Annotated in this window: 103 protein-coding genes and 3 tRNA genes (1 of these 106 only partly in view); 70 read left to right on the top strand and 36 right to left on the bottom strand. The window is 56.2% G+C overall.

All coding sequences use genetic code 11. From position 1 onward, the window contains the following. Positions 1-153 precede the first annotated feature (153 nt). From CLH62_RS18170 to CLH62_RS18205, 9 genes are all read right to left on the bottom strand, one after another. On the bottom strand, positions 154-801 hold the full coding sequence (locus tag CLH62_RS18170) for a hypothetical protein (protein WP_099619616.1): 648 nt from the start codon (positions 799-801) through the stop codon (positions 154-156). A gap of 128 nt (positions 802-929) precedes the next feature. Beyond that, positions 930-1,610, bottom strand: coding sequence for a hypothetical protein (locus tag CLH62_RS18175; protein ID WP_099619617.1), 681 nt, complete (start codon positions 1,608-1,610; stop codon positions 930-932). An 83-nt stretch (positions 1,611-1,693) separates the two neighbouring features. Further along, positions 1,694-2,821, bottom strand: coding sequence for an FRG domain-containing protein (locus CLH62_RS21020; protein WP_143752386.1), 1,128 nt, complete (start codon positions 2,819-2,821; stop codon positions 1,694-1,696). Next, positions 2,818-3,396: a hypothetical protein gene (locus CLH62_RS18180; protein ID WP_143752387.1), complete on the bottom strand. Its 579-nt coding sequence runs from the start codon at positions 3,394-3,396 to the stop codon at positions 2,818-2,820. Before CLH62_RS18180 ends, CLH62_RS21020 begins: the two co-directional genes overlap by 4 nt. Positions 3,397-3,486: 90 nt before the next feature. Then, complete coding sequence (locus CLH62_RS18185; RefSeq protein WP_099619619.1) at positions 3,487-3,738, bottom strand: hypothetical protein; 252 nt, start codon at positions 3,736-3,738, stop codon at positions 3,487-3,489. A 110-nt stretch (positions 3,739-3,848) separates the two neighbouring features. After that, the gene (locus tag CLH62_RS18190) at positions 3,849-4,376 is read right to left on the bottom strand and encodes a hypothetical protein (RefSeq protein WP_099619620.1); all 528 of its coding nucleotides are present in this window, start codon (positions 4,374-4,376) and stop codon (positions 3,849-3,851) included. A gap of 112 nt (positions 4,377-4,488) precedes the next feature. Further along, positions 4,489-4,743, bottom strand: a complete 255-nt coding sequence (locus tag CLH62_RS18195; protein ID WP_099619621.1) for a hypothetical protein — start codon at positions 4,741-4,743, stop codon at positions 4,489-4,491. 374 nt (positions 4,744-5,117) lie between these two features. After that, entirely contained in the window at positions 5,118-5,816 is a 699-nt protein-coding gene (locus CLH62_RS18200; protein WP_099619622.1) for a TSCPD domain-containing protein, read from the bottom strand. A 27-nt stretch (positions 5,817-5,843) separates the two neighbouring features. Continuing rightward, on the bottom strand, positions 5,844-7,982 hold the full coding sequence (locus CLH62_RS18205; RefSeq protein WP_099619623.1) for an adenosylcobalamin-dependent ribonucleoside-diphosphate reductase: 2,139 nt from the start codon (positions 7,980-7,982) through the stop codon (positions 5,844-5,846). Between the two features lie 450 nt (positions 7,983-8,432). Here CLH62_RS18205 and CLH62_RS18210 point away from each other — a divergent pair, with 450 nt between their 5' ends. Then, a complete protein-coding gene (locus CLH62_RS18210; RefSeq protein ID WP_099619624.1) occupies positions 8,433-9,242 on the top strand; it encodes a DUF6160 family protein in 810 nt (269 codons plus the stop codon). A 79-nt stretch (positions 9,243-9,321) separates the two neighbouring features. Here CLH62_RS18210 and CLH62_RS18215 read toward each other — a convergent pair whose 3' ends face one another. The 3 genes from CLH62_RS18215 to CLH62_RS18225 form a co-directional block, all read right to left on the bottom strand. Next, positions 9,322-10,116 (bottom strand): ABC transporter ATP-binding protein, encoded by a 795-nt coding sequence (locus tag CLH62_RS18215; protein WP_099619625.1) that lies wholly within the window; start codon positions 10,114-10,116, stop codon positions 9,322-9,324. Positions 10,117-10,125: 9 nt separating this feature from the next. Beyond that, positions 10,126-11,028 (bottom strand): ABC transporter permease, encoded by a 903-nt coding sequence (locus CLH62_RS18220; protein ID WP_099619626.1) that lies wholly within the window; start codon positions 11,026-11,028, stop codon positions 10,126-10,128. A 65-nt stretch (positions 11,029-11,093) separates the two neighbouring features. Further along, positions 11,094-12,068, bottom strand: a complete 975-nt coding sequence (locus CLH62_RS18225) for an ABC transporter substrate-binding protein (RefSeq protein WP_099619627.1) — start codon at positions 12,066-12,068, stop codon at positions 11,094-11,096. A 264-nt stretch (positions 12,069-12,332) separates the two neighbouring features. Here CLH62_RS18225 and CLH62_RS18230 point away from each other — a divergent pair, with 264 nt between their 5' ends. Both CLH62_RS18230 and CLH62_RS18235 read left to right on the top strand, forming a co-directional pair. Next, complete coding sequence (locus tag CLH62_RS18230) at positions 12,333-14,000, top strand: AMP-binding protein (RefSeq protein WP_099619628.1); 1,668 nt, start codon at positions 12,333-12,335, stop codon at positions 13,998-14,000. A 134-nt stretch (positions 14,001-14,134) separates the two neighbouring features. Continuing rightward, positions 14,135-14,620, top strand: a complete 486-nt coding sequence (locus CLH62_RS18235; RefSeq protein WP_099619629.1) for a thioesterase domain-containing protein — start codon at positions 14,135-14,137, stop codon at positions 14,618-14,620. 26 nt (positions 14,621-14,646) lie between these two features. Here the strand turns inward: CLH62_RS18235 and CLH62_RS18240 are convergent, their stop codons facing one another. Continuing rightward, positions 14,647-16,335, bottom strand: coding sequence for an ABC transporter permease (locus CLH62_RS18240; protein WP_099619630.1), 1,689 nt, complete (start codon positions 16,333-16,335; stop codon positions 14,647-14,649). Between the two features lie 162 nt (positions 16,336-16,497). Beyond that, complete coding sequence (locus CLH62_RS18245) at positions 16,498-17,514, bottom strand: Fe(3+) ABC transporter substrate-binding protein (protein ID WP_099619631.1); 1,017 nt, start codon at positions 17,512-17,514, stop codon at positions 16,498-16,500. Between the two features lie 187 nt (positions 17,515-17,701). Between CLH62_RS18245 and CLH62_RS18250 the strand changes: the two genes are divergently transcribed. From CLH62_RS18250 to CLH62_RS18260, 3 genes are all read left to right on the top strand, one after another. Next, the gene (locus CLH62_RS18250) at positions 17,702-17,983 is read left to right on the top strand and encodes a PilZ domain-containing protein (protein WP_099619632.1); all 282 of its coding nucleotides are present in this window, start codon (positions 17,702-17,704) and stop codon (positions 17,981-17,983) included. Positions 17,984-18,054: 71 nt separating this feature from the next. Then, complete coding sequence (locus tag CLH62_RS18255) at positions 18,055-18,654, top strand: hypothetical protein (RefSeq protein ID WP_099619633.1); 600 nt, start codon at positions 18,055-18,057, stop codon at positions 18,652-18,654. A gap of 175 nt (positions 18,655-18,829) precedes the next feature. Then, positions 18,830-20,137 (top strand): cyclic di-GMP phosphodiesterase, encoded by a 1,308-nt coding sequence (locus tag CLH62_RS18260; protein ID WP_099619634.1) that lies wholly within the window; start codon positions 18,830-18,832, stop codon positions 20,135-20,137. Here the strand turns inward: CLH62_RS18260 and CLH62_RS18265 are convergent. Next, complete coding sequence (locus CLH62_RS18265; RefSeq protein WP_099619635.1) at positions 20,127-21,245, bottom strand: organic solvent ABC transporter permease; 1,119 nt, start codon at positions 21,243-21,245, stop codon at positions 20,127-20,129. The genes CLH62_RS18260 and CLH62_RS18265 overlap by 11 nt on opposite strands. A gap of 260 nt (positions 21,246-21,505) precedes the next feature. On the opposite strand from CLH62_RS18265, the gene CLH62_RS18270 reads away from it, so the two are divergent. The 3 genes from CLH62_RS18270 to queF are packed head-to-tail and all read left to right on the top strand — an operon-like array spanning position 21,506 to position 24,059. Beyond that, entirely contained in the window at positions 21,506-22,456 is a 951-nt protein-coding gene (locus tag CLH62_RS18270) for an ABC transporter ATP-binding protein (protein WP_099619636.1), read from the top strand. Then, the gene (locus CLH62_RS18275) at positions 22,453-23,226 is read left to right on the top strand and encodes an ABC transporter permease (protein ID WP_099619637.1); all 774 of its coding nucleotides are present in this window, start codon (positions 22,453-22,455) and stop codon (positions 23,224-23,226) included. Before CLH62_RS18270 ends, CLH62_RS18275 begins: the two co-directional genes overlap by 4 nt. Before the next feature lie 14 nt (positions 23,227-23,240). Continuing rightward, a complete protein-coding gene (gene queF, locus CLH62_RS18280; protein ID WP_099619638.1) occupies positions 23,241-24,059 on the top strand; it encodes an NADPH-dependent 7-cyano-7-deazaguanine reductase QueF in 819 nt (272 codons plus the stop codon). Positions 24,060-24,089: 30 nt separating this feature from the next. Here the strand turns inward: queF and CLH62_RS18285 are convergent, their stop codons facing one another. Then, positions 24,090-25,529 carry an adenylate/guanylate cyclase domain-containing protein gene (locus tag CLH62_RS18285; RefSeq protein ID WP_099619639.1) on the bottom strand — a complete coding sequence of 480 codons (1,440 nt, stop codon included), beginning with the start codon at positions 25,527-25,529 and terminating at the stop codon, positions 24,090-24,092. Position 25,530: 1 nt separating this feature from the next. Further along, positions 25,531-25,842: an Mpo1-like protein gene (locus CLH62_RS18290; RefSeq protein WP_099619640.1), complete on the bottom strand. Its 312-nt coding sequence runs from the start codon at positions 25,840-25,842 to the stop codon at positions 25,531-25,533. Between the two features lie 156 nt (positions 25,843-25,998). Between CLH62_RS18290 and CLH62_RS18295 the strand changes: the two genes are divergently transcribed. From CLH62_RS18295 to secF, 18 genes are all read left to right on the top strand, one after another. After that, positions 25,999-26,550: a nitroreductase family protein gene (locus tag CLH62_RS18295; protein ID WP_099619641.1), complete on the top strand. Its 552-nt coding sequence runs from the start codon at positions 25,999-26,001 to the stop codon at positions 26,548-26,550. Positions 26,551-26,786: 236 nt separating this feature from the next. Further along, complete coding sequence (gene flgB, locus CLH62_RS18300) at positions 26,787-27,185, top strand: flagellar basal body rod protein FlgB (protein ID WP_099619642.1); 399 nt, start codon at positions 26,787-26,789, stop codon at positions 27,183-27,185. Between the two features lie 34 nt (positions 27,186-27,219). Beyond that, positions 27,220-27,669: a flagellar basal body rod protein FlgC gene (gene flgC / locus CLH62_RS18305; protein WP_099619643.1), complete on the top strand. Its 450-nt coding sequence runs from the start codon at positions 27,220-27,222 to the stop codon at positions 27,667-27,669. A gap of 18 nt (positions 27,670-27,687) precedes the next feature. After that, entirely contained in the window at positions 27,688-28,365 is a 678-nt protein-coding gene (locus CLH62_RS18310; protein WP_099619644.1) for a flagellar hook assembly protein FlgD, read from the top strand. A 27-nt stretch (positions 28,366-28,392) separates the two neighbouring features. After that, positions 28,393-30,288 carry a flagellar hook protein FlgE gene (locus CLH62_RS18315; RefSeq protein ID WP_099619645.1) on the top strand — a complete coding sequence of 632 codons (1,896 nt, stop codon included), beginning with the start codon at positions 28,393-28,395 and terminating at the stop codon, positions 30,286-30,288. 77 nt (positions 30,289-30,365) lie between these two features. Beyond that, the gene (locus CLH62_RS18320; RefSeq protein WP_099619646.1) at positions 30,366-31,118 is read left to right on the top strand and encodes a flagellar basal body rod protein FlgF; all 753 of its coding nucleotides are present in this window, start codon (positions 30,366-30,368) and stop codon (positions 31,116-31,118) included. 81 nt (positions 31,119-31,199) lie between these two features. Beyond that, complete coding sequence (flgG, locus tag CLH62_RS18325; RefSeq protein ID WP_099619647.1) at positions 31,200-31,988, top strand: flagellar basal-body rod protein FlgG; 789 nt, start codon at positions 31,200-31,202, stop codon at positions 31,986-31,988. A gap of 19 nt (positions 31,989-32,007) precedes the next feature. Further along, positions 32,008-32,709: a flagellar basal body L-ring protein FlgH gene (gene flgH / locus CLH62_RS18330; RefSeq protein WP_099619648.1), complete on the top strand. Its 702-nt coding sequence runs from the start codon at positions 32,008-32,010 to the stop codon at positions 32,707-32,709. Beyond that, positions 32,706-33,803 (top strand): flagellar basal body P-ring protein FlgI, encoded by a 1,098-nt coding sequence (locus CLH62_RS18335; RefSeq protein ID WP_099619649.1) that lies wholly within the window; start codon positions 32,706-32,708, stop codon positions 33,801-33,803. Before flgH ends, CLH62_RS18335 begins: the two co-directional genes overlap by 4 nt. Positions 33,804-33,811: 8 nt before the next feature. Next, positions 33,812-34,798, top strand: a complete 987-nt coding sequence (gene flgJ / locus CLH62_RS18340) for a flagellar assembly peptidoglycan hydrolase FlgJ (RefSeq protein ID WP_099619727.1) — start codon at positions 33,812-33,814, stop codon at positions 34,796-34,798. A gap of 5 nt (positions 34,799-34,803) precedes the next feature. Next, positions 34,804-36,834 (top strand): flagellar hook-associated protein FlgK, encoded by a 2,031-nt coding sequence (gene flgK / locus CLH62_RS18345; RefSeq protein WP_099619650.1) that lies wholly within the window; start codon positions 34,804-34,806, stop codon positions 36,832-36,834. A gap of 18 nt (positions 36,835-36,852) precedes the next feature. After that, entirely contained in the window at positions 36,853-38,076 is a 1,224-nt protein-coding gene (flgL, locus tag CLH62_RS18350; protein ID WP_099619651.1) for a flagellar hook-associated protein FlgL, read from the top strand. 82 nt (positions 38,077-38,158) lie between these two features. Next, positions 38,159-38,245 (top strand) — tRNA-Leu (locus CLH62_RS18355). Between the two features lie 36 nt (positions 38,246-38,281). After that, a complete protein-coding gene (queA, locus tag CLH62_RS18360; RefSeq protein ID WP_099619652.1) occupies positions 38,282-39,385 on the top strand; it encodes a tRNA preQ1(34) S-adenosylmethionine ribosyltransferase-isomerase QueA in 1,104 nt (367 codons plus the stop codon). 14 nt (positions 39,386-39,399) lie between these two features. Further along, complete coding sequence (gene tgt, locus CLH62_RS18365; RefSeq protein ID WP_099619728.1) at positions 39,400-40,521, top strand: tRNA guanosine(34) transglycosylase Tgt; 1,122 nt, start codon at positions 39,400-39,402, stop codon at positions 40,519-40,521. A gap of 86 nt (positions 40,522-40,607) precedes the next feature. Next, positions 40,608-40,913 (top strand): preprotein translocase subunit YajC, encoded by a 306-nt coding sequence (gene yajC, locus CLH62_RS18370; RefSeq protein WP_407657789.1) that lies wholly within the window; start codon positions 40,608-40,610, stop codon positions 40,911-40,913. Between the two features lie 95 nt (positions 40,914-41,008). Then, positions 41,009-42,883, top strand: coding sequence for a protein translocase subunit SecD (secD, locus tag CLH62_RS18375; RefSeq protein WP_099619654.1), 1,875 nt, complete (start codon positions 41,009-41,011; stop codon positions 42,881-42,883). After that, positions 42,876-43,829 (top strand): protein translocase subunit SecF, encoded by a 954-nt coding sequence (gene secF, locus CLH62_RS18380; protein WP_099619655.1) that lies wholly within the window; start codon positions 42,876-42,878, stop codon positions 43,827-43,829. Before secD ends, secF begins: the two co-directional genes overlap by 8 nt. A gap of 85 nt (positions 43,830-43,914) precedes the next feature. On the opposite strand, the gene CLH62_RS18385 is transcribed toward secF, so the two are convergent. Then, a complete protein-coding gene (locus CLH62_RS18385) occupies positions 43,915-44,715 on the bottom strand; it encodes an inositol monophosphatase family protein (protein WP_099619656.1) in 801 nt (266 codons plus the stop codon). Positions 44,716-44,898: 183 nt separating this feature from the next. On the opposite strand from CLH62_RS18385, the gene trmJ reads away from it, so the two are divergent. The 13 genes from trmJ to der all read left to right on the top strand — a co-directional run bounded on the left by trmJ (position 44,899) and on the right by der (position 57,608). Then, complete coding sequence (gene trmJ, locus CLH62_RS18390) at positions 44,899-45,762, top strand: tRNA (cytosine(32)/uridine(32)-2'-O)-methyltransferase TrmJ (protein WP_099619657.1); 864 nt, start codon at positions 44,899-44,901, stop codon at positions 45,760-45,762. Further along, a complete protein-coding gene (gene cysE / locus CLH62_RS18395; protein ID WP_099619658.1) occupies positions 45,755-46,528 on the top strand; it encodes a serine O-acetyltransferase in 774 nt (257 codons plus the stop codon). Before trmJ ends, cysE begins: the two co-directional genes overlap by 8 nt. A 77-nt stretch (positions 46,529-46,605) precedes the next feature. Next, positions 46,606-47,103, top strand: a complete 498-nt coding sequence (gene iscR / locus CLH62_RS18400) for a Fe-S cluster assembly transcriptional regulator IscR (protein WP_099619659.1) — start codon at positions 46,606-46,608, stop codon at positions 47,101-47,103. 22 nt (positions 47,104-47,125) lie between these two features. After that, positions 47,126-48,274 carry an IscS subfamily cysteine desulfurase gene (locus CLH62_RS18405; RefSeq protein ID WP_099619660.1) on the top strand — a complete coding sequence of 383 codons (1,149 nt, stop codon included), beginning with the start codon at positions 47,126-47,128 and terminating at the stop codon, positions 48,272-48,274. Between the two features lie 68 nt (positions 48,275-48,342). Continuing rightward, positions 48,343-48,771, top strand: coding sequence for a nucleoside-diphosphate kinase (gene ndk, locus CLH62_RS18410; RefSeq protein WP_099619661.1), 429 nt, complete (start codon positions 48,343-48,345; stop codon positions 48,769-48,771). A 62-nt stretch (positions 48,772-48,833) separates the two neighbouring features. After that, positions 48,834-49,946 (top strand): dual-specificity RNA methyltransferase RlmN, encoded by a 1,113-nt coding sequence (rlmN, locus tag CLH62_RS18415; protein ID WP_099619662.1) that lies wholly within the window; start codon positions 48,834-48,836, stop codon positions 49,944-49,946. 85 nt (positions 49,947-50,031) lie between these two features. Then, the gene (pilW, locus tag CLH62_RS18420) at positions 50,032-50,793 is read left to right on the top strand and encodes a type IV pilus biogenesis/stability protein PilW (protein WP_211285850.1); all 762 of its coding nucleotides are present in this window, start codon (positions 50,032-50,034) and stop codon (positions 50,791-50,793) included. Further along, positions 50,783-51,811: a RodZ domain-containing protein gene (locus CLH62_RS18425; protein ID WP_099619663.1), complete on the top strand. Its 1,029-nt coding sequence runs from the start codon at positions 50,783-50,785 to the stop codon at positions 51,809-51,811. Before pilW ends, CLH62_RS18425 begins: the two co-directional genes overlap by 11 nt. Positions 51,812-51,846: 35 nt before the next feature. Continuing rightward, a complete protein-coding gene (gene ispG / locus CLH62_RS18430) occupies positions 51,847-52,965 on the top strand; it encodes a flavodoxin-dependent (E)-4-hydroxy-3-methylbut-2-enyl-diphosphate synthase (protein ID WP_099619664.1) in 1,119 nt (372 codons plus the stop codon). A 50-nt stretch (positions 52,966-53,015) separates the two neighbouring features. Beyond that, entirely contained in the window at positions 53,016-54,296 is a 1,281-nt protein-coding gene (hisS, locus tag CLH62_RS18435) for a histidine--tRNA ligase (RefSeq protein WP_099619665.1), read from the top strand. Between the two features lie 52 nt (positions 54,297-54,348). After that, positions 54,349-55,005, top strand: a complete 657-nt coding sequence (locus CLH62_RS18440) for a YfgM family protein (protein WP_099619666.1) — start codon at positions 54,349-54,351, stop codon at positions 55,003-55,005. Beyond that, complete coding sequence (bamB, locus tag CLH62_RS18445) at positions 55,005-56,177, top strand: outer membrane protein assembly factor BamB (RefSeq protein WP_099619667.1); 1,173 nt, start codon at positions 55,005-55,007, stop codon at positions 56,175-56,177. The genes CLH62_RS18440 and bamB overlap by 1 nt, the downstream gene beginning before the upstream one ends. A 9-nt stretch (positions 56,178-56,186) precedes the next feature. After that, a complete protein-coding gene (der, locus tag CLH62_RS18450) occupies positions 56,187-57,608 on the top strand; it encodes a ribosome biogenesis GTPase Der (RefSeq protein WP_099619668.1) in 1,422 nt (473 codons plus the stop codon). 15 nt (positions 57,609-57,623) lie between these two features. Here der and pta read toward each other — a convergent pair whose 3' ends face one another. From pta to CLH62_RS18465, 3 genes are read right to left on the bottom strand one after another with little or no spacing between them, the layout of a single operon-like run. After that, positions 57,624-59,786: a phosphate acetyltransferase gene (pta, locus tag CLH62_RS18455; RefSeq protein WP_099619669.1), complete on the bottom strand. Its 2,163-nt coding sequence runs from the start codon at positions 59,784-59,786 to the stop codon at positions 57,624-57,626. A 27-nt stretch (positions 59,787-59,813) separates the two neighbouring features. Further along, positions 59,814-61,010 (bottom strand): acetate/propionate family kinase, encoded by a 1,197-nt coding sequence (locus CLH62_RS18460; RefSeq protein ID WP_099619670.1) that lies wholly within the window; start codon positions 61,008-61,010, stop codon positions 59,814-59,816. Between the two features lie 27 nt (positions 61,011-61,037). Further along, positions 61,038-63,449 (bottom strand): bifunctional diguanylate cyclase/phosphodiesterase, encoded by a 2,412-nt coding sequence (locus tag CLH62_RS18465; protein WP_099619730.1) that lies wholly within the window; start codon positions 63,447-63,449, stop codon positions 61,038-61,040. A 240-nt stretch (positions 63,450-63,689) separates the two neighbouring features. On the opposite strand from CLH62_RS18465, the gene ccoM reads away from it, so the two are divergent. Continuing rightward, positions 63,690-63,842, top strand: coding sequence for a cytochrome c oxidase subunit CcoM (ccoM, locus tag CLH62_RS21685; RefSeq protein ID WP_170005829.1), 153 nt, complete (start codon positions 63,690-63,692; stop codon positions 63,840-63,842). 46 nt (positions 63,843-63,888) lie between these two features. Here ccoM and CLH62_RS18470 read toward each other — a convergent pair. From CLH62_RS18470 to CLH62_RS18485, 4 genes are all read right to left on the bottom strand, one after another. Next, positions 63,889-63,964, bottom strand: a tRNA-Glu gene (locus tag CLH62_RS18470). Between the two features lie 86 nt (positions 63,965-64,050). Then, the gene (locus CLH62_RS18475) at positions 64,051-64,608 is read right to left on the bottom strand and encodes a hypothetical protein (RefSeq protein WP_099619671.1); all 558 of its coding nucleotides are present in this window, start codon (positions 64,606-64,608) and stop codon (positions 64,051-64,053) included. Beyond that, the gene (locus CLH62_RS18480; protein WP_099619672.1) at positions 64,605-65,522 is read right to left on the bottom strand and encodes a TIGR01777 family oxidoreductase; all 918 of its coding nucleotides are present in this window, start codon (positions 65,520-65,522) and stop codon (positions 64,605-64,607) included. Before CLH62_RS18480 ends, CLH62_RS18475 begins: the two co-directional genes overlap by 4 nt. A gap of 54 nt (positions 65,523-65,576) precedes the next feature. Further along, positions 65,577-65,951 carry a sirohydrochlorin chelatase gene (locus CLH62_RS18485; protein ID WP_099619673.1) on the bottom strand — a complete coding sequence of 125 codons (375 nt, stop codon included), beginning with the start codon at positions 65,949-65,951 and terminating at the stop codon, positions 65,577-65,579. 101 nt (positions 65,952-66,052) lie between these two features. Between CLH62_RS18485 and CLH62_RS18490 the strand changes: the two genes are divergently transcribed. The 6 genes from CLH62_RS18490 to CLH62_RS18515 all read left to right on the top strand — a co-directional run bounded on the left by CLH62_RS18490 (position 66,053) and on the right by CLH62_RS18515 (position 71,281). Then, on the top strand, positions 66,053-66,655 hold the full coding sequence (locus CLH62_RS18490; RefSeq protein ID WP_099619674.1) for a DUF924 family protein: 603 nt from the start codon (positions 66,053-66,055) through the stop codon (positions 66,653-66,655). A gap of 197 nt (positions 66,656-66,852) precedes the next feature. Then, complete coding sequence (locus CLH62_RS18495; RefSeq protein WP_099619675.1) at positions 66,853-67,569, top strand: murein L,D-transpeptidase catalytic domain family protein; 717 nt, start codon at positions 66,853-66,855, stop codon at positions 67,567-67,569. A 58-nt stretch (positions 67,570-67,627) separates the two neighbouring features. Then, positions 67,628-67,703, top strand: a tRNA-Gly gene (locus CLH62_RS18500). 136 nt (positions 67,704-67,839) lie between these two features. Further along, entirely contained in the window at positions 67,840-68,652 is an 813-nt protein-coding gene (locus CLH62_RS18505) for an MOSC domain-containing protein (protein ID WP_099619676.1), read from the top strand. Positions 68,653-68,660: 8 nt separating this feature from the next. Further along, positions 68,661-70,613, top strand: coding sequence for an ATP-binding cassette domain-containing protein (locus tag CLH62_RS18510; RefSeq protein WP_099619677.1), 1,953 nt, complete (start codon positions 68,661-68,663; stop codon positions 70,611-70,613). Then, positions 70,610-71,281: a DUF6901 family protein gene (locus CLH62_RS18515; RefSeq protein WP_099619678.1), complete on the top strand. Its 672-nt coding sequence runs from the start codon at positions 70,610-70,612 to the stop codon at positions 71,279-71,281. The genes CLH62_RS18510 and CLH62_RS18515 overlap by 4 nt, the downstream gene beginning before the upstream one ends. Positions 71,282-71,336: 55 nt before the next feature. Here CLH62_RS18515 and CLH62_RS18520 read toward each other — a convergent pair whose 3' ends face one another. Together CLH62_RS18520 and CLH62_RS18525 are read right to left on the bottom strand one after the other, a co-directional pair. Then, positions 71,337-71,768 carry a universal stress protein gene (locus CLH62_RS18520; protein WP_099619679.1) on the bottom strand — a complete coding sequence of 144 codons (432 nt, stop codon included), beginning with the start codon at positions 71,766-71,768 and terminating at the stop codon, positions 71,337-71,339. Positions 71,769-71,919: 151 nt separating this feature from the next. Then, a complete protein-coding gene (locus CLH62_RS18525) occupies positions 71,920-72,738 on the bottom strand; it encodes a hypothetical protein (RefSeq protein WP_099619680.1) in 819 nt (272 codons plus the stop codon). 436 nt (positions 72,739-73,174) lie between these two features. Here CLH62_RS18525 and fadB point away from each other — a divergent pair, with 436 nt between their 5' ends. The 3 genes from fadB (at position 73,175) to topA (ending at position 79,415) form a co-directional block, all read left to right on the top strand. Next, positions 73,175-75,322, top strand: a complete 2,148-nt coding sequence (gene fadB / locus CLH62_RS18530; protein ID WP_099619681.1) for a fatty acid oxidation complex subunit alpha FadB — start codon at positions 73,175-73,177, stop codon at positions 75,320-75,322. 26 nt (positions 75,323-75,348) lie between these two features. Then, positions 75,349-76,524, top strand: a complete 1,176-nt coding sequence (gene fadA / locus CLH62_RS18535; RefSeq protein WP_099619682.1) for an acetyl-CoA C-acyltransferase FadA — start codon at positions 75,349-75,351, stop codon at positions 76,522-76,524. A gap of 248 nt (positions 76,525-76,772) precedes the next feature. Beyond that, a complete protein-coding gene (gene topA / locus CLH62_RS18540) occupies positions 76,773-79,415 on the top strand; it encodes a type I DNA topoisomerase (RefSeq protein ID WP_099619683.1) in 2,643 nt (880 codons plus the stop codon). A 67-nt stretch (positions 79,416-79,482) separates the two neighbouring features. Here the strand turns inward: topA and CLH62_RS18545 are convergent, their stop codons facing one another. Together CLH62_RS18545 and gltA are read right to left on the bottom strand one after the other, a co-directional pair. Then, entirely contained in the window at positions 79,483-80,355 is an 873-nt protein-coding gene (locus CLH62_RS18545) for an NAD(P)-dependent oxidoreductase (protein WP_099619684.1), read from the bottom strand. A 117-nt stretch (positions 80,356-80,472) separates the two neighbouring features. After that, positions 80,473-81,747 (bottom strand): citrate synthase, encoded by a 1,275-nt coding sequence (gene gltA / locus CLH62_RS18550; RefSeq protein WP_099619685.1) that lies wholly within the window; start codon positions 81,745-81,747, stop codon positions 80,473-80,475. 511 nt (positions 81,748-82,258) lie between these two features. Between gltA and sdhC the strand changes: the two genes are divergently transcribed. The 13 genes from sdhC to rluB all read left to right on the top strand — a co-directional run bounded on the left by sdhC (position 82,259) and on the right by rluB (position 97,398). After that, positions 82,259-82,636, top strand: a complete 378-nt coding sequence (gene sdhC, locus CLH62_RS18555) for a succinate dehydrogenase, cytochrome b556 subunit (RefSeq protein ID WP_099619686.1) — start codon at positions 82,259-82,261, stop codon at positions 82,634-82,636. Further along, a complete protein-coding gene (sdhD, locus tag CLH62_RS18560) occupies positions 82,627-82,974 on the top strand; it encodes a succinate dehydrogenase, hydrophobic membrane anchor protein (RefSeq protein ID WP_228152904.1) in 348 nt (115 codons plus the stop codon). Before sdhC ends, sdhD begins: the two co-directional genes overlap by 10 nt. A gap of 3 nt (positions 82,975-82,977) precedes the next feature. Next, complete coding sequence (gene sdhA, locus CLH62_RS18565) at positions 82,978-84,750, top strand: succinate dehydrogenase flavoprotein subunit (RefSeq protein WP_099619687.1); 1,773 nt, start codon at positions 82,978-82,980, stop codon at positions 84,748-84,750. Between the two features lie 14 nt (positions 84,751-84,764). Then, a complete protein-coding gene (locus CLH62_RS18570) occupies positions 84,765-85,469 on the top strand; it encodes a succinate dehydrogenase iron-sulfur subunit (protein WP_099619688.1) in 705 nt (234 codons plus the stop codon). Between the two features lie 311 nt (positions 85,470-85,780). Then, entirely contained in the window at positions 85,781-88,618 is a 2,838-nt protein-coding gene (locus tag CLH62_RS18575) for a 2-oxoglutarate dehydrogenase E1 component (RefSeq protein ID WP_099619689.1), read from the top strand. A gap of 25 nt (positions 88,619-88,643) precedes the next feature. Further along, positions 88,644-89,873, top strand: a complete 1,230-nt coding sequence (gene odhB / locus CLH62_RS18580) for a 2-oxoglutarate dehydrogenase complex dihydrolipoyllysine-residue succinyltransferase (protein ID WP_099619690.1) — start codon at positions 88,644-88,646, stop codon at positions 89,871-89,873. A 35-nt stretch (positions 89,874-89,908) separates the two neighbouring features. After that, positions 89,909-91,351, top strand: a complete 1,443-nt coding sequence (gene lpdA, locus CLH62_RS18585; RefSeq protein WP_099619691.1) for a dihydrolipoyl dehydrogenase — start codon at positions 89,909-89,911, stop codon at positions 91,349-91,351. 36 nt (positions 91,352-91,387) lie between these two features. Beyond that, the gene (gene sucC, locus CLH62_RS18590) at positions 91,388-92,554 is read left to right on the top strand and encodes an ADP-forming succinate--CoA ligase subunit beta (RefSeq protein ID WP_099619692.1); all 1,167 of its coding nucleotides are present in this window, start codon (positions 91,388-91,390) and stop codon (positions 92,552-92,554) included. After that, positions 92,554-93,426 carry a succinate--CoA ligase subunit alpha gene (gene sucD / locus CLH62_RS18595; RefSeq protein WP_099619693.1) on the top strand — a complete coding sequence of 291 codons (873 nt, stop codon included), beginning with the start codon at positions 92,554-92,556 and terminating at the stop codon, positions 93,424-93,426. Before sucC ends, sucD begins: the two co-directional genes overlap by 1 nt. 120 nt (positions 93,427-93,546) lie before the next feature. Further along, on the top strand, positions 93,547-94,761 hold the full coding sequence (locus tag CLH62_RS18600; protein WP_099619694.1) for a tryptophan--tRNA ligase: 1,215 nt from the start codon (positions 93,547-93,549) through the stop codon (positions 94,759-94,761). A 59-nt stretch (positions 94,762-94,820) separates the two neighbouring features. Then, a complete protein-coding gene (locus CLH62_RS18605) occupies positions 94,821-95,654 on the top strand; it encodes a segregation and condensation protein A (protein WP_099619695.1) in 834 nt (277 codons plus the stop codon). A gap of 43 nt (positions 95,655-95,697) precedes the next feature. Then, on the top strand, positions 95,698-96,336 hold the full coding sequence (scpB, locus tag CLH62_RS18610; protein WP_099619696.1) for an SMC-Scp complex subunit ScpB: 639 nt from the start codon (positions 95,698-95,700) through the stop codon (positions 96,334-96,336). 39 nt (positions 96,337-96,375) lie between these two features. Then, positions 96,376-97,398, top strand: coding sequence for a 23S rRNA pseudouridine(2605) synthase RluB (gene rluB / locus CLH62_RS18615; protein ID WP_099619697.1), 1,023 nt, complete (start codon positions 96,376-96,378; stop codon positions 97,396-97,398). A gap of 3 nt (positions 97,399-97,401) precedes the next feature. Here the strand turns inward: rluB and CLH62_RS18620 are convergent, their stop codons facing one another. Next, positions 97,402-98,328: a GGDEF domain-containing protein gene (locus CLH62_RS18620; RefSeq protein WP_099619698.1), complete on the bottom strand. Its 927-nt coding sequence runs from the start codon at positions 98,326-98,328 to the stop codon at positions 97,402-97,404. Positions 98,329-98,617: 289 nt separating this feature from the next. On the opposite strand from CLH62_RS18620, the gene CLH62_RS18625 reads away from it, so the two are divergent. From CLH62_RS18625 to CLH62_RS18645, 5 genes are all read left to right on the top strand, one after another. Further along, the gene (locus CLH62_RS18625; RefSeq protein WP_099619699.1) at positions 98,618-99,301 is read left to right on the top strand and encodes a GntR family transcriptional regulator; all 684 of its coding nucleotides are present in this window, start codon (positions 98,618-98,620) and stop codon (positions 99,299-99,301) included. A 1-nt stretch (position 99,302) separates the two neighbouring features. Further along, positions 99,303-102,797 carry a chromosome segregation protein SMC gene (smc, locus tag CLH62_RS18630; RefSeq protein ID WP_099619700.1) on the top strand — a complete coding sequence of 1,165 codons (3,495 nt, stop codon included), beginning with the start codon at positions 99,303-99,305 and terminating at the stop codon, positions 102,795-102,797. 126 nt (positions 102,798-102,923) lie between these two features. Then, a complete protein-coding gene (zipA, locus tag CLH62_RS18635; protein ID WP_099619701.1) occupies positions 102,924-104,021 on the top strand; it encodes a cell division protein ZipA in 1,098 nt (365 codons plus the stop codon). A gap of 73 nt (positions 104,022-104,094) precedes the next feature. Further along, complete coding sequence (ligA, locus tag CLH62_RS18640) at positions 104,095-106,131, top strand: NAD-dependent DNA ligase LigA (protein ID WP_099619702.1); 2,037 nt, start codon at positions 104,095-104,097, stop codon at positions 106,129-106,131. Between the two features lie 137 nt (positions 106,132-106,268). Next, the gene (locus CLH62_RS18645) at positions 106,269-109,019 is read left to right on the top strand and encodes a hypothetical protein (protein ID WP_099619703.1); all 2,751 of its coding nucleotides are present in this window, start codon (positions 106,269-106,271) and stop codon (positions 109,017-109,019) included. A 28-nt stretch (positions 109,020-109,047) separates the two neighbouring features. On the opposite strand, the gene CLH62_RS18650 is transcribed toward CLH62_RS18645, so the two are convergent. From CLH62_RS18650 to CLH62_RS18660, 3 genes are all read right to left on the bottom strand, one after another. Next, on the bottom strand, positions 109,048-109,680 hold the full coding sequence (locus tag CLH62_RS18650; RefSeq protein ID WP_099619704.1) for a CBS domain-containing protein: 633 nt from the start codon (positions 109,678-109,680) through the stop codon (positions 109,048-109,050). 73 nt (positions 109,681-109,753) lie between these two features. Further along, positions 109,754-111,643, bottom strand: coding sequence for a bifunctional tRNA (5-methylaminomethyl-2-thiouridine)(34)-methyltransferase MnmC2/FAD-dependent 5-carboxymethylaminomethyl-2-thiouridine(34) oxidoreductase MnmC1 (mnmC, locus tag CLH62_RS18655; protein ID WP_099619705.1), 1,890 nt, complete (start codon positions 111,641-111,643; stop codon positions 109,754-109,756). A 4-nt stretch (positions 111,644-111,647) separates the two neighbouring features. Then, complete coding sequence (locus CLH62_RS18660; RefSeq protein ID WP_099619706.1) at positions 111,648-112,268, bottom strand: peptidylprolyl isomerase; 621 nt, start codon at positions 112,266-112,268, stop codon at positions 111,648-111,650. A gap of 220 nt (positions 112,269-112,488) precedes the next feature. Here CLH62_RS18660 and CLH62_RS18665 point away from each other — a divergent pair, with 220 nt between their 5' ends. Further along, the gene (locus CLH62_RS18665) at positions 112,489-113,238 is read left to right on the top strand and encodes a cyclic di-GMP-binding domain-containing protein, MshE-related (protein WP_099619707.1); all 750 of its coding nucleotides are present in this window, start codon (positions 112,489-112,491) and stop codon (positions 113,236-113,238) included. 31 nt (positions 113,239-113,269) lie between these two features. Here CLH62_RS18665 and CLH62_RS18670 read toward each other — a convergent pair whose 3' ends face one another. The 3 genes from CLH62_RS18670 to flgA form a co-directional block, all read right to left on the bottom strand. Beyond that, entirely contained in the window at positions 113,270-113,740 is a 471-nt protein-coding gene (locus CLH62_RS18670) for a flagella synthesis protein FlgN (RefSeq protein ID WP_099619708.1), read from the bottom strand. A gap of 7 nt (positions 113,741-113,747) precedes the next feature. Further along, on the bottom strand, positions 113,748-114,074 hold the full coding sequence (gene flgM, locus CLH62_RS18675) for a flagellar biosynthesis anti-sigma factor FlgM (protein ID WP_099619709.1): 327 nt from the start codon (positions 114,072-114,074) through the stop codon (positions 113,748-113,750). 147 nt (positions 114,075-114,221) lie between these two features. Next, the gene (gene flgA, locus CLH62_RS18680; RefSeq protein WP_211285843.1) at positions 114,222-114,923 is read right to left on the bottom strand and encodes a flagellar basal body P-ring formation chaperone FlgA; all 702 of its coding nucleotides are present in this window, start codon (positions 114,921-114,923) and stop codon (positions 114,222-114,224) included. A 188-nt stretch (positions 114,924-115,111) separates the two neighbouring features. Between flgA and CLH62_RS18685 the strand changes: the two genes are divergently transcribed. Next, positions 115,112-115,343 carry the 5' portion of a chemotaxis protein CheV gene (locus CLH62_RS18685; protein ID WP_099619711.1) on the top strand. 698 nt of this gene lie beyond the right edge of the window, so the window shows 232 of its 930 coding nt (coding positions 1-232); the start codon lies at positions 115,112-115,114; the stop codon falls past the right edge of the window.

Below are 115,343 nucleotides of genomic sequence, written 5' to 3' on the forward strand. Positions count from 1 at the left end.
TCGTAACACCCAAAAGGCTCCTTCCTATTGTTTTGCTCAATGTAGCTGTAACGCACAACGCTTTGCTCACCGGTAAATTAAGAGCGCAGCGAGTAATTTATCCGTGTGCAGCAACTTGTTATGCATTTTCTAGATCAAGTTTACTTTTGGCATTTAGAAAAGGCTACTACCGTTTTTAGTCTTGAAATACAGCAGGCCATTATATTTCTTCTCAATTAAAATATTCTCTTCATATTTACGACTGTGAGAGTAATTAACCTTAAGAACAAATTCCTGCTCCCCTACAAACTTAAAATTATGATCTGGTACTTTTGGCGTTTTATCTTCGCGAGATGTCGGCTGGTAAACAAAATAATTTTCATCATCACTCTGTCGGCAAAAAATTATTAGGCTCGCTTGCTTTCCTGATTCAAGAGTAACTTTATCATCCACTCTATTGCCTTCTACATTCCACCATAACTGACCAACACTCTCGCCAGTGCTCTTCAGGAATAAATGGGCTCTACAATCCCTGGCTGGATGCTTGTCAAACGTCAACCCTTTTCTAAAACCGGGATGGATTCGCAATCCTAGTATTCGTGACTCTCGTAAATTGATGCCAAACCAGCCTACTTTATTGGTAAAGGTCAAGCTATTTTGCTTGAACCCTCTACCCACTCCCCCTGAGCCAGATCCATTCCTTTGTAACTTCGGTTGCTTAATAAAAAAATCGAGCCATAGACCAATCAAGGCACTAAAAATGGCGCCAATTAAAATAGATGTTGGATCTAGACTCGAAAGAAAATTGCTAACCAAATCCATGTAGCATCCTAATATTTAAAGATTGTGATTACAGCGAATCCCTACTGCATAACTCTTAGCCTCAGCGGCCGATTTGGAGGCGCACCGCGCCGGAAAGGCGGTCCGATGCAGCCCCTTGTTAGGCCTGTTCACAACAAGCTCCCAGCGTTCCTGCTCAACTCCGTTATTTGCTTATGGCAATGGTTTAGAAATGGAACTATTTCTAGCTCTTTACCATGAAATTTTATTCGAGTATTGGTCGTGACGAGTGTGGTTCCAGAGTGCCTCACTACATTTGCGTTGCCGTCCCCATCTATGAAAACGTCATCCTGACGAACGCCGTTAAAGTAGTTACCTACCATCATCACATTTCGTCCACCCTCTATCCGGGCAAAACCCTTCTGCTCAACAACGGTATTCTCTTGAGACTCTGTTTTCGACAAACTGTTATGCTTTGCGTCGTTTGTCAGTGAGCATAAATCAACAACCCAGTTATCTTTAGATTTGAAAGGCTGAATGCTCTCTAACAAATCGTATATTTTTGGCTCGTCCTCCTTTAACGGCGGCAAATTCCGCTTAACACTATTGTTAAAATGATTTTCCCTCTGACCATATGGAAAATACACTTTTTCCGAAAGGTTACCGTTTTTAGGCTTAGTTTTTAGCTTAATAACAATATCTTGAGCCAAGTAGTCCAACACGCTCCTCAAATTCTCCAACGTGTTTTTTAGTAATATTCTATTCAACTCACCGTCTGATATAGATTCTTCAACGCCTTCGATCTGATCAGTACAGTGCACGAGAAGCTGTCTAATATCATCATTATGCATACACACTCCCTCGCTCATAGTCTAACGCCGCGCTCACCGGCAAATTGGAGCGCAGCAGAGATTTGTCCGAGTGCAGCGCCTTGTTAGGCATTTTCTCTCCGGTAAACTGAGCTTAGAGCCCGCTTTGCTTCACCTTCATATCGTGACAATCCTCGAATTTTCCAGAAATAGTTAAGTATCGGATCATTTTCACAAACAGGGAAAAGTCTATCCTCAAAATTGGGCGGTACCATCTTCAGAATTTCGGAAGTTACCTCAACTACACAGCAAAGATAACTTGCCATTTGGTTCTTCGCTTGCCCCCATCCGACATGCCCAAACCACGCATTTTGATGATCTGGGCGACATTCTGGAAAGCAATCTGGCTTCACAACTTCATGTGAATAGACGGCATTCTTTGGACACCGGAAGAAGAATAGTCTACTGGAGCCAAGGTCCTGAACTGGTTTACATATTGCGCAGCCGCTTGCATCAATATCAATTGAGTTTGATGCAAACCATAATGCAACTTGAAGATTATCAGTTAAATCCAGACCAACACTGGGCAATCCATAGTGTTGTGCAAGACCCAATCCGAATGGTATAAATCTTGGTCCAGACTGCAACCGATTTGTGCTTTCAGAGAACCTAACGAACTCTTCGCTGGTGAGTTCATCCTTCATATCCACAGAGATATCATGTAGCAGAATTCTGGCTTGTGACTCCCAAAGGCAATTTAGAAAGAGCTCGGAATATCCTTTCCGGATCCCACTCGCCAAGAATGATGGTTCCACGTGATCTATTGAACCGAAAAGAAGATGTTTTTCCTCGTCGGACCGAGAAAGGCTATATGTCGATGTTTGTCCACGGGCAAGTATTTCGTGTTGAGGAGAGTATTTTTTTACATCGGCGAACAGATTATTGAGCTCCGAAATATCCCTAACTCGAAACACTGGGACTCGCCTATAAGGTACACGCATCTCTCCCACGATTTCACCAGAAAAGCCACAGGGATAAAAAGGCATCGACGAGCTTTTCCCATAGGGAACTCCAAACTTATAAACATTTTCCGAGAAAACTCTACCATACTGGTCGTCGAGCACTGGAGATTCCAAAGTGTTGGCAGCAATGTCTAGATTTCCGAATTGACTAACTTCATTCCGAATAGGGTAGACGTTATATAGTCCAGGATATGTTAAAAGCTTATCCTTGACATCTAATGAAGCGATCATGTGACAATTATCCCCGTATTCTCGATCTGTGGAAAACCGTAGCTATTGAACACCCACATCTGCACGAAATACGAGAAAGCTGTAGATGCGTTCGCATTGAGGAAAAACCCCGCTCCATACTTCTGTTGCAATTCAAAGTATTCTCTAAATTCATTTGCAGTTGAAATGACCTCGTTATGAAATTCCGAGAAAACTGAAATCACTAAATCAATGTATGAATCCATCGCTGTCACTATGATTTTTCTATCATTTACATCTAGAGAGATACTACTTTTTTTGTGTCCACTCACTAGAATAGAGTTAACAAAATCGACCTCTTTGTCACCGACCTCTGATTTGTATACATCGATACAATCGTTTTCAATCCGTGTATTAACCATCAGAAAATTGAGGATTTGTAGATAGCCGCAATCAATTAGGTGACGGAATATCTGCTCGTCATTGACATACAAAACCATACTTGATGGTTGAATTGGATCGTAATCCGTTCCTAGTTTCCGAACCAGCTTCACGAATCCGAGAGAAGGTATTCTCGAGTTAAAGTGTTTACAAAAGTCCTTGTAGGAATCTTCCACTGACAATACTCCAATCTGCCTAACGCTGAAACTTCGCGGCAATTTTGGAACCGCGAAGCGGTGGAAAAATTGTCCGGCAACAGTGCATTGTTATGTATTGTCATACCCGATGTAAGCATCTGCACCATCGAAACCATGAGCTAAGGACTGCGCCTGCTCTTTGCTTACGTGAAACTGCTTTACATCGCCATTTTCGTCAGTGACTTTCAGGTAGATTTGGTGGTCACCAAAGTAGTTACTTACGTACACTTCAAATGTTGTTGAAGCCTCTGACTTGTTGGCCTTACCGCTCTCTGTGTCGACCGGGTAAAGCTCTTCTTCTGCATACATGGTAGTGGCCATCTGCTCTCCTTAATTGCTGAGGCAATATTCATACATAACGCCCGCAGCATGCGCGGCTTTGGAATGGAGGCGAAGCCGCAATGGAAAAGGCGTCGCCGTGCCTGCGATGGTTAGATTTTATCGGCAAAGCGCTGAAAGTCTGTGTTTATCTCTCGGATTTTTGCCTCGTCATCGGCAAGTTTTTGCTTTCCGTTATACCGGAAATGGTAACCAATGAGTTCATAGGCCCACTTTGCATCAACATAGGCCAAGAACAACCCCCGTTTAATTGTTTGAGGATCATATTCCCCTGATAGCCTTTGATTAAACGTCGCAATGTGTCCGTAAATCGAGTTGATGCTGAGGCGCTGATCACCAGTTATATGGAGACAGATTTCTGGATAGTACTGAGTATAGACTGGGTGAGTAATCGCATGAGGCCATATGGTTGCTCGAGGTGCATCATCTGCGTTGATGCTCTTTGCACAACGCTCCATGGATGTCTCTAAGTGTGCTTGTAGATCTTTGAGCTCAGAATTCAGCGCCCCCACGAGTTTTCGATTCTTGAGGTGGCTTCTCAGCAGCTCTGATCCTTGGCCAAGCAGCCAGCCTACGACTACCCCCAATAACGTCACCGTGGATTTACTCAGTTCTTCCATGCCTCACCTGTAAATCTAACGCCAAGATTCAGCGGCGGCCTTTGCGCAGCGAAGCGGAGAAAAGGCCGTCCGGTGGAGGCCCATCAGGGCCGTAACGAACTGGAATGACTGGTTATATTTGGTCATCATCAACAGCCTGAAGTATCTGATGGGCGAGTTCTCTGGCCTGCTCTTTGTTCAGCGAGACCGGGAGTGCTTGGTAGGAAAGCAAGCTCTTGGCAACGACCTTTAAACCTACGCCTTTCTCTCCATTATCGAGAGCCAATCTCACAACATCGATTCGTTGTTTGAGCGGTCCTTTTCGTAGGGCCTCAACCTCCACCAGTTTGCCGACTTTCTGGCCTCTGTAGAGGCTGAAAATGCCCATGATCTCTCCCTAGAAAATATAACAGTTAATTCAACGACAAATGACATCTATCCAACCGCGCCTATTTCCGCCCCTTCTAAATGTCATCTATCAAATTTCCTCTGGTTCCCAGAGAACTGCAGGCTTCAGAAAATCGCTCTCTCGGAAATAAGCGCCAATGGTCGGATTTTCCAAGGTCATCTGTTCGCTTATTTCCAGTTTGCATTTATCGACTATTCCATACTTTTCATAGAGTTGTAAGAAAGCCGCTCTAAAAAATTGAAGTATTGCGACATTTGTCGTCTATTTCCACAATTTTTCAAAACCCAAAAACAAAAAGGCCCGAAGTTCTCACTCCAGGCCTTCTCGTCATTCATTCATTGCAGTCAATCACCTCAACCGCACTTGCTATCGCCGCAGGACAGGCACGTCGCACAGCCGTCCATTACGATCACCGCCTTGGTGCTGCACTTGCCACACATGGTGGCGTTGGGCGGGTAGTCGTCGGCTTTTTCGTCGTTCGTCGCCGTGCTGTGGCTGGCTTCAAACTCGGCACGCTTTTCGGCGAGAATGCGCTTGGTGGTTTCGCTCATTTCCTCGCTTTCCAGCAGGCCGATGGCCTTCAGGTGCTTCTCTATCACGGCGCCGATTTCAGCCACCAGGGAGGGCATGAACACGCCGCCTTTCTTGAAGTAGCCGCCGTTGGGGTCGTACACGCTGCGCAGCTCTTCCACCAGGAAGGTCACGTCGCCACCCTTGCGGAATACCGCAGAGATGACGCGGGTGAGGGCGATGACCCACTGGAAGTGTTCCATCGACTTGGAGTTGATGAACACTTCGTACGGCTGCCGGCTTTCGTGGTCGGTGCCTTCGTTGAGCAGGATGTCGTTGATGGTGATGTACATCGCGTGCTCGGCGATCGGCGGTTTGATCTTGTAGGTGGTGCCCAGGAGGAAGTCCGGCCGTTCGATGTATTCGTTCATCTGAACGGGCTTGGTTTCCGCCTTCACCGGTGGCTGGTGTTCGGTGGTTACTTCGGGGTCGGCTTTCTTGACGCGGTAGCCGACGATTTTGTTGGTGATTTTAACTGTCATGTTCGTTGTCCTGTGTCGGTTCCCGGATCAATACTTTCCGTAGGTGCCTTCTTTAAGCGCGTCAAACAGGTTGGCGGCGTTGTGGATTTCGCCGTCGTACTCTACCTGCTCGTTGCCCTTGAGGGTTACCTTGCTGCCGTCGTCGAGGGTGAACTCGTACAGCGTGTTTTCCAGATCCTTCTCTTTTACCAGTACGCCCTGGAAGGCTTCCGGGTTGAAACGGAAGGTGGTGCAACCCTTCAGGCCCTTGTCGTAGGCGTACAGGTAGATGCCTTTGAAGGCCTGATAGTCGAAGTCTGTCGGAACGTTTGCGGTTTTGGAAATCGAGGAATCCACCCACTTCTGGGCTGCAGCCTGGATGTCCACGTGCTGGGCCGGCGATACGTCATCGGAGGTGGTGAAGTAGGCCGGCAGCTTCTTGTCTTCCTCTTCGGAGAACGGCATGGCGCCCGGGTTCACCAGATGGCGGTAGGCCAGCAGTTCGAAGGAGAAGACGTCGACTTTTTCCTTGGTCTTGCGGCCTTCGCGGATGATGTTGCGCGCGTAGTGGTGCGAGAAGCTCGGCTCGATGCCGTTACTGGCGTTGTTGGCCAGTGACAGGCTGATGGTGCCGGTGGGCGCGATGGAGGTGTGATGGGTGAAGCGGCCACCTTTCTCGGCCAGCTCTTCCACCAGCTTCGGCTCTACGTTGGCAATCTGCTGCATGTAGCGGCTGTATTTGGCGTGCAGGATGCGGCCCTTGATCTTGTCGCCCAGCTTGTAGCCGTCTTCAGACAGCTGCGGGCACTTGCCCAGCATTTTCGGGGTAACTTCAAACTCGTCGTCCATGATCGGCGCAACGCCTTTTTCCTCGGCCAGAACGAGGGACTGGCGCCAGCCTTCCACGGCCATTTCACGCACCACTTCTTCGGTGAACTGTACGGACTCTTCAGAACCGTACGGCATGCGCAGCATGGCGAGGGTGGAACCCAGGCCCAGGATGCCCATGCCGTGGCGGCGCTTGTAGGTAATTTCGTGGCGCTGCTCGGCTAGCGGCAGGCCGTTGATCTCTACCACGTTGTCCAGCATGCGGGTGAAGATGGCCACCACCTTGCGGTATTTCTCGTAGTTGAAGCTGGCTTTATCGGTAAACGGGTAGTCCACGAACTTGGTCAGGTTCACGGAGCCCAACAGGCAGCTGCCATACGGGGGCAGGGGCTGTTCACCGCAGGGGTTGGTGGCGCGGATGTCTTCGCAGAACCAGTTGTTGTTCATCTGGTTGACCTTGTCGATCAGGATGAACCCTGGCTCGGCGTAGTCGTAGGTGCTGGTCATGATGGTGTCCCAGATGAACTGGGCTTTCAGGGTGCGGTAGATGCGGCAGGCAACCTTGCCTTCTTCGTTGATCACGTAGCCCTTCTGCACCGGAAAATCACGGTAAACGAACTGGCTTGCGTCGTTCAGATCCAGTTCCTCATCTTCCGCTTCCTTCTGTGTGACGGGGAAGGAGAGGTGCCAGTCGGAATCGTTGCGCACGGCTTCGATAAAGTCTTCGGTGATCAGCAGCGAGAGGTTGAACTGGCGCAGGCGGCCGTCCTCGCGCTTGGCCTGGATGAAGTCGATGACATCCGGGTGGTGCACGTCGAAAGTGGCCATCTGGGCGCCGCGGCGGCCACCGGCGGAAGACACGGTGAAGCACATGCGGTCGAAGATATCCATGAACGACAGCGGGCCGGAGGTGGTGGCACCGGCGCCGGCGACGTATGCGCCTTTCGGGCGCAGGGTGGAGAACTCATAACCGATACCACAGCCTGCCTTGAGGGTAAGGCCGGCTTCGTGGTTCTTTTCCAGGATGTCGTTCATGGAATCTTGAACGGTGCCGGAAACGGTGCAGTTAATGGTGGAGGTGGCCGGCTTGTGGGCTTCGGCACCGGCATTGGAGGTAATCCGGCCGGCGGGAATGGCGCCGTGCTGCAATGCCCAGATGAAGTTCTTCATGTGCTGGGTGCGTACGGATTTGTTTTCCACCTCGGCAAGGGCTTTGGCAACACGTTCGTAGGTTGCGTTGATGTCCTTGTCTACGGGCTCGCCGGTCTTGGTCTTCAGCTGGTATTTGCTGTGCCAGATGTCGATCGAGGCTTCCTGCATCGGAATTGTTGTAACCACTGCCTGCGCCTTAGCGTTCATTGCCGCCCTCTGTCTTCCTGTATGTCTTCTTTTAATGGCGCCATGCCTTGTGTCGGCGGCGCCATACCCCTTGAAAATCGTGCCTTCGGGCCTAGGCCCTGTTTTCTTTTTAACCACTATATATGGGTTGAAACTGAGATGAGTATAACAGGATATAGTGTTCTGTGAATAAGAACGCAACTATTGATAGGCGCTTCCGGGCAAAGAAAATCAATCAAAACCGGCTTGAAAAGGGGAAATTTTTTCTAAAACAGAGCTTTGGGCGAAAAGGTTCAAAACCACTACATCTTGTGGTTCAAAAACTGATCAGACCCTAGAAGATTAGAGAAGTCATATAAATTGTGACACCTGCACGTACCCGGTCTGAACGTGTCGCTAAAGTACTGATGTGGTGTCGAAAACGGCAGTGGCCCACAGGATGTGACTAAGACTAAAAACAAGGAAACAATAATGAAAGGCCTGAAACCTACCTTGCTAGCGCTCTGCGTTGCGGGTGTTCCACCTGCAGCGGTAGCCGAGATCCGAAGTCTGGATGATTCGGCGATGGGTATGATCACCGGCCAGGCCGGTGTGACTATTGAGCTGGAAACCAAGCTGAATATCGATCGCTTCATCTATACCGATGAAGGGTCGCTGGAGGTTAACAATATCTTCGTGGGAGGTGCCAACCGCACAGACATGTTCTCCGAGATGAATCTGAACCTGAACGGGCAAGCCAATGACCGACTGGATAATATCCGGATCAACATTGATATTGCCCAGGACGGTGATGCCATAATCAATCTCCTGCCGATCACGTTCAACGCCGTGGATTTTCGTATGAGCACGGGCGCCTGGAACCTGACTGGTACCGGAGGCAGCACAACCATTATTGATAACTTCAATATGGATATGCTGATTGGTTCCGGCACCATCCGGATTGATACCGCGACGGACAAACTCAATCTGCTCACGGATATTGCGATTGACGACATGGATTTCGATGTGCCGTTTCTAGCACTGGGCATCCGGGATCTTGAATTGACCGGGGCAGATTATGATCTGTCTGCACCGCAGCCGCTGAGGGTGTTCGCGAATGTGGATCTGGATATCTACAAGGCCAGCAACGCGGCCGGTGCCGAAGTCCTGGCGGTGGATCTGGAAACGTTCGAGGCGGACATGAGAATCGGTGGGGTGCTGATTGGTGGCATATCCATTGGCTCGGTCGCGCTGGATAACCTGGCAATATCCAATACCGCCATGCGTATCTACGGCCACTGAGCGATTTCAGCCACGAAGCGAAACGGAAACGGGGCCAGACAAGGCCCCGTTTTTTAGCGTACGGCAAGTGCCAGTCTGGCTAGCCCAGCAACAGGCTGTCGTCGTCCACTTCCAGCCCTCGCTGTTTCTCGAACAGGCCGAGCAGGTCTTTCACTTCCAGGCCTTCGCGGTCTCTGCCTTCGATATCAAATACCACCTGGCCCTGGTGCAGCATCACCGTTCGGTCGCCGACTTCCAGTGCCTGTTTCATGCTGTGGGTCACCATTAGGGCGGTGAGTTTCTGCTCGTCGATGATCTTGGTGGTGAGCTCCAGCACGAAGGCGGCGGTTTTTGGGTCCAGTGCCGCGGTGTGTTCGTCCAGCAGCAGGATGGCGGAAGGCGTGAGGCTGGCCATCAGCAGGCTCACGGCCTGGCGCTGGCCGCCGGAGAGCAGGCCCATTTTGTCGCCCAGGCGTTTTTCCAGGCCCAGGTTCAGAGACGAGAGGCTGTCCCGGAACTGCTCCATGTATTGTTTCTTCACGGCAGCACTCAGGCCCCGGCGTTGGCCGCGCTTGATAGCGAGGGCCAGGTTTTCCTCGATGGTGAGGCCTTCACAGGTGCCGGCCAGCGGGTCTTGGAACACCCGGGCAACGCGGCCCGCCCGTTTGTGGGTGGACAGTTTGGTAACATCCAGGTTGTCCACGATGATCTGGCCGCTGTCGACCAGCACTTCGCCGGCCAGGGCATTCAGGAAGGTGGATTTGCCCGCGCCGTTACTGCCAATCACGGTGACAAATTCGCCCTGGTTGACGGTGAGGCTCATACCCCGGAGTGCGGGGTTTTCCAGCGGTGTGCCTTTGCCGAAGGTCAGCCGGAGATCGGTTGCAGTGATCATATTGTCTCCTCAGGCCTTGCTGCGGGTGAATTTGCTGACTACGGTGTTGCGCACGCCTGGCAATACGATGGCCAGGGTCACGAGCACGGCGGTAATCAGGTTCAGATCCTGGGCCTGCAGCCCCAGCATGTCGGCGTTCAGGGCGAAGGCAATGGCCAGGCGGTAGATAATGGCACCCACTACGCAGGCAATCAGCGCCCGGAGCACGGAGGAGGGGGTAATGACCGCCTCGCCACCAATCAGGGAGGCCAGGCCGATCACAATCACGCCCACACCCATGGTGACATCGGCGGCACCCTGGCTCTGGGCGAACAGGGCGCCAGCCAGGCCCACCAGGCCGTTGGAGAGGGCCACGCCGAGGATGATCATGGCGCCGGTGGCAATGCCCTGGGCCCGAGCCATGCGGGCGTTGGCACCGGTGGCGCGCATGGCGAGACCGGTTTCCGATTTCATGAACCGCCACAGCAGCACCAGGGAAATGGTGATCACGATGACAAACAGCACCACGGGTACCTGGTGATAGGCCAGGCCCAGGTCATACCAGGGTGTGAGTACGGTTTCCTCGGTAAGCAACGCCACGTTCGGGCGGCCCATGATGCGCAGGTTGATGGAGTAAAGCGCGATCATGGTGAGGATGGAGGCCAGAAGGTTCAGGATCTTCAGCTTCACGTTCAGGATAGCGGTTACCGCGCCTGCGGCCATGCCGGCCAGTATTGCCGCGCCGGTGGCCAGCCACGGGTCCACTCCGTCGATAATCAGGACCGCCGCCACGGCGGCGCCCAGCGGGAAGCTGCCGTCCACGGTGAGGTCGGGAAAATCCAGGACGCGGAAGGAAATGTAGATGCCAAAGGCCACAAGGCCGTATATCAGGCCGGTTTCAACGGCGCCGTAGAAGGCAATGTCACTCAACATGGTCGGGTATCACCATTAATGAAAACGGGCGGCCCCTTGTGAGGGCCGCCCGTTGGGTTCAGGGGTTACTTGGCGCTGTCGATGACTTGCTCGGCTTCTGCAATCAGCTCGTCAGACAGGGTGATGCCCATGCGCTCGCCGGCAGCCGGGTTCACGAACAGGTCCAGCTTTTCCATGGTTTCCACCGGCATGTCGCCAGGGTTTTTGCCTTCCAGCACCCTGGCCACCATCATGCCGGTCTGGCGACCGTGATCGTAGTAGTCAAAGCCCAGGGCGGCGACAGCGCCGCGCTCAACGGTGGCGGTGTCAGCGGCGAAAACCGGGATGTCCGCGCGCTCACCAACGGCAATCACGGCTTCTGCCGCGCTGATCACGGTGTTGTCGGTGGTCAGGTAAATGGCGTCGGCCTTGCCCACCAGGGAGCGGGCGGCGCCCAGTACTTCGGAGGTTTTGGTGGCGGCGGCTTTTTCCAGGGTCAGGCCGCGGGCTTTCAGACGCTCTTCCAGCAGGTTAACCAGAGACACAGCGTTGGCTTCGCCCGGGTTATAGACGGTGCCGATGCGCTTGGCATCCGGCATGACGCGCAGGAGCATGTCCAGGTGTTTGTCGATGGGCAGCATGTCGCTTACGCCGCTGATGTTGGCGCCAGGGGCTTCCAGGCTCTGAACCAGCTTGGCGCCGACTGGGTCGGTAACCGCCGAAAACACCACGGGGATGTTACGGGCTGCTGCGGCAACGGTCTGGGCCGAAGGCGTGGCGATGGCAACAATTACATCCGGCTGCTCGCCGATGAACTTGCGGGCAATCTGGGAGGCGATGGCGGCATTGCCCTGGGCACTCTCGTGCATGATGGTGAGGTTTTCGCCTTCCTTATAGCCGCGTTCGGCGAGCTCGTCTTTTACGCCCTGGTAGACGGCGTCCAGTGCCGGATGCTCTACAATTTGTGTTATGGCTACAACGCGGGGTTCCTGTGCCTGAGCGAGGGTTGCCATTGCCAGTAGGGTGGCACCAATCAGTGTGCGCAAGGTTCTCTTGGCCATATGCCCATCTCCGGGTAGGTTAACTGGTTTGTTTTGATTCGGTTGTGCTTGAAAAGGGCGAAAGTTTACCACAGGCGTCGGGTTTGAGGGCTACAGAAAAGACGGTAGACCCGATCCCGATATGGCAAATGTGGTGAAAATAGATGCAGTTAGGAATAATTTTGGTTGTATCACGTTTTGACGGCGCAGCTTGTGTTGAAATACCCTACGAAAGTCTAATAATAAGCCATCTATAACTCGAATAACGAAAAACAAGGAAGGTCCATGGACACAACTAACAAACTTCCCCTGGATATGGTCTACCACTGGGAGAAAACCAAGGCGAACTCCCTTTACATGACCCAGCCCGTCGGCGGCGGCAAAGTCGAAGAGTTCACCTGGGGCCGGGCAGTGGATGAGGCTCGGCGCATGGCGTCGTATCTGAAATCCCTGAACCTGCCGGAGAAAAGCCGCATTGGCCTGATCTCCAAGAACTGCGCCCATTGGATCATGACCGATTGGGCCATCTGGATGGCTGGCCATGTTTCCGTACCGCTGTATCCCACCCTGAACTCAGAGACTGTTAACTACATCCTGAACCATGCCGAGTGCGATGTTCTGTTCGTTGGCAAACTGGACGACTGGGACATGATGAGGCCAGGTGTGCCGGAATCCGTGCGTTGCATTTCATACCCGCTGAGCCCGCCCAACGATTTTGAAACCTGGGACGACATCGTTGCCAAGTATCCGCCGCTGGAAGAGAACGTTCACCGGGATGCAGACGAGCTGGCCACCATCGTGTATACCTCCGGCAGTACCGGCAAGCCCAAGGGCGTGATGCTGAGCTTTGGCAATATGGCCTTTGCTGCGGAAGGTGGCATGGAAGTGCTGGGTGTTGGCTCCGAGGAGCGCATGCTCTCATATCTGCCGCTGGCTCACGTATTTGAGCGGACCTTTGTGGAACTGGCTTCGCTTTATGCCGGCTTCCACCTCTTTTTTGCCGAATCGCTGGAGACTTTCGTCGAGGATTTGAGGCGCGCCCAGCCCACGCTCTTCCTGTCTGTGCCGCGGCTGTGGGTGAAATTCCAGCATGGTGTGCTCCAGAAGCTGCCGAAGAAGAAGCTGGATCGGTTGCTCAAGATTCCGGTTGTGAACAAGCTGATCAAGAAGAAGATCCTGAAGGGCCTTGGCCTGGACAAGGTCAAGTTGGCCGGAAGCGGGTCTGCGCCGCTTGCCAGCGATGTGCTGGAGTGGTATCGCAACCTTGGCCTCGAGCTGCTGGAAGGCTATGGCATGTCTGAGAACTTTGCCTACTCCCACATGAGCAAGCCTGGCCGATCCCGGATCGGTTACGTGGGTGAATCCTTGCCCGGAGTAGAGACCAGGATCAGCCCGGAAGGCGAGATCCAGATCAAGAGCCCGGCCACGATGATGGGGTACTACAAGGATGAGGAAAAAACCCGCGAAGCGTTCACTGAAGACGGTTTCCTGAAAACCGGTGACAAGGGTGAGATCGATGAAATGGGCCGCCTGAAGATCACTGGCCGCATCAAGGAAATTTTCAAAACCAGCAAGGGAAAGTACATTGCTCCGGCGCCTATCGAGAATCGCCTGATGTCCCACGATGCAATCGAAATGGTGTGTGTATCCGGGGCCAACCAGACCCAGCCCCATGCGCTGGTGATGCTGGGTGAGACAGTCCGGCCGAAGATGGCGGATGAGGCCTTTAGAAAGGAAATCGAGGAAAGTTTCAAGCAGCTGATCGCCGATGTGAACAAGACGGTGGATCCCCACGAGCAGCTGGCTTTCATTACCGTGGTCAGCGATGAATGGTCCATAGAGAACAGCTTTCTGACCCCGACCATGAAGCTCAAACGTAATGTGGTTGAGGATGCCTACCAGGAGAAAGTGGAAAACTGGTATGCCCAGCGTCGGCCTGTGATCTGGCAGTAATGTCTGCCCTTGATTGAAATGGTGTGATCAGGCCCGGCATTGCCGGGCCTTTTTCGTAGTGAAAACAACCGACGTTAGTCGCATAGGGAAAAGCAATGAGCCGGCCTAAACTGGAGGGATATCAGGAGGATGTTATGAGCCAGTTGTCTCTTTTCCAGAAACGTATCCATGATGAGATTCCCCTTTCACGGGCGCTGGGGATTCAACTGCATTCGTGGGACGGCCACTCTCTGCTTCTCAGTGCGCCACTGGAGCCCAACCGTAACCATCAGGGCACCGGGTTCGGCGGCAGTATCTATTGCGCCGCGGTTACCGCGGCCTGGGGCCTGACAGAGCTTGCGCTCTGGGATATGGGGCTTCGGGGCAGCGTGGTTGTGCAGAATGGCAATATTGATTACCTGGAGCCGGTGACCATGGATTTTTATGTGATCTGCCGCCTGCCCGGTGAAGAGGTACCCGAGCGCTTCCGGAAAAGCTTGGCGCGGCACGGCAGGGGCCGGCTGGATCTTACGGCCGAGGTGTTCTGTGGCGAGCCCAGAACCATGCCGGAGGTTGAACCGGTAGCCGTCTTCCAGGGCCGGTTTGTGGTGCAGGGTGTGGAGTCCCGGATGACTCTCTGATGCCCTGAACATTCAGGGCCCGGTTTTCAGGCAATCGAGCGGGTGCTGGAGATTGACCGGCTCATCAGGATAATCGGGATGATGCCCGCAAGAACAATAATCAGGGCGGGCAGGGCACTGTGGTACAGGCGCTCGTCAGAGGCAAACTGGTACACGTAGGTGGCCAGGGTCTCAAAGTTGAACGGCCTGAGAATCAGGGTGGCCGGCAACTCCTTCATGCAATCCACGAAAACCACCAGCGCCGCCGTCAGCAGGGTTCCCCTCAGCATGGGCAGGTGGACCTTTACCAGGGTTTTACCTGGGCTGTGGCCCAGTGAGCGGGAAGCCATGTCCATGCTCGGAGTGATCTTCTGCAATGCACTTTCCACACTACCTGCGGAAACCGCCAGGAACCGTACGGTATAGGCAAACACCAGGGCAAATGCCGATCCGCTCAGTAACAGCCCGGTGCTGATGCCGAAGAATTCCCTCATCAGGCTGTCCAGCCAGTTGTCGAACCCGGCCAGAGGCACAATCACACCCACCGCCAGCACTGCACCGGGCATGGCATAGCCCAAGCTGGAGAGGCGCATCAGCACCTGCATGCCCCGGGTATTGTGCAGGCGGCGGCTGTAGGCAAGGGTTATGCCGATCAGGAGCGTGGTCAGGGCAGCCGTGCCAGACAGGAACAGGCTATTAAATGTGTTGCGGACAAAGTCCGGGTTCCAGCTTTCCCCGAAGTATTCCCAGGCGTAGAGGCCGAGGGTGGCACCGGGAATCACAAACCCGAACAGCACAGGCAATGCGCATACGGCCACGCAGATCATCTGGCGCGGGAACGACATGGTGAAACGGCGGATCGGCTCCCGGTTGTCCCGGGCCGCGAATTGCTGTTGGCGCCTGCGGGAATAGCGTTCGAGGGTTACCAGAATCACCACGAAGATGAGCATGGTGGTGGCAATCTGGGCGGCGCCGCCGAGGTTGCCGAGGTTCATCCAGGTATCAAACAGGCCTGCAGTGAGGGTTTGTACCGCGAAGAAATCGACGGTGCCGAAATCGTTCAGGGTTTCCATCAGCACCAGGGAGAGGCCAACGGCAACCGCGGGGCGTGCTATGGGCAGGACGACCTTGAAGAAGGTGCTCAGGGCAGAGTGGCCAAGGCTGCGGCTGACCGAGAACAGGGAGGGCGACTGCTCCAGAAATGCAGCCCGGGCCAGCAGATACACATAGGGGTAGAGCACCAGGCCAAGCATCAGCGTGGCGCCCTCGAGGCTGCGGATTTCCGGGAACCAGTAATCGGTCGCGTTTTCCCAACCGAACCAGTTCCTGAGGGCTCCCTGAACCGGGCCGGCATAATCCAGCAGGCTGGTGTACACATAGGCGATGACATAAGCCGGTACCGCGAAGGGCAGAAGCATGGCCCATTCGAAGAACTTGCGGCCAGGGAACTCGCACATGGTCACGGCCCAGGCGGAGGCAAGGCCAATGGCCAGTGTGATTGCGCCCACGCCTGCCATCAGCTGGATGGTCGTGATCAGATAGCGGGGCAGTGTGGTTTCAATGAGGTGTGGCCAGATATTCTCTTCGGGGAAAAACGCGAGAAAGATGACCGAGAGAACAGGTAGGGCAACAATGGCGGTGGTCAGCACAGCGCTGATAAGCCATTTCTGAGAGGTACGCTTTGCCAGCAGGGGCTGGGATAGCCCGGGGTTAACGCTGGTTGCAGCCTCGCTCATGGTTGTCCTGTGTGTGAATGGGTGTGCTGTCCGTTCGAAGGTTGCAGATTGTAGACACCTGTATTGATACCTGCAATGACTGACGTCATGCCTGGCACCCGCGGGAAGCAAGAGTAAGGCAGGGAGAGGGTGGCAGAACCACCCTCCGCCCGCTGCAGAGTTTTACTCGCCGTCGTAGTCGACGCGGTCAACCATCTTAACTGCGGCCTCGCGATTTTCGGCAATTTGCTGCAGTGACAAGTCGTCCGGGTTGATCTCCCCCCACTCGGCCACCAGACCGGTAGGCTTCACTTCCGGATTCGCCGGGTACTCGGTATTAGCCTCGGCGTAGATGCGCTGGGCCTCCGGCGACGACAGGAACTCCATCAGCTTGATCGCATTTTCGCGGTTGGGTGCGCTCTTGGTCAGCGAAATGCCACTGATGTTCACGTGGGTACCGCGGCCTTCGGCGTTCGGGAACACCAGGCGAACCTGTTCGGCGATCGGGCGCTGGTTCTCATCCTGAAGCATGTTGCCGTAGTAATAGCTGTTGCCGATGGCGACATCGCAAACGCCTTCCGCAATGGCCTTGATCTGGTCACGATCGCCACCCTGGGGTTTGCGGGCAAGGTTGTCTTTTACATCAGCCAGCCACTTCTCGGCATCCTCTTCACCGTGGTGGGCGATCATGGAGGAGATCAGGGCAATGTTGTACGGGTGCTTGCCGCTGCGGGTACAGATACGGTTATCCCATTTGTCGTCCGCCAGCTGTTCGTAGGTGGTGATTTCACCTTCTTTAACCCGTTCTTTGGACACGAAAATCAGACGGCCACGAGTGGTTAGAGCAAACCACTTCCCGTCTGGGTGCCGCAGATTTTCAGGAATGTTGTCTTCCAGTACTTCGTTGTCGACGTTCTGAACCAGACCCCGCTCGACCAGTTCGTTGATGCGGGAAATATCGACCGTCATTACCACGTCAGCCGGGCTGTTTCGGCCTTCACGCTCCAGGCGTTCCGCCAGGCCCTGTTTGGCAAATACCACATTGCTTTCGATGCCAGTTTCCTTTTCAAACGCGTTCAGCAGCGGTTCAAGCAGATACGCCTGACGGTAGGAATAGATGTTTACTTCACCCTCAGCGGTGGCAGCCATGGGCATGGCAGTGAGGGCGATTGCGGCGGTTGCAGCCAGTTTCATTTGCATAGTCGCATCCTTTTGGGGGAGTACTGAACATGTGGCCCATGGTTGAGATCCACAGACGTTTAATAACGCCAACCATTCTCATTTCTATTAAATGTATAGTCAATATCTCCTTTGGCATATTTTCCTGAAAATGGTGTTATGCTTCGGAAGACTATAAAAACTATGCAAAAAGTAGTGGAAACCGCAGATGGCTGGGAACGATCGAAGAGAGCACATGCGCACCGCCATGAGTGCGAAGGTTAAGCTGGTCCATGAGGAGCTTGGGGATTTCATATTCTCAACCCGTGACATCTCCGATGGCGGCGTCTTTGTCGTGGTCGACACGGAGCCTTTTGTCCCGCAGATTGGCGACAAGGTGACCGTGCAGGTGCAGGGCCTGCCTGTGCCCGCTCCGGTGCTGGATATGGTAGTGGTGCGTAAAACCAATGACGGATACGGCCTTCAGTTTGATCAAAATGGTGACTGTTAGGCGGATTCCCGGCGCCCGCTGTGGATAATGGGCGGGCCAACGAACTTGCTGTCAGGGAATGAGCCGGCCAGATGATCTTTTCAATATTTTCCAGAGCTTACAAGCCAGTTATCGCAATTCTCATCTCAGTATCCATGCCGGGGTGTGCCAGCTATTACTCGCATTTTGCGATGTTTCCTGCGGAGAATTCCACCGGTGAGCCCAGACAGGTGCGGTTGTCCTGGCAGAGCGCTGAGTATCCTGGCTGGTGGTTTGCCAGCAACGAGGCAACGTCGATAAAGGTTGAGACCCAGTGCAGCGACCGGGTCTGGCGTGTACGGGATGGCGATGATGCAGATGCCGGTGCCTGCAGTACCGGCATTCGGGCCTGCGGGGGGAGCGGCATGGACCTCGTTGCACAGACGGGAAAACCCGCCACGGAATCGATCCGGTGTATGGCGATCAATGCCGGGGCTCCCGATGCCCGTATCCCCGATGTCGGCGGAAAACTGGAGTTGCTGGTTTCCTGCACGCCGGCCGTTGTTACTGAAGGTTCTGGTGACGAATCCCGTAACCTCGATTACATACGGGCATCGTCGGTGCCCTATACCGTCTATGTACGCAAGGCGCCCCGTGGCGCCATGAACGCACGGCCGCCAGCGTTCGACGAGTTGGTGTGTGACGCTGAGTGACACTTTCTGACGTTGATGTGTGATCACCATCACATTGCTACACTTTGTTTCCTGTTGAACATTATCGTTACGCTTTGTCGCGTTTGAGTTACCCAGCGACACGATATTGTAATTGTGTCTTCCGGCAGTTGGGTCAGAATGGTAGCCATCGAAAAGTTTGTTTGTGAGGTGGCCCGTGGGTGTCCAACAGAAGAAAGTAGCAGTGCATGATCTGGAAGTGGGCATGTTCGTGTCTGATCTGGACAGGCCCTGGCACCAGACTCCGTTCCCGATTCAGGGTTTCCATATCCGTTCCCAGGATGATATCCGTGCGCTGGTTTCCCACTGCAAGTGGGTGATGGTGGATGTTGCAGAAGCCAGGGAATCCAAAGAGGTCAAAGCCGGCAACAGGCCGGTGTTCGGCAAGAGCTCCAATAAGCGTGGTGGTGGGCGTGAACAGCTGCAATTGCCCCCGCTGAGCATCCGGGAGCCGGTTACTTATGAAACAGACACCAGCCTGAAGAAGGAAATGAAGACATCAAAGCGGCTGCTTGATGATGTCGAGGTTGCACTGGACCGCCTGTTTGAGGCACTTCGCTCAGGCGATGTGGTCGATCTGAAGACCATTGCTACCATCACCAGCAAGATGGTGAGCAGCGTGATTCGGCAGCCGGATGCCCTGTTGTGGCTCAGTCGCACCCGCGCACACGACAGTTATCTGTACCGGCATGCTCTGAACACCGCGGTGTGGGCACTGGTGTGTGGGCGTCACCTGGGATTGAACGAAGGCCTTCTGAACCATCTCGGTCTGGGCTGTTTGCTGTCCCAGGTAGGCAAGACGGCACTGCCGGCAGACATGCTGGCCCGGGAAGGGCAATTAAGCGCTGAGGAATATATTACCTACCGGGGTTACGTAAACCTCGGAGTTCAGATGCTGGATGGCAGCGGACTCTCCCGGGCCGTGCTGAGTGTTGTTCAGGGCCACCGGGAACGCCATAACGGGTCGGGCTTCCCTGAAGGCATTCGAGGTGATCGTATTCCATTGCTGGCGAAGGTGGCGGGTATTGCGGAGTTCTTCGAATCCTTGATTGCGCCCCGGGATAACGCCGAACCCATGACGCCTGCCAAGGCAGTGACCCTGCTGTACGAGATGCGCAACATCGAGTTCCAGGAAGATCTGGTGGAGAACTTCATCCAGGCTATTGGCATTTACCCCACGGGCAGCCTTGTGGAGCTGACCGACGGCCAGCGCGGGATTGTGGTTTCCCATTCGCCGGAGCGCAGGCTCTGGCCCCAGGTGATGGTGATGACCGACGCCAATGCCAGGCCCCTTAAAACTGCCAAAATTGTCGATCTTGCCCGGTATAACGAAGGAAAAGAGGCGGCGGAAACGATCCGGGTCCGGGAATGTCTGCCCCATGGCACCGAGGGGCTGGACCCCTCGCGCTATGACGTGACGGGAGTGGAATCCCGCTGGAACCTCTCCCGGCTGATCAACGGATAATTACTCGCAGTTGTTTGCGAACCCACCGATAGGTGTTCTCCGGGCGGAAACTCATCAGCAGTTCTGATTCTCCGCCCGAAGGACCTGCCACAAAGTACTCCACCTCGGCGCTTTGCCAGTCTGCGGAATGCACCTGAACATCCTGGGGCCGGGTGCTTATCGCTTCCAGCTCCGCCAATGCCAGGCCCCCGCCGATCCGGCGTACCGCCACCTGTTTGATTGTGGTATCGCTGGCCGGATAGCTGGCAACATCGTCATCCAGGTAGTATCGGTTGGCAACCGCCGTGCTGATACCCTTGAGTTCCCGCGTGAGGTAGGTCTGTGCATCTTCGGCGCTGATATCCTCCATTGAGCGTACCGAATTTTCGATCCGCTCCTTTTTGGCCTCCAGGTCTTCCTTGTATTCAACATCCGGGTCGCGCTCATCGGCGTTTTCCGGCCTGGGTGGCGCGTTGTCGATCTCAGTCTGGGTGGGTGGCTCTTCGCACAGCTCGTCATCTTCCGGATAGAAGCAAATCGCTGCCAGAAGCTGGTTGGCCGGGGAGGGTGTGGGGTTTATTGCGGTGAATTCCGATTCGCTGACGGTAAAGTTGATGGTCCCGGTCAGGTTCGGCAGCGCAGCATTCAGCTGGCTGATGACCCGATTACGGATATCGATGCCTTCACCCTCCGGTATGTTCTCGCTCCAGTTCAGCAGCATCAGAAATCGGGCCAGATTCATCAGGGTGGCATTTTCCAGCACCTGTTGCTCGGTGAGGGTATGTGTTGTCAGGCCCTCTTCATCCAACCTGGGTGTTTGCAGGGCGGTACGTGTGGTCTCAAAGAATTCAAGGAAGGTGACGTATTGCCGTGCAGGAACCCCACTGATCAGTGGCAGGTCGCCGACCCGGAATTCCAGGGTTTCCCCCGGATAGTACCGGAATTCGCCGGCGGCGTTGGTGGTGCCGGCCTGGCTGGCTGTCTGGTAGGTGAGGCCATTGAAGCCATTGAAGTTAAGCCGGCCCGTGCTGGTGCCGTCGCCGGAGCCACTTTCTTCATCAAGGCAGCCGGTGAATGCAAGTGCGCTCAAGAGCGCGAGTGACAATCGGATGCGGTGAACGGATCTCATGGTTTGTCGTACATTCCCTTCAATTCAGCGCGCCGCAACTTGGTGCGGCAGCCCCTTTTGTAAATTGTTGTAACCGCATTATAGGGGCGGGGATAGCCTCATATCGGGATTCCTGTCGCAGTTTCCGGTTTTCGCCCGTGAACAGGTTCAAGCTGTTAAAGGCCTTGAAATCAGCGGCTTTGTCACAATAAATAGCAATCTAAATTCTGGCGGGCGGCCCGGGCCGTTTCTTGCCGTTTTTCACCGAATCGGGATCGTTTATGACCAATGCACTGGAAATCGAGGGCCTCACCAAAATTTACGGTGACGGGTTCGAGGCGCTCAAGGGGATTGATCTTCACGTGGCCGAGGGGGATTTCTTCGCCCTGCTGGGCCCCAACGGCGCCGGTAAATCAACCACGCTGGGCATCGTCTGCTCACTGGTAAACAAGACAGCCGGCAAGGTGCGGGTTTTCGGATCCGACATCGACACCCATCTTTCCGATGCCAAGCTGAACCTCGGGGTTGTGCCCCAGGAATTCAACTTCAACCAGTTCGAGAAAGTGTTCGATATCGTGACTACCCAGGCGGGCTATTACGGGATTCCGTTGAAGCAAGCGTCGGTTTCCGCAGAAAAATACCTGAAAAAGCTGGGTCTCTGGGACAAGCGCAACACCCCGGCCCGGATGCTGTCCGGGGGGATGAAGCGCCGGTTGATGATTGCCCGGGCCCTGGTGCACGAACCGAAACTATTGATCCTCGACGAGCCGACAGCCGGCGTCGATATTGAGCTGCGCCGCTCGATGTGGATCTTCCTTGAGGAAATGAACCGTCAGGGCACTACCATTATCCTGACCACTCATTATCTCGAAGAGGCGGAGGCGCTCTGCCGCAACATTGCGATTATCGACCACGGCAAGATCCTCAAGCACACCAGCAAAAAGGCACTGCTGCAGCAGCTCAGCCTGGAGACCTTCGTGCTGGATACCGAGGTGCCCCTGGACGCCGCGCCGGAGCTGGGCGATTTCCACACCCGGCTGGACGGGGAAGGGGCCCTGGAGGTTGAGGTCCAGAAAGGCCAGGGACTGAACCAGGTGTTTGTACAGCTGGATCAACTGGGCATCAAGGTAATCAGCATGAGAACCAAAGCCAACCGACTGGAAGAGCTGTTCATACGCATGGTAGAAGAGAACGCCGTTGATTCCAGCAAGAGTGTGGAGGGGGCGGCATGACACCACACGCAATGTTCACCGCATTCAGCACCATTGTTATCCGGGAGGTTCGCAGGTTTACCCGGATCTGGCCTCAGACATTGCTGCCACCGGCGGTCACCATGACGCTCTATTTCATTATTTTCGGTAACCTGATCGGATCCCGGATCGGCCAGATGGGCGGGTTCGATTATATGTCCTTTATTGTGCCGGGGCTGATTATGATGGCGGTGATCACCAGTTCCTACGCGAACGTGGTGTCGTCGTTCTTTTCGATGAAGTTCCAGCGCAGTATCGAGGAGTTGCTGGTGTCACCGGTGCCGAACTGGGTCATCCTGACAGGTTATGTGGTGGGTGGTATGGCTCGTGGCCTGGGGATCGGTCTGATTGTCACTCTGGTGTCGCTGGCATTTACCCAGCTTTCGATACACAACCTGCCGATGATGATTCTAACGGTGTTCCTCACCTCGGCGCTGTTTGCCCTGGGCGGATTCATCAACGCCATGCTGGCAACCAAGTTTGATGATATTTCCATCGTGCCAACCTTTATCCTGACCCCGCTGACCTATCTGGGTGGGGTGTTCTACAGCATCGATCTGTTGCCGGGATTCTGGCAGGGCGTATCCATGATCAATCCGATCCTGTACATGGTAAACGGCTTCCGATACGGAATTCTGGGGGTGTCAGACGTCAATCCGTTCATTTCTCTTGGTATGATTCTGTTTTTCATCACCGTGCTGGCAGTCATCGCACTGAAGATGCTGGAGCGGGGCAAAGGCATTCGCCACTGATTTCAGGAACACCTATGGCACTTAATGACGCACCGCTTGGCAAAACAAGTGACTATCCGGACAGCTATAACCCTGGCTTGCTGTTCCCTGTGGCGAGAGAGGAAAACCGTCGCCGCCTTGGCCTGGATGATGGCCGCTGGCCCTGGTTTGGGGAAGATCTGTGGCAAGCCTGGGAGATTTCCTGGCTGAGGCCGGGCGGTGTACCCGACGTGGCCTGGGCCGAGATTGTCTTTCCGGCGGCGTCGCCTTCAATCATTGAGTCCAAGTCCCTGAAGCTTTACCTGAACTCGTTGAATCAGGCTGTTTATTCAACCCGGGACCAGGTGGCGGAAGTCATCACTAAGGACCTTTCCAGTGCCTGTGGCGGCGCGGTTCATGTCAGGCTTTTGAGTGTCGACGAGTCGGGGGACGCCGTTGGCCGCCCGGCGGGATTCGAGCTGATCGATGACGAACCGGTGAGTGATGTGGTTTATGACTACGCACCGGACTCACTGTTTGCCGGCGATGAGATAGTGACAGAGCGTCTCTGTTCCCATCTGCTGAAAAGCAATTGCCCGGTGACAGGGCAGCCGGATTGGGCAACCCTGCTGATCAGTTACACTGGCCCGAAAATCGACCGGGCCGGATTATTACGGTATGTGGTGAGTTTTCGTCAGAAGCAGGATTTTCACGAACACTGTGTGGAAACCGTGTTTACGGATGTGATGAGCCACTGCAAACCGGAGTCGCTCACGGTTTGCGCTCGGTACACCCGAAGGGGCGGGCTGGATATCAATCCCTGGAGAAGTACCGAAACCGGCCACGATGCCGGGCCGCGGCTGATCCGTCAGTAGACGGAGTTGGAGGTGACGCTGGAAGGCGCGTCAGGAGACGTCTTCTTCCCGCCGCAGGCGGTCGGCGGCATCTTCCAGCGCGGTAAGAATGGTCTGCCGTTCCTTTTCGGTGATCTTGTCTGAATCCAGATACATGGCAAAGCCACTGTGCTCGTGTTCCATGAAGCTGCGGTTGGGACCCATATCCCGCCGAAAATCCACCACTTCGTAAATCGGCACCGGTTTGCCGAAACCTTTTACGGTTATTTCGCCTTTGTCCCGGCACATGATCTTGTTTTTGATGAGCGAAAATGTCTCGTAGGAAACCAGGATCTCGCCGGGTTCTGCCAGGGATTCAAGGCGGCTGGCCAAATTCACTTCCTTGCCGATGATGGTGTAATCCATGCGGTTTTCGGCACCGAAGTTACCCACGGTGGTATACCCGGTACTGATGCCCATGCGAATTTCCAGAGGGGTCTTGATGCCCTGGCTGCGCCATTTCTGGCGCATGATTTTCATGTGTTTGCGCATGTCTATTGCCATGGACACGCAGGCAAAGGCGTCTTCCCGTTGCCCCCGGCTGGTGGGGTCGCCGAAGAACACCATGATGGAGTCTCCCACGAACTTGTCGATGGTGCCGCCGTATTTGAGCGCCACTTCAGACATTTCATTGAAGTAGTGATTCAGCAGCTCGGTCAGCGCTTCCGGCTCCATCTCTTCGGAGAGTTCGGTGAAACCTTTGATGTCTGAGAAGAATACCGCCAGTTTCTTGCGCTGGGTTTCCAGGCGCACATCCCGTTCCCCGGTAAAAATGGATTGCCACACCTGAGGCGAGAGGTACTTGGACAGCTTGTGGGACAGGGCAATCGACTGTTCCCGCTGGTTCTGGATCTGGGTCTTGGCCTGCATCAGTGCCCGGGCCTGCTGGTGCGAATAGTAGGCGGTAACGCAGATATACAGGCCAGTGGAAAGGATTGACACCATCATGGTCAGCAACGGCGCGTGAGGACCGTCTGCAGGGCCGAGGATGGCGACGGCAATGGCAATCGCCGCAGCCATGAAGATGGTGCCGAGCAGCCACTGGCGGATGCCGCCCACGATAAGGCAGCTGAACATCAGCATCAGGGCCACCGACAGGGAGGGTATGACGACCAGACCAATGCAACCGATGAAGGCGCCACCGAATACGCAATCCACAATGAGCATTTTGTGCCGGATGCGGGTGGAATTTCTGAGGAATGTCTTTCGGGTTAACGCGTGGGCAATGTGGGGCCATATCAGGGCACCGGCCACCAGCCACAACAGTTGCTGGGGAAAGGCACCCTGGAGAACGCCTGTCACGATAATCGCAGCGGTAGACGTGTACGCCAGTATTCGGCCATTGTAATCCGGCATTGGCGGTATGGCTATCGGACTGCCGGGGCCTTCGGCAGCCATCGACTTGACAGCAGAGGTGCTGGCATTGCGCAGATCGGCCGGTACGCTCATCATTTCAGAAACGGATCCTGCCAATGAGCATGTCCCGGAACATGACCCAGTCTCCCATCAGGCTGTACAGTGGGTACTTGAAGGTTGCAGGGCGGTTTTTCTCGAACTTGAAATGACCGACCCAGGCAAAGCCGTAGCCGATGACAGGCAGGGCCAGCAGCCAGACCAGTTTGCCGGAACTCAGCGCCCAGGCAGCGACCAGAATAACCAGAAGGCTGCCAGCGAAGTGCAGTCGACGACAGGTTAGATCGCTGTGTTCTTCCAGGTAGTAAGGATAGAATTCGGAAAAGTTATTGAAGGTTCGCTGGTTGCTCATTGTGCTGCTTCTCACCATTGTACGACCGCGGCATTTTATAGTTGTTGGCTACGCCGACTACGACTAAAGATTAACAGTATTACGTACAAGCCACAATTCACAGCCAGCAATTGTGCCCGCACCCAATTTTATAGAGTCATCAGATAGCGAGGCGATATGACAGCAGTTACTGATTTCCTGCTCAACCGATCCTCTGAACCCAGGCTGGAGGCACCCGCGCCGGACAGGGAGACCCTGAACAGGGCCTTTGCCTGCGCCGCCCGCGCTCCGGATCATGCCTTGCTGCGGCCGTGGCGTTATCTGGTCGTGGAAGGTGAGGGGCTTGAGGCCCTGGGGGAGCTGTTTGCCTCCACCTGCGCCAACAACAGTGACGAGCGTGAAATCGAAAAGCTCCGCCGCGCGCCTTTGCGGGCCCCCATGATCATAATCGGTATTGCCTCGCCGAGCCCCCACCCCAAAGTGCCGGAAGTGGAGCAGGTGATGTCTACGGCGGCTGGCATGAGCTTTCTTGAGCTGGCCCTTCAGGATGCCGGTTATGGTGTGATGTGGCGCACCGGTGCCGTCGCCTATCATTCAGCCGTTCACGAGGGGCTTGGGCTGGATGAGCATGAGCAGATTGTCGGCTTTCTCTACACCGGAAGTGTTTCGACAGTAAAACCTGCAGTTCCCCGCCCCGGGGTTGACGAGTTTGTCCGTAACTGGCCTTAACCGGTAACTGCTTCCCGCGGCTTGGGTCGGGGGAAGCAGTTTGCCGCTTTCGCGACTTTTTCCTCCCGTTAACCCTTCGCGTTTTCTCTTACCAGCCCTGCGAGCCCCGCCAACACTGGCGTTTTTCACTATTTGGAGCGCCTTTCGAATTCTGGCATCCACCTTGCTTTAATCCTGTCAGAGAGCACAGCCGGCAAAAACAGGTCGGCGTACTGGTGCAGTTTTCGGGAGGCAACATGGCAATTACGTTCGATAAGGCTTTGGGCATTCATCAGCACGCGGTGGAAGCGCGGGTCAAGCGTGCCGAAGTTCTGGCAAACAATCTGGCAAACGCTGACACCCCGGGCTTCAAGGCCCGCGATGTGGATTTCCAGGCGATGATGCAGAAGGCCCAGGAGTCCATGAGCGGCTTCCAGATGGCCAAAACGAACGAGGCCCACATGGATACTTCTCTGTCTGCCTCAGACAGCGACCTTCTTTACCGGGTGCCACATCAGCCGTCAGTCGACGGCAATACCGTGGATGCCCAGCAGGAGCAGACGCGCTTCATGCGTAACGCCATGGACTTTCAGGCCAGTTTCCAGTTCCTGAACAGCAAGTTCAGTGGTTTGACCAAAGCTATTAAAGGCGAATAAGCCGCAGTCCCGGGCTTAGCGAAGGAGATATTTCATGTCACTGGGCAGCATTTTTGATATCGCCGGTTCCGGCATGACAGCGCAATCACTGCGGCTGAATACAACCCCTTCCAACATTGCCAATGCCGAGACGGCCAGCTCCAGTACTGAGGAGACCTACCGGGCCCGGAAGCCGGTTTTCTCGGCCATCCAGCAGTCACTGCTGAACCCGGGCCAGGGCGGTTTCCCGATGGCTGAGAATCAGGGGCCGGGAGCCGGAGTACAGGTTGAGGGCATTGTGGAGAGCGATGCGGAGCTGCAGATGCGCTTCGAGCCCCAACACCCGGCGGCCAATGAAGACGGCTATGTCTTTTACCCCAATGTGAACGTGGTTGAAGAGATGGCAGATATGATGTCGTCGTCCAGAAGTTTCCAGATGAATGTGGATGTCATGAACACTGCCAAGTCCATGATGCAGCGCATTCTGACTCTTGGTCAGCAGTAACACGGTAAGGAGCATAAAATGAGCGCAATAAACGCAACAGACGCGTCGGATGTTCTGAGCCAGTACCAGCTGAAGAATCAGGATGGCGGCAAGGGCACCAGTGAGCTGGGCCGGAACGAGTTCATGGAATTGATGCTGGCGCAGCTGAAAAACCAGAACCCGCTGGAGCCCCAGGACAACGGTGAATTCATCTCCCAGCTGGCCCAGTTCAGCTCTCTGGAAGAGATGCAGAACCTCTCCGGCACCGTTGAAGATGTGGTGGGTCAGTTCCGCTCCACCCAGGCGCTGCAGGCGTCTGCCATGGTCGGCAAAACCGTACTTGCGCCCTCGCAGATCGGGATTCTTGGCGCGGACGGCGAAATCAGCGGCACCATCGAAGTGCCGGCCTCGACCGGCGGGCTTCGGCTTTCGATTCAGGGGCAGAACGGTGAACTGGTGCGCCAGATTGATATGGGTAGCAGTCCGGCCGGTGTGACTTCGTTCCGCTGGGATGGCCAGGACGGCAACGGCAATCCCTTGCCGCCGGGCCCCTATAGAGTTGTGGCCGAGGCTTCCTACCCCGATGGGCAGCAGCAGCTGTCCACCATGGTGAGCGCCAATGTTGACAGCGTCTCCCTGGGCCAGGGCGGCTCCATTACCCTGAATCTTGCAGGCATGGGCTCCATTGCCTTGTCTGATGTGAAACAAATTAACTGATACCGGTGAAACACCAAGGGGTGAACCATGGCATTTAATACAGGTTTGAGCGGCCTTCGTGCGGCATCGGTGGATCTGGACGTCACCGGTAACAACATTGCAAACGCCAGCACCACTGGCTTCAAGGGCAGCAAGGCCCAGTTCGGTGATCTTTACGCCAGCGGCTTTCTGAGCGCCGGCACCAACCCGATCGGGGATGGTGTGCGGGTCCAGGATGTGAAGCAGTCTTTCGGCCAGGGCAACATCAGCTTCACCGACAACGGCCTGGATATGGCGATCAGCGGTGACGGCTTCTTCATCCTTAATAACGGCGGCGAGATTCGTTATTCCCGGGCCGGGCAGTTCGGTATCGATAAGGAAGGCTACGTTACCAATAACCAGAACATGCGTGTTCAGGGCTACACGGCCGATGATGATGGCAACCTCTCGGGTATCCGCGGGGACCTGCAGATCCAGACGGATAACCTGGCACCGCGGCGTACCACGAACCTGGATACCGATCTCAACCTGGATTCCAGGCAGTCGGTGTTGGAAACCCGGGTGCGGGACATCGGGCCTTTGTCTGTGACCAGCATTCAGGGCAACAGCTTTGATGTTCAATACACGGACGGCTCACCAGATCTGAATGTAGCCATTGATCCTGCCGCTACAGCACGGCAAGCTGCTACCACCATCAGCGATGCCCCCGGGCTGAGCGCGTCGGCAACCACGACGGCAACGGCTAATGGAATCACTGACGCCTTTATTACCAGTGCCAACACCACCGGTAATTTTACTTTCAGTCTGAATATAAACAGTGCGCCATTGGCGCTGGACACCAACAACATCACGTCTCTGCAGGATCTTGTGGATTCAATCAACAACTCCAGCGAAACCGCAATATCGGCTTCAGTTGTCGATGATGGAACGGGCACAGATGTTCTTCGTGTGATTCACAATCAGGGTGAAACTCTCGATTACTCATTCGGAGACGGCACAACGACAACCAATCCTGCCCCGGTGCTTGGCGAGGTGAACGTTACTGCAGACCGGGTTGTCGCCGCTATTGACGACCCGGCGGATGGAGCCTTCGAGACAGCTTTCAATGCCTCGCCGATCCGTATTACAAACGAATTCAACCCGCTCGATCAGCGAACCTACAACCACGCCACGTCGACCACGGTCTACGACAGCCTGGGCAATTCCCACGAGCTGACCCAATTCTTCGTGAAAAATCCCTCTCCGGGCAATGGTGTTGGCATCAGTGAGTGGTCCGTTTATGCCCAGATTGATGGCGAGATGGTTGGCGGTACAGACGTAACGCCTTATACAGCCCGCTTCGATCAGGATGGTGCCCTGCAGTCGGTAAACGGAGATCCCAACGGCGAAATCCTGATTGATGACTGGATTCCGAAGGACAGCGCCGGACAGCCGAACGGCGCCGACGGACCTCCCTCTGCGGGTGAGGTGGTAGTGACACCGATTCCTGAGCCGCCGACCACTTCGGCTTTTGTGATAAACCTGAGTGGCACAACCCAGTATGGCGCAGCCTTCGGGGTAAATGACCAGCAGCAGAACGGTTACACCACGGGCCGTTTGTCGGGCCTCGATGTGTCTGACCAGGGTGTGCTGTTCGCGAGGTACACCAACGGCCAGTCACAGGCCCTGGGCCAGGTCGCTCTGGCGGCGTTTAACAACACCAACGGACTTTCGCCAGTGGGTGATACCTCCTGGGTTGAAACCTTTGAATCCGGTCAGCCAATCATTGGCGCTCCGGATACCGGCACCCTTGGCGCTATCAAGGCCAGTTCCCTGGAAGAGTCCAATGTGGATCTGTCTGCCGAGCTGGTGAATCTGATCATTGCGCAACGCAACTATCAGGCGAATGCCAAGACCATTGAAACCTCCGATGCGGTCACCCAGACCATCATCAATCTCCGTTAATTTCGCGAGCTAGCGAATATGGCATGACTCCTGCAGGAAGACTGGAAACAGTCAAAATTCCGGCAGGAGTTTTCCCCATGGACAAAGCCCTCTACATCGGTATGTCTGGCGCCAAGCAGAATATGCTGGCCCAGCGTGCCCATGCCAACAACCTGGCGAACGTTGCCACCACTGGCTTCAAAAAGGATTTCGCCCAGGCCCGCAGCATGCCTGTACTCGGGGGACACCATCCCACCCGCGCTTACGCCATGACAGAACGGCCCGGTACGGACCAGTCTGCCGGGGCGCTTATGGAAACCGGCCGCAAACTGGATGTGGCCATTGAGGGTGAAGGGTGGCTTGCCATCCAGAACGAACAGGGCAAAGAGGTGTTTACCCGCAGCGGCAGTCTTCAGGTGGATGTGAATGGCCTGGTCCGGTCGGCAGGTGGCGACCTTGTGCTCGGCAACGGCGGACCGGTTGCGCTTCCCCCTTTTGACAATGTCCAGATTGGCGCTGATGGCACCATCTCCATCATCCCGGTTGGTGGCCCGCCAGATCAGCTGGTCGAGGTGGATCGCCTGAAACTGGTTAATCCGCCGGCGGACGCGCTGGAAAAAGGCCTTGATGGAAACATGCAGCGTAAACCGGACCAGGCTCTTGATGGCCCTGAGCCTCCGGACGCCAACCTGCGAGTTGCCTCGGGCTTTCTTGAAAGCTCCAACGTGAACGCGGTGGAAGAGATGATCTCCAACCTGCAGCTTTCCCGGCAATACGAAATGCAGGTGAAGGTGATGACGACCGCCAACGAGAATTCCGAAGCAACGGCACGGCTGTTGCAGAACCTTTAGTAACGACTGAACACAATGGCCTGGCGGGCCTGAAGCGGCAAAAACCGGCCGCCTGATTGCCCCCGGCAAGGAGAAAGCAAGATGCATCCAGCACTTTGGGTCAGCAAAACCGGCTTGAGCGCACAGGACACCAACATGTCCACCATCTCCAACAACCTGGCGAACGTGAACACTGTCGGGTTCAAGCGGGACCGTGCGGTCTTTCAGGATCTTCTGTATCAGATCAACCGGCAGCCCGGTGGCCTGACTACCCAGAATTCCGAACTGCCGTCTGGCCTGCAGCTGGGTACAGGTGTCCGGGTTGTGGGTACCGCCAAGCAGTTCTCCCAGGGCAATCTGCAGATCACCGAACAGCCGCTGGATATGGCCGTGAATGGCCGGGGATTTTTTCAGGTGCAGCTTCCGGATGGCCAGGTTGCCTATACCCGTGATGGCCAGTTCCAGCTGAACGCTGACGGCGACATGGTGAATCCCGACGGTTACCCCCTGGAGCCAGCCATCAACATACCCGAGAACGCTACCACGGTAACGATCGGAAAGGATGGGACGGTCACGGCGGTAACCGATGACCAGGCCGCGCCTGTGAACCTCGGCCAGATAACGCTGGCGGATTTTATTAACCCCCAGGGCCTGCAGGCCATAGGTAACAACCTGTTCAAGGCCACCAATGCCAGCGGTGACCCCGCCGAAGGTGAAGCAGGGCTGGCAGGGCTTGGCAGCATCGAACAGGGCTCTGTAGAGGCCTCCAACGTGGAAGTGGTTGAAGAGCTGGTGAACATGATTACCACCCAGCGCGCCTACGAAATGAATTCGAAGGTGGTTTCGACGACAGACCAGATGCTGCAGTTCATTACCAACAATATTGGCTAACGTCGCCAGAGGTGAAGTCATGAACCTGATGACATCCAGCCGGAAAATGCCGGGCGTCAACACCCTGGTGATGGTCGTTGTACTGATCGTGCTGCAGGGCTGCACCGCCATGAGTCGGCCCCGGGCAATGCCGGATGATCCCGATTATGCGCCGGTGCGCCCTCAGGCCATGATGCAGAGAGATGCGGAGTCTGGCTCCATCTACCAGGTTTCCCGAAACTATAACTTCTATGGCGACACCGTAGCACTGAACGTCGGTGATGTTCTGACGGTAAGCCTTCAGGAGTCTACCCGGGCCAGCAAGAACGCCGAAACCAGCATCTCCAAGAACAATGAGATCACGCTTCCGGAGCCGACAGTGCTGGGCAAGAGTAATTTCGGCATTGCCACCTCCCTGAACCAGGAGCGTGACTTTGAAGGGCAGGCCGAGGCAGACCAGAGCAACAGTCTCGCCGGCAGCATTACTGTGACCGTCATCGAAGTCTTACCCAATGGCGTGCTCCGGATTCGTGGAGAGAAGTGGTTGTCGCTGACCAATGGTGATGAATACATCCGCCTGACTGGATTGGTGCGCCCGGAAGATATCCAGCCGGACAACACCGTGGCATCCAACCGTATTGCCGATGCCCGGTTCGCCTATGGTGGCACCGGCGATTTTGACCAGGCTAACCAGATGGGCTGGCTGGCCCGCTTCTTCAACAGTGAGTGGTGGCCGCTATGAGTCTTCGCCGGATGTTCGCCTGGGTACTGGTACTGGCAATGGTCGCCGGGCCGGTTATGGCAGATCGCCTGAAGGACCTCGCCCGGATCAAGGGTGTTCGTAATAACCAGCTGGTGGGCTACGGCCTGGTGGTTGGCCTGGACGGGACCGGAGACAAGGCGCCGTTCACCAATCAGACCTTTCGCAACATGATGAACCAGTTCGGCGTAACCCTGCCTGAAGGCGTTAATCCGAATCTTGCCAATGTCGCCGCGGTAACCGTTACCGCCACACTTCCGCCATTCGCCAAGGCAGGACAGGAAATCGATATCACTGTTTCCTCTATCGGCAACGCAGACAGTCTTCGCGGCGGTATGTTGCTGATGACACCCCTGAAAGGCGCAGATGGCCAGGTTTATGGCATGGCCCAGGGCAGCCTTGTGGTCGGTGGGTTTGGTGCCCAGGGGCAGGATGGCTCAAGAATTACCGTAAACGTTCCCAGCGTTGGGCGGATTCCAAACGGCGCCACCATCGAGCGGGAAATATCGTCGCCGTTTAATCGCGGGGACACCATTACCTTTCACCTCCTGAGACCGGATTTCACGACCGCCCGCCGGGTGGTTGAAGCCGTAAATGGACGGTTGGGTCCCGATATGGCCTATGCCCATGATGCAACGTCGGTTTCCGTGCGTGCACCACGGGATCCCTCGCAGCGGGTCAGTTTCCTCTCGATTCTTGAAAACATCGAGATCGACCCTGCCGAGGCCTCGGCCAAAGTGGTCATCAACAGCCGGACCGGAACCATTGTGGTTGGCCAGAATGTTCGGGTCAGCCCCGCCGCTGTCACCCACGGAAATCTCACGGTGACTATTCAGGAGAATCCTCAAGTAGAGCAGCCGAACCCGTTTGCAGCTGGCGATACCGCAATTGAACCGGATTCCCAGATTGCGATTACCGAAGAGCCGGCCCGTATGTTCAAGTTTGGTCCGGCGGTCACCCTGAACGAGATTGTTCAGGCGGTGAACCAGGTGGGTGCCGCTCCAGGGGACGTTATGGCGGTCCTTGAAGCTCTTAAACAGGCCGGTGCGCTGCGTGCCGAGCTGATTGTTATCTAGGTGGCATGATGCAGGACTATTCGCTTCAGCAGGCCCGGGTATACACCGATTTCAGCGGCCTGAACGCCCTGAAAACGCAGGCCCGAACCGACAAAAGGGCGGCGCTGGAAGAAGTTGCACGACAGTTCGAGAGCCTGTTCCTCTCTGAGATGCTGAAGTCCATGCGCAAGGCCGGGGACGTGCTTTCCGAAGGCAATTATCTGAAGAGCAATCAGTCCGATCTGTACCGGGACATGTTCGATAACCAGATGAGTCTGACCATGGCTGGTGGCAAGGGAACCGGTCTCGCTGAGGCGCTGGTCCGGCAGCTGAGCCGACAAATTCCAGGTACGGACAGTGAAGGCGACAAGCTTGCTGGTCACAAGGCTTCTCTGGCGGATTATGACCGGAGTTTGCCGGCGCTTTCGGCAAGCTTGCCGGAGCAGGTTCAGAAAGTCGCTGCGGTGGCACAAGAATCTGTCGCGGCGCCGGAACGAAACGCGTCCGAATTGCCAGACCGGTTCGAATCGCCGGAGCATTTCGTGAGTGCCTTGCTTCCGGTCGCTGAGCGAATCAGCCGGGACTCCGGCATAGACCCGAAACTGATGGTGGCCCAGGCGGCCCTGGAGACGGGTTGGGGCCGGCATATGATTCGGGGTGAGCAGGGCGAGCCAAGCTTTAACCTCTTTGGTATCAAGGCGGATAGCCGGTGGCACGGCGACGCCGTGTCCATCACCACCACAGAATACCGCGAGGGTCTGCCCATGAAAGAACAGGCCAGTTTCCGGGCGTACCGGGATTATGAATCCAGCTTCCGGGATTACGTCTCGTTTCTGGAATCAAACCCTCGTTACCGGGAGGTGTTGTCGCTGGCAGATCAGCCTGAGGTGTTTGCAGAAAAACTTCAGGAGGCTGGTTACGCAACGGATCCGGAGTACGGCAGCAAGATACGGCAGATCATGAACCGTGATTCACTGATGACGCTGTCCCTGGGCAGTGACGGGATGAAGGAGTAAACGTTATGGCAGGACTGATAGGTATTGGTCTGACCGGCATCCTGAGTCATCAGGCGGCGCTGAACACGACTGGCAATAACATCACCAACGCCAACACGCCCGGTTATAGCCGCCAGGAAGTCCTGTTTGAAACCCAGGAAGGCCAGCGGACCGGCGCAGGAACCATTGGCAGTGGCGTGAATGTTACCGATATCCGCCGTCTTGCTAACGAGTACCTGGTACAGCAGGTTCGGGAAGATAGCACGCTCTATGGTGAGCAGGCCGCTCTCAATTCTGAGCTGTCCCGGCTTGATAATCTGCTTGGCGGTGAGACAACCGGCCTGAGCACCGCGCTGAACAACTTTTTTGCCAGCCTGCAGAACGCCGCTGAGGACCCCACCTCATTGCCCCAGCGTCAGTTGGTTCTGAGCGAGGCCCAGCAGATTGTTAACCGGTTCCAGGCTTTGAGCCAGGAGTTTATCCAGCAGAGGGAATCCATAAAGACCCAGATGCAGCAGGGCGTGAAAGATGCAAACACGCTTGTCAAAAGCATCGCTGAGCTGAATCTCGCAATATCTGAATCCCCGGGAATCGCTCAGGGCCAGATGCCCAACGAGCTGCTGGACAAGCGCGACGAAAAACTGCGCCAGCTTTCTGAATTGGTGAGTATCAAAGTGACGCCCACGGACGGCAGTCAGGTCAATGTGTCGCTCTCCAATGGTCTGTCTCTGGTGGTTGGCAGTAACGCGGCAACTTTTGGAACCCGTGAAAATGCAGAGGACCCCACACGCCTCGAATTCACTCTGAGCAATGGCGGCCGGACCCTTAACATCGATGAGCAGATTACCGGGGGCAAACTCGGCGGCCTGCTGCGGTTCGATAACGAAGGACTCAAGCCGGCATTTGATGAGCTGGGCCGGATTGCGATCGCGTTGTCAGACACCATGAACCACCAGCATGAAATTGGCATGGATCTGGAGGGTGATCTTGGCGGGCTGTTCTTCACCGATATCAATTCAGTCGAGGCGCAGCGAAGCCGGGTGGTGGCGAACGGAAACAATTCTTTGTCCAGTAATGGTCAGTTGGCGGTGGAAATTACCGACAGCTCGGCGCTGGCAGCAGGCAGCTGGACCTTGCAGTTCAGTGGTGACGGGCGCAGCTACGAGTTGATTGACCAGAGGACCGGGGATACGGTTAACCAGGGCCGTTTGCCGGACCCGGTGCAATCTGAAATCAGTATGCCCGGGTTCAATATCCGTGTAGAGGGTGGATCCTTCAATGCCGGTGACAAGTATCTGATTCAGCCCAGCAGAAACGCGGCGGAGAGTATTGGCCTTGTCGTTAACCGGGAGGAGGACCTGGCCTTTGCCAGCCCGATCCGGGCAACGACAGGTGAAAATAACATCGGCACGGGCAAGATTGATCAGGGCACGATGCTGAATGTCAGAAACCCGTTCACCAATTCTTTGCTGCCGGCTTTTCAGTCATCCGGACAGCTGGCAAACGGGCCGATTACCGTAACCTTTGACGACCCTGGAACGGGCCTGGTTTATACCGTTGAGGACGTCAACGGTAATCCCATTGGTCCGGCAGATCGTCCTTATACCCCGGGTATTGCCAACGAATTATTCAATCCCGATCCTGCCAGTGGCGCGGAATACCAGGGCTTCCAGTTCCGGATTACCGGCCAGCCAGCGTCGGGCGACAGTTTTGAGATTGACTACAACTCCAACGGTGTTTCAGACAACCGGAATGCCGAGCTGCTCGCCGCGTTGGGCACGGCTAATACCCTTAACGGCGGCAGCCAGAACTTCGCGGAAGGCTACGCTGGCGTGGTTGAGGATATCGGCGTGAAAACCCGGCAGAGCCAGCTGGACGTGGATGCCGGCAAAACCCTGCTGGAGCAGTCAACCAACCAGCGTGAATCGGTGTCCGGTGTGAACCTCGACGAGGAGGCCGGCCGGCTGATTCAGTACCAGGCCGCTTACAACGCTTCTGCGCAAGTGATGTCGGTTGCCCAGGACTTGTTCAATACACTGTTACAGAGTTTCCGGTAACGGTTGAGGTGATGTGACATGATCAGAATTTCATCACAACAGATTTTTTCCGGCGGCATCAACCGCCTTCAGGAACTTAATACCAACCTGAACAACACCCAGCAGCAGATCTCTACTGGCAAACGGGTGAACAAGCCCTCGGATGATCCGGTGGCTGCGGCCCGGATTCTTAAACTGGATCAGGAGCTGTCCCGGGTTGAGACCTATCAGCGCAATGTCGACCTGGCAGATAACCGTCTGAAGCAGGAAGAGAGTGCGCTGGCCAGCTCTATTGACGTGATCCAGCGAATCCGGGAACTGACGGTTCAGGCCGGCAATGGTTCTTTGTCAGCCAACGACCGCCGGTCCATTTCCTCGGAACTGGAGGAACGTCTGGGGCAGTTGGCGAATATTGCCAATACCCGTGACGCCTCCGGCGAGTATATTTTCAGCGGCTTTCAGGGATCGGTGCAGGCGTTTAAACAGGAGCCTGACGGAAGTTGGACGTACCAGGGCGATGAGGGCCAGCGGGTTCTGGAAATTGATGATGGCGTTACGGTTCCGATCAGCGATAACGGCAAGGACATTTTTGTGAAGGTGCCAGCGGCGGTTACGGGTGAGCACTCAAACGTGGTGACGGCCAACGCCGGTATTTCCGGTGTGAAAGTTGTCAGTGAAGCGGACCTGTCAGCGGCATACTCAGGGGGCTTCCCTGATGATATTTCGATTCAGATTGATGCGGGCGGTAATATCATTGCAACCGATAGTCAGGGCGGTAATCCGCCCGTTGTCCCAAGTACCTATCAGAGCGGCGAACCGTTTGTTGTTGCTGGTGTAGAAGCAACCATCACCGACGCGGCGCCGGGTGCCGGTGATATCTTCACCCTGAAGGTCAATGAGAAACAGTCGGTATTCGGTACTATCGAAAACCTGATCTCCGGCCTTAACAGCATCGACAAGACCAGTCCGGACGGCCAGGCCGCCTACGACGACCTGGTCGCCAATTCCCTGACCAACCTCGACAACGCCCAGGAAAGCATCATCCTCAAGCAGACGGAACTGGGCGGGCGGATGAACGCGGTGGAGTCCACCAAAACGTTCCTTGAGGATTCTTCTGTCTATAGCAATGAAATCCGCTCCCAGTTGCAGGACGTGGATTACGCTGAGGCGATCAGTAATCTGAGCTTCCAGAGCTTTGTGCTCCAGGCAGCCCAGCAGTCATTTGCGCAGGTTTCGCAGTTGTCCCTGTTCGATCGGTTGTAAATATATGAAGCTACGGGCAGATCTGTCCGCTGGCTTATTGCTTTCGCGATTAAGCTCAGTATAATCCCCAACACTCTCCGATGGCGGCGTGGTGAAATTGGTAGACACGACGGATTCAAAATCCGTTGGGGTAAAACCCGTGGCGGTTCGAGTCCGCCCGCCGCTACCATCTTTATTTCCTTCGGCGTCGTTAATAGTCCATTCCATGAATGTCTCCGATTTTCATTTTGACCTGCCGGACGAACTGATCGCCCGCTATCCGCTTAAAGAACGCAGTGCGTCCCGTCTGCTCTGTCTGGATGGCCTTTCCGGCAGGCTCGATCACCGAATATTCAGCGACCTGCCCGAACTGCTGCAACCCGGCGACCTGCTGGTGTTCAACAACACCCGGGTGATCCCTGCGCGCCTGTTTGGCAAAAAGGAAACTGGCGGACAGGTAGAGGTGCTGGTTGAGCGGATAACCGGAGAGCGCGACATTATTGCCCATGTCCGGGCTTCAAAGGCGCTTAAAGAGGGGCAGAAAGTCATCCTTGAGGATGGCACATCTCTTAGTATGTCCGGCCGGGACGAAGCCCTGTTTCATCTGGTGTGTGACTCCGAAGAACCCATACTTGATGTGCTTGAGCGCATTGGCCACATGCCGTTACCGCCCTATATAGATCGCTCAGACGAATCCACTGACCGGGACCGATACCAGACGGTGTACGCCCGGGAGTCAGGTGCCGTGGCTGCGCCTACCGCCGGCCTGCATTTCGACGAGGCTCTGCTTGAGAAACTGGCGGCCTGCGGAATTGAAAGTACGTTTGTAACGCTGCACGTTGGAGCAGGCACCTTCCAGCCGGTGCGGGTAGACAAGATCGAAGATCATGCAATGCACAGCGAAGTTGTGCATGTTCCCCAGGAAGCGGTCGATGCTGTAGAGCGAACCCGGGCCAGGGGAGGGCGTGTGGTCGCCGTGGGTACGACATCGGTTCGTTCTCTTGAATCGGCAAGCCGTGGCGGTCGTCTCAAGGCATTCACCGGTGAGACCGATATTTTTATATATCCGGGGTACCGTTTTCAGGCAGTTGACGCCCTGGTGACCAACTTCCATTTGCCGGAATCCACCCTGATCATGCTGGTCAGTGCCTTTGCCGGTTATGACAACGTGATGGGCGCCTACAAGGAGGCGGTCCGGGAACGCTACCGCTTCTTCAGCTACGGCGACGCCATGTTCATTACCGGCCAGGAACCCAGTCGCGGTATGTTGCTGGGCCCGGCCGTGGAATCCACAGATACCGGTATTGATAACGCCGGGGAGGCTTTGTGACACAGACCTGTTTCATGTCGTTCGAGAAGCTCGGTGAGGATGGCCGTGCTCGCCGCGGCCGGCTGACCTTTCCGCGGGGCACGGTTGAAACGCCGGCGTTCATGCCGGTGGGGACCTACGGCACCGTCAAGGGCATGCTGCCGCGTGACATCCATGAAATTGGTGCGGAAATCATTCTTGGCAACACCTTTCACCTGATGCTCCGCCCGGGTACGGAGGTGGTCAAGGCTCATGGGGATCTGCACGACTTCACCCAGTGGCAGGGGCCAATCCTGACCGACTCTGGTGGCTTCCAGGTGTTCAGCCTGGGTGAAATGCGCAAGATTACCGAAGAGGGTGTAACCTTCCGCTCACCGGTTGACGGCTCTCCTGTGGAGTTGTCTCCGGAGATCGCCATTCGGGTTCAGCGGGATCTGGGCTCGGACATTGTCATGATTTTTGATGAATGTACCCCGTACCCTGCGACAGAGCAGGAGGCCAAAGACTCCATGGAGCTGTCCCTGCGCTGGGCAAAACGCAGCAAGGACGCCCACGAAGGTAATCCGGCGGCACTGTTCGGTATTGTTCAGGGCGGTATGTATGAGAACCTGCGGGATCGTTCCCTGGACGGCCTGACAGGCATTGGCTTTGATGGCTATGCCATTGGTGGTCTTTCCGTTGGCGAGCCAAAGGAAGACATGATCAGGATTCTGGACCATCTTCCGCCCAAAATGCCGGAAGACAAGCCCAGGTACCTGATGGGGGTTGGCCGGCCTGAGGATATCGTTGAGGCCGTGCGGCGTGGAGTCGATATGTTTGACTGCGTAATGCCGACCCGGAATGCCAGAAATGGCTACCTGTTTACCTCCACCGGCATCGTCAAGATCCGCAATGCCAGGCACCGTCATGACACCGCGCCGCTGGATGAGCGTTGTGACTGTTACACTTGCCAGAATTTTTCGAGAAGTTATCTGCATCATCTGGATAAATGTGGAGAAATGCTGGGCGCGCAGCTGAACACGATTCATAACCTGCGGTTCTACCAGAACCTCATGGCCGGATTGCGTGGGGCCATTGAAGCAGGTACATTGTCGGACTTTGTAACCGACTTCTATGCTTTGCGCGGAGAGACAGTTCCGTCGCTGGGCAATGTTTGATCTATTCGCTTAACCAACGGAGATATTCAATGAAATCAATTAAGATGCTCGTTGCCGGTCTGATGGCTATGATGCCTGCACTGGCCATGGCCCAGGATCCCACTGCAACGGGAATGGGTGTTATGGGCCAGGTGATCTTTTTCGCCGGCTTTATCCTGATTTTCTACTTCCTGATCTGGCGTCCGCAGTCCAAGCGTGCGAAAGAGCATAAGGCCCTGATGTCTGGCCTGAACAAGGGTGACGAAGTTGTGACTTCCGGTGGTGTTGCCGGCAAGATCACCAAGGTAACGGACGATTTCATCGTTGTTGAAATTGCCGACAATGTCGAAATCAAGGTCCAGAAGGTCGCTGTTGCCGCAGCCCTGCCCAAGGGTACGCTCAAGGACATCTGAGCGAGGGCCATTTAGCCGGCCATCCCTGGTGGCCGGACTGAATCCTCCTGGCTGAAACACCAAGGCCGGCCCGTTGGCCGGCTACAAGGGATCCCATGCTGAACAAGTATCCGCTTTGGAAAAACCTGGTTATCCTGGTCGCGCTTGTGATCGGGTTTATCTACGCTTTGCCCAACCTCTTTCCTGATGACTACGCCATTCAGATTACCGGCGCGCGTAGCAGCACTGAAGTGAATGCCGGTGTGCTCGACAGGGCCGTTAATGTTCTCGAGAGTCAGGGAATTGAGGTGAAAAGCAGTACTCTTCAGGATCGGGATGCTCTGATCCGCCTGACCAGTTCTGATGACCAGTTGCGGGCCCGCCCCCTTGTGCAGGCGGCTCTCGGTAATGAATATCTGGTCGCCCTTAATATGGCAGCTTCCACACCAGATTGGCTGAGAAGCCTCGGCGCAGGTCCTATGAAGCTCGGTCTGGATCTGCGTGGTGGTGTGCACTTCCTCCTTGAAGTGGATATGGAAACGGCGGTCAGCCAGCGCCTTGAGGCGATGGCCGGACAGATCAAGCGGGAGTTGCGGGAAGCGCGGATCCGTTATCGCGGCGGTGATCTCGAGAACGATCGAAAGATTGTTCTCACCTTCCGGGATGAGGCCTCCCGGGCGGAAGCTTTCGATCTGATTCGTGCACAGTACAATGAGTTTTTGCTGGATGAGCAGACCGAGGGGGATGAATACCTGCTCGAGCTGACGCTGTCCGAAGCTGAGGTCCAGTCCATCCAGGATTACGCCCTGGAGCAAAACCTTACAACTATTCGGAATCGGGTTAACGAGCTGGGCGTAGCCGAGCCGCTGGTTCAGCAGCAGGGTGATGATCGAATCATCGTCGAGCTTCCGGGGGTACAGGATACCGCCCAGGCCAAGCGGGTTCTCGGCGCCACAGCGAACCTGGAATTCCGGATGGAAGCCCGCCCGGATGCGCCGGCAAGTGAAACGGAAGAGTTCAGTTTTCGCGACGAGCTCCAGCGAACCGCACGACTTGAGCAGGACGTGATTGCCACTGGCAATAACGTGGCCAATGCCCAGCAGGCGTTTGATGAGAATGGTCAGCCTCAGGTCAACATCACCATGGATTCGGTAGGCGGCGACCTTATGAACCGGGCCACGCGTAACGCGATCGGTCGCAGGATGGCGGTACTCTTTATCGAGTATCGGACAGAGACCGAAACCCGCATGGTCGACGGTGAGCCGAAAGAATTTGAAGAGCGCGTTGTGGAGAAGGGCATTATCAGCCTTGCCACGGTGCAGTCTGCTCTTGGCAGCAGCTTCCGTATAACCGGGCTGGATTCAATCCCTGAGGCTGCGGAGCTGGCGCTTCTGTTGCGTGCCGGTGCGCTTGCGGCACCCATGTATTTCGTTCAGGAACGCACCATAGGGCCAAGCCTCGGGCAGAAAAATATTGATGCCGGGATGATGTCCGTTTTACTCGGCTTTGGTCTGGTAATGCTTTACATGCTGGCCTACTACCGTCGCTTCGGCATGATTGCCAACGTTTCGCTGTCGCTGAACCTGATGCTACTGATCGCGTGCATGTCCATTCTGTCAGCCACGCTCACCTTGCCAGGTATTGCCGGTATCGTTCTGACCGTCGGTATGGCGGTGGACGCGAATGTGCTTATCTTTGAGCGGATAAAGGAGGAGCTCAAGGCCGGCGCTCCGCCTCAGACCGCTATTAACTCGGGCTACTCCCGGGCATTCGTTTCTATATTTGATGCCAACATCACTACGCTGTTGGTGGCTGTAATCCTGTTTGCAATGGGCTCGGGGCCGGTCAAAGGCTTCGCGATCACATTGTGTATCGGTATCCTGACGTCAATGTTCTGCGGCCTGATGGTCAGTCGGAGTATTGTCAACCTGGTTTATGGCGGCCGAAGGGTCGAGAAACTGTCGATCGGAGGAAAGCTCGCCAATGTCTGAAGATCAGAAACAACCGTTTGATTTTATGGGGTTTCGGAAGATTGCTTCCGTCGTCTCGATCGCGCTTATCCTGGTGTCAGTTGCACTGCTGGCCACCCGTGGGTTGAACTTGGGTATGGACTTCACCGGCGGTACATCGGTGGAATTCGAGTACGCGGAGGCTCCGCAGCTTGATGAAATTCGATCCCGACTGAATGATGCAGGGTACGAGCAGTTTTCCGTGCAGAATTTCGGTGCCGATACGATCGTTCTGGTGCGGATGGCAGAAGCTGGCAACGACAAGCTTGCCCCTGAAGTTACCCGTGTATTGGAAGCTGGCGGGGTTGAGCTCGAACTGATCAGTTCCGAGTTTGTTGGCTCCCAGGTGGGTGAGCAGCTTAAGGAAGACAGTGGTCTCGGTTTGCTGATTGCACTGGCGGTGGTTCTGATTTACGTCGGCATGCGCTTTCAGTTCAAGTTTGGCATTGCCTCCGTTGTGCCCCTGGCGCACGATGTGATTATCGTTCTGGGTGTCTTTGCGCTGTTCCAATGGACTTTTGATCTTACCGTTCTGGCGGCCCTGCTGGCGATTATCGGTTACTCGCTGAACGACACCATTGTTGTGGCGGACCGAATTCGTGAGAACTTCCGTAAGATGCGGGTGGGGGAGTCTTGGGACATTATTAACGAGTCCATTCACCAGACCATCGCCCGAACCATCAATACTTCGGGAACCACGTTGGTGGTACTGCTGGCGTTGTATTTTCTGGGCGGTGAGGCGATCAATAATTTCGCGCTCGCCCTCATCATCGGCGTGGTGGTTGGTACCTACTCGTCAATTTATGTGTCTGCCAACCTCCTGATGGTGATGGGTGTTTCCCGTGAAGACCTGATCATACCGCCGAAAGAAGGTGCTGCGGATGCGGAAGAAGAAGAGCAGCCGCCCGAGTGGCTGAACCGGATGTAGGTTCCTGCATCCCTACAGGGTGCAGATATAAAAAAACCGCCACATGATGTTGGCGGTTTTTTTATGTCCGGAAAAGTCGGAAGCCTCAGCGGGGCAGGCGACCCCGGAACGGGTGAAGTACTTTAAGGATTTCGCGGAACAGTTTTGGATTGGCTACCACAAGCTGGCGTGCGTTGCCGGTGGATGGGTTGCCGGAGAAATCGCCGGTCAATGCGCCGGATTCCATCGCCAGTGTGACGCCGAGATCGAGTTCTGCAGCTTCCGGACGGAAAATGATTGCGGCGTCCATAAGCCCGGCAGATACCCGGGCGATATCGAGCACTACGCAGCCTGAGGTGCGGAACATGCCTGAATCCCGTGCCAGAACGGCTGCCATTTCACCCCAGAGCAAAGGATCTTCGCTCTTGCGGGCCTGGTCGAGCAGGTTGGTGGCGATGGCTGCGTTTTTGGTGTGTTTGACTTCCGATGCACGTACCCGGCGGCTGTTGAGCGCGGCGCCGTGACCACGGCTGGCAGAGTACTCCTCGTCGGTGACGGGATTCACCAGAAGCAGATTTTCGACACGGTTATTCTTTTTCTGGGCAAGGGCCAGGGCAAACTCAGGGATGCCCCTGAGGAAGTTCTCACGCCCGAGAACCGGGAAAATGTGCCAGCTCTTCTCGCTGGTGCCGGCATTCGCTTCATTCAGAGGGGCGATGCTGTGGTCCTTGTAGGCTTTTTCGAGTTGCTCGGCGAAATTGTCGTAAATAGACTGCTCAACCCGCTCCAGCTGGAGACGGCGTTCTGAGTCGTCTTTGCCGGTGGGTTCCTGGCGCTCGAAATGGGCTTTCAGATAATCGGACCCCTGACGCGCGACGCGCAGGGCCATTTTAATAGCTGGTTGCATCTGAGTGTTCATTATCCGGGTGTGTGAAGGCCGGGTATGATAGCAAAAGATCACCCCGCTTGTATGTTTTTTGACTCAGCAATAGCACGGATAACCACAGGTTACGGGTTCTCCGGAGGGGCGGGGTGCCTGTGGTTTCTGGTATCATTGCCGCCCTGATCAACAACCTTGGGCCTGCTTACAATGCACAAAAGCGCACTTCCACAGGAAGGGACGGAGACATTTCAGGATCAGATCCGGATTGTCCTGGTAGAGACCTCCCATTCGGGCAACATTGGTGCTGTCGCCCGGGCCATGAAGAATATGGGGCTGGGTAATCTCTGGCTGGTTAATCCGTGCACCTTTCCGGATGAGACCTCCTATGCCCGTGCAGCGGGTGCCTCCGATGTTCTGGACAGTGCGCAGGTGGTTTCCTCGCTGGATGAGGCGTTGGCGGATTGTGTGCTGGTGATGGGTACCAGCGCCCGCGGAAGAAAGGTTCCCTGGCCGGTTTGCGCGCCGCCAGAGGCAGCCGCCGCTGCAGCCGGGCATGCTGAAGCCGGGCCAGTTGCCCTGGTGTTCGGCCGGGAGAACCATGGCTTGAGTAATGACGAGCTGCAGCGCTGCCATTACCACATCCACATACCGTCCAATCCGGATTACAGCTCCCTGAACCTGGCAATGGCGGTGCAGGTGATGTGCTATGAATTGCGTATGTATTACCTGCGCAGCCTTGAAGGTGGGGAAGGGAGCCCATACCTTAAGTCGATGACCCGGCCCGGGGACGAGGGCTGGGATGTGCCGCCGGCTAAGGTTGAGGATGTGGAAGGTTTCTTTGGGCACCTTGAGCAAATGCTGATTGATGTGGATTTTCACCGGCTAGAGAACCCCAGGCAGCTGATGACGCGCTTGCGACGACTGTTCCAGAGGGCCAAACTTGACCAGATGGAAATCAATATCCTTCGGGGCATTCTCACGGCCGTACAGAAGGCAGCGGGCGCCCGGGACAACAGTAAACCAACCGAGGCCGATAGCACGGCGACGGGACAGGACAATGGCCATGTTTGAGCGTTTGCGTGAAGATATTAATAGCGTTTTTCATCGGGATCCTGCGGCCCGGAACACTTTTGAAGTGCTTACCAACTACCCCGGTTTGCATGCGCTGCTTTTTCATCGCTTTTCGCACTGGCTGTGGAGTTTCGGGCTTAAGTGGCTGGCACGCACCATTTCGACCATCGCTCGTTGGCTGACCGGCATTGAAATTCATCCCGGAGCAACCATCGGACGCCGCTTTTTTATCGACCACGGAATGGGTGTGGTCATTGGCGAAACCACCGTGATCGGTGACGACGTAACGCTCTACCAGGGCGTTACGCTCGGAGGAACCAGTTGGAACAAGGGGAAGCGTCATCCCACCATTGGCAACAGCGTGGTGGTTGGCGCCGGCGCCAAGATCCTCGGTCCTTTCGAGGTAGGAGAGGGTGCCAAGATCGGCTCTAATTCGGTGGTTACCAAGGCTGTCCCTGCCGGGGCAACGGTAGTTGGTATACCCGGTCGCGTTATCGTTAAACGCCACACCGAGGACGATGTTCGCCGGAAGGAAATGGAAGAGCGCATGGGCTTTGATGCCTACGGTGTTACCGAAGAGATGCCGGATCCGGTCGCCCGGGCCATGCGATCGCTGCTCGACCACATGCACGCGGTGGATGACCGTATTGAGAATATGTGCAAGGCCATCCGCAAGGTGAACAGCGAATATCAGAACGGGGAGCTGCCACCGCTGCATGAAGAGGACTTTGACTGCGTTCGCGATGAAAGTGACACCCGGAGCTGAATACTTGACTGAATTAGTGGGTCAATTCATACTCGGCTCTGCGATTCGAGATTCATTCCCGTCACGGGGCTGACACTATGAAATTGACCACTAAAGGCCGCTATGCCGTTACGGCAATGCTTGATCTGGCTCTTCACGGAGACCAGGGGCCGGTGAGTCTTGCCGACATTTCGGCCCGTCAGGAAATCTCCCTGTCCTACCTGGAACAGCTTTTCTCCCGTCTTCGTCGCCAGAAACTGGTTACCAGCATTCGTGGTCCTGGTGGAGGCTATCGGCTCAGCCGCCCGGCCGCTGATGTCTATATTGCCGAAGTTGTAGATGCCGTCAGTGAATCACTGGATACCACGCGGTGCGGCAATAAGGGCGATTGCCAGAACGGCGAGAAATGCCTGACCCACCACCTCTGGTCTGACCTGAGTGATCAGATTCATCAGTTTCTCAGCGAGATCAGTCTCGGAGACCTGATGAGAAAGCACGAAATCCGCCAGGTTGCGGACCGCCAGAACCGCCGTCAGTCTGGCAGCGGTTCTGAAACGATCAACACCGAACGCCTGTCTGACCAGGCGCCGGCCTGACACCAACAAACTCCTGGAAACCATGAAAAAGCCCGTATATCTGGATTACGCGGCCACGACGCCCGTTGATCCTTCTGTCGCCGACGAAATGGTGAAGTACCTGACGCCGGATGGTGTGTTTGGCAATCCCGCTTCCCGTTCCCACGCCTTTGGCTGGCAGGCGGAAGCGGCGGTCGAGGCTTCGCGGAAACAGGTCGCCAGCCTGATTCATGCCGATCCCCGGGAAATCGTCTGGACCTCCGGTGCCACGGAATCGGATAACCTGGCGATCAAGGGTGCTGTGGCCGGCCGCCAGGATGCCCACATTGTCACGTCGAAAATTGAACACAAGGCGGTTCTCGATACCTGCAAGTGGCTGGAGCAGCACGGCACAGAAGTCACCTGGCTGGACCCCGCGCCGGATGGCAGTATCAGCTGTCAGCAGGTGGTGAATGCCCTCAGGAACAATACCGTGCTGGTCAGCCTGATGCTGGTGAACAACGAGCTTGGGACCATCACGGACATCGCGGCCATCGGCTCCGAGTTGCGGCAGCGGGGCGTCCTGTTTCATGTAGATGCTGCTCAGGCGGCCGGCAAAATGGCAGTCGATGTCACGTCGATGCCCGTGGACCTGCTGGCACTTTCCGGGCATAAGGTATACGGGCCAAAGGGCGTGGGCGCCCTTTATGTCAGGCGCTCTCCGGATGTTCGCATCGAGGCCCAGATCCATGGTGGCGGCCATGAGCGTGGGATGCGCTCCGGGACCCTGCCGACCCATCAGATTGTCGGAATGGGGAAGGCGTTTGCGATTGCCCAGTCCCGGCTTGAGGATGAAGTGCGAAAGCTGGAATCACTGCGTGAATCATTCCTGGCCGGTCTGGAGCCCCTCCAGGGTGTCAGTCTGAATGGAAGCCGGTCCCAGCGTGTACCCGGCATTGTGAACCTTTCGTTCGACGGTGTTGAGGCGGAGTCCCTGATGCTGGGGCTGCGGGATCTGGCCGTATCTTCCGGATCGGCCTGTGCTTCGGCCACAATAGAACCCTCGTTTGTTCTCCGTGGCATTGGTTTGAGTGATGAGCAGGCCCATCGCGCACTGCGTTTTTCCTTTGGCCGGTTTACAACGGAGGAGGAAATCGCTTTTGCCAGTTCGCAAATTGTTGATGTTGTTAGCCGCCTCCGTGCAGTGCGGTAGGAAGTTTGCCCCGGACTGCGTATAATCGCAGGCCAGAATTTTTACCATAAATAAACTGGAGAAAGACCATGGCAATTGAGCGCACGCTCTCCATTATCAAGCCCGATGCGGTAGCAAAGAACGTGATCGGCGAAATTTACAGCCGTTTTGAGAAAGCCGGTCTGAACATTATTGCTGCCAAGATGATGCACCTGACCCAGGAGCAGGCAGAAGGCTTCTATGCAGAGCACAAAGAGCGCCCGTTCTTTAACGATCTGGTTGCTTTCATGACCTCTGGCCCGGTTGTTGTTCAGGCTCTGGAAGGCGAAGGCGCCATCCTGAAGAACCGTGATCTGATGGGTGCGACCAACCCGAAGGAAGCCGAAGCTGGCACCATCCGTGCTGATTTTGCATCGTCCATCGATGCCAATGCCGTTCACGGCTCTGATTCCGCGGCTTCCGCCGAGCGCGAAATCGCTTATTTCTTTAATGACAACGAAATCTGCCCGCGGGGCTGATTCGTTGATCGGAGGCGACTATCCGGTCGCCTCCGAATTGGTTATCTGATCGAGGTTATGAAATGACAGCGGCCGCTGAAAAAACCAACCTTCTGGGGATGCCGAAAGCAAAACTCGAAGCTTTCTTTGAATCCCTGGGGGAGAAGCGTTTTCGTGCCACTCAGGTTTTGCAGTGGATTCATCAGCGCGGCGCTGATGACTTCGATCAAATGACCAATATGAGCAAGGCGTTACGGGAAAAGCTGAACGAAGTGGCAGAAATCCGTGGCCCTGAAGTGGTTTACGACGAGATGTCCAATGACGGCACCCGCAAGTGGGTGATGCGCATGGATAACGGCAACAATGTCGAGACCGTTCTGATTCCCGATGGCGAACGGGGCACGCTTTGCGTTTCGTCCCAGATCGGTTGCAGTCTGGACTGTACTTTCTGTTCCACGGGTAAGCGAGGCTTTAACCGTAATCTCACGGCGGCCGAAGTTATCGGCCAGGTGTGGGTGGCGCGGAAGGCCTTCATGCCGTTCGAGCCTGGCCCGGACAGGCCCATTACCAATGTTGTGATGATGGGCATGGGTGAACCCCTGCTTAACTTCGACAACGTTGTTGATGCCATGAACCTGATGATGGAAGATCTGGCCTATGGGATCTCCAAGCGCCGGGTAACCCTCAGTACCTCTGGCGTAGTTCCCGCTATAGACCGCCTGGCGGAAGTTACCGATGTTTCACTGGCCATTTCGTTACATGCCCCGAATGATGAGTTGCGTAACAAACTGGTTCCATTGAATAAAAAGTATCCGATCGCGGAGTTGCTGGCTGCCACCAAGAGGTACTTTGCCCGGCTGCCAGAGAAGCGTAAAGCGACTATTGAATACACCGTGATTGAAGGGATGAATGATCAGCCGGAACACGCTCGGGAGCTTGCCGAGCTATTGCGGGATCTGCCGTGCAAGATCAATCTGATACCATTTAATCCTTTTCCGGAGAGTGATTTCCGCCGTCCGAGTATGAACGCGACTCGCCGGTTCCAGGCCGTTCTCAATGAAGCGGGCTACGTCGCAACAATCAGAACCACTCGTGGTGACGATATTGATGCGGCATGTGGGCAGCTTGTGGGAAAGGTTGAAGACAGAACACGCCGGAGCCAACGGTACATTCAGGTTCAGCAGGTCAATCCCTGAGCCCGGAACCTAAAACAGCTCAATCGAGGAAGGGGAGACTGTGACAGACAAATCAGCAAACCGACGTATTTTGCTGTTGGCCATTATGCTGTGCACCCTGCTTGTCACAGGCTGTGTCACTACCAGTGACAGCAGGTTTTCCCGGGAAGCCGACCGGCAGGAAGTCGTTGACGATTATGTAAAGCTTGCGACTGCCTATATCGGGCAAGGCAACCTCGAGCGGGCCCGCCACCACCTCGACCGGGCCCTGAAGCTTGACGCGGATGATGCCGGCGCAAGGGCTGCGATGGGGCTGGTCTACAACGCTGAGGGCGAGCCTGAACTGGCGGAGCGGAATTTCAAAAAGTCCATCTCCGAGGATCCCGGGTATACCCGGGCACGGGTCTATTATGGTGCTTTTCTCTTTGCCCAGGGGCGAATGGACAACGCCAGGGATCAGTTTCGCGCAGCCTCCCGGGACACCGGATATAATGATCGGGGATCCGTGTTTTTTAATTTGGGCATGACCCAGGAAAGGCTTGGTGAACTGGAAGCGGCGGCTACCTCTTACCGGCGCGCGGTAGAGTTGATGAGAGGCGATGCGCGTCCCCTGTTGGCCCTCTCCCGGGTGTCGGTTGAGGCAGGAAACTACGAAGACGCCGCCAGATATTATTCACGGCTGACGTCCATGATGCAGCGGAACCCACGCCTCGTCCATTCAGCAGAGAGTCTTTTCACCGGTATCCGCATTGCCCGTTATTTCAATAATGGTGACCAGGAAGGGAGTCTGGCGCTGCAGCTCAGAAACAATTTCCCGGAGTCAGTGGAATACCAACAATATAAGGTGCTGATTTCTAATGGCAACTGATGAAAATTCACAGCCAGCGATGAAAGAGCCCGTTGGCCAGCAGCTTCAGAAGGCGCGAGAAGCCTCCGGCTTGAGTGTCAGCGATGTGGCCGGGGCGCAGCATTTGCGACCGTCAGTGATCCAGGCTATCGAGTCAGGGGATTACAGCCAGATCGATAGTGAACTCTTTCTGAAAGGGTATGTCAGGACCTACGCAAAACAGGTTGGGATGGACGCCGATGCAGTGATTGCGGATCTTGACCAGGAACTGGAACCGATCCGTCAGCAGCGGGAGCAGGAGCACGAGGCCAGCCCGCTGGTGGACATCGAACGTCGCAGGCGCAGAAAGCGGCAACTCGCCAAGACGCTGTTTTTCCTTTTAATTCTTGGCATTGCCGGTTATCTGGCGTTTGCTTTCCTGATGCCGGAACCCGAGACGGGTGGGGAACAGCCAGAGGCATCCTCTGCACCTGAGGCCCTGCAGGGCCAGATTGAAAATGCAGAAGCGCCGGGGCCGGCAGAATCGACTGATGTCAATCCGGGAGTTCCGGCTACGGGTCCGGGAGGAGAGCCGGCAGGTACGGATTCTGAAGAAGGTATCGCCTCAGAGCAGTCATTGTTGCCGGGTTCTGTTGCGGAGTCTGATGGACCGGGCACTGCAGAGGAGCCGGATAGTGAGAATCCGGTGGCTGGGGACACATCTTCTGAGGCTCTGATGGAACAGGTTCCGACGGTTGTGCAGACTCCGGATCCGGTGCTGGATAATCGCTCCGGACTGGCGGAGGCCACTGATATCGCCCGGCTTCAGATCAGTTTCATCGATGACTGCTGGGTTCAGGTAAGTGATGCGACCGGGAACCGTCTGGTGAATTCCCTTCAGCGTACCGGAGATGAAATTGATGTTTCCGGCCAGGCGCCGCTCAATGTTGTTATCGGTGCCGTTGACGCCGTTGAATCCATTCGTTTCCAGGGAGAGCCGCTGGATCTGGATAGCTACCGTGTCGTCAACAACCGGTCAGAGTTTTCCCTGACAATCTGAAATTTGATTACATTTTCCATATCGGTCAGCAAGACATGAAACAGGATTCCCCGATTATCAGACGCAAATCCCGCCAGATCATGGTGGGTAATGTTCCTGTGGGCGGCGATGCTCCGATAGCGGTGCAGAGCATGACCAACACCAACACCTCTGATGTTGACGCCACGGTAGGTCAGATCCGGGCGTTGCAAGAGGCAGGTGCGGATATCGTTCGTGTTTCGGTGCCTTCTATGGACGCCGCTGAGGCGTTCGGCAAGATTCGCGAGCAGGTCTCGCTGCCTCTGGTGGCTGACATCCACTTCGATTACAAGATCGCTCTTCGGGTTGCGGAGTTGGGTGTGGATTGTCTGCGTATCAACCCGGGCAATATCGGCCGCGATGATCGTGTCAGCGCGGTTATCAGCGCGGCCCGGGACGGAAATATTCCGATCCGTATCGGTGTGAACGCCGGTTCCCTCGAGAAATCCCTTCAGCGTAAATACGGAGAGCCGACGGCGGATGCCCTGGTTGAGTCGGCCATGCGCCACATTGATATTCTGGATCACCACGATTTCCAGGATTTCAAGGTCAGCCTGAAAGCCTCGGAAGTGTTTATGACGGTGGAAGCTTACCGGAAAATTGCGTCCCAGATTGAGCAGCCGCTTCACCTTGGCATCACTGAGGCAGGCGGTTTCCGTTCAGGAACGGTCAAATCCTCCATCGGCCTGGGAATGCTGCTGATGGATGGCATTGGCGACACCATTCGGGTGTCATTGGCGGCTGACCCGGTTCAGGAAATCAAGGTTGGTTTTGATATTCTCAAGAGCCTCCGTCTGCGTAGCCGGGGCATCAACTTTATTGCCTGCCCCAGCTGTTCCCGCCAGAATTTTGATGTGATCCAGACCATGAACGATCTGGAAGCGCGGCTTGAGGATGTAAACACCTCACTGGATGTGGCAATTATCGGCTGCATTGTTAACGGTCCCGGAGAGGCAAAGGTAGCCGATATCGGCCTGACTGGCGGCAGCCCGAAGAACCTGTTTTACATGGCGGGCAAGCCTAACCAGAAGCTGGACAACGCTACACTGACTGACGATCTGGAGCGTCTGATTCGTGAAGAGGTGGCACGTCGCAAGGAGCAGGAAGAGTCGATCATTGCCCGTTCCGACCACTGATCCGTTTTCGTTTTCAGGCATCACTATCCAGACACAGTTAAGGGTTTAAATTGGCTAAGATTCAGGCAATTCGCGGGATGAACGATATCCTGCCGGAGCAGACGCCGGTATGGCAGTTTGTGGAATCCACGGTTCGTAAAGTACTGGCCCAGTATGGCTATCAGGAAATCCGCATGCCCATCGTTGAGCAGACAGACCTGTTCAAACGATCTATAGGTGAAGTGACGGACATTGTCGAAAAGGAAATGTACACCTTCGAGGACCGCAATGGAGACAGTCTGACCCTGCGACCCGAGGGCACTGCCGGTTGCGTGCGGGCGGCGGAAGAGCATGGTCTGCTGTTTAACCAGACCCGGCGGCTCTGGTACACCGGCCCGATGTTCCGGCACGAGCGCCCACAGAAGGGCCGGTATCGCCAGTTCCACCAGATTGGCGTGGAATGCTTTGGCATGAGCGGTCCGGATATTGATGCCGAGCTGCTGATTCTGACGGCCAGGCTCTGGAAAGAGCTGGGCCTAGCCGAGCACACCCGCCTCGAGATCAATTCCATAGGTACTTCCGAATCCCGCAAGGTCTATCGTTCGGCACTGGTAGAGTACCTTGGCCAGTTCAAGGCGGAGCTGGACGCAGACAGCCAGCGGCGACTGGACACCAATCCGTTGCGTATTCTCGACAGCAAGGACCCGGCCACCCGTAAGATCCTTGAGCAGGCTCCAAACCTGGACGATTTCCTGGACGACGAATCCCGGGATCACTTTGATCGCCTGAAGGCGTTACTGAATGCCGCGGGTGTCCGCTATTCCGTAAATCCTGCACTGGTTCGGGGCCTCGATTACTACGGCAAAACCGTGTTCGAATGGATTACCGACAGCCTTGGCGCCCAGGGCACCGTGTGTGCCGGGGGCCGGTATGACGGTCTGGTTGAACAGCTCGGCGGAAAGCCAACCGTTGCGGTTGGCTTTGCAATGGGCCTTGAGCGGCTTATTCTCCTCCTTGAAACTCTGAATCTCGTTCCCGGTTACGTGAACAGCGACGCGGATGTCTACGTTACGGCAATGGGTGACGGGGCACTGGCGCCGGCATTGGTGCTTGCTGAAAAGCTGCGAGCGGCCTTGCCAGAGAGAGTGATTGTTTCCCATTGCGGTGGCGGCAGCTTCAAGAGCCAGATGAAAAAAGCCGATCGCAGTGGTGCGAAGTACACGGTGATTCTCGGGGAAAACGAGATCGCCAACGGCACCGCGGGACTTAAGCCCATGCGGGCCGATGAACCCCAGACCGAGATTGCCCAGGACGAACTTGCCTCCGCACTGACGAAGGCCCTGGCCAACTGAATCTGATCAAATTTCACGATATAAAAGCAAAAATACGACTACAGGAGTCCTCATGGCTGAGTTGCGCACCGAAGAAGAACAGATCCAGGCGATCAAGGACTGGTGGAAGAGAAATGGCAGCTCCCTTCTTATCGGTATTGCCGCCGCCCTGGCCATCGTTTTTGGCTGGCAGGCCTGGCAAAACCACCAGGCGCAGCAACGGACTGAAGCGGCCAACCAGTTTGCCAACCTCCTCAATGCCTTCAGCAACCAGGCTGATGAAACCAGCGGTGAAACCGTTGCCTTCGTGGCAAAAACACTGCGTGAGGACTACACGGATAGTGCCTATGCGGTATATGGCAACCTGATTCTTGCTCGCCAGCAGCTGATGGATGAAGCCGATGCCGAGGCGGCCATCGAGTCTCTCAATTGGGCACTGGAGAAGGCCGGCGAAAACAAGGCCCTGGCGCTGGTTGTGCGTAATCGTCTTGCCCGCGCGCAGTTTTCTGCCGGCCAGTACGATGAAGCAATTTCGACAATTGATGCCGCGGGCAGTGCCGACGCTTTCGACGCCATCTATTCCGAACTCCGTGGTGATATTCTTCTGGCACAGGGCAACCGCGAGGGAGCCCGCGAGGCCTATCTTGCTGCCCGCGAAAAGAGCCAGCAGGGACGTAGCGGTGTATTGGAGCTGAAACTGGCTGACCTTGGTGTCGGGGAGGACGCCTGATGCCGGGTTTGTGCAACAGGTTGCTGAATCGCGGATTGCTCATGGCGCTGATGGTTCTCGGCGGGCTATCCGGCTGCAGCACCACCGACACCTTTGAACAGCCCGTTCCGGTACCCGACATTGAGGCGTCCGCCGAGTTTAAAAGGGTTTGGAGCATGTCGGTCGGGGACGGACATGATGGCGATTTCCTTTACCTTGCGCCCCTGAACGCGGGTGACCGGATTTTTGCCGCCTCGGCCGACGGCGAGCTTTACGCTGTTGACCCGGAATCCGGCAAGGTAATCTGGGAAAACGAGTTGGATGATCGCATTTTCTCCGGTCTCGGGGGAGACGGTGAACAACTTTATCTAACCACTCAGAATGCTGAACTGGTTGCGCTTTCCCGGGAGGATGGCTCTGAAGTCTGGCGGCAGTCACTGCCGACCGAGGTGCTCTCTGCTCCTCAGTCAAACGGGTCACTTGTGGTTGCCCAGACCATTGATGGCAAGGTGCTGAGTTTCAGTGCCGCGGATGGGGAAAAGCGCTGGCAGTATGATGGCTCGGTTCCTGTGCTTTCGATCAGGGCGGCCGCGGCGCCTTTGGTGGGTGGTGATGTAGTCATCGCTTCATTTGCCAACGGCAAGCTGATGGCACTGGCTGCGGACTCTGGTCAGCCCTTGTGGCAATATGAGCTCGGTCAGCCGGAAGGGCGTACTGAGCTTGAGCGTCTTGTTGATGTGGCGGGCCAGCCATTGGTGATTGAAACTGCGGTGTTGGCGGTAGGTTACCAGGGTAAGCTTGCGCTGGTTGATATCCGCACGGGGCAGGAGATCTGGAGCCGGGAAGCGTCCAGCCTTTACTCGCCTATGATCGGCGGGGGTGACATTTACCTTGCATCGGCAAATGGTGAACTGGTTGCTCTTCGCGGCTCAGACCGGAAGGAACTCTGGACCCAGGACCGTCTCGCGTGGCGCCAATTGACCCAGCCCATGGTCTACGAAGACTATCTGGTGGTCGGTGACTATGAAGGATATCTGCACGCCCTCGATCGTGAGGATGGCAGTCTGGTCGGGCAGCTTGAGTTCGATGATGAGGGTATCCGCGTACCAGCCCAGCGGCTAGCCAATGGTAACCTGCTGGTTTTCGGCAACAGCGGAAAGCTGGCCGTATTCCAGGTTCAGCCGCAGGATTAATCACCTATTATGACCCCAGTAATTGCCCTTGTCGGACGTCCCAACGTTGGCAAATCAACCCTGTTCAATCAGATGACCCGTTCCAGGGATGCCCTGGTTGCGGACTTCCCTGGCCTTACCCGCGATCGCAAATACGGTGAGGGCAGCTACGAGGGCCAGCGCTTCATTGTTATTGATACCGGCGGGCTCACGGGTGACGAGCAGGGTCTTGATCTCGAGATGGCACGGCAGTCCATGCAGGCAGTGGAAGAAGCTGACATTGTCCTGTTTCTGGTGGATGGCCGTGCCGGACTTACCGCGGGCGACGAACTCATTGCTGATCAAATGCGCCGGTCTGGTAAGCAGGCTCACCTGGTCGTAAACAAGACCGATGGTCAGGACCCGGACATCGCAGCAGCCGATTTTTACAGCCTGGGCTTCGAATCCACTTTCCTGATTGCCGCGTCCCATAACCGGGGTATCCGGTCAATGCTGGAGATTCTCTTGCCGTCCGAAGAGGACAGGGAAGAGGAGGACCGGGCAGATCGTTATCCGGGTATTCGTATCGGTGTAGTCGGGCGCCCGAACGTGGGTAAGTCAACCCTGGTGAACCGCATGTTTGGCGAGGACCGGGTGGTTGTTTTCGATATGCCGGGTACAACCCGGGACAGTGTGTACGTCCCTTACGAACGCCAGGGCAAACAGTACACACTGATCGACACCGCCGGTGTTCGCCGACGCAAGAACGTCAGCGAAGTAGTCGAAAAGTTTTCCATTATCAAAACGCTGCAGGCAATCGATGATGCCCACGTGGTGATTCTGGTGATGGATGCACGGCAGGGACTGGTGGATCAGGATCTGCACCTGATCGGCTTTGTTCTGGACGCCGGCCGCTCGTTGGTCATCGCCGTGAACAAATGGGACGGCATGGACCCCGAAGATCGGGCCAAGGTGAAGGAACAGGTTAAGCGCCGCCTCGATTTTCTCGATTACGCTGACAAGCACTACATTTCTGCGTTGCACGGGTCCGGCGTTGGCGTTATGTACGAATCGGTCGAAGCCTGCTACGACTCTGCCATGGCCAAGTGGCCGACCAATCGCCTGACCGCAATATTGCAGGATGCCGTTGCCCAGCATCAGCCGCCGATGGTGCAGGGGCGGCGAATCAAACTCCGTTATGCCCACCAGGGTGGCTCAAACCCGCCGGTCATCGTTGTTCACGGCAATCAGGTGGACGCGCTGCCAGGCTCTTACAAGCGTTATCTGGAAAACACCTTCCGCAAAGTGCTGAAGGTAACCGGATCACCCATCCGGTTTGAGTTCCGGGCCGGGGAAAATCCCTTTGCCAGCAAGGTTGATCGGCTGACGCCGCGCCAGAAGGTAAAAAAGGATAATGACCAGAAACAGGGGCCCAGCCCGAAGAAAAAGCGCCAGAAGAGTCTCAAGCGCTGATTCGGGGGTATAGCCTCAGGTTCCGTTCAGCCCGGCGTTTTCGACCTGTTTTGCCTGCACCGCAGTCAGCGCGATTGTAAAGACAATGTCTTCGACCAGTGCTCCTCTGGAGAGATCGTTGACCGGTTTCCGAAGGCCCTGCAGCATCGGGCCGATACTGACGACATTTGCGCTGCGCTGAACCGCTTTATAGGTGGTGTTCCCGGTGTTCAGATCCGGGAATATAAACACCGTGGCCTTGCCCGCCACTTTGCTGTCAGGAGCCTTGCTCCTGGCGACGCTCTCTATGGCTGCAGCGTCGTACTGCAAGGGCCCGTCAATCAGCAGATCCGGTCTCCGTTCGCGGGCAATCCGGGTGGCTTCTCTTACCTTGTCGACATCCTGGCCGCTTCCTGATTCGCCGGTACTGTAGCTGATCATGGCAACCACAGGCTCGATGCCGAAGGCTTCGGCCGATTCGGCACTCTGGATAGCAATATCTGCCAACTCCTCGGCATTCGGGTCCGGGTTGATGGCACAGTCTCCGTACACTACCACCTGTTGCGGAAGCAGCATGAAGAACACCGATGACACGACTTTTGCCTGGTCATGAGTCTTGATCAGCTGCATGGCAGGGCGAACGGTGTTGGCGGTGGTGTGAATGGCGCCGGAAACCAGACCGTCAGCCTCATCCAGAGCCACCATCATGGTGCCCAGGACAACGTTGTCTTCGAGCATGGCTTCCGCCATATCCGGAGTCAGCCCTTTATGTTTTCTGAGCTCCACCATTGGCCCAACGTAGCGCTCCCGCACTTCTGACGGATCGATAATCTCGATATCCTCCGGCAGTTCCAGATCCTGGGAATCCGCGACCCGCCGGATCTCTGATGCCTTCCCAATCAGGGCGCAGCGAGCCAGTTTTCGGCGGTGACAGATAATGGCCGCCTGGACGGTCCGCGGCTCGCTGCCCTCCGGAAGGACAATTCGTTTATCAGCAGCGCGGGCGCGTTCTGAAAGTTGATAACGAAAAGCCGGGGGAGAAAGCCGGCTCTGGCGGTCGACCTTGAGGTGCTGCTGCAGCCAGTCTGTGTCTATGCGGGTGGCGACTGCTTCCATGGCCTTTTCGATGCGGTCTGGATCGTCAATGGGAATGGCCGATGACAGGTTTGCCAGCATGTGGGCAGACTCATAGGTATTGGCATCGGAACCGAGAACCGGCAAGCCGGTATCCAGGGCCCGGTGGCAGAGATCTATGACCCGCTGGTCTGGCATGAGCCCCCCAGTGAGCAGCAAGCCCGCGAGGGGAACCCCGTTAAGTGCTGCAACGGCCGTTGTTACAACAATGTCTTCGCGATCGCCGGGCGTTACCATCAAGGTGCCCGGCCTGAGCGTTTCGGTCATGTTCCGGATGCTTCGTGCGCACACTGAAACCTTCTGTACCCGTCGGGCTTGCATCTGGCCTTTGTTCAACACCGGCAGCCCTAATTCCCGGACAATGTCGGAGACCCTCGGTGCAAGAAGCCCTGGCTGCCAGGGTATCTCGGCAATCAGCCGGAACCTGCCTTCACTGAAGACCTTGCACTGGGTTCGATAATCGAGGGTAACCGTGCTGGGTTGATTGGGATTGGAGCGAGGCTCAAGCCCAGACTGTTCCGGTTCGCCAACCTTGTTCAGAATCACCCCGATCACATCAGGATCGCTAGGATTGGCAAACAGGCGCGAGGAAAAATCCAGCTCCTCATCCATCTGCCGGGCATCAAGGGCTTTTGGTGTGCTGACGAGGATCACGTCAGAGCCCAGGTTGCGGGCAACTTCCACATTCAGCCGGGCGATATAGGCCTCGCTCCGGTCGGGCACCAGGCCCTCAATGATGACGACGTCGACGTCACGGGAGACCTTCTGGTACTCGCCCACCACCCTTTCGAGCAGGAAATCCGATTTGCCCCGATTGAGCAGTTGCTGGGCTTCTTTTAAAGGAATCGGGGCCGGTGGACTCAGGTGACTGCTGGCACGGACAAAGGCCACCGACGAATCCTGGCCGTCGTTATGCATGGATTCTGCACGGTGGACGGATTGGCAGAAGGGTTTATAGAAACCGACACTCACGCCAACCCGTTCCAGGGCCCGTAACAGCCCGAGGCAAACGGAGGTCAGGCCGGAGTTCAGGGAGGTTGGTGCAATGAAGAGACTCTTTGCCATTATCGTGTTCCTGGTAATGCGTGGTGGTCAGGACGGATCCGCCGCGCCGGCAAGCCGTGAGGCCTCCCGCGCAATAACCAGCTCCTCGTTGGTGGGAATCACCAGAACCGGGAACCGGGAATCGGCACTTTCAATCCGGCCGTCACTAATTTCACCATGGTGTTTGTTAAGCTCCTCACTGAGTTTAAAACCCATGAGTCGTAAATGGCTGACGGTTTCCTGCCTGACCCGGGCACTGTTCTCGCCGATCCCTCCGGTGAAAACCAGAGCATCGAGATGCCGGAGCGACGCCATCATGGCGCCAATGTATCTGGCCAGACGGAAGCAGAAAACATCAATTGCTGTTTGAGAGGGTTCATGGCCGTGGTCGGCGAGCTCGCACAACGAGCGCATGTCATTGCTCTGCCCGGACAGGCCCAGCAGACCGCTTTCCTGGTTAAGAACCCGATGAACCTCTTCGGCGCCGACTCCCTTGCCGCGCAGAAAATCAAACAGCCCTGGGTCCACATCGCCGCTCCGGGTACCCATAACCAATCCCTCGAGGGGGGTCAGGCCCATGCTGGTATCCACGCTGATTCCATCCCGGATGGCGGTAATACTGCATCCATTACCCAGATGGGCGGAAATGACAGACGTGGTTGCCTGTGTCTTGCCCAATAAGCGGGCGGCCTCCAGAGCCATAAAGGCGTGGCTGGTGCCGTGAAATCCGTAGCGGCGTACGCCCCAGTTCCGATACCAGGATTCCGGAAGGGCATACAGGAACGCCCGTTTTGGCAGAGTCTGATGAAACGCGGTGTCAAATACCGCCGCCTGGGGAACATCGGGAAACAGCGTAAGGGTTGCCCGGATACCCGAAAGATTGACCGGGTTGTGCAGGGGGGCAAGCCCTGCGCAGTCTTCAATGGCGCTGACAACGCCCTCGTCGATAAGGACCGCTTCGCGAAAGGTTTCTCCACCATGAACCACCCGGTGGCCTATGGCTGCGGGCACGGATGCCATCACCTTGCGGTCCCGAAATGCCGTGACCAGTGCTTCGAGAGCCTCGTCTTGGGATGCGTCCGGCTTCAGGGGAATGGTCTGCTGATCGCCATCAATGCGGGCAAAAGCACCGTTCTGGTTTAGGCGCTCGGCGAGGGCCGATGCCAGTTTCCGGTGTTTGCCGTCAAATAGCGCAAGTTTTATTGATGAGCTGCCGCAGTTAACGACAAGTACGGTATCTTCCATGGAAATGAGGTTCCGGCGGTTTTGAATCTATACCCGATGGTTGTTGGCGAGCCAGGCGTCAAACTCCGGGGCCGGCAGGGGACGGCTGTAGAAATAACCCTGGGAGAAGTCGCAATTTTCCTTTTTCAGGAAATGGGTCTGTGCTTCTTCTTCCACGCCCTCGGCGATGACCCGCAGCCCCAGGCTGTGGGCCATGTTGATGATCGCCCGTACAAGAGAGGCATCTTCAGGCTCTCTCATGACATCCTGGACAAAAGACTTGTCAATTTTCAGGGTATCAAACGGGTAGCTCTTCAGATAGCTCAGGGCCGAGTAGCCGGTTCCAAAATCGTCGACCGACAAGCGAATGCCGGCTTTGTCGAGCTGGCGCAGGATTTCTGCTGTCTCGATAGAGTTGTCCAGGATCAGGCGTTCGGTGATTTCCAGCTCCAGCTGTTCCGGCGCCAGGCCACTGGCCGAGAGCGCATGCATTACGGTCTCGGTAAATCCGGGATCGCGGAACTGACGGGGGGAGACATTGACGGAGATGCCGATGTCCTTTCCGGTCGACAGCTTCCACCCCATCGCCGCCCTACAGGCCTCCTGGAGAACCCACTCGCCGATGGGAGTGATCAGGCCGGTTTCCTCCGCCAGCGGGATGAAGCGATCCGGCATCACCATGCCCATGGCGGGATTATTCCAGCGCAGCAGCGCTTCGACCGCAGAGAGGTTGCCGGAATCCGTATTCACGATGGGCTGGTAGTAGAGCTCGAATTCCTTTAGCTCCAGAGCCCGGCGCATACTGGATTCCATCTTCAGACGCTCGTGGGACACCTCGGTCATTTCCGGCGCGAAATGGGCGTAGGAGCTCTTGCCCTTGTGCTTTGCCTGGTACATGGCGGCATCGGCGTGCTGAAGCAGTGTGCCGCTGTTGTCGGAGTCCGTTGGGAAGATTGCAATCCCGATACTGGTGGTCACGAACACTTCCTGGCCATTCAGTATGTAGGGTGGTGCGAACGTCTTGAGAATACGTTCTGCGACCTGCGATGATGCTTCCGGGCCGGTCAGGCCAGGCAAAATGACAAGGAACTCATCGCCACCGAGGCGGGCAACCGTACTGGTGCCCCGCAGGCAGCTGGAGATCCGGCGTGCCGCTTCAATCAGCAGATTGTCGCCGGCGTCGTGACCAAGAGTGTCGTTGATGTGCTTGAAGTTGTCCAGATCCAGGAACATCACACCCACCAGGGTGCTCTCGCGTCGCGCCTGGGCCAGCGCAAGCTTCAGGCGATCCAGGGCCAGCATCCGGTTGGGGAGGCCGGTCAGGATGTCGTAGTTGGCCTGGCGCAGCAGTTGCTGCTCGTAGCGTTTTCTGATGCTGATGTCTTCGCCGAGGATAAGGTATCCGGTTGTGCCACCGGCCTCATCCTTGATAGGTGTGACAATCAACTGCTCCCAGAACCGCTCTCCATTGCGGCGAACGCTGTTCACTTCCCCCTGCCACACCCCAACGCGTTGCACCTGAAGCCGAATCGATTGCCACAGGTGCCGGTTTTCCCGGTTTTCAATATCGCTTTCCCCCAGCGCACCGGGGTGTTTGCCCAGAATGGATTTTGCCTCATAACCCGTCAGTTGGGTGAACTTCTGATTGGCGAATTCAATATGCCACTGCCGGTCACAGATCAATACCGAGGACGGGCTTTGCTCAATGGCCTTGGAGAACTTGCGGATTTCTGCGGCATCTTTCTGCTGCCGCTCCATATCGGCATTCAGTCGTTCTCGCATCTGATTGATAGCATCGGTCACCCGGCCCAACTCGTCATTGCGGTTTGATGGGGTGTTCGGGCGGTCCAGGGTGAGAGGCTGGGAGGTCGTTTTGAGCGAAAAGTCCCGGGCATAGTTCGCCATGGTGGTCAGATGCCGTGCCACGAAATGCTGGAAGATCCAGATAATCAATATCGAAACAAAGAAGGTCTTCAGGAACTGGGTGAACAGAATGACCCCAACTTTACGCTGCAGTTCATCGTAAACCCGGTCAAGATCCGCGGTGACTGTAAGCTCTCCCAGTTTGAACATTTCATCACCCTGGTGAACCAGGCTGAAACTGTGGGACGTGGTTTTTGCCCCCCGGGGAATGTCACCCATGACCAGCTCGGAATCCGGTTCAATCCTGAGCCGAAGGTGGACCACATCGGGCAGGCTGAGTATGCCCTCCATCTGGGTCTGAAGCAGTTTTTGGTCCAGAGCCCACAGACTCCGTGCCAGGCTGGATGCATAACCGGATTCGACGACCTGCATGCGGTTGTCAATCTGGGAAAGGTCCTTGCGGTAGTCTGAATAGATCTGAAGAGCTGAGGCGACAAGGGTGAAGGCGGAGCTGAATACAAGAATCCAGGCCAACAGCCTGAAGGACAGGGGCGAGCCAGTGCGAAAACGTTGGAGACGTGTCAACAGTTTTGGCATGTCGTAAACTTCAGCCACCCAAACCGGTTAGTAGATCGGAGAATTCCCTTTGTTTCCGACTATAGCAGCAGTCTCTTTCGAATGCCTTGCAAATGCAGGAAAAATCGAGAGAAATGTGTTGTGGTTCAGTATTTATGCGTACACGACCCGTATCTACTCTGTTGATCTGGATCAATAACTTGCAGGCGTGCCGGGCGTAACCTGAGTTTAATCAAGTTTACTGTCGGAAGGAGAAGCAAAATGTATATGGACGCTGTTGTTATCGCAGGTATTGCAACCGTATTGCTGGTGGTTGGTTTTTTTGTTGGCGTGGGCATCTTCGTGATGAGGGATCAGAAGGCGCACGGACATCAGGACAGAAAAGAAGGCAAGCACGGCCAGAAGCCGATTTGATGTTGCCGGGCATGTAAAAGCTGCCGGAGCATCAAGGAAAGGAAATTGGCGTCCCCTAGGGGGTTCGAACCCCTGTTGCCGCCGTGAAAGGGCGGAGTCCTAGGCCACTAGACGAAGGGGACGCAACGTTTTCAATACCTTGCCTCGTCGAGGTGGCGCGTATATTAAGTAAGGCTCCGGGGAGTGTCAACGCCTTTTTGTGAAAAAATTAAGGGCGTTGATTTATGCAGCGCTTCAGTTCGCTGGCCAGATTATCGAACAGTGCTTCGGTGCTGTCGGATTCCTTCATGTTATAGATCGCTTCAGCTGTCCCCCTGTGAACCGGGCGGACTTTGGCCACCACCTCCTGCCTGTCGGCCCCGATGATTGCGGCCATGATGATCTCGTATCGAACCTTGTTTTCACCGGCGCAGTAGTGAAAATGGGCTTCACGGGTGCCCTCATCGGGAAGGCCGCGTTGCTCGAACACCGATTTTGCGCAACGGGCATACTCGGCGTGGATGGTTGAGTGCATCTCCTCAATTCCGTTTTCTTCAGCAAATCTGACCAGCTTTTCGACTCTATTCGTGGCTTCACTACTGATGTCTGGAAGGCTTTGCTTTAAAACGTCTGCGCTGAGCCCCCGGCTGGCCAATTGCAGTACCGTCAGGTATTCGCTGGTAATCAGGCTGCAGGATTCGTAACTGTGCCTGGGCTTGTCGCCGGCCCAGCCACAGGCCGCGGCCAGCAGCAGAGAGGCGGCGGCCCATGCGCGGGCTGCTGTCACCGTGCCGCCCCCGGATTAACCGAATGGGCCAGCGCCTGCTCCAGTTCGGGATACCGGAACTGAAATCCTGCCCCGGTGAGCCTTGCCGGAATGGCCTGCTGGCCCGTTAAAAGGAGGCGCGCCATTTCCCCCAGTGCGACCTTGAGCACCGGTGCCGGAGCGGGAAACACAGTGGGACGGTGAAGAACTTTGCCAAGGCAGCGGGTAAATTCGGCATTGGTGACCGGATTGGGGCTGACCACGTTGAACGGTCCTGAGGCGCTGGTATTCTCGACCATCCAGATCAGTGCTTCGACAACGTCGTCCCGGTGGATCCAGGGCATATACTGGGTGCCACTGCCGAGGCGGCCGCCAAGCCCCAGCTTGAAGGGCGGAATCATGCGCTCCAGGAAGCCGCCTCCAGGACCGGCGACGACACCGGTTCGTGAAAAGCACACTCTTACGCCGTCGTCGGCGAGAGGGAGGGCGGCATTTTCCCAGTCCCGGCACAGGCGGTGGGTAAACTCATCATGTGGGCTGGTCTCTTCGGTTACCAAGGCCGGGCCCTGGTCTCCATAAAAGCCCACTGCGGAGCCTGAGACCAGGACCTCAGGAGCCCGTTCCCAGCTGCGTATCACGGCGACGAGCGTTTCAGTGACACCGATCCGGCTGTCCCGAAGTTGCTGTTTACGATCCTCTGACCAGCGCTTGTCCGCAATGCCTTCGCCAGCCAGATTGATGACGCCATCGAACCCTGGGTGGGAGCGGAGTTGTTGCAAATCACGGATAGCCTCAACCCGGCCACAGCAGGCTTTGACGGTTTCTGACGGTTGCCGGCTGAAAACGGTCAGTTCATGATCGCGCGCCAGCAGTTCCCGGCAAAGCACGTGCCCGATAAATCCGGTACCGCCGGTAATCAGAATCCTTTTTGTCATGCTACTCCCTCCCGGTGCCGTCTGGTTGGCACGCGTGCTTTTTGAGCGTCCGGCTCAGGACGGTGTCTGTTCCAACTGAAGCATAACAACATCCCGGATGGCCTGCCCGAGGAGTGGATTTTCTCCGATCGGCGGCGCCAGATGTATGCTTGTGCCATGGGCACGCTCGAGTTCTTCGATCATCGCAGGAACATCTTTGCGCAGATGGCGCCCGGCCGCCAGGAACAGGGGCACGATGGTGAAGCTTCTGGCGCCTTCCGCGACGCCTTGGGCAATGACCGTGTCCATGGAAGGTTCCGCCAGTTCCATGTAGGCAATACGAGCATTATCGACAGCCTTGAGTGTGGGTTGGGCGAGCTGTTCAAAGGTTTCACACCAGCGCTTGTCACTGCTTCCGTGTGCCAGCAGAATAATGCGGGGGCTGTTCATCGCCTCTCCTGAGTAGTCAGTTTGATGGGGGCCTGTCGTAAGTCCGGAGTGTCAGCCCGAAAACGGGCGCAACAGAATCTAAAGTAACAGGGTGACACAGAATGTTCGATTGGAAAGAGATTCTGGATTTCTGGTTTGGTGAACTGGATGCGCATGGTCTGCCAGACAGTGACCACAGAAACAAATGGTTCCGGTCAGACCGAAAGTTCGATCAGGAAATCCGCCGCCGCTTTCTCTCGATGGTGCTGTTCGCTTCGGAGCAGGGGCTGGAGCATTGGAGGCGGGAAGCCGGAGGTATACTGGCCGAAGTTCTATTGCTCGATCAGTTTTCCAGAAACATCTTTCGGGGCGGCGCGATGGCGTTTGATCAGGATCGGCAGGCGCGAAAACTCTGCAGGCAGGCCATGCAGAAGGGGCAGGATATGTTGCTTCCTCCGGTTCAGCGGGCTTTTCTGTATATGCCTCTGCAACACTCCGAGCGCAAGGAAGACCAGGACACTTCCGTAGAATGCTACGAGCAGCTTGCCCGATCTACGCAGGGGCTCCTCGCAGACTTTTTGGGTAGCTTTCTTCAGTCCGCCCGGGATCACCGCGACATTATCATCAGGTTCGGCCGCTTTCCACACCGGAACAAGGCTCTGGGGCGGGGGGCCACGCCAGAAGAAGAGGCTTACTTGCAGAACGGTCAGCGATTCGGCCAGTAGGGCGGCTCCAATAGCGCTTCTCCTTGTGAGCCCTGATTGCCCGGATCATGAAAGCGGCGGCTTCCTTAAAATTTTGTATAAAAAATGTACATTTTGACGGGGTTGGCTATTTTGCCTGATAGAATGCGCAACACTTACTTTTGATCGGGGTCGCGGTGTTTCGCCGCCACCCGCACGTATTCTATCGGGGACTTGTAATGGTGAATTCGCGGCGGTTCCTACCCACTGGACTTCTTGCGGCCGTATTTGCGGTGCTTCCTCTCTCATCGTTTGCTGCTTCGCTTGACGATAAGTTGCTGAGCCAATTGAGTGAAGCAGCTCCAAAGCTGGACAGCACTGTGCTAAAGACGGCGTTCAACGCATCACGCTGTGCCGTTTCCAATGGCGTCGAAATGCCGCAGCGACTGGCGGTTATCGATTTTTCGTTACCCTCCAGTGAAGAACGGATGTGGATTTTTGATCTGGAGAAGGGCCAGTTGGTGCTCCGGGACCTTGTGGCCCATGGCAAGAATTCCGGGAATTTCGAATCGACAGAGTTTTCCAACGTTGAAGGCAGCTACCAGTCCAGTATCGGACTCTTTCAGGCACGAGAGTCCTACTATGGAAAACATGGATATGCCCTCCGGCTCGATGGACTTGAGCCGGGCATCAACGATCATGCCCGGCAGCGAGCGATTGTTATTCACGGAGCGGACTATGTGAGTGATAGCTGGGTCAGCAAGTACGGTCGGATAGGCAGAAGCCACGGCTGTCCAGCGGTGGACAATCAGGTCATCCGGCAGGTAGTTGATAATCTCAAGGGTGGCCAGCTTGTTTTCAAGTACTATCCCGATCAGGAGTGGTTACACAGTTCAGGTTTCCTCAAGTGCGATAACACAACGCTGGCGGGCAAAAACCTGCAAAAAAGTGGTTGACGGCGCCGGTTGGATCCGTAGAATACGCCTCCGTTGACGGTAACAGCCGATCAGCAGTGCGGGAATAGCTCAGTTGGTAGAGCACAACCTTGCCAAGGTTGGGGTCGCGAGTTCGAATCTCGTTTCCCGCTCCAGATTCAGAAAACCCGGTCTTGAAAAAGGCCGGGTTTTTTCGTATTTGGCCACCACAAACTCGGCGCCGTGGTTTCTGGTCAGGTATACTCGGCAGCCTGTTTCATATCCTGATTCTGTGGGGGAGGCATGCCTGTCATGAAAGTACATTCGCTGTTTGTATACCCCGTCAAGTCCCTGTCCGGCATAGAGGTGAGCAGCTTTGACACCGATGATTTCGGCCCGGTGGCAGACAGGCGCTGGATGATCGTCGACGATGACCGCCGTTTCGTGACCCAGAGGGAGCATCCGGAACTGGCAATGGTTGCTACCGCTCTGGAGAGAGGCAATGTGATTGTCGACATTCCGGGTGAGGGCGCGTTTCCCCTGATGGCCATTGATGATATGGCCGGGGCTGACGGAGAGGTAAGGGTTCTGGTTTGGCGTGACTGGGTCAAGGCCGTTATCGGGCAGCCTGAAGCCAGCGAAGCCTTAAGCCGGTTCTGTGGTAAGTCAGTACGGTTTGTTTATATGCCGGACAGTTCATTCCGCCGTGTTGATGCCGGGCGAGTGGATGAATATCGGCGTGTCGGCTTTGCCGATGGTTTTCCGTTCCTGATTACCAATATGGCATCGCTTTCGGAGTTGAACGGGCGCCTCGATGCGCCGGTAGAGATGCGCCGGTTCCGGCCCAACATCGTGGTGGAGGGTGCGAAGCCATGGGACGAGGACAGCTGGCAGCAGCTGACCATTGGTGACAACAGTCTGAGCATTGTCAAGCCCTGCTCCCGCTGTGTGATGACCACCGTGGACCCTGCAACGGGGAAGAAGGACGCCGCCTTGCAGCCACTCAGAACCCTGTCAGGCTATCGAAGAACGCCTGACGGCGTGATCTTCGGCCAGAACGCCATTCATGAATCACCGGGAATTATCCGGGTTGGTGATCCCGTTACCATCAACAAATCGGAGTAAAAATAAACGTGCCTTTGTTAACGCTGGACTCAGTTTCCCTGGCTTTTGGAATGCACCCGCTGTTGGACCAGGCATCGCTGGTAATCGACGCCGGAGAGCGTGTGTGTTTGCTGGGACGGAATGGCGAAGGCAAGTCCACCCTGCTCAAGATTGTCAGTGGAGAAGTGGTACCTGATGGCGGGGTGGTGCGTCTGGATGACGGCTCAGTGCTTGCGGTGCTGCCACAAAACCTGCCATCGGAGGATTCCCGCACTGCCTATGAAGTGGTTGCCGGTGCGTTTCCGGAAACCGGGGCCTTGCTGGCGGAATTTCATCAGCTGTCCCAGCATGCGGATGAGTCCAGCCTGGACCGCCTGATGAAAGTCCAGGAACGCCTGGAAGCCCTTGATGGCTGGCGGCTGGATCAGAAGGTAACCTCCATTCTCGGCCAGTACGGTGTCGACCCGGATCAGACGCTGAACACGCTGTCCGGCGGTTGGCAACGCCGTGTGCTGCTGGCAAAAGCCCTGGTCGCTGATCCGGATATCCTGTTACTGGACGAGCCTACGAACCACCTCGATGTGCCTGCCATCGCATGGCTGGAGGAAGCTCTGGGTCAGTTCCGTGGCGCCATGCTGTTTGTCAGTCACGACCGGGCGTTTATCCGGCGCATGGCCACCCGAATTGTTGAGCTGGACCGGGGGAAGCTGGTGAGCTTTGCCGCCACCTATGACCGTTATCTTGAACTGAAGGAAAAAGCGCTGGAAGAGGAAGAGCGGCAGAACGCGCTGTTCGACAAGCGGCTCAAGCAGGAAGAAGCCTGGATTCGCCAGGGTATCAAGGCGAGGAGGACTCGCAACATGGGCCGGGTGCGCGCGCTTCGGGCCATGCGCGAGGAACACCGGCAACGGAGAGTACGTGGCGGTACCGCAAGCTTCGCGGTAGAGGATGCAGCCCGTTCAGGCAAGCTGGTGGTTGAAACCCGGGATGCGGGCTTCGCCTATCCCGATGGCACGCCGGTGATCCGCGATATGAACCTGACTATCCTCAGGGGTGACAAGATCGGCCTCGTGGGCGAAAACGGGACCGGCAAAACCACTTTGGTTCGCCTTTTGCTCGGAGACCTGGAACCAACTGAAGGTTCAGTGCGTCTGGGGACCAATCTGCAAGTGGCCTACTTTGACCAGCTTCGTGGCGAACTGGATCTGACCCGGAATGCACTGGACAACCTCTCCGAGGGCCGTGAATTCATTGATATTAATGGTCAGAGCAAGCATGTGCTTGGTTATTTGCAGGAGTTTCTGTTCACACCGGAACGGGCCAGGTCGCCCGTCAGTGTGTTCTCTGGTGGCGAACGTGCGAGGTTGCTGCTTGCCAAGCTGTTCAGCAAGCCTGCGAACATTCTGGTGCTTGATGAACCGACCAACGATCTGGATGTGGAGACACTGGAGTTGTTGGAAGAACAGTTGGCGGAATTTGCCGGAACAGTGATCGTTATCAGTCACGACCGGGAGTTTCTTGATAATGTGGTCACTGAAACGGTATTCCTCGATGGGTCGGGCAAAGTGCGGGAGTTTGTCGGTGGTTACACCGACTGGCGCCGGCAGGGCGGGCGTTTCCCTTCGGAAGCGACAGGTAATCGGCCGGACAAACAGGACAAAGCCAGAAAATCGGGAAAGCAAACCGTAAACAAAAGTGAACAAAAGGCGCCAGGAAGTGCAAAACAGGCAGCGCCCCCGGAACAGAGTAAGCCCGTCAAGCTGAGCTACAAGCTCAAGCTGGAGCTCGAACAGCTGCCCGGGCAGATCGAGGCGCTGGAGCAGGAAGTCGCCGGCCTGAAGGAAAAGATTTCCTCGGCTGATTTTTATTCAGGCCCACCAAACGAAGTCTCGGACACTCTGGAAGCATTGACGGAAACGGAAAACCGTCTGGAGAAGGTTATCGAGCGGTGGATGGAGCTGGAGGAACAGGCAAATCAATGAATGTGAACTACGATTTCAGGTTTCAGGACGGACGAACCGTCGAGTTTAAAGTCACTGATCAGCCGTCACCGGCGTCCGGATCATTGCCCTCGTGGACCAAACTCGAGCATTGTCAGTGCAGTAACTGCCCGTTGAAGGCTGCAGACACGCCTTATTGCCCGGCAGCCACTGAGATACTGCCTGTTGTCGAAGCATTTCAGGCAGAAGATGCCTACCAGAAGGTTGAGGTGAAGGTTACGGACGACCGGCGCAGCTATGTGAAACAGACTGCACTGGAAGAAGCTCTCAGATCTTTGCTTGGGCTGAAAATGGCAACCAGCGGTTGCCCTGTGCTGTCAGAGCTCAAGCCTATGGCTGTGCACCACCTGCCTTTTGCCAATACCGATGAATTCATTATGCGCAGCGTGTCTCATTACCTGCTGCAGCAGTATTTCGCCAAGCGCAATCATCGGGCGCCAGACTGGGATCTGAAGGGGCTTGTTGAAAGAAATCAGAGATTGCAGCTTGTAAATCAGGCCCTTTGGCAGCGCATTCATTCGGTCTGCAAGGGTGACAGTAATCTGAAAGCGTTACTGAATTTCTTCTCGATGGCGTCAAGTGTCAGCTTCTCGCTGGAAAGTCAGCTTCGGAAGCTTGAGGCAAAAATGGGCGGGGAGGGGAGTGAATAGCTCTGCCTGACAGACCGGACCCGGGGCAAAGCCCGGGCTTTCGGTCCCGTAAGTCTCAGTGAATCCGCACGGCCAGAACGTCGCACTCGGTACCGTGCAGAACCCCGTTGGCGGTTGAGCCCAGCAAAAGCTGAAAGCCTTTTCTCCCGTGGCTACCGACAATCACGAGATCCACGTCCTGCTCTTTGGCGAGCCTGTGAATTTCAGATTCCGGGCGCCCGACCGTGACCACCTGGTTGGTCTTGGAAACTCCGTATTGATCACCATAGGTGCCCAGTTGCTCACGGGCAGCCTTGTCGAGCTGATCCTGAAGTTCCGTCAGATCCATTGGTATATCACCGCCATAGGCGTAACCAACGGGCTCAACAACATGAACCAGCATCAGCTCCGCACCATGGGCTTCGCTAATGGCTTTCGCCTTGTCGAGCACCTGCGGGGCTTCTTCGGTCAGATCAATGGCAACAAGCATTTTCTTATAGGCGGACATGGCATCGCTCCTTCGCGCACGGGATTGTCTTGAGGATAGTACCTTAAATCTAATCGGAAAAGTCTAGTGGGAAACTGACAGGTATCAATATAGACGGCGGAAAACGCTTTTCCGGCAAGCAATTAGGCCTGCCAGAAAAGGCGGGGGAGAATTAGGCGCTGCCTTTCAGGAGCTTGATGGTGGCAGCAAGTCCCTTCAGGATACCTTTGGAATAGCGGTCAATCACGAAACCCACATTTTTTTCGTTGTAGTTGATGTAGGAGCCCCGGATGAACTGCCATTTGGACGAAATATCGTTGAGGGTTGCTTTCAGTTCCGGTGTACCTTCGCCCTGCATCACAGTCTGGAGCAATGCGTCCAGCTCTGCGGCCTGCACATCAAGCGGCGTTTCAGATGAGGAGCCCTGAAACGTTTGGGCCACTGATGAGTTGGTGCGTACCGAATACTTGGCCATCATCTGCGCCATTTTTACGGCCGCCAACCGGGCTGCCTCAACTCTGGGGTCGGTCTCGGTCTCTGAGCTGTCCTGCGCGATTCGATAGAGCTCCGTTGCCTCTTCGTTCATGGCAAGAGCCTGGTTGGCCATGTCGGACACCAAACGCAGATCCGGATAGCCCCGGTTGCGCACATCATTGATGTTGTCACGCATCAGGTTCTTGAACTTGTCGAACTCCTGGTTCAGCCCCTCAATCTCTTCGGCAGACAGCACTCCGGAATCGCTGCCGGCAATAGAATTCATGGAGTCGTTGGCTGAGTTGATACCCTGCACAATCTCGTTCAGGGTGTTGGTATCGCCGGTTCCGCTGAAACGGTAGAAGGCATCCAGAGCTACGTAGTTACTGACCCGGAAATTGTGTAGGTCGGAGAGGAATCCGTTGGCACCGTCCTGAGCGCGGGCACCCATAGAGGTCAGTGCAAGAAGAATAAGCGCGGTCAACAGGGCGCGTATCCGCAGGTTGGCGTCTTTCATCGGATGGCTCTCCGTAATGCTGTTTTATTATTGTGGACCAAAGTCGTAGATCGAAGGTAAAGTAACTCCGGCAGCCAATCAAGCAGTTTTGGTGGCGCAGGCGCCCGCAAATGTAAATAAATTTTAAATTTGCGTGATGAAGTTCTGGTTTTGTCTTAGAAGTAGCTTCCAGTTCACTGAAACATAACAATTCCATTCCAATTTTCTTCAGGCGCCTCCGGTTTTTCCGGGACTTTTGCGCCTCTTCCGAAAGAAACAAATTGACAAATGCGCCGTTTTTTTTCATCGTGTGCCCTCACGATTCAAACGACTGTATGAATTTCTGAATCGGATGATCGGGCAGTGACCTAAATCTCGCTGCACAAACAGCCGCACTGGTGAACTGAAAACACCATCCGGCTGGAAGCAGTTCCAAACACAGACTGGAGATCAGTTGATGATTTACGAAGGTAAAGCCATCACGGTTAAAGAGATCGAAGGCGGGATCGCTCAGTTGAACTTCGACTTGCAGGGCGAGTCAGTAAACAAGTTCAACCGTCTTACTATTGAAGAGCTCCACGCCGCGACTGACGCATTGAAAGCGCAAAAGAACCTTAAGGGTCTGGTAGTGACCAGCTCCAAGGACAGCTTTATTGTCGGTGCCGACATTACCGAATTCACCGAGCTCTTTGCTGGCTCGGAAGAGGATCTGGTAGCCAACAACCTCAAGGCCAACGAAGTATTCAACGCCGTTGAAGACCTGCCGTTCCCGACTGTTACCGCAATCAACGGTATGGCGCTGGGCGGCGGTTTCGAGATGTGCCTTGCGACCGATTACCGGGTTATGGACCCGAAGGCCAAAGTTGGTCTTCCGGAAGTGAAGCTGGGTATCTTCCCGGGCTTTGGCGGTACCGTGCGTCTGTCCCGTCTGGTGGGTGTCGACAACGCTGTAGAGTGGATCAGTGGTGGCACCGAGAACCGCGCCGATGCAGCGCTGAAAGTTGGTGCCGTTGACGCCGTGGTTGAGTCCGACAAGCTGGTTGAAGCTGCCGTTGCGATCATTAACCAGTGCAACGAAGGCAAGCTGGACAACCAGGCCCGGCGTGAAGAAAAGAAGGGCAAAATCAAACTCAATGCCATGGAAAGCATGATGGCATTCGAGATCTCCAAGGCGTTTGTTGCCGGCAAGGCCGGCAAGAACTACCCGGCCCCGGTTGAAGCCATCAAGGTGATGCAGAAGCACGCCGGCATGACACGCGATAAGGCGATCGAAGTTGAAGCCAAAGGTTTTGCCAAGATGGCCAAAACCAACGTGGCGGCTTGCCTGGTTGGTCTGTTCCTGAACGACCAGGAGTTGAAGAAGAAGGCCAAGGCCTGGGAGAAAGAAGCCAATGACGTGAACCTGGCCGCTGTACTGGGCGCCGGTATCATGGGTGGTGGTGTTGCATTCCAGTCTGCGCTGAAAGGCACTCCGATTATCATGAAGGACATCAACCAGGACGGTATCGCCCTGGGCCTGAAGGAAGCGAAGAAGCTTCTGACCAAGCGGGTCGATAAAGGCAAGATGAAGCCTGACCAGATGGCAGACGTCCTCAACAGCATCACGCCGACCCTTAACTACGGTGATTTCAAGAACGTAGACCTGGTAGTTGAAGCCGTTGTCGAGAACCCGAAGGTCAAAGATGCGGTTTTGCGTGAAACCGAAGATGCGGTTCGCGAGGACACCATCCTGACTTCCAACACCTCCACCATCTCCATCAACCTTCTGGCCAAGAACCTGAAGCGTCCGGAGAACTTCTGTGGCATGCACTTCTTCAATCCGGTGCACATGATGCCGCTGGTTGAGGTTATTCGAGGCGAGAAGACCAGTGATCGTGCTATCGCGACCACCGTGGCTTATGCCAAGGCCATGGGCAAGACTCCGATCGTTGTCAACGATTGCCCGGGCTTCCTGGTTAACCGTGTTCTGTTCCCGTACTTCGGTGGCTTTGCCGCGCTGGTGCGTGACGGCGCCGATTTCCAGAAGATCGACAAGGTCATGGAAAAGTTCGGCTGGCCCATGGGCCCGGCGTATCTGCTCGATGTGGTTGGCATGGACACCGCCAAGCACGCCAACGAAGTGATGGCAGATGGTTTCCCGGACCGCATGAAGGCCGACTTCAAGTCCGCCATTGACGTGATGTTCGAGAACGACCGCTACGGCCAGAAGAACGACAAGGGCTTCTACAAGTACGAAGAAGACCGTAAGGGCAAGTCGAAGAAGATTGTCGACGAAGAAACCTACAAGCTCATTGAACCTGTGGTTGAGGGTAAGAAGGACTTCGAGGAAGACGACATCATCGCCCGCATGATGATCCCGCTGTGCCTGGAAACCGTTCGCTGCCTGGAAGATGGCATTGTCGAAGATCCGGCAGATGCTGATATGGGTCTGATTTTCGGTATCGGTTTCCCGCCGTTCCGTGGCGGCGCCCTGCGTTATATCGACGACATGGGTGTAGACAAGTTCGTCGAACTGGCAGACAAGTTTGCAGATCTTGGTCCTCTGTATCACCCGACCGAGAAGCTGCGTGAAATGGCCAAGACTGGCAAAAAATTCTTTGGCTAACCCTGATTCCGAACGGAGAAAGATCTATGAGCCTTAATCCGAGAGACGTTGTCGTCGTCGATTGCGTGCGGACTCCGATGGGTCGTGCCAAAAACGGTTGTTTCCGGAATGTGCGTGCAGAAACCCTGTCCGCCGCTCTGATTGAAGCACTGTTTGAGCGCAACCCGAAGCTCGACCCGAAAGAAGTTGAAGATGTGATCTGGGGCTGTGTAAACCAGACCAAGGAACAGGGCTTCAACGTGGCGCGGCAGATTTCTCTGCTGACCCGCATTCCCCATGAGTCTGCGGCTCAGACAGTGAACCGGCTGTGTGGTTCCTCCATGAGCGCGATCCATACGGCTGCCCAAGCCATTATGACCGGTAATGGCGATGTGTTCGTTGTTGGTGGTGTGGAGCACATGGGGCACGTTCCCATGACTGAAGGCTTCGACCACAACCCCGCTGCGTCCAAATACACTGCCAAGGCCTCCAATATGATGGGCCTTACTGCAGAAATGCTCGCCAAGATGCATGGCATTACCCGTAAGCAGCAGGATGAGTTTGGTGCCCGGTCACACCGTCTTGCCCATGAAGCAACTCTTGAAGGCCGTTTCAATAACGAAATCGTGCCCATCGAAGGTCACGACGAGAATGGCTTTGTGAAGCTGATCGAAGAAGACGAGACCATTCGTCCGGACACAACCGTGGAGTCACTCGGCCAGCTGAAGCCGGCCTTTGATCCGAAGAATGGCACCGTTACTGCCGGTACCTCTTCGCAGTTGACCGACGGCGCTGCAGCGATGGTTCTCATGTCGGCAGAGCGTGCCGAGGCCCTGGGTTTGAAGCCGATTGCCAGGGTCCGCAGCATGGCTGTTGCCGGCTGTGATCCCGCAATCATGGGTTACGGTCCGGTTCCGGCCACAAAAAAGGCGCTCAAGCGTGCAGGCCTGAAGGTTGAGGATATCGACTTCTGGGAACTGAACGAAGCCTTCGCTGGCCAGTCCCTGCCGGTTTTGAAAGACCTCAAACTGCTGGGCGTAATGGCGGAGAAAGTGAACCTGAACGGCGGCGCGATTGCCCTGGGCCATCCGCTGGGCTGCTCTGGTGCGCGTATCTCAACAACCCTGCTGAATGTCATGCAGGCCAAAGGCGGTAAGCTTGGTGTTTCCACCATGTGTATCGGTCTTGGGCAGGGCATTGCAACTGTGTGGGAGCGCCTCTGATTCGGTAAGCCGAATTGCAAGCAAGCTCTCTGGAGGCCCGGCAAATGCCGGGCTTTCCTGTCTCTGACCGCGCAAAAAAGCCGGCTATAAACAGAAGAATGGGTTGTCTTGCTTTTCTTGACCCTGTAAAACAATGCACCTATACCAATGTGGCGGCTATTGAGTGTTTTCTAGCCGACTGATTTTACAGCGAGTTTACGGTTTGCTGATTTTTCAACCGATTATCGCCAAGGACACAGATCTCCGATATGGGTAAAAGTCTCGTTATTGTCGAGTCGCCAGCGAAAGCGAAGACCATCAACAAATACCTGGGCCCCGACTTCATCGTGAAGTCGAGCGTTGGGCATATTCGTGATCTCCCCGTCAGCGGAAGTGGATCGCAGTCTGATCCCAAGGAACGGGCCAGACAGGCTGCTGCTACCCGGAAGATGAACCCGGACGAGAAAGCCACGCACAAGAAGCGTAAGGCCCGGGAGCAGCTGGTGGCGCGGATGGGTGTTGATCCGGATCACGACTGGAGTGCCCGTTACGAGATCCTGCCTGGCAAGGAAAAGGTGGTCAGCGAACTCAAACGCCTGGCGAAATCTGCTGACCATATCTACCTCGCAACGGATTTGGACCGTGAAGGGGAGGCGATTGCCTGGCACTTGCAGGAAACGATTGGTGGCGAGCCGGAAAAATACCGGCGAGTGGTGTTTAACGAGATCACCAAACGCGCCATTCAGGAGGCCTTCAAGGACCCCGGCAATCTTGACACCAACCGTGTGAATGCCCAGCAGGCAAGGCGCTTCCTGGACCGTGTCGTGGGCTACATGGTCTCTCCGCTGTTGTGGGCCAAGATTGCCCGAGGCCTGTCGGCGGGTCGGGTTCAGTCGGTCGCCGTGCGGCTGATTGCGGATCGGGAGCGGGAGATCCGGAAATTCGTACCGGAGGAGTTCTGGCAGCTTCATGCTGATCTCGCGTCCGAAAAGGCTGACCAGCCGGTTCGGTTTGAGGTAACCCGCCACGACGACAAGCCCTACCGGCCGGTTAATGAGCAACAAAGCACCGAACATGTTAACCGCCTGAAGGCCGGCGACTTCAAGGTTGCCAAGCGCGAGGACAAGCCGACCCGGTCCCGGCCATCCGCGCCCTTTATTACCTCTACGCTGCAGCAGGCTGCGAGCAACCGCATGGGCTTCAGTGTCAAGAAAACCATGATGCTGGCACAGCGCCTGTACGAAGCTGGCTTCATTACCTACATGCGGACCGACTCCACCAACCTGAGCCAGGACGCAGTCAACAGTTGCCGGGATTTTGTTCAGAAGCAGTTCGGGGATAAGTACCTTCCTGAAAAGCCGAGGGTCTACGGCAGCAAGGAGGGCGCCCAGGAGGCTCACGAGGCTATTCGCCCGACCGAGGTGAGTCGTCGGCCGGCTGATATCAGTGGCCTTGAGAAGGACGCAGAGAAGCTCTATGACCTGATCTGGCGGCAGTTTATGGCCTGCCAGATGGCCGATGCCGAGTTCCTGAGTACCTCCATTGTGGTGGCCAATGGTGACTACGAGCTGCGCGCCCGTGGCCGGATCATCAAGTTTGATGGTTTCCTCAAGGCCGCTCCCCAGTCTGCGAAGAAAGACGAGGATGTCTCGCTGCCGGATATTCAGGTGAATGAAGTTCTGGATCTGAAAAAGCTGGATCCGAGCCAGCACTTTACTAAACCTGCACCCAGGTACACGGAAGCCAGTCTGGTTAAAGAGCTTGAAAAGCAGGGCATTGGCCGCCCTTCGACCTATGCCTCCATCATTTCCACCATTCAGGATCGTGGCTATGTGCGGCTACAGAACCGCCGTTTCTATGCGGAAAAGATGGGCGAAATCGTCACCGAGCGACTGTCGGAATCGTTCCCGAACCTGATGGATTTCGATTTCACCGCGAAGATGGAAGACGAACTGGATGAGATTGCGGAGGGTGAGGTCCAGTGGAAAAAGGTCCTGAATGATTTTTATGGCCGTTTCCGGCAACAGCTGGAGAAGGCTGAAAGTGCCGACGACGGTGGCATGCGGGCCAATACGCCCACCGAAACGGATATCCCGTGTCCCAGTTGCGGCCGCAATATGCAGATTCGTGTGGCCAGCACGGGTGTATTCCTGGGGTGCTCAGGGTATTCGCTGCCCCCGAAGGAGCGCTGCAAAACCACCATCAACCTGGTTTCAGGCGATGAGGTCGTCAGCGCCGAGGATGACGTCGAAGGTGAGGGAGAGACCCGCCTGCTCCGGAAAAAGCGCCGGTGCCCGAAGTGTGGCACGGCCATGGACAGCTATCTGGTCGACGAAACCCGCAAGCTGCATGTCTGCGGTAATAACCCGGACTGCTCCGGGTACGAAGTAGAGAAGGGTACCTTCCGAATCAAGGGCTACGACGGTCCAACATTGGAGTGTGACAAGTGCGGCTCTGAGATGCAGCTGAAAACCGGCCGCTTTGGCAAGTATTTCGGCTGTACCAACACAGAATGTAAAAACACTCGTAAGCTGCTGAAAAGCGGGGAGCCTGCGCCTCCCAAAATGGATCCGGTTCCGATGCCGGAATTGCAGTGCCAGAAGGTAGATGACACTTACGTGCTGCGGGATGGGGCCTCAGGCTTGTTCCTGGCGGCCAGCAAGTTCCCGAAAAACCGTGAGACCCGACCGCCATTGGTCATGGAGATCAAGCCGCATCGTAAGGAAATTGATCCAAAGTACGATTTCCTGATGGACGCGCCTGAGCGTGATCCGGAAGGCAATCCGACGGTTATCCGTTACAGTCGCAAGACCAAGGAGCAGTATGTCATGTCCGAGAAGGACGGGAAGGCGACGGGCTGGTCTGCCTGGTATGTGAACGGGAAGTGGCAGCCACAGGATAAGAAAAAGTAATGCAGTCGAATAAGGGGTCAGATGAAAGCTTTCATCTGACCCCGATTTAACTTTTTATTTCAAGTAATTACCGGAATTTTCTAAGACGCTGTATCAGGGACGATGTGTCCCAGCGTTTCCCGCCCATCGACTGGACGTCTGCATAGAACTGATCCACCAGAGCGGTCACCGGCAGTGAGGCATTGACCTTGCGGGCCTCCTCAAGACAAATGCCCAGATCTTTCCGCATCCAGTCCACGGCAAAGCCGTGTTCAAACTCGCCGGCAATCATGGTGCCGGAGCGATTTTCCATCTGCCAGGATTGGGCAGCGCCTTTGGAAATGACATCCACCACTTTCGCGACATCCAGTTCTGCCTGTTCGGCAAAATGCAGTGCCTCCGAAAGACCCTGTACCAGCCCGGCAATGGCAATCTGGTTTACCATTTTGGTTTTCTGGCCACTACCGGCAGGTCCCATCAGGTTTAGAGCGCGGGCGTAGTGCTCCATAACGGGCTGGGCTTTGGCGTAGTCTTGTTCGGAGCCTCCACACATTATGGTCAGTTTGCCGTTTTCAGCGCCCTGCTGGCCGCCGGAAACGGGGGCATCGACAAAACCCATCCCGTTGCGGCGGGCGGCCTCGGCGAGGTATTCGGCAATGCCCGCGGAGGCAGTGGTGTGGTCGACCAGAACGGCACCTTCCTGAGCGTTGGCAAGGATGCCTTCATCGCCCTCGTAGACCGCCTTCAGGTCCTTGTCAGCACCTACGCAGGTCAGAATGATATCGGCGCCCTTGACGGCTTCAGCAATGGTGGTGCAGCTGGTTCCGGAATAATCCTCTGCCCATTGCTCTGATTTGGCGGACGTCCGATTCCAGACCCTGACGGTGAGCCCGGCTTTGGCCAGGTGGCCGGCCATCGGAAAGCCCATGACGCCCAGGCCGATAAATGCTGCTGTAGTCATTGATTTCTCCTCTTATGTTTTTGTTGAGTTAACTTATCATAGAAGAGCGGGGCTGGCCGTGAATAAAAAAGGCCGCTGAATCAGCGACCTTTGTATTGCGGGTCCGACGTGCCGGATTTATGTTTTCGGGTAGTCCCGCTTTTCTGAGCCAGTATACAGCTGGCGTGGACGGCCGATGCGATAATCGCCGCTGACCATCTCGTTCCAGTGCGAGAACCAGCCGATGGTCCTCGACATGGCGAAGATGACAGTGAACATGGATGTGGGGATGCCGATAGCCTTGAGAATCAGGCCGGAGTAAAAGTCCACGTTCGGGTACAGTTTGCGCTGAACGAAGTAGTCGTCTTCCAGTGCGATTTTCTCCAGACGCTGGGCGATCTTCAGCAGGGGATCGTTTTCCAGTCCAAGCTCGGTCAGGACCTCGTGGGCGGTTTCGGCCATAACCTTGGCGCGCGGATCAAAGTTCTTGTAAACCCGATGCCCAAAGCCCATCAGGCGGAAAGGATCGTCTTTGTCCTTGGCCTTGGCAATGAACTTCTCGATATTGGATTCGTCGCCGATTTCCGCCAGCATGTCCAGAACGGCTTCGTTGGCGCCGCCGTGAGCTGGCCCCCAGAGGGCAGCAATGCCGGAAGCAATGCAGGCGTACGGGTTGGCTCCGGTAGATCCGGCAAGGCGTACGGTAGATGTGGACGCATTCTGCTCGTGATCCGCGTGCAGAATAAAGATCTTGTCCATTGCCTTGGCCAGGATCGGGTTCGGCTTGTACTCCTCGCAGGGCACCCCAAACATCATCTGCAGGAAGTTTTCGGAGTAGGACAGATTATTGCGCGGATACATGAACGGCTGGCCGAGGCTGTACTTGTAGCACCAGGCTGCGATGGTCGGCATTTTTGCGATCAGACGATGAGCGGTGATCTCCCGCTGAGTCTGATCGGTAACGTCCATCTGGTCGTGGTAAAAGGCTGAGAGGGCGCCGACAACGCCACACATGATGGCCATCGGGTGCGCGTCACGACGGAAACCCTGGAAGAAGTTCCGCATCTGGTCGTGCAGCATGGTGTGGTTCTTGATGGTGTCGTGGAACTGCTTGTTCTCTTCAGCGCTGGGCAGCTCGCCATGGAGCAGGAGATAACAGACCTCGAGGTAGTCCGAGTGTTCGGCCAGCTGTTCAATCGGGTAGCCGCGGTGCAGGAGAACGCCGTTTGCACCGTCAATGTAGGTGATGGCCGATTCGCAGGCTGCTGTGGATACGAATCCCGGATCGTATGTGAAAACGCCTTCCTGGACTAGGCCTCGTACGTCGATAACGTCAGGGCCGACGGTGCCGGAATAAACCGGTAGCTCAATGGACTTATCCCCCACCGAGAGCGTGGCTTTCCTGTCGGTCATGGTGCTCTCCTATTTATCAGCTTTGACAGCTTAATCTACATTTATAGATGCGCTTGGAGTCTGCGCGAACTCTGTCGCGCGGATTCTTGGAAGGCGCGTATTATCGCAAAACTGGCGGCAAAATATAGGGCGTTGGCTTTTTTTGTCAATGGAAGAGTCAGGAAAAGCCGGAATTTGACATTGGTTGTAAATGAGGGATATCCCGAATAACAACGGATTGGGGTAAGAAAAGAATTTGTCAATAATCCTTATAGATTGCCTAACCCCCTGAAATACGCGGCCCACGGGACGTTGCAGGTTTGTAATTGCTTAGGGTACTCCTTATAATCCGTAGCCCGGAATCGGGGATAAGCCTTTTTTTGGTGCCTGTAAATAGCGGGTTGCCGGAGAGGTTTCCTCCCTCCTGAGCCAATCGTGTGCCGGTTTCGTATCTGCACGCTGATCTTTACATACCAACCATCCGCACCCGGTTTTCCGGTTCCGCGGAACCAAAAGAGAGTGTGAGAGCGCTGTGAATAGCAAACGACCAGTAAATCTCGATCTCGGCAAGTTTCATTTTCCGCTGCCAGCCATTACGTCCATATTGCACCGCATCAGCGGCATCATCATTTTTGTTGGTGTTGCGTTCATGCTTTACGGGCTTCAGCTTTCCCTGTCCGGGGAAGAGGGCTTCAGCCGTGTAAGTGAACTGCTGGACAGCTTCCTTGCCAAGCTGATTGTCTGGGGCATCTTGTCTGCTCTGCTGTACCACCTCGTTGCAGGCATCAAGCACCTGCTCATGGATATGGGCATTGGTGAAGAGCTCGAGAGCGGCCGCCTCGCCGCCAAGATCACGATTGTGGTTTCCGTCATTCTCATCGTACTGGCAGGAGTCTGGGTATGGGCATGAATAGTGTGACTAATATTGGCCGTAACGGGATTCAGGACTGGATCATCCAGCGCGTCTCTGCCTACGTACTTGCTCTGTATACTGTTTTTCTGCTCGGTTTCTTTATTTCTACTGATGTTGATTATCAGTCCTGGTCGGCTCTTTTCGATCAGGCATGGTTCAGGATCTTTACCCTGCTGACACTGTTGTCGATCGCGGGGCATGCATGGGTCGGGCTTTGGACTGTTTCTACAGACTACATCAAGTCCGCCGGGCAGCGAATGCTTTTTCAGGCAGTAGTTGTGCTGGCAATCTTTGTGTATGTGGTCTGGGGTATTCAAATTATTTGGGGGCTTTGATCGATGGCTAATATCAAGACCATGTCTTACGACGCGATCGTTATTGGTGGTGGCGGTTCCGGCATGCGGGCTGCGCTGCAGTTGACTGAGTCCGGTGTAAATACTGCGTGCATCACCAAGGTGTTTCCGACCCGTTCGCACACGGTATCTGCCCAGGGCGGCATTACTTGTGCAATCGCAAGTGCTGATCCCAATGACGATTGGCGCTGGCATATGTATGACACGGTGAAAGGCTCGGACTACATTGCCGATCAGGATGCCGTTGAGTATATGTGTTCCGTAGGTCCTCAGGCCGTTTTTGAGCTGGAACACATGGGGCTGCCTTTTTCTCGTACTGAACAGGGTCGAATCTATCAGCGTCCGTTCGGAGGCCAGTCGAAGGGGCCTGATAATCCGACTCAGGCAGCACGCACCTGTGCCGCCGCTGACCGTACCGGTCATGCCCTTCTGCACACGCTGTACCAGGCCAACATCAAGGGCGGGACTAGCTTCCTTAATGAATGGTATGCGGTAGATCTGGTCAAGAACAGCAAGGATGAAGTGGTTGGTGTTGTTGCCATCGAGGTGGAAACCGGCGAGGTAGCTTACATCAAGTCCAAGGCGACGGTGCTGGCGACGGGCGGTGCAGGCCGTATTTACGCATCCACAACGAATGCCCTGATCAACACTGGGGATGGTGTCGGAATGGCGCTGCGTGCCGGTTTCCCGATGCAGGATATGGAAATGTGGCAGTTCCACCCGACCGGAATCTACGGTGCCGGCACGCTGGTAACGGAAGGTTGCCGGGGTGAGGGCGGTTACCTGATCAACGCTGAAGGCGAGCGCTTCATGGAGCGCTATGCTCCGAACGCAAAAGATCTGGCGGGCCGTGATGTTGTCGCCCGGGCGATGGTTATCGAGATTCTGGAAGGTCGCGGGTGCGGGCCCGACAAGGACCACGTTCTTCTGAAGCTGGATCATCTGGGTGAAGAAACCCTGAATTTGCGACTGCCAGGCATCTGTGAGCTGTCCCGTACTTTCGCTCATGTGGATCCGGTAAAAGAACCGATTCCGGTGGTTCCGACCTGTCATTACATGATGGGCGGCATCCCGACCAACGTCGGAGGTCAGGCTCTGACCCAGGACGAAAATGGTAAAGACAAGGCAATCCCGGGGCTGTTCGCGTGTGGTGAGGCGGCCTGTGTGTCTGTGCACGGTGCCAACCGTCTGGGTGGTAACTCCCTTCTGGATCTGGTTGTGTTCGGTCGCGCAGCTGGTCTGCACATCGAAGAGCAGCTTCGTGGCGGCTTTGAGGTAGACGGCGCCAGCGAAGAGGACATCAAGCGGGCCATGGCTCGCCTTGATCGCCTGAACAGTGCGTCTGAGGGTGAGAGTGTTGCCGAGGTGCGCAAGGATCTTCAGAACTGCATGCAGCTGTATTTCGGCGTGTTCCGAGACGGCAAGAGCATGGAAGAGGGACTGAAGAAGCTTGAGGCGATTGGTGAGCGCGTGCGCAACACCAAACTGGCTGATACCAGCAACGCTTTCAACACGGCCCGTATTGAGGCGCTTGAGCTGGATAACCTCTTTGAGGTGGCGCTGGCTACTGCAATTTCTGCCTACGAGCGCAAGGAAAGCCGTGGCGCTCACGCCCGGAACGACTTCACCGAGCGTGACGATGAGAACTGGCTGAAGCACTCCATTTACTTCCCGCTAGACAAGCGTGTCGGCAAGCGTGATGTGAATTTTGCGCCGAAGACCGTGGCCACGTTTGAGCCGAAGATCCGGACTTACTAAGGGGGACGTCGAAAATGTTAGTCAGCCTATATCGTTATAACCCGGAAACTGACAACGCGCCCTATATGCAGGACGTGGATGTCGAGATTCCGGCAGGTAAGGACCTGATGGTCCTTGACGTTTTGAATCTCATCAAGGAACGCGACCCCTCGATGGCCTACCGTCGTTCCTGCCGTGAGGGCGTTTGTGGCTCTGATGGCATGAACATGAACGGCAAGAATGGCCTGGCCTGCATCACGCCGGTGTCCCAGGTTGTGAAGAACGACAAGCTGGTGCTGCGGCCACTGCCGGGTCTGCCTGTCATCCGTGACCTGGTTGTTGACATGAGCCTCTTCTATAAGCAGTACGAAAAGGTCATGCCTTACCTCGTGAACGACAAGCCGGCGCCCGCCATCGAGCGCCTGCAGTCTCCTGAGGATCGGGAGAAGCTGGATGGCCTGTACGAGTGTATTCTCTGTGCCTGCTGTTCCACATCCTGCCCGTCGTTCTGGTGGAATCCGGACAAGTTCATTGGCCCGGCAGGCCTGTTGCAGGCGTACCGCTTCCTTGCGGACAGCCGCGACACGGCCCAGGAGGAGCGTCTTGCCAATCTGGATGACCCGTTCAGCGTTTTCCGCTGCCGGGGCATCATGAACTGTGTCAGTGTCTGCCCGAAAGGTCTGAACCCCACAAGGGCTATCGGCCACATTCGGAATCTTCTGCTGCAACGGGCGACTTAAGCGGCAGGATTTCAGACAGACGCTATACTGTTCTGACAAGTTTGGTACCCGGAAGGCCCCGCAATTCGTGGGGCCTTCAACCAAAGGCTTATAGTTAAAAGTCTTACCCGGGTGCACACTACGCAAGCTGTGGCGGGAGCTTATAAAGTTTTCACCCCGCTTTGCTGAGTATAAAAACCACCGGGGAACGGAAAACATCCATGTCGGGTGTGGTGGCCAAAGTCGATCCCGTAAAAACCCGTATTGACTGAGAATTACTCCTGGCCGACCATACCGGGCTCCCCGCACCAGCCCAAGGTGAGCTATTCAAGATGCACGAAAGCATAATGGAGCAGTTATGGCAGACTTCCCACCTGCAGGGTGGTAATCTCGCCTATGTTGAACAGCTTTTTGAAACCTACCTGACAGACCCCAACGCCGTTCCCGAAGAGTGGAGAAGCTATTTCGACAAGCTTCCCAGCGTCGATGGCTACCAGGGCCGAGATGTTGCCCACTCTTCCATCCGCGAACAGTTTGAACATATCTCTCGCAATCAGCGCTTTCTCGCCAGCGGCGGTGTTCCCGCCAGTGCTACGTCCGACGCAGACAAAAAGCAGATTCGTGTTCTCCAGCTGATCAACGCCTTCCGTTTCCGTGGTCATCAGGAGGCAAAGCTGGATCCACTCGGCGTATGGCAGCGTCCTCAGGTAGAAGATCTGGATCCCGCGTTCCATGAACTCTCGGACTCCGACAGTGATCTGGAATTCCAGACCGGCTCCCTGAATCTGGGTGCCGAGACCATGAAGCTTCGCGATATCGTGGATGGCCTGCGTCAGACTTACTGCGAGAGCATCGGCGCCGAATACATGCACGTCGTCGATACCCGCATCAAGCGGTGGTTTCAGCAGCGTATGGAGCCGGTTCGCTCACGACCGGAGTACGAAGCGAAAACCCGCAAGCACATCCTGGAACGCCTGACCGCCGCAGAAGGCCTGGAAAAATACCTGGGGTCCCGTTATCCGGGCGTCAAGCGTTTTGGTCTTGAAGGTGGCGAGACCCTGATTCCCTGCCTGGATGAACTGATTCAGCGTGCGGGATCCTATGGTGCAAAAGAGATTGTCCTGGGCATGGCTCACCGTGGCCGCCTGAACGTTCTTGTTAACACCCTCGGCAAAAACCCGAAAGAACTGTTCGACGAGTTTGAAGGCAAGAAGCTGGCTGCTTCCGGTTCCGGTGATGTGAAATACCATCAGGGCTTCTCATCCAACGTGATGACCCCCGGCGGTGAGGTTCACCTGGCCATGGCTTTTAACCCGTCTCACCTGGAAATTGTGTCTCCGGTGGTGGAAGGTTCTGTTCGTGCCCGCCAGACCCGTCGCAATGACAACGATGGCACCCAGGTGGTCCCGATTATCATGCACGGTGACGCGGCTTTTGCCGGTCAGGGCGTGGTGATGGAAACCTTCCAGATGTCCCAGACCCGTGGTTTCGGTGTTGGCGGGACCATTCATATCGTTATCAACAACCAGGTCGGCTTCACCACGAGCAAGCAGGAAGACGCACGGTCCACCGAATACTGTACCGACGTTGCCAAGATGATCCAGGCACCGATCCTGCATGTGAATGCAGACGATCCGGAAGCGGTGATGTTCGTTACCCAGATGGCCATGGACTACCGCAACGAGTTCAAGAACGACGTGGTTATCGATCTGGTGTGCTACCGCCGCCGCGGCCACAACGAAGCGGATGAGCCGGCAGCGACGCAGCCGGTCATGTACGAGAAGATCCGCAAGCTGAAAACGACCCGTAATCTTTACGCTGACCAGTTGATGGAAGCCGGCGTGATCAGCGAGGACGAGGCCAAGCAGATGGAGAACGACTACCGTGATGCGCTGGATAACGGCGAGCACGTGGTCAAGTCCCTGGTCAAGGAGCCCAATAAAGAGCTCTATGTCGACTGGACGCCGTACCTCGGTCACGAGTGGACCGCCAAGTGCAAATCCAGCGTGCCGCTGAAGACGATCCAGAAGCTGGGCAAAAAGCTGACCTCGGTTCCTGAAGGGTTCAGTATCCAGCGTCAGGTTTCCAAGATCGTTTCGGACCGCGAAAAGATGACGGCAGGCGCTTTGCCCATTAACTGGGGCTATGGCGAGGTTATGGCATATGCAACGCTGATAAACGAGGGCCATCCGATTCGTATTACGGGTCAGGACGTCGGCCGGGGTACGTTCTCTCATCGTCATGCGGTTCTGCATAATCAGAAAGACGGTTCAACGCACATTGCGCTTGAGCAATTGTCGGAAGACCAGCCGAAGTTCGAGCTCTATGACTCGCTGCTCTCTGAAGAAGCCGTCATGGCGTTCGAATATGGCTATTCAACCACAGCGCCGGATGGCCTGGTGGTCTGGGAAGCGCAATTCGGTGATTTTGCCAACGGCGCCCAGGTGGTGATTGACCAGTTCCTGACCAGTGGTGAGCACAAGTGGGGCCGCCTCTGTGGTCTGACCCTGCTGCTGCCCCACGGCTACGAAGGTCAGGGGCCGGAGCACAGTTCTGCACGTCTTGAGCGGTTCCTGCAACTGTCCGCCGAGCACAACATTCAGGTATGTGTGCCGACAACGCCGTCGCAGGTGTTCCACATGCTGCGTCGTCAGGTCAAGCGCCCACTGCGCAAGCCGTTGGTGGCGATTACGCCCAAGAGCCTGCTGCGTCACAAGGAAGCTACGTCTGATCTGGATGATCTGACCAGCGGTACCTTCCAGACGGTGCTTCCCGAGAAGGAGCCGTCCGATCCCAAGAAGGTGACACGCCTGATCATGTGCAGCGGCAAGGTGTATTTCGATCTTCTGGAGAAGAAGAAATCCGACGAGCGTGATGATGTCGCCCTCGTTCGCATCGAGCAGCTCTATCCGTTCCCGGGCGATGACCTGGATGAACTCCTGAGCCACTACCCCAAGCTCAAGCATGTTGTCTGGTGTCAGGAAGAGCCGATGAATCAGGGTGCCTGGTACTGCAGCCAGCATCACATGCGTAATGCCCTGCATCGCAAGAATCCCAAGCTGTACCTTCAGTATGCCGGCCGTGACGCTTCCGCTGCTCCTGCTTGCGGGCATATGTCTGCGCACATCGAAGAGCAGAAGAAACTGGTTACCGACGCGTTTGAAATTTGACAAGCTACCGAACTAAGGATCTGTAATGTCAACTGAGATTAAAGCCCCCGTTTTCCCGGAGTCGGTCGCAGAGGGTACTGTTGCGACCTGGCACAAGCAGCCGGGCGAAGCCTGTTCACGTGACGAACTGATTGTCGATATCGAAACCGACAAGGTCGTTCTTGAGGTTGTCGCGCCTGCTGATGGCGTTATCGAAGAAATTCTCAAGAACGAAGGCGACACCGTTGAAAGCGGCGAAGTAGTCGGCAAGTTCAAGGCAGGCGCAGCGGGCGAGTCCAAGCCTGCGGAAGGCAAGAAGGAAGAGAGCAAGGAAGAGGCCCCGAAGGAAGAGGTCAAGAGTGATGCTGCTTCCGGAGATGCCATCCTGAGTCCGGCGGCCCGAAAGCTGGCCGAAGAAAACAACGTTGACCCGAACGCAGTCAAGGGCACCGGCAAAGATGGCCGTGTAACCAAGGAAGACGTTCAGAGCCACGTGGAAAGCGCGAAGTCATCCGGTGGCGCTGCTGCGCCCAAGCCGGCTGCCGAGATGCCAGAGGTAAATGTTTCAGCGGGCGAACGTCCGGAGAAGCGTGTTCCTATGACGCGTCTGCGCGCCAGCATTGCCAAGCGTCTGGTCAACGCACAGCAGAGCGCTGCCATGCTGACCACCTTCAACGAAGTCAACATGGCGCCGATCATGGAACTGCGCAAGCAGTACCAGGACAGCTTCGTAAAGCGCCATGGCATCAAGCTGGGCTTCATGTCCTTCTTTACCAAGGCGGCTACCGAAGCACTGAAACGCTTCCCGGCCGTTAACGCCTCCATCGATGGCAACGACATGGTTTACCATGGTTACCAGGATATCGGTGTGGCCGTCTCTACCGACCGTGGCCTGGTGGTCCCGGTAGTTCGTGATACTGACGCGCTGGGTCTTGCCGATATCGAGAAAAAGATTGTCGAGTACGGCACCAAGGCCAAAGACGGCAAGCTTGGTATTGAGGATATGACCGGCGGTACCTTCACCATTACTAATGGCGGTATCTTCGGTTCCCTGATTTCCACGCCGATCCTGAATCCGCCGCAGACCGCTATCCTGGGTATGCACAAGATACAGGAGCGCCCGATGGCGGTGAACGGCAAGGTGGAAATCCAGCCAATGATGTATCTGGCGCTTTCCTATGACCACCGTATGATCGATGGCAAGGAAGCAGTTCAGTTCCTTGTTGCGATCAAGGAAATGCTTGAGGACCCGGCACGTATTCTGCTGGATGTCTGAGCCGACACTTAACGAATCGGAAAACGGGATTAACTATGTCTGATAAGTACGACGTCATTGTCATTGGTGCAGGCCCCGGGGGCTACGTGGCCGCCATCAAAGCGGCACAGCTCGGCCTGAAAACCGCGTGTGTCGAATCCTGGACCGCTGAAGATGGCAAAGCGCAGGTGCTTGGCGGTACCTGCCTGAATGTGGGCTGCATTCCCTCCAAGGCGCTGCTGGAGATTTCTCACAAGTTCGAGGAAGCCAGCCACGGCTACGAGATGCAGGGCATCATCGCGAAGGATGTCAAGATGGACATCTCTAAGATGATGGAGCGCAAGAGCGGCATCGTTAAGCAGCTGACCGGCGGGATCGCGGGTCTGTTCAAGTCTAATGGTGTTACGTCCATCCACGGTCACGGCAAACTGCTGGCGAACCGCAAGGTGGAAGTCACCGACAAAGACGGCAAGACGACGACATACGAAGCCGAAAACGTGATTCTGGCGACCGGCTCCAAGCCGATCCAGATTCCGCCCGCACCGTTTGATGGCGACTACATCGTGGATTCCGAGGGTGCTCTGGAGTTCAGCGAAGTACCCAAGCGTCTCGGCGTAATCGGCGCCGGCGTTATCGGCCTCGAACTAGGCAGTGTGTGGGCTCGCCTGGGTGCTGAAGTGACTGTTCTGGAAGCCCAGGACACCTTCCTGCCTGCTGTCGACCAGCAGGTTGCGAAGGACGCCCTGAAGCAGTTCCAGAAGCAGGGTCTTAATATTGTCATGGGCGCACGTATGACCGGCGCGGAAGTCAAGCGCAAGCTGGTTAACGTGACCTATGAAGATTCCAAGGGCAAGCATGAAGCCAAGTTCGACAAGCTGATCGTTGCCGTTGGTCGTCGTCCTTATACCGACAACCTGCTGTCTGAGGATGCCGGTGTCCAGATGGATGAACGTGGATTCATCTTCGTGGACGACAATTGCAAAACCGAGGCGCCGGGCATCTGGGCTGTTGGTGACGTGGTTCGCGGCCCGATGCTGGCTCACAAGGCCTCTGAAGAAGGCATTATGGTTGCCGAGCGTATTGCCGGGCACAAGCCCCAGGTGAATTACGACTGCATCCCGAACGTTATCTACACCGCGCCGGAAGTTGCCTGGGTCGGCAAGACCGAAGAGCAGCTCAAGGCTGAAGGTGAAGAATACAACGTGGGTACCTTCCCGTTTGCCGCTAATGGCCGTGCCATGGCTGCAAACTCGGCATCTGGCTTGGTCAAGATCATTGCTGACGCGAAAACCGACCGTATCGTCGGGTTCCATGTCGTTGGTCCCCAGGCTTCTGAAATCGTTGCCCAGGGCGTTATCGCCATGGAATTCGGTTCCAGCGCCGAAGATCTGGCCCTGACCTGTTTCGCACACCCGACTCTGTCCGAGTCCGTGCATGAAGCAGCTCTGGCCGTCGGTGGTGGGGCGATTCACATCGCCAATCGCCGCAAGAAGAAGTAACGCAAACCAGGAATTTTTTAATTCGGGACATTAACTATGAATTTGCACGAATATCAGGGCAAACAGCTTTTCGCTGAATATGGCCTGCCAGTATCCAAGGGCATTGCCTGTGATACTCCGAAAGAAGCTGTCGACGCAGCTGGTGAAATCGGCGGTGACGCATGGGTGGTCAAGGCTCAGGTTCACGCAGGTGGCCGTGGTAAGGCCGGCGGTGTAAAGCTGGTCAAGAGCAAAGAAGAGATCCGTGAGTTTGCCGAGAAGTGGCTGGGCAAGAAGCTGGTAACCTACCAGACTGATGAAAATGGCCAGCCGGTCAGCAAGATTCTGGTTGAATCCCTCACTGACATCGACCAGGAACTCTACCTGGGCGCCGTTGTGGATCGTGGCACCCGTCGTATCGTGTTCATGGCCTCCACCGAAGGCGGTGTTGAGATCGAGAAGGTTGCCGAGGAAACCCCCGAGAAGATCCTGAAAGCGGAAATCGATCCGCTGGTCGGCGCGCAGCCTTACCAGGGCCGTGAGTTGGCGTTCAAGCTGGGCCTCGAAGGCAAGCAGATCGGACAGTTCACCAAGATCTTCCTGGGTCTTGCCAAGCTGTTCGAAGAGTGCGATCTGGCACTGGTTGAGATCAACCCGCTGGTGATCACGCCGGCTGGTGACCTGCACTGCCTGGACGCCAAGCTCGGCGTCGACGGCAATGCCCTGTACCGCCAGAAGAAAATCCACGACATGCACGATCCGTCCCAGGAAGATTCCCGTGAAGCGGAAGCGGCCAAGTGGGAGCTCAACTATGTCGCCCTGGAAGGCAACATCGGTTGTATGGTTAACGGCGCGGGTCTGGCCATGGGTACCATGGACATCATCAAGCTGTCCGGTGGACGGCCGGCCAACTTTCTGGACGTAGGGGGCGGTGCTACCAAAGAGCGCGTTTCCGAAGCGTTCAAGATCATCCTGTCTGACGACAATGTCCAGGCGGTTCTGGTCAACATCTTCGGTGGTATCGTTCGCTGCGACATGATCGCAGAGGGCATTATCGGTGCCGTCAAGGAGGTGGGCGTCAAGGTTCCTGTGGTTGTTCGTCTGGAAGGCAACAACGCCGAAACAGGCATCAAGGTACTCGCCGATAGTGGCCTGAACATCATTGCCGCCACCAGTCTGTCGAATGCGGCAGAGCAAGTCGTTAAAGCCGCAGGGGGTAAATAATGAGCATCCTGATCAACAAAGACACCAAGGTTATCTGTCAGGGCTTTACCGGCGCGCAGGGCACCTTCCACTCAGAGCAGGCCATCGCCTACGGCACCAAGATGGTTGGTGGCGTCAGCCCCGGCAAGGGCGGCACTGAGCATCTGGGTCTTCCGGTGTTCAACACCGTTCGTGAAGCGGTTGAGAAAACCGGTGCAGAGGCGACCGTTATCTACGTTCCGGCGCCGTTCTGTAAAGACGCCATTATCGAAGCGGCGGATGCCGGCATTCAGCTGATCGTCTGTATCACTGAAGGTATCCCGACCATCGATATGCTCTACGCCAAGGAATACGTGGATCGCAAGGGCGTTCGCATGATCGGTCCCAACTGCCCGGGTGTTATCACTCCGGACGAGTGCAAGATCGGCATCATGCCTGGCCACATCCACAAGAAGGGCAAGGTTGGTATCGTGTCCCGTTCAGGCACCCTGACTTACGAAGCGGTCAAGCAGACCACTGACTTCGGTTACGGTCAGTCCACCTGTATCGGTATCGGTGGTGACCCGATCCCGGGCTCCAACTTTATCGACATCCTGGCCCTGCTTCAGGAAGATCCCGAGACTGAAGCCATTGTGATGATCGGCGAGATCGGCGGTACCGCCGAGGAAGAAGCTGCGGCCTACATCAAGCAGAATGTCACCAAGCCGGTGGTTTCCTACATCGCTGGTGTCACTGCGCCTCCGGGCAAGCGTATGGGCCATGCTGGCGCCATTATTTCCGGTGGTAAGGGTACTGCAGACGAAAAGTTTGCGGCTCTGGAAGACGCCGGTGTGCGCACTGTGCGCAGTCTGGCCGAGATCGGCAAGGCCCTGAAGGAAGTCACTGGCTGGTAAGCTGGCCTTCTTTCAGTAAATACCCCCGTTTCTGCCCTGCAGAGCGGGGGTTTTTTATTTATAATGCCGGGTCGCCTGAATTATGATGGCGTTTCCGATACCAAATAAGGAGTTCGTGCTTTGAGTTCTGTAGATTCCCAGCAAAGGGTTTTGTCCGGTATGCGTCCGACCGGCAAGCTTCACCTTGGCCACTACCACGGTGTGCTGAAAAACTGGGTGAAACTCCAGCACGAATTCGAGTGCTTCTTTTTCGTGGCGGACTGGCATGCGCTAACCACGAACTACGACGATCCCTCGGGAATTGAGCAGAGTGTGTGGGACATGGTCATCGACTGGCTGGCGGCGGGAGTGAACCCCGGATCGTCAACCATGTTCATCCAGTCCCAGGTGCCCGAGCACGCTGAACTGCATTTGCTGCTGTCCATGATTACCCCGCTCGGGTGGCTGGAGCGGATCCCCACTTTCAAGGATCAGCAGGAAAAATTGCGGGAAAAAGATCTGGCTACCTACGGATTCCTGGGCTATCCGCTGCTGCAAAGTGCCGATATCCTGGTTTACCGTGCAGGCAAGGTGCCTGTGGGCGCTGATCAGGTTTCCCATGTCGAAATCACCCGTGAAATTGCCCGCCGTTTCAACCACATCTACGGTCGTGAGCCGGGGTTTGAGGAGCAGGCGGAAGGTGCCATCGTCAAGATGGGCAAGAAGAACGCCAAACTGTATCGCAGCCTCAAGAAACGCTATCAGGAAGAGGGCGATATGGAAGCCCTGGAAACCGCCAGGGCGTTGCTGAAAGAACAGCAGAATATCTCCCTGGGTGATCGCGAGCGCCTGTATGGCTACATTGAGGGTGGTGGCAAGGTAATTCTGCCCGAACCGCAGCCGTTGCTGACGCCGGAATCCAAGTTGCCAGGGCTGGATGGTCAGAAAATGTCCAAGTCCTACAACAACTACATCGGTTTGCGTGAAGAGCCGGACAGTGTGGCCCAGAAGGTTCGGACCATGCAGACTGATCCCCAGCGGGTTCGCCGCACCGATCCCGGTGAGCCCGAGAAGTGCCCTGTCTGGGGTATGCACAAGATCTATTCGGACGCCGATACCCAGGAATGGGTACAGACCGGCTGCCGGAGCGCCGGTATTGGTTGCCTGGACTGCAAGAAGCCGTTGATCGACGCTATTGTCGAGGAGCAGCGGCCTTTGCATGAACGAGCGCGTGAGTATGAGGGCAACCCGGATCTGGTCCATTCGATCCTGCAGGAAGGCCGTGAGCATGCCCGTGATGCCGCCCGAGACACCCTCGAGGAAGTCCGGGCAGCCATGGGTCTACATTACCGCTGAATCCTACAGGCCGGCGATCCGGTGCTGCACAGTGTGGCTCCGGTCCGGAGGGAGAGATTATGACGGAAGAATCCACAGACGCGGTAGCGCCCGAAGGGCAGGAAGCGACAGCCGAGCCGTCGCCGCTGGCCCGGGTTTCTGGCAAGCCGGTTGTGGATCTTCCCAAGGATCTCTATATCCCGCCGGATGCCCTGGCTGTTTTTCTGGAGGCCTTCGAAGGGCCTTTGGATCTTCTGCTTTACCTCATTCGCCGCCAGAACATGAACATTCTGGATATCGACGTTAGCGAGATCACCCGGCAGTACATGGACTATATCGGCGCCGTGGAAGCCATGCGCTTCGAGCTGGCTGCAGAATACCTGGTGATGGCGGCCACCCTGGCAGAGATCAAGTCCAGAATGTTATTGCCCCGGCAGGAGAGTGACGACGAGGACGAGGTTGATCCGCGGGCTGAGCTGATTCGCCGGCTGCAGCAGTATGAGCGGTTCAAGCAGGCTGCCGAGGATATTGACCAGATGCCCCGTCTGGAACGGGACAACTTTGCCGCCTCTGCGGCTTTGCCAAGCATGCCCTCAAGCCAGCCCCATCCCGATGTCGATTTGCGGGAGATGCTGCTTGCACTGCAGGGTGTACTGAGGCGGGCGGACCTGTTTACCAGCCACCATGTGGAACGGGAGCGGTTGTCGACCCGTGAGCGTATGTCCGCAATTCTGTCTGCTCTGCAGGATGACCGCTTTGTGACGTTCGAAAGCCTGTTCACCGTGGAAGAGGGTCGACTTGGTGTGGTCGTCACGTTCCTGGCCACACTGGAGTTGGTGAAAGAGCAGCTGATCGAGGTGGTGCAGGGAGAAGTCCTGGGGCCGATTCATATGCGCGCCCGGGCGGTGAGTTAGCGCACCGGCCACGGTTGAAAGCACGGAAACACGGATAATCATCATGAACGAAGAACATCTGCTGAGAATCCAGGCCATTGCCGAAGCCGCCTTGCTGGCCGCGGGCAAACCGTTGTCTCTTGATCAACTGCGGGAACTGTTTTCTGAGGACGAGCGGCCGGCCCGGCAGGTTATGGAACACGTGATGGTGCTTCTGGAAAACGCCTGCGAGGGCCGTGGGTTCGAGTTGAAAAAGGTGGCCAGTGGTTACCGTCTTCAGGTTCGGCAGGAATACGCTCCCTGGGTTGGCCGCCTGTTCGAGGAAAAGCCCCAGCGATACTCCCGCGCATTGCTGGAAACCCTGGCGCTGATCGCCTATCGGCAGCCGATTACCCGGGGCGAAATCGAGGATATCCGTGGTGTTACGGTAAGCAGCAATATCATTCGTACACTGCTTGAGCGAGAGTGGGTGCGCGTTGTCGGCCATCGTGATGTTCCCGGCCGGCCTGCCATGTACGCGACGACCAAACAGTTTCTGGACTACTTCAACCTGGCGGGACTGGATCAGATGCCGCCTCTGTCTGAGGTCCGGGATCTTGAAGAAATAGGCCGGGAAATCGAAAAGAACATACAGGCTGAGATCGAATTTGAATCGCCCACTGCGGAGAACGATGATAATTCTCCGGGCCAGACACTTCACTGATGCCATTCGGGTATCAGTCAGAGACTAAGGATTGATTTCATGGCGGCAGAACGCCCCGAAAAACCAGCCAGAAAGGCGAAAGACTCAGCCAGACCGGCGAAAGATTCAGCCAGGCCCGTGGACAGAGTGACCCACGATGGTCCCGAGCGGATCCAGAAGCTACTTGCCCGGGCAGGTATCGGTTCACGCCGGGAAATTGAAGGCTGGATGGAAGCCGGCCGGCTTACAGTAAACGGCCTGGCCGTGGCTCCGGGCCAGAAAGCCACCGTGGAAGACCGATTTGAGCTTGATGGTAAACGCCTTGAGGTTTCCGGCGCTTCGGAAGTGCTACGCCGTGTGCTGATCTACAATAAGCCTGAAGGAGAAGTTAATACCCGTAAGGATCCTGAGGGCAGGCCGACGGTATTTGATCGCCTGCCACGACTGAAGGAGCACCGCTGGATTTCCATCGGCCGGCTCGACATCAACACAACTGGCCTGGTGCTTTTCACCACCGACGGAGAGCTTGCCAATCGGCTGATGCATCCCTCAAACCAGATAGACCGGGAGTACGCAGTGCGGATTTTCGGGGAAGTGGATGATGCAATGATTGAGCGCCTGCTTCAGGGCGTTTTGCTCGAAGATGGTATGGCAAAGTTCACCGACCTTTCGCCGGCGGGTGGTAGTGGCATGAACCGCTGGTTTCACGTCACCTTGCTGGAAGGACGTAACCGGGAAGTTCGTCGGCTCTGGGAATCACAGGGCGTTCGGGTCAGTCGATTGAAGCGAGTCCGCTACGGACCGGTTTTCCTGCCAAGTCGCCTGACAGTGGGCAAGTGGGAGGAGCTCGACCAGAAAGCCGTAGATATCCTCAGCCGCAGCGTCGGGCTCGGTTCCGTTGATATTCCACAGAAGACTCCGGATGAGAAGGCTGCCCATGATCGCCAGCGCCGGAAGAGTCCGGGGCGATCCGGCAAGAAGACGCCAGGCAACAAATGGGCAGTCAGCGATACCAGGCCGGCCAAACCCGCCAGTCGAGTGTCAAAATCCGATCGGCCACGGAGCAAAACGCCCCGTAGCTGATGCTCAGGAAATAGTGGCAAACACCCGGGTGCAGTTCCGGCCCTGGTGTTTGGCGCGGTAAAGTGCCTCATCGGCCCGAGCCAGCCATTCCTGAGACGATTCCTTTGGCAGGAAGGTTGCTACGCCACAGCTTGTGGTTATGTTCAGCTCTTTCTCTCCCGCGTCTATCCGAATGCCCGCGATAGCTGACCGAATACGGTCGGCGACATCTTTGGCGTCCTGCTCCGGAGTGTGGGGAAGCAGAATAGCGAATTCCTCGCCGCCAAACCGGTAAACACTGTCGGACGTTCGTACGGCCTTCTCAAGCTCAGCGGCTGCAATCTGGAGCAGGTGATCGCCGACCACATGTCCGTGGGTGTCGTTGACGGCTTTGAAATGGTCCAGATCGCACAGAATGAGAGAATAGGGCTCACCATGTCGTTCGGATAACAGGCTGGCACGTTGCAAGGCGTCGACCATTGCCCGCTTGTTGGGGATGCCGGTCAGTGAGTCGGTCAATGAGGCCTGCTCTATGGCAATGAACTGGCAGGCATTCCGAATCGGGCAGATAGCGGCACTGAGAATCATCTCGACACCCGCAAGCTCCTGCTCGGAGAACCGCTGCTTGCGGTGCAAAACCAGAATCCCGTAATTCACGCCCTCAAGGCTCAACCGGTATTCGCATCGGTGGGGACCGCCCATGCCGGTGGTGTAGACAAAATCCTGCTTCCCGATTTGATGACGGTAATTAAGCGTGTCAAAGGGCACAATCGCCCCCAGTTCTTCGGCCAGAATCGCCAGGTGCTGTTCCAGTGACAGTGTGGTGGACAGGCGACGGGTCAGCCTGGTGAGGACATCCGGGGTATTATTCCAATCCTGGTGAGCCTGGCGCAGCGCCGCCAGTTTCTGGGGCTGGGAACTGGACTTGTGGATTGACGGTATGTTTTTCACTACAGCTCACTCTGTCGCAGAAGTTTATAGTGCACTGATTGCCATTTTGCAGAAACCATTCCGGAAGAAATAAAAAACCATAAAAACAATAGGTAAGGGCCGGTTTCGAGATTTTACTTCAGGGGGTTGGGCCGGGTGCGAACACCGTCGTCAAAAAACCGGCAGCGTTTTGCCGCTGATTCTTCAGCGCCTTAGCAAAATGTCAGACAAGGGGATGGGGCTGAAGAGAGCGTGTGGTAAACTTCTGCGCTTGTAATTGAGCCGTCTGCAGAAGTGAGCGACTAACTTTATGAGGTTTCAGGCCCCGGAAAGTCTATCCGAACAAATTGCCCAGCACCTTGGGCAGCGGATTATCACGCGAGATCTCAAACCTGGAGAGCGCATCCAGGAGCTGAAAGTGGCGGGGGAGCTAAACGTTAGCCGCGGTTCAGTCCGCGAGGCGTTACTCATTCTCGAGAGACGTCACCTTATAGAGATCTTTCCCCGCCGGGGAGCGGTGGTCTCAAGTCTCACCCCCGAAAGCGTCAACAGCCTTTACGATATATACATTGATCTGTTGTGCATGCTTGGACGCAAGGTTCTGGAGCGCTGGTCCGGCAAGGAGCTTGGCGGGGTCATGGGGCAGGTGCGCGAACTGCAGGCGGTCATTGACGCCCTGAATGCCACCAGTTCAGACGCGGCCGAGCAAGTGATTGGGGCCGGTTTCGGTGTCATGCGCTATGCTTATGGTCTGGTTGATAACCCGTTTCTTGAGGAAACCCTCGAAAATTTCCGTCCCGCCATCAGTCGCACCTATTTTGTGGCTCTCGAACATTTCCGGGATGAAATCGGGGAAACGGCGACCTTCTTCCGGCAATTGGCAGACGCAGCGGTAAGTGACGATGCGGAGCGCTTACAGACAGCTATCCAGGCGTTCGGAGAACATCAGCGACAGCAGGTCCTGACCATTCTCCGACAGGAGGAGAACGCCTGATATGCGTCTGAAGTCCATCAAACTGTCTGGCTTCAAATCGTTTGTCGATCCGACGACCGTGCCGTTTCCATCGAACATGACCGCCGTCGTCGGGCCCAACGGGTGTGGCAAATCAAATATTATCGACGCGGTTCGCTGGGTTATGGGCGAAAGCTCTGCCAAGTACCTCCGCGGCGAGTCGATGACCGACGTCATCTTCAACGGGTCCAGCGCCCGGAAGCCCGTGGGTCAGGCCGCGATTGAGCTGGTGTTTGATAACAGCGATGGCTCCGCACCCGGTGAATTTGTCCGGTTCAATGAAATTTCGGTTCGCCGCAGGGTGTCCCGTGAAGGCCAGTCCGAATATTTTCTGAACGGTTCCAAGTGCCGGCGGCGGGATATTACCGATCTGTTCCTCGGTACCGGCCTCGGGCCGCGTAGTTACGCCATCATCGAGCAGGGCATGATATCCCGTCTGATTGAGGCAAAGCCCGAGGAGCTCCGAATCTACATCGAGGAAGCGGCCGGCATTTCGAAGTACAAGGAACGTCGCCGGGAAACCGAAAACCGGATCCGCAGGACCCAGGAGAACCTGGAGCGTCTTACCGATCTGCGTGAAGAGCTTGGCCGTCAACTGCAGCACCTTGAGCGCCAGGCCGCTGCAGCGGAAAAGTACAAGGCATACAAGCATGAGGAGCGCCAGAAAAAGGCCGAGCTGACGGTTCTCCGCTGGCAATCCCTGGATAATGACCTCCAGGCCTGGCGGGGCAAAATCCGTGACACCGAACTTGAGTTGGAAAAGTATCTGACCGAGCGGGTCAGCCTGGAAACATCGCTGGAATCCCTGCGAGACAGCCACCAGGACCGAACCGAACACTTCAATCGTGCCCAGGCCCGGTATTATGAGGCTGGCGCCGATATCGCCCGTATTGAACAAAGCCTCGAGCACCAAAGGGAACGCAGCCGCCAGATGGCCACGGAGCTTGACCAGGCCCTGACGAACCAGCGTGAACTGGCCAGGGAATTGGAGCAGGACGAAGACAAATTGGCTGGCATCCAGGAAGAGCTGGACATGGTGGAGCCTGAACAGGAAGCGCTCGCCGTGCGTTCGGAGGAATCCGGCGAGAAATTGCAGCAGGCGGAAGATGCAATGGGCGACTGGCAGCACCAATGGGAAGATTTCAGTGCCCGCTCCTCGGATGCCCGCCGTCAGGCCGAGCTGGCCCAGTCCCGGATCCGTTCCCTCGAGGATGCCATTGAGCAATTGCTGAATCGCCAGCGCAAACTTCAGGACGAGCAGGAGTTGCTGGACGGCCAGATGGACCGGGCTGAGCTGGAAGAACTGCTGGAACAGCAAGAAACCCTTGAGCTGCAGCGGGAAGAGGCCGCCGAACGGATCGCCGGAATTCAGGATGAGCTCTATGAAGCCCGCCAGAATCAGCGCGATGCTGAGCAATCCGTGTCTGAAGAGCGCCAACGGGTCCAGAGCCTGCGGGCGTCCCTGGAATCGCAGCAGGCGCTGCTGGATGAGCAGATGGGATCCCAGGACGACGTCCTGCAAACCTGGCTGTCAGAAAATTCTTTGAGCGATATGCCCCGTGTCGCCAGTCAATTGCAGATTGACGATGGCTGGGAGTTTGCAGTTGAGCAGGTGATCGGGCGGTTTACCCAGGGTTTATGCCTGCCGGATATCGATCAGCTCGCACCGGCATTGAGAGATGCACCGAGAGGCCTTGCCCTCGTTGGCTCCGAAACTTTTGCCGTTGGTACGGACGCTGGGTTGGCGGCGAAGGTTTCAGGGGTACCCGCGGTTTCCGCATTGCTCCGGGGTATTAATGCCGTTGAGACCCTCTCAGATGCCATGGGCATGCGATCCGGCCTGAAGGATGGCCAGAGTGTGATCACCCCTGAGGGAGTCTGGGTTGCCCGTGACTGGGTGCTGATGCCGGATTCGGATGCCGGTCAGGTTGGTGTTATCGAGCGGCAGAAGAAAGTCACGGAATTGGGTTCGCAACTGGCCGAGGCCGAGGAAACCCTGGAATCCGCGAGCGAGCGAATGGACAGTCTCCAGGAACGTGCTGAACGTTCCGAATTGGCGCGGGATGAGGCCCAGACCCGACTGAGTGAGGCGGAAAGGGAACTGAGTGCGCTGTCCTCGCGGGTCAGCGGGCTGCGCGCCCGTGCCGAACAGATTGACGCCCGCCTGCAACGAATCCGGGAAGACATCTCGGACGTTGCCGAGAGCCTTGAAGGCCAGCAGGAGAGCCTGCAGGAGGCCCGTGAGGAATGGCAGCAGGCCCTGGCGTCCACGGAAGACAGTGACGAAGAAAAGGAGCGACTGCTGGAGCAGCGGGACAGTCTCCGTGAAAACCTGGACCGCCTCCGGCAGGAAGCACGGCATGATCGCGACCATGCCCATCAGTTGCAGCTCCAGTTGCAATCACTTCATAGCCAGCGGGAAGGCCTTCGGCAGACCATCGAACGGATGCAGTTGCAGAAGGAACGCATTGACGAGCGCCTGGAGATCCTGCGGGAATCCCGGGAGAGTGCCGAGGAGCCGATTGAGGATCTCCAGATGCAGCTCGAAGGCCTGCTGGACCGGCGACTGGCGGAAGAGGAAAAGCTTGGTGCGGCTCGTGATGCTCTTGAGGAGATCGACCGGGAAGTGCGGGAAAAGGAGCAGGGCCGAAGCGGCACTGACCACCGAATCCAGGATGTCCGGTCCCGGCTTGAGAAGCTGAAAATGGAATCCCAGGCCCTGGAAATCCGTTCCGGCAATCACATCGACCAGCTCGGGGAGCTGGATGTGAAGCTGCAGGACATCCTGCCGCAGTTACCGGAGGGGGCCAACGAGAAGGACTGGGCGGAAGAGCTCGAACGCATCGGCAACCGGATACAGCGCCTTGGTGCCATCAACCTCGCTGCTATCGAGGAATACCAGATTCAGAGCGAACGGAAAACCTACCTGGATTCGCAGCATGAAGACCTGATGGAAGCACTGGAAACGTTGGATACGGCCATTCGCAAGATTGACCGGGAGACCCGGCAGCGCTTCAAGGAAACCTTTGATCAGGTCAATAATGGGCTCCAGGCCCTGTTCCCGAAGGTCTTTGGTGGTGGTAACGCTTATCTGGAGCTCACCGGTGAAGATTTGCTGGAGACCGGTGTGGCGATCATGGCCCGCCCTCCGGGCAAGAAGAACAGCACCATTCATCTGTTATCCGGTGGCGAAAAGGCGCTGACGGCCATCGCGCTGGTGTTCTCCATTTTCCAGCTGAACCCGGCGCCTTTCTGTATGCTGGACGAGGTGGACGCCCCGCTGGATGATGCCAACGTTGGCCGCTACGCCAATATGGTTAAAGAGATGTCGAAACAAGTCCAGTTCATCTACATTACCCACAATAAGATTGCCATGGAAATGGCCGACCAGCTTATGGGTGTGACCATGCATGAGCCGGGCTGTTCACGGTTGGTATCTGTGGATGTGGACGAGGCCGCAGCCCTGGCGGAGGCCTGAGACCGGCTGGGTTGAAAACCGGCAAGCATGACAAAACGGCCATCTGGCCCGGGTGTGCGTTGTATTCATTACGGGCTTTTCTTAGAGTAACAATGTTACGGGATTTGCAAACAGGACAGCAGCACTATGTCACTTAGGGAATGGTTAATTGCCATCGGTACCCTGGTTATCATCGCCATTGTTATTGACGGAGTCCGCCGGATGCGGCGTGCCCGAAAGGAATCCATGGCGATTTCATCGGGAATGGGCGCAGATGAGCTCAAGGATTCGCCGTTGGATGACGAATTCAATCCCGAGTTGCCGAATGGCGGGGCACGAACCATTTCCCGGGATACTCTGGAAGAGCGTGGCTATGTCAAACCTGAAAAATCAAGCCGGTTCGGCTCGCCAAAGCCCAAGCCGACACGCCCCGTAACCGCTGCTACTAACAGATCTCCAGACCAGAGTGCTGCGCCTGAGTCCAAAGACGACTCGTCCGGCACTGATCCGGATTACGGGCTGTCCAGCCAAGAGTCCTTCGACCACGAGCCCGCCGGGATGGAGCAGGATTCCGGTTGGGGCGCCACAGAGGATGAGATTGAGCCGTATGATGAGATAATCGGAGAATCGAGGGTAATTCCTTCAGAACAGCTCTCCGAGCCGGATACCGCCGCAGGTGAGACGGAAGGCAGATCGGGTGACGCCGAAGCGGTGCCGCCGACCGTCACCACGGAAGTGGAAGAAGACACGGCCAGGCGTGAATCTTCCCGCCCCGGCACTGGCCAGCCCCTGGCGGGAGCCAATCGCCCGGAGGCCAGGGAAGTGGTGGTTATCAATGTGCTTGCCCGGAATGGCGAGGAGTTCAAGGGGCCGGCGCTGAAAAAGCTGTTTGAAGCCTGCGGTCTTGAGTATGGCGACTTGGACATTTACCACCGTCATGAACAGTCCGATACCACTAGCCCGGTCCAGTTCAGTGTTGCCAATGCCGTGGAGCCCGGAACGTTCAAACCCCGGGACATGCCGGCAATGGCGACCCCGGGCATCAGTTTCTTCATGAGTATGCCCGGGCCGTCCAGTGCGCTGCAGGCCTTCGATTTCATGCTTGAGACCGCCCAGTGCGTGGTTCGTAACCTGGGGGGAGAACTGAAGGATGAGCGTCGGAGTGTGATGACCCCGCAGACCATTGAGCACTGCCGCCAACGGATCCGGGAGTTTGAGCGCAAACAGCGTTCCCAACGGGTCTGAAGCCAGACGAAACAAGACTGAGTAATGCCCGGTTTGATCCGGGCATTTTTTTGACAGACGAGAGTGCCAGTCCATGAGCAAAGCCACGCCCGAGATCATCCAGCGTGTAGAAGAACTCCGTTCGGTTATCGACGACCACAATTACCATTATTACGTCCTCGACGATCCCCGTATTCCGGATGCCGAATATGATCGCCTGTTCCGGGAATTACAGCAGCTGGAGGCGGACTATCCGGAGCTGGCCTCGGATAATTCACCCACCCGCCGGGTTGGCAGTGCCGCGGAAACCAGTTTCGAGGAAGTGGTTCACAGGTTGCCCATGCTGTCTCTCGACAACGCCTTCAGTGAGGAGGAACTCCGGGATTTCGACCGGCGAGTGCGGGATCGACTGGGTGTCACTGGGGAAGTGGAATACGTCTGTGAGCCCAAGCTGGACGGGCTTGCAGTCAGCCTGCACTACGAAAATGGCTCGCTGACAACCGCCGCAACCCGTGGTGACGGCTATTCTGGTGAAGACATCACGGCCAACATCCGGACCATTCCGTCGGTTCCGCTCAAACTGCGTGGTGACAATGTGCCGGAACTTGTCGAGGTGCGGGGTGAAGTGTACATGCCCCGGGAAGGCTTTGAGCAACTCAATCGCCGGCTTGCCGCCCGCGGCGAGAAAACCTTTGTAAATCCCCGAAATGCCGCGGCTGGCAGCCTGAGACAGAAAAAATCCACGGTCACCGCCAGGCGCCCGCTGGAAATGTGCGCCTACAGTGTGGCGGTTACGGACGAAAGCCTGCTTCCAGAGACCCAGTGGGATGGTCTTCAGCGAGTCCGCAGCTGGGGGTTCCGGATCAATCCGGAGATGCGCAAGGCGCAGGGTGTGGATGAATGCCTTGAGGCCTATAACGAACTGATGGAAAAACGGGGCACCTTGCCCTACGAAATTGACGGCATTGTGTTCAAGGTCAATCGTCTGGACCAGCAGAAAGCGCTGGGGTTTGTGTCCCGGGCACCGCGTTGGGCCATTGCCCATAAATTCCCCGCCCAGGAGGAGTTGACTGTCATAGAGGACGTTGAATTCCAGGTTGGCCGGACCGGTGCGGTGACTCCAGTGGCGCGGTTGAAGCCAGTATTTGTAGGCGGTGTCACAGTAAGCAATGCCACCCTGCACAACATGGACGAAATCCGCCGTCTCGACGTTCACATCGGCGACACCGTATTTATCCGCAGGGCTGGAGATGTTATTCCCCAGGTGGTCAAGGTTGTTACGGAAAAGAGGCCGGCCAACGCCCGGCGGGTTGAGCTACCCGCCACATGTCCGGTGTGTGATTCTGACGTTATCCAGATAGAAGGGGAGGCTGTGGCCCGTTGTTCCGGCGGTCTGTTCTGCCCGGCACAGTGCAAAGAAGCAATCCGCCATTACGCCTCCCGCAAGGCAATGGATATTGAAGGGTTAGGGGACAAGTGGATCGATATTCTGGTCGATCAGGGTATGGTTGAGACCGTTGCCGACCTTTACCACCTGACCACCGACGACCTGACACGCCTGGAACGAATGGGCGAGAAATCCGCTTCGAATCTGGTGGAAGCCATCGACCGCGCCAGAAACCCTATGCTCTGGCGGTTCCTGTATGCGCTCGGCATCCGGGAGGTCGGAGAGGCGACCGCAAAATCCCTGGCTTCCCATTTTGGAACCTTCGAAGCCATTGCCGCTGCAGACGAGGAGACCCTGCAGACGGTTCCGGATGTCGGTCCCATTGTGGCGGGCCATATTCGGAGTTTCTTTGAGCAGACCCACAACCGGGAGACGCTGGATGCGCTCCGGGAAGCGGGCGTGAAGTGGCAGGAAGAACAGGTACAGCAGCGCGATCAGCCCCTCAAAGGCCAGACCTGGGTGCTAACCGGTACGCTCTCGGAAATGACCCGGGATGAGGCCAAAGAACGACTGGAGTCCCTCGGCGCCAAGGTCGCCGGAAGCGTATCGAAAAAAACATCCTGTGTAGTGGCCGGTGAAGCAGCTGGTTCCAAACTGGCCAAGGCCGAGCAGCTGGAAGTGCCGGTCCTGGATGAAGCGGGTTTGCTGGCGTTGTTGAAAGAACATGGCCTGGAACCGGGCTAGCTGAATCTGAGAACTCGCGCAGATCCCCTGAACATTAAATTGGCTACCATGGCGTTGTTCTGTAACGGTGTGTAAATCGTCCGGTGTTGCCATCGGTCGTCGCAGCCATAACAACAACGTTTTAAACGGATTTTTTCATGGGCGCCGATTTTTACTCCCGCATTCATCCCGTCTTTCGCACAGCCATTCTCGGTCTGCTTTTTTTGGGGCTCTCCGCCTGTAAAACCGAGAAAGACGCCGATCAACCTACGGTTCTGGGCGCGCCCCCGGTGGTTGCCTATCTGGGAGTGGAGTATTCCTACAATTTCGGCGCCTACGGGGGGGAGGATATTCTCGATTACTCGCTGACCAACGCGCCTTCCTGGCTGGCCCTGGAAGACACCAGCAACAAGGCCCGGCAGGGTATTATCATGCGGGGCGTTCCGGGTTTAACGGGTGGCAACCGGGGCGACGCGGATCTTGGCAAAACCGAAGGCATCAACCTGGTGACAACAGACGGGCAGATGTCGGGCGTTCAGCCCTTTGAGATTGATGTTAAATACAACGTGATGTCCCTGACATCTGAGCCCTTTACCGAAGGTGAAAGCCCCGAAATTCCCGATAGCAACCGGGAGCAGTGTGCCTTGCCGGACCTCGAGGCAGAGGGCGAACACCGTTTCACGGTGAACCTGTATAACGATGACGGTTCCGTATCCGACACCCGCGAGCTAACGCTGCCAACACGCAGGGTCTTCGTGAAGGTGAGTCTGGACCAACCCTCCGTCACCCGGGTTGCAGTTGCCTTTGAACTACAGTCGGATTATGACCCGACCAGTTGCGACGTCGGCTTTTCGCCCCCGCACCAGAATTGTGAGCAGAGCAATTCCAATGCTGGCGATGCCACCCTGGGCAAGGATATTGTCGGGCTTGGAAGCAATAGTCTCGTGCCGAGGGACGAGTCCGGAGAAAATGAGCTCAGCTACATCGACTATGAGCTGGATGAGGAGGGTTTCTTTACCCGTGGAGTCATCACGATCGAGCCAGGTATTACCGAGTGCTACCTTCCCCTGGAGGTTGTTGAAGACAGCTTCCCCGAGCCCGCTGAGTCTCTCAGGCTGGCATTGACTGAGGTGCGCTCCGGGCTGGCTGGCCTGGGCAGTGGCAACGGCGGCGTGGTTGCAAACCTGTCGATTCAGGACAACGAGCCGGTGCTTTCAATTGAGACCGTCAACGGCGGCTCCAGGGATACCCTTAATGTGGGCGATGTGCGGGAGTATGTGGCCAGACTCTCCGGAGAGCGTGATCGGGATATTTTCGCCAAACTGACCCACACCGAAGATTCCACAGCCAGGCTTGGTACCGAGTTCGTAATTGAGCGCCTGGAAGACGGTACCTGGGTTGAAAACGATGAACTGGTTTTCCCGAACGGGACGGATGAGGTGGCGTTCCGGATCCGCGTTCCTGCGGCGGGCTATTCAAACCCCGCCTTCAGTGACAGGTTCATTCTGTTGGGCGTCAATCAGGACTTTCAGGCGGGCCGGGAGGATTATGCCCGGGGTGAAAGCGACAACCTGATCCGGGTCAGTCTCAATGAACTGACAACACCTCTTGCCCTGAATAGCAGCGATGGCTTTGTGGCCACGGACATGGCTATGGGCCAGGAAGGACGCATGTTTGTAGCAGGCTATAATCGTCAGGATAACGACAGGGTGCTCGTACGGATTTTCGATCAAGGCGGAGTTCAGTTGCAGCAGGTAGACGTGTCCGCCGCCGGCGACAGCCTGGTGACACCGGATCCTGTGATCAACATTGTTCAGCGTAAGGTTACCCAGGGCAACACCAAAGTCGATCGTTTCGAGTTCGTGGTTGCCTACAGTACCGCTCAGGCGGTTGCCGGGACAGCCGCGCTCGGGGCAACGGATATACTGACGTCTCTCTACTGGTTTGATGCTGCCAGCAATGGCGGCGAGTATGTTCCAACCTGGAGCATCCGTACCGGCACCGCTGCAGACGACCAGGCCCGTTGGGCCGCAATCAACAGGGACACCGGCTATGTGTTGCTGGCGGGCGAAACCAATGGGGTTTTCGATGGTCAGCAGGCATCGGGTGGCCGGGACAGTTTTCTTCAGCGGATCGACACTGAGCTCGACGGCAACAGCCAGCTTCCTGCTGTGGCCTGGACCCGCCAGGCCGGATCCGCAGCCGACGACAATGTTGCCGGGGGCAGCGCCGATTCAGTGACTCCGCTGCTGTTCGGCTCCGCGGCCGGCTCGGTGGAAGGAGCTCCGGTTATCGGAGGTGTTGATGCTTTTTTCTACAATACCTCCGGTGCGGACGCTGAGCTCAATGTCCATCAGGTCGGCACAGAAGGTGACGAGTCCGTCTCTGGTGGGCTGTTTTTTGCCAGCACCCTGTGGCTGATTGGCAGCAGTGATGGTCTTTACTCGGTCCTGGAGCAGGAAGAGGAGGAGCCCGTTCTTGAGAGGGATCCGCTGTCCAGCACCGCCGGTTTCCTCCTTGGTTACTCCGCCATTGGCGCCCCAGCAAGGGCATTTTCCCTCAATGATGGGAGCGATCAGGCGAACGTGCGGCTCTCGGGACTTTCCGGGTTTGATGGTGACATGGTTGTTGCCGGTTTCACGGATGGCGATTTTGCCAGCAATGGTGTTGTTTCCGGCACGGCTCAGGGCATTGCGGCTCGGGTTTCGCTAGTTCCGGAGACAGACAGTGACGCCGAAGGCACTACCTTCAGGAATAACTGGCGCTACCAGCTTGACCAGGATGACTCGGAAATTCTGGATCTGGAGAATTTCCGGGACGACGAGGTGGTTGCCCTGTCCCGGGTGGGTAGCGACTGGTTCGTGTTGTTATTCAGCCCTGAAGGCGAACTTCTGACGCCTCTGAATTAGCCGCACAGGAAATGGCCGGACAGGTGGGCTAGACAGTTCCCTCGTGCCGGCCTACGTTAGCGTACAGGCGAAGATAGTCGGTACTGGTTACGATACCGGCGGCCGCGCCCTTCGCGTTAACGACCAGGGCCGCATTCAGCTGGTGAGCGAGCATCAGCCTCGCAAGCTGATGGGCGTCTGTCTCCGGTGAAGCGGTGAGGAAAGCGGGAAGTTCGATATGCAGCAGGCTTTCGCTCATCGCACTGGCTTCATTTTCGTGGAGCCAACCAAGCAGCCAGCGAAGATCCACAAGGCCCGCAACGTTATCTCCCGACATAATTACAAGATGGTGAACCTGGTGCTCGTCCATCATCGATAACGCTTCGGAAATGGTTGCATCAGCCGGCACTGAATAGAGCGAAGGAGAAGAAATTCTCGACACCGGAAGGTAAGGGCGTTCTTCCCGGTGCTCTCCGGCGGCGGCAGCGCCATATTCCTCAAGGGCTCTGTGCTTGCCAGCATTGGCGGCGAGCTGAAATTCCGAGTCCGTTGCCTCACTTCGGCCAGGATTAATGGCCCGGGTTTCTGTCAGCTCTGTGACGTCGCCCACGCGCCGGGCCCGGAAGGCTTCCGGTAGCCGGGTTCCGACCGGGCGGCCGGGTTCGCTGACAAAAATGGACATATATTTTCTCCCTGACAACACCGTGCCATAGTTGGTTATCGGCAGTCAGACCGTTATCTCCAGACCAAGTTTATTACGAAATCACCACATCCGCCTGGTACAGGCGTCTGGTTTCCAGGCGCCGCATGAGCCTCACCGGCAGACACGCGGGCTGCCCCGTCAGCTGGTCGGCCAGGTATTCGGCCAGCAAGGGAGCGTAGGTCAAGCCTTTGCTGCCGAGGCCTGTCAGCAAAAACAGGTCCCCAAGTTCATCGTCCCGCCCATTAAAAACCGGGCCTGCCACGGGCTGGTAGTCGTGGGTTGTGCAACGAAAGGCAACCCGTCCGTCCAGCCTGGAGACGTCCAGTTTTTCCGCAGATTTTTGCTCCAGAATGGCTGGCAGCATTGCGGTGAGTTGGCGAATATTTTCCTGATGGCTCTCGGTCGTGGGTAAGGGGTTAGCATCATGCAGATCAAAGGTAGCTCCGGTTACGGCGATTTGCCCCAGGGCAGGGTTCATATACCGGTTGCCACAAATGACCACTTTCGGATTGTGGAGGCTAGCTTTCGGCAGGTGCGTTACCTGGCCGCGAATGCTTTTAAGTCGGAATTCCCCTTTGACCGGAATGAGTCCGGCGCTGACGTGTCCAGCGCAGATAACCGCTCGGTCGGCAACAATGGTCGTTCCGTCAGCACCTGAGATGTGCCATTTGCCGTTGCAGGGCAGTAACCGGTTCACAGTGACATCCCACGTACGGGTTATCCCAGGGTGGTCGGCCAGAGCCTGGCATAGCCGCTTTGGCTCAAGCCAACCACTGCCGGGGAACCAGAGGGCGCCAGATTCCGTGGGCACACCGGCGAGCTCGCTGGCTTGCTCTCTGTTCACTGGGTACAGAATTTCCCGTGGGTAATGGTTGCGCTGGAGGAACCGGTGTTGCCGGTCTGCTTCCTGGGGTGTCTGGGCGAGCTGGAGCAGGCCCGTCGGGTGCCAGTATTCTCCGCGCCAGGTTTCGTAGAACCGCTGGGCATAGGTCAACGCCTGTAATGCCAGTTCGGTCTGATCATTGAATTCGACGCCAAGCTTCACGTACATGGCACCCTGAACATTGCCAGAGGCTTCAGTGCCTGGCCCTTTGGCAGAATCAATCAGGGTTACCGGGAAACCGCGTTCGGCCAGGTTTCTTGCCAGAGTGCACCCCGCAATGCCCGCCCCGACGACTGCAATGGAAACCGGCCTGTTTCCGTTAGTTTGTCCATCTGCCGGTAACACGCCCCGGAGCATGTCTCGCTTGCGACCAAAGCCGGGCGTCTTCTGCACGTCGAATCCGGCTTCGGCCAGGGCGCGACGTATCCTGCCAACGGAGGAAAAGGTCGCCAGGGTAGTGCCAGGCTTACTGTGGGCGCGGACCTGTTCAATCGTTTCGTCCTGCCACATGGCCGGATTGCGGGCAGGGGCAAAGCCGTCCATAAACCAGGCGTCGGCAAGAAAATCGAGAGATTGCCAGGCCTCGTTGATGTCGCCGAAATAGAGGGTGAGGCGGACGCGCCCCTCTGCTAGTACCAGGCGGTGGACGCCCCGTACCAGTGGCGGATATTTTTCAATGAGCTCCCGGGCCAGTGGTTGCAACTCAGGCCACAGCGCCAGTGCGCGGGTGAGATCCGCCCGGGTCAGTGGGAATCGTTCGACCGATACAAAGTGGAGTGTCGCTCCCTGCATCGGCCCGTGGTTCTGCCAAGCCTGCCACGATGCCAGAAAATTCAGGCCGGTACCGAAACCGTTCTCCGCGATGACAAAGTGGCCGCTTTCGTCAACATGGGCGAACCGCTCGGGCAAATTATTGTGCTGAAGAAACACATGGCGGGCTTCCTCCAGCCCGTTGTCACGGTTGAAGTAGACATCACCAAACCGGACAGACTCCGGCACGCCATCGCGCCAGGCCAGTTCTGCAGGTTCGATCCCGGGAGGCAGCAGTGGCGAGCTCATGGTGTCAGTCAGCAGTATCCAGCACGGTGACCGTCTCAATGATCACCGGTTCAACCGGAACATCTGCCATGCCCCGCTTCCGGGTGGTCTGTTTACGGGCGATAGCATCAACAACACCCATGCCCTCGGTTACCTTGCCGAAGACGGCATAGCCAGGGCCGCGAACGCCCGCATTGAGGAAGTCGTTGTCCGACAGGTTGATGAAGAACTGTGAAGTAGCGGAATCCGGTGAGCTGGTCCGGGCCATGGCAATGGTTCCACGGAGATTGGGAAGCGTGGGTATGGCCTCGTTCTTGACAGGGGCGCGGGTCGGTTTACGGGAGAGGTCTTCGGTAAATCCACCACCCTGGATCATGAAGCCGGGAATTACCCGGTGAAAGATGGTGCCGTCGAAGAATCCGGCTTGCGCGTAGTCCAGAAAATTGGCGACGGTTTCCGGGGCAACGTCAGGGCGGAACTGCAGTTCAAGGGCACCTTCACTGGTCACCATCCGCACTTTCGGAAGCGGTCCATCGGCTGGTTGGCCACTGCTCTGGGCAAGCGTAGTGCCCGCCGGCAAAAGCAATGAGAGAAGCATTAACAGGACGGGAGTCACACTTTTCACGGGTTTTACCAGATTTGTCATTTTCGGCCGCTCTCTGTGTAATTCGCAGGGGCTTTTCCTGCGACAATTCAATGAATTCTGTTTTCCGGTGCGTGATCTTATCAGAACGTGATTGTAAAACGGGGACTGTATCCACGCACATTTGATTGTGATCCGCTAATCTTTTCAGGTGCAGGAAAGGCTGCATCTCATTCGCCGGGCAGTGTTGTACGGTTTTCACGGTTCAATAAGGAGAAACTGGGTGAGAATCCGTCAGGGATTTGAAGAAAAATCACGCCTTGGGCGATTATTGGTTAATCGTGGCTATCTGTCTGAAGGCCAGGTGGAAGAGGGCCTGAAAGTTCAGCACGAAACCGGCCAGCGTCTTGGGGAAGTGTTCATCCAGGCCGGCTGGCTCACGGAAAAGGAACTTCACCGGGTTCTCAAGCACCAGTCCCGCTATCGTAACGCGGCAGCCCTGGTGACCATGGTCACGCTTCCGTTCCAGCCGCTGGTGACCTTTGCGGCCAGTAACACTACAGACGCCTCTCAATCGGGGATGGAAACTGGCGAACTTTATCAAAGGGGGAATCTTGCTCCCCTGACCGAAACCGAACTGGCGGCCGTATCGGGGCAGGGTGATCCGACCCTGCTTGACCGGATCGGACTGGTCGGGGCGATGGCAGAGAACCCGACCGGTGGCGACAGCACGGGAGGAAGCCCGGCGGCTGATGTTATTGAAGGGCTGAAACTGACGGCAAATATCTTCGTGCCGGTTCTGAACTTCCTGGAATCGGACTTTACCGTTTCGGGCGTTCACTACCGGGAAGGGGAGCCCCGGTACGCGGTGCGAGACGATGGAGCGCTGATGCTGGCATTTCCCGAGCGTATCGAAGAAATTCGCATGGACAATATTCGTGTCACCGGAAGTCAGGGGCCCTCAATGGGCAACGTAAGCATCCACGATATCCGGTTTCATCCGGACTCCACGATGACCATCTACACCCGGTAAAAGTGGTTATGGGGCAGTGGCCAGCGTGGTTTCAGGCGCTGGCGAGCACTGTCCGGCTTGAAACTGTCGTGTGCTCTCCGCGTGCTCCGTAGAGCTTCTGCTGGCCATTGGCACCACGGAAGATGTCAGTCAGTCGGGTCAGGCGCTTTTGCAGGTGGGTGATCACTCGCCCGTTGTTCTGGTTCAGGGTCTGACAGGCTCGCAGTTTCTGGTCCGCTTCCTGCCAAAGCTGAAACAGATCGGAAAGACCTGCGCTCCGAATAAAGCGGGAGGGCTCACCGCTCTCGGGGTGATATCCCATCTGAACCAGTGTCCGGATTTTCTGTTTTGCCCGCTCACGAATGGCCCCGAGAAGATCGTTTTTCTCTCTGGTCAATTCATTCAGAGCCTCCAGATCGGAGGTGGCAAGACAGGTTTTTTCCCTGCCGAGGATGTCAGCGAGTGTGTCCAGCTGGCTGACATCCTGGGATAGAAGAGTCTTCAGATCATCGATTGCTGCCATGATTTACTCACCCGAAAATGCTTTCATCCATCTCAAGCATTTTCTGGGCCAGTTTCTCGGCGTCAATTTTGTAGGTCCCGTTTTCGAGGGCGGACCGGATCTGCTCAATACGGTCATCATCCATCTCAGGATAATCACCCAGCTTCTGTTCGAGCTGTTTTAGATTCCTCGCCTGACTGCTCAGGCTAACGTTTTCACCCCGGGCACCCTGGGACTGGGTTTTTGCCTGCTCATTGGTCGCCGGCTGGCTGCTCTGAGCGCCAGCGCCCTTGTCGGCCGTGGTTCTCTGGGTGTTGACCTGGCCGGGGCCAATTCCATTGAAGTCAACTGACATATCAATACCTGCTTGCCTGATGCGCCAAACGTTTGCGGCGCTTACTCGAGTTTATATCCTGTTAACGGCAGAACCGAAGAAACCTTTAAAAACTTTTTGCGTTCCGGCAGAACCTTGCCGTGCCGGCAAAATGCTGCCGACGCGCGGCTACATCTGGATCTCCACATGGCCGGCGGCAACAACATTCGCCTTTACTGTACGTGAGGAGCTCAGATTTTCGACTAAAACCTGCTCTCCCACGCCTGCGTTTGCGAGAGCTTTACCTCGGGAACGCACCGAAAACCCGCCGGTTTTGGCAGTGATGATAACATGATCCCCGCGCTCTATCGCATCCGGGGCAGAGAGCATGTCCGGAGTGATCAAGGAGCCGGCATTGATGGAACGCCGAACCTCCATTCCAACTGCTTGTCTGCTCTCTGTTATAACCCCACGCCTCGAGGCATTGATTTCCACGGACTGATGCGTCACCAGATCGGAGGTAATCCGCTCACCGCGGGTCAGGGGGCGGGTAGCAACCAGGGCGGGCCCATGAATTGATACGGACGCAGTAACGAACATTCGCCAGGGGCGGTGTCCTTCGCAGGCTACCAGCAGTGAAGGGCTTGTACTCTTCCAGGGGTCGCCGCTGAACTCGACACTCAGGGGCTGTTTGCATTCGGCGAGAGCGAGTCGGCTATCGATGGACCCTGGTTCAAAGGAAACCGTATAGCCAGCACCGGTCTGTTCGTTGGCAAAGTTGTCCAGAAACGCGAGGGTCGCCTGCCGGATCTGCTCGGCAGTGGTTTGGGCCAGCAGCGGGCCGCTCAGGCTAGACATTAGCAGGAGTAGGGCGAAATTGGTGATGCGCATACGTATGAGTTTGTCCTATGCTGTCAATATCAGGGCAGAAAACCCGAATAATGGCTAAGGGTTCGGGGCAAATGGCCGTTAAGTTGGCTGATCCTCCGCTGAGATGACGGTTTCCAGTCGATCAGGCGATTATTAAGTAACCAGCAAGATATATGCCGGCGTAATGCCGGCAAGCCAGGAGAAATTAAATGGCAGGGGTATTGGACAGCGTAAACCAGCGCACGCAGCTGGTAGGGCAGAATCGCCTTGAGCTCCTTCTTTTTCGCCTGCGAGGGCGTCAGATCTATGGCATCAACGTCTTCAAGGTGAAGGAGGTTTTGCAGTGTCCCAAGCTGTCATCGATTCCTAATAGCCGGAACGTCGTCAGGGGTGTCGCCCATATCCGGGGCGAGACCATTCCGATTATTGATCTGAGCATGT

Origin of the sequence: Marinobacter guineae, assembly GCF_002744735.1 — a bacterium.
In the GTDB taxonomy this organism is placed as follows: Bacteria; Pseudomonadota; Gammaproteobacteria; order Pseudomonadales; family Oleiphilaceae; genus Marinobacter; species Marinobacter guineae.

Bases quoted from the DNA above. Each gene is read 5' to 3' on its own strand.
- CLH62_RS18170 (WP_099619616.1), bottom strand. From the start codon at position 801: ATGGATTTGGTTAGCAATTTTCTTTCGAGTCTAGATCCAACATCTATT.
- CLH62_RS18175 (WP_099619617.1), bottom strand. From the start codon at position 1,610: ATGCATAATGATGATATTAGACAGCTTCTCGTGCACTGTACTGATCAG.
- CLH62_RS21020 (WP_143752386.1), bottom strand. From the start codon at position 2,821: ATGATCGCTTCATTAGATGTCAAGGATAAGCTTTTAACATATCCTGGA.
- CLH62_RS18185 (WP_099619619.1), bottom strand. From the start codon at position 3,738: ATGGCCACTACCATGTATGCAGAAGAAGAGCTTTACCCGGTCGACACA.
- CLH62_RS18190 (WP_099619620.1), bottom strand. From the start codon at position 4,376: ATGGAAGAACTGAGTAAATCCACGGTGACGTTATTGGGGGTAGTCGTA.
- CLH62_RS18195 (WP_099619621.1), bottom strand. From the start codon at position 4,743: ATGGGCATTTTCAGCCTCTACAGAGGCCAGAAAGTCGGCAAACTGGTG.
- CLH62_RS18200 (WP_099619622.1), bottom strand. From the start codon at position 5,816: ATGACAGTTAAAATCACCAACAAAATCGTCGGCTACCGCGTCAAGAAA.
- CLH62_RS18205 (WP_099619623.1), bottom strand. From the start codon at position 7,982: ATGAACGCTAAGGCGCAGGCAGTGGTTACAACAATTCCGATGCAGGAA.
- CLH62_RS18210 (WP_099619624.1), top strand. From the start codon at position 8,433: ATGAAAGGCCTGAAACCTACCTTGCTAGCGCTCTGCGTTGCGGGTGTT.
- CLH62_RS18215 (WP_099619625.1), bottom strand. From the start codon at position 10,116: ATGATCACTGCAACCGATCTCCGGCTGACCTTCGGCAAAGGCACACCG.
- CLH62_RS18220 (WP_099619626.1), bottom strand. From the start codon at position 11,028: ATGTTGAGTGACATTGCCTTCTACGGCGCCGTTGAAACCGGCCTGATA.
- CLH62_RS18225 (WP_099619627.1), bottom strand. From the start codon at position 12,068: ATGGCCAAGAGAACCTTGCGCACACTGATTGGTGCCACCCTACTGGCA.
- CLH62_RS18230 (WP_099619628.1), top strand. From the start codon at position 12,333: ATGGACACAACTAACAAACTTCCCCTGGATATGGTCTACCACTGGGAG.
- CLH62_RS18235 (WP_099619629.1), top strand. From the start codon at position 14,135: ATGAGCCAGTTGTCTCTTTTCCAGAAACGTATCCATGATGAGATTCCC.
- CLH62_RS18240 (WP_099619630.1), bottom strand. From the start codon at position 16,335: ATGAGCGAGGCTGCAACCAGCGTTAACCCCGGGCTATCCCAGCCCCTG.
- CLH62_RS18245 (WP_099619631.1), bottom strand. From the start codon at position 17,514: ATGCAAATGAAACTGGCTGCAACCGCCGCAATCGCCCTCACTGCCATG.
- CLH62_RS18250 (WP_099619632.1), top strand. From the start codon at position 17,702: ATGGCTGGGAACGATCGAAGAGAGCACATGCGCACCGCCATGAGTGCG.
- CLH62_RS18255 (WP_099619633.1), top strand. From the start codon at position 18,055: ATGATCTTTTCAATATTTTCCAGAGCTTACAAGCCAGTTATCGCAATT.
- CLH62_RS18265 (WP_099619635.1), bottom strand. From the start codon at position 21,245: ATGAGATCCGTTCACCGCATCCGATTGTCACTCGCGCTCTTGAGCGCA.
- CLH62_RS18270 (WP_099619636.1), top strand. From the start codon at position 21,506: ATGACCAATGCACTGGAAATCGAGGGCCTCACCAAAATTTACGGTGAC.
- CLH62_RS18275 (WP_099619637.1), top strand. From the start codon at position 22,453: ATGACACCACACGCAATGTTCACCGCATTCAGCACCATTGTTATCCGG.
- queF (WP_099619638.1), top strand. From the start codon at position 23,241: ATGGCACTTAATGACGCACCGCTTGGCAAAACAAGTGACTATCCGGAC.
- CLH62_RS18285 (WP_099619639.1), bottom strand. From the start codon at position 25,529: ATGATGAGCGTACCGGCCGATCTGCGCAATGCCAGCACCTCTGCTGTC.
- CLH62_RS18290 (WP_099619640.1), bottom strand. From the start codon at position 25,842: ATGAGCAACCAGCGAACCTTCAATAACTTTTCCGAATTCTATCCTTAC.
- CLH62_RS18295 (WP_099619641.1), top strand. From the start codon at position 25,999: ATGACAGCAGTTACTGATTTCCTGCTCAACCGATCCTCTGAACCCAGG.
- flgB (WP_099619642.1), top strand. From the start codon at position 26,787: ATGGCAATTACGTTCGATAAGGCTTTGGGCATTCATCAGCACGCGGTG.
- flgC (WP_099619643.1), top strand. From the start codon at position 27,220: ATGTCACTGGGCAGCATTTTTGATATCGCCGGTTCCGGCATGACAGCG.
- CLH62_RS18310 (WP_099619644.1), top strand. From the start codon at position 27,688: ATGAGCGCAATAAACGCAACAGACGCGTCGGATGTTCTGAGCCAGTAC.
- CLH62_RS18315 (WP_099619645.1), top strand. From the start codon at position 28,393: ATGGCATTTAATACAGGTTTGAGCGGCCTTCGTGCGGCATCGGTGGAT.
- CLH62_RS18320 (WP_099619646.1), top strand. From the start codon at position 30,366: ATGGACAAAGCCCTCTACATCGGTATGTCTGGCGCCAAGCAGAATATG.
- flgG (WP_099619647.1), top strand. From the start codon at position 31,200: ATGCATCCAGCACTTTGGGTCAGCAAAACCGGCTTGAGCGCACAGGAC.
- flgH (WP_099619648.1), top strand. From the start codon at position 32,008: ATGAACCTGATGACATCCAGCCGGAAAATGCCGGGCGTCAACACCCTG.
- CLH62_RS18335 (WP_099619649.1), top strand. From the start codon at position 32,706: ATGAGTCTTCGCCGGATGTTCGCCTGGGTACTGGTACTGGCAATGGTC.
- flgJ (WP_099619727.1), top strand. From the start codon at position 33,812: ATGCAGGACTATTCGCTTCAGCAGGCCCGGGTATACACCGATTTCAGC.
- flgK (WP_099619650.1), top strand. From the start codon at position 34,804: ATGGCAGGACTGATAGGTATTGGTCTGACCGGCATCCTGAGTCATCAG.
- flgL (WP_099619651.1), top strand. From the start codon at position 36,853: ATGATCAGAATTTCATCACAACAGATTTTTTCCGGCGGCATCAACCGC.
- queA (WP_099619652.1), top strand. From the start codon at position 38,282: ATGAATGTCTCCGATTTTCATTTTGACCTGCCGGACGAACTGATCGCC.
- tgt (WP_099619728.1), top strand. From the start codon at position 39,400: ATGTCGTTCGAGAAGCTCGGTGAGGATGGCCGTGCTCGCCGCGGCCGG.
- yajC (WP_407657789.1), top strand. From the start codon at position 40,608: ATGGCCCAGGATCCCACTGCAACGGGAATGGGTGTTATGGGCCAGGTG.
- secD (WP_099619654.1), top strand. From the start codon at position 41,009: ATGCTGAACAAGTATCCGCTTTGGAAAAACCTGGTTATCCTGGTCGCG.
- secF (WP_099619655.1), top strand. From the start codon at position 42,876: ATGTCTGAAGATCAGAAACAACCGTTTGATTTTATGGGGTTTCGGAAG.
- CLH62_RS18385 (WP_099619656.1), bottom strand. From the start codon at position 44,715: ATGCAACCAGCTATTAAAATGGCCCTGCGCGTCGCGCGTCAGGGGTCC.
- trmJ (WP_099619657.1), top strand. From the start codon at position 44,899: ATGCACAAAAGCGCACTTCCACAGGAAGGGACGGAGACATTTCAGGAT.
- cysE (WP_099619658.1), top strand. From the start codon at position 45,755: ATGTTTGAGCGTTTGCGTGAAGATATTAATAGCGTTTTTCATCGGGAT.
- iscR (WP_099619659.1), top strand. From the start codon at position 46,606: ATGAAATTGACCACTAAAGGCCGCTATGCCGTTACGGCAATGCTTGAT.
- CLH62_RS18405 (WP_099619660.1), top strand. From the start codon at position 47,126: ATGAAAAAGCCCGTATATCTGGATTACGCGGCCACGACGCCCGTTGAT.
- ndk (WP_099619661.1), top strand. From the start codon at position 48,343: ATGGCAATTGAGCGCACGCTCTCCATTATCAAGCCCGATGCGGTAGCA.
- rlmN (WP_099619662.1), top strand. From the start codon at position 48,834: ATGACAGCGGCCGCTGAAAAAACCAACCTTCTGGGGATGCCGAAAGCA.
- pilW (WP_211285850.1), top strand. From the start codon at position 50,032: ATGCTGTGCACCCTGCTTGTCACAGGCTGTGTCACTACCAGTGACAGC.
- CLH62_RS18425 (WP_099619663.1), top strand. From the start codon at position 50,783: ATGGCAACTGATGAAAATTCACAGCCAGCGATGAAAGAGCCCGTTGGC.
- ispG (WP_099619664.1), top strand. From the start codon at position 51,847: ATGAAACAGGATTCCCCGATTATCAGACGCAAATCCCGCCAGATCATG.
- CLH62_RS18440 (WP_099619666.1), top strand. From the start codon at position 54,349: ATGGCTGAGTTGCGCACCGAAGAAGAACAGATCCAGGCGATCAAGGAC.
- bamB (WP_099619667.1), top strand. From the start codon at position 55,005: ATGCCGGGTTTGTGCAACAGGTTGCTGAATCGCGGATTGCTCATGGCG.
- der (WP_099619668.1), top strand. From the start codon at position 56,187: ATGACCCCAGTAATTGCCCTTGTCGGACGTCCCAACGTTGGCAAATCA.
- pta (WP_099619669.1), bottom strand. From the start codon at position 59,786: ATGGCAAAGAGTCTCTTCATTGCACCAACCTCCCTGAACTCCGGCCTG.
- CLH62_RS18460 (WP_099619670.1), bottom strand. From the start codon at position 61,010: ATGGAAGATACCGTACTTGTCGTTAACTGCGGCAGCTCATCAATAAAA.
- CLH62_RS18465 (WP_099619730.1), bottom strand. From the start codon at position 63,449: ATGCCAAAACTGTTGACACGTCTCCAACGTTTTCGCACTGGCTCGCCC.
- ccoM (WP_170005829.1), top strand. From the start codon at position 63,690: ATGTATATGGACGCTGTTGTTATCGCAGGTATTGCAACCGTATTGCTG.
- CLH62_RS18480 (WP_099619672.1), bottom strand. From the start codon at position 65,522: ATGACAAAAAGGATTCTGATTACCGGCGGTACCGGATTTATCGGGCAC.
- CLH62_RS18485 (WP_099619673.1), bottom strand. From the start codon at position 65,951: ATGAACAGCCCCCGCATTATTCTGCTGGCACACGGAAGCAGTGACAAG.
- CLH62_RS18490 (WP_099619674.1), top strand. From the start codon at position 66,053: ATGTTCGATTGGAAAGAGATTCTGGATTTCTGGTTTGGTGAACTGGAT.
- CLH62_RS18495 (WP_099619675.1), top strand. From the start codon at position 66,853: ATGGTGAATTCGCGGCGGTTCCTACCCACTGGACTTCTTGCGGCCGTA.
- CLH62_RS18505 (WP_099619676.1), top strand. From the start codon at position 67,840: ATGAAAGTACATTCGCTGTTTGTATACCCCGTCAAGTCCCTGTCCGGC.
- CLH62_RS18515 (WP_099619678.1), top strand. From the start codon at position 70,610: ATGAATGTGAACTACGATTTCAGGTTTCAGGACGGACGAACCGTCGAG.
- CLH62_RS18520 (WP_099619679.1), bottom strand. From the start codon at position 71,768: ATGTCCGCCTATAAGAAAATGCTTGTTGCCATTGATCTGACCGAAGAA.
- CLH62_RS18525 (WP_099619680.1), bottom strand. From the start codon at position 72,738: ATGAAAGACGCCAACCTGCGGATACGCGCCCTGTTGACCGCGCTTATT.
- fadB (WP_099619681.1), top strand. From the start codon at position 73,175: ATGATTTACGAAGGTAAAGCCATCACGGTTAAAGAGATCGAAGGCGGG.
- fadA (WP_099619682.1), top strand. From the start codon at position 75,349: ATGAGCCTTAATCCGAGAGACGTTGTCGTCGTCGATTGCGTGCGGACT.
- topA (WP_099619683.1), top strand. From the start codon at position 76,773: ATGGGTAAAAGTCTCGTTATTGTCGAGTCGCCAGCGAAAGCGAAGACC.
- CLH62_RS18545 (WP_099619684.1), bottom strand. From the start codon at position 80,355: ATGACTACAGCAGCATTTATCGGCCTGGGCGTCATGGGCTTTCCGATG.
- gltA (WP_099619685.1), bottom strand. From the start codon at position 81,747: ATGACCGACAGGAAAGCCACGCTCTCGGTGGGGGATAAGTCCATTGAG.
- sdhD (WP_228152904.1), top strand. From the start codon at position 82,627: ATGGGCATGAATAGTGTGACTAATATTGGCCGTAACGGGATTCAGGAC.
- sdhA (WP_099619687.1), top strand. From the start codon at position 82,978: ATGGCTAATATCAAGACCATGTCTTACGACGCGATCGTTATTGGTGGT.
- CLH62_RS18570 (WP_099619688.1), top strand. From the start codon at position 84,765: ATGTTAGTCAGCCTATATCGTTATAACCCGGAAACTGACAACGCGCCC.
- CLH62_RS18575 (WP_099619689.1), top strand. From the start codon at position 85,781: ATGCACGAAAGCATAATGGAGCAGTTATGGCAGACTTCCCACCTGCAG.
- odhB (WP_099619690.1), top strand. From the start codon at position 88,644: ATGTCAACTGAGATTAAAGCCCCCGTTTTCCCGGAGTCGGTCGCAGAG.
- lpdA (WP_099619691.1), top strand. From the start codon at position 89,909: ATGTCTGATAAGTACGACGTCATTGTCATTGGTGCAGGCCCCGGGGGC.
- sucC (WP_099619692.1), top strand. From the start codon at position 91,388: ATGAATTTGCACGAATATCAGGGCAAACAGCTTTTCGCTGAATATGGC.
- sucD (WP_099619693.1), top strand. From the start codon at position 92,554: ATGAGCATCCTGATCAACAAAGACACCAAGGTTATCTGTCAGGGCTTT.
- CLH62_RS18605 (WP_099619695.1), top strand. From the start codon at position 94,821: ATGACGGAAGAATCCACAGACGCGGTAGCGCCCGAAGGGCAGGAAGCG.
- scpB (WP_099619696.1), top strand. From the start codon at position 95,698: ATGAACGAAGAACATCTGCTGAGAATCCAGGCCATTGCCGAAGCCGCC.
- rluB (WP_099619697.1), top strand. From the start codon at position 96,376: ATGGCGGCAGAACGCCCCGAAAAACCAGCCAGAAAGGCGAAAGACTCA.
- CLH62_RS18625 (WP_099619699.1), top strand. From the start codon at position 98,618: ATGAGGTTTCAGGCCCCGGAAAGTCTATCCGAACAAATTGCCCAGCAC.
- smc (WP_099619700.1), top strand. From the start codon at position 99,303: ATGCGTCTGAAGTCCATCAAACTGTCTGGCTTCAAATCGTTTGTCGAT.
- zipA (WP_099619701.1), top strand. From the start codon at position 102,924: ATGTCACTTAGGGAATGGTTAATTGCCATCGGTACCCTGGTTATCATC.
- ligA (WP_099619702.1), top strand. From the start codon at position 104,095: ATGAGCAAAGCCACGCCCGAGATCATCCAGCGTGTAGAAGAACTCCGT.
- CLH62_RS18645 (WP_099619703.1), top strand. From the start codon at position 106,269: ATGGGCGCCGATTTTTACTCCCGCATTCATCCCGTCTTTCGCACAGCC.
- CLH62_RS18650 (WP_099619704.1), bottom strand. From the start codon at position 109,680: ATGTCCATTTTTGTCAGCGAACCCGGCCGCCCGGTCGGAACCCGGCTA.
- mnmC (WP_099619705.1), bottom strand. From the start codon at position 111,643: ATGAGCTCGCCACTGCTGCCTCCCGGGATCGAACCTGCAGAACTGGCC.
- CLH62_RS18660 (WP_099619706.1), bottom strand. From the start codon at position 112,268: ATGACAAATCTGGTAAAACCCGTGAAAAGTGTGACTCCCGTCCTGTTA.
- CLH62_RS18670 (WP_099619708.1), bottom strand. From the start codon at position 113,740: ATGGCAGCAATCGATGATCTGAAGACTCTTCTATCCCAGGATGTCAGC.
- flgM (WP_099619709.1), bottom strand. From the start codon at position 114,074: ATGTCAGTTGACTTCAATGGAATTGGCCCCGGCCAGGTCAACACCCAG.
- flgA (WP_211285843.1), bottom strand. From the start codon at position 114,923: ATGCGCATCACCAATTTCGCCCTACTCCTGCTAATGTCTAGCCTGAGC.